This window comes from Roseomonas gilardii (genome assembly GCF_001941945.1).
In the GTDB taxonomy this organism is placed as follows: Bacteria; Pseudomonadota; Alphaproteobacteria; order Acetobacterales; family Acetobacteraceae; genus Roseomonas.
The window spans coordinates 57,672-171,523 of sequence record NZ_CP015585.1; the positions used below are offsets into that span (position 1 = coordinate 57,672).

The 113,852-nt window shown below is 66.0% G+C and carries 101 protein-coding genes and 13 pseudogenes (1 of these 114 only partly in view); 54 read left to right on the forward strand and 60 right to left on the reverse strand.

The features are described 5' to 3' along the window. Positions 1-153 precede the first annotated feature (153 nt). The 7 genes and pseudogenes from RGI145_RS22965 to RGI145_RS22995 form a co-directional block, all read left to right on the forward strand. Positions 154-1,107 carry a Mu transposase C-terminal domain-containing protein gene (locus RGI145_RS22965; protein ID WP_167668421.1) on the forward strand — a complete coding sequence of 318 codons (954 nt, stop codon included), beginning with the start codon at positions 154-156 and terminating at the stop codon, positions 1,105-1,107. Next, complete coding sequence (locus RGI145_RS22970; RefSeq protein ID WP_075800870.1) at positions 1,104-2,009, forward strand: TniB family NTP-binding protein; 906 nt, start codon at positions 1,104-1,106, stop codon at positions 2,007-2,009. Before RGI145_RS22965 ends, RGI145_RS22970 begins: the two co-directional genes overlap by 4 nt. Further along, positions 2,006-3,046 carry a TniQ family protein gene (locus RGI145_RS22975; protein WP_075800871.1) on the forward strand — a complete coding sequence of 347 codons (1,041 nt, stop codon included), beginning with the start codon at positions 2,006-2,008 and terminating at the stop codon, positions 3,044-3,046. Before RGI145_RS22970 ends, RGI145_RS22975 begins: the two co-directional genes overlap by 4 nt. Before the next feature lie 207 nt (positions 3,047-3,253). Further along, on the forward strand, positions 3,254-4,120 hold the full coding sequence (locus tag RGI145_RS22980) for a segregation and condensation protein A (RefSeq protein WP_156878758.1): 867 nt from the start codon (positions 3,254-3,256) through the stop codon (positions 4,118-4,120). A gap of 71 nt (positions 4,121-4,191) precedes the next feature. Continuing rightward, positions 4,192-4,479 carry a type II toxin-antitoxin system ParD family antitoxin gene (locus RGI145_RS22985; protein WP_075800873.1) on the forward strand — a complete coding sequence of 96 codons (288 nt, stop codon included), beginning with the start codon at positions 4,192-4,194 and terminating at the stop codon, positions 4,477-4,479. Positions 4,480-4,487: 8 nt separating this feature from the next. Then, on the forward strand, positions 4,488-4,844 hold the full coding sequence (locus RGI145_RS22990; RefSeq protein ID WP_075800874.1) for a type II toxin-antitoxin system RelE/ParE family toxin: 357 nt from the start codon (positions 4,488-4,490) through the stop codon (positions 4,842-4,844). A 151-nt stretch (positions 4,845-4,995) separates the two neighbouring features. Continuing rightward, a pseudogene (locus tag RGI145_RS22995) lies at positions 4,996-5,283 on the forward strand (transposase); the annotation flags it as partial. A 51-nt stretch (positions 5,284-5,334) separates the two neighbouring features. On the opposite strand, the gene RGI145_RS23000 reads toward RGI145_RS22995, so the two are convergent. Both RGI145_RS23000 and RGI145_RS23005 read right to left on the reverse strand, forming a co-directional pair. Continuing rightward, positions 5,335-6,888, reverse strand: a complete 1,554-nt coding sequence (locus tag RGI145_RS23000; RefSeq protein ID WP_075800875.1) for an ISL3 family transposase — start codon at positions 6,886-6,888, stop codon at positions 5,335-5,337. 99 nt (positions 6,889-6,987) lie between these two features. Beyond that, positions 6,988-7,443 carry a transposase gene (locus RGI145_RS23005; protein ID WP_075800876.1) on the reverse strand — a complete coding sequence of 152 codons (456 nt, stop codon included), beginning with the start codon at positions 7,441-7,443 and terminating at the stop codon, positions 6,988-6,990. Positions 7,444-7,534: 91 nt separating this feature from the next. Here RGI145_RS23005 and RGI145_RS23010 point away from each other — a divergent pair. Next, a pseudogene (locus RGI145_RS23010) lies at positions 7,535-7,738 on the forward strand (transposase); the annotation flags it as partial. A 2-nt stretch (positions 7,739-7,740) separates the two neighbouring features. On the opposite strand, the gene RGI145_RS23015 reads toward RGI145_RS23010, so the two are convergent. The 10 genes from RGI145_RS23015 to rfbC all read right to left on the reverse strand — a co-directional run bounded on the left by RGI145_RS23015 (position 7,741) and on the right by rfbC (position 22,518). Further along, entirely contained in the window at positions 7,741-9,672 is a 1,932-nt protein-coding gene (locus RGI145_RS23015; protein WP_075800877.1) for a glycosyltransferase, read from the reverse strand. 101 nt (positions 9,673-9,773) lie between these two features. Beyond that, positions 9,774-10,757, reverse strand: coding sequence for an NAD-dependent epimerase/dehydratase family protein (locus tag RGI145_RS23020; protein WP_075800878.1), 984 nt, complete (start codon positions 10,755-10,757; stop codon positions 9,774-9,776). Positions 10,758-10,759: 2 nt separating this feature from the next. Next, positions 10,760-12,025: a glycosyltransferase family 4 protein gene (locus RGI145_RS23025; RefSeq protein ID WP_075800879.1), complete on the reverse strand. Its 1,266-nt coding sequence runs from the start codon at positions 12,023-12,025 to the stop codon at positions 10,760-10,762. Then, positions 12,025-12,915, reverse strand: coding sequence for a glycosyltransferase family 2 protein (locus RGI145_RS23030; RefSeq protein WP_075800880.1), 891 nt, complete (start codon positions 12,913-12,915; stop codon positions 12,025-12,027). Before RGI145_RS23030 ends, RGI145_RS23025 begins: the two co-directional genes overlap by 1 nt. Before the next feature lie 68 nt (positions 12,916-12,983). Further along, positions 12,984-17,429: a rhamnan synthesis F family protein gene (locus RGI145_RS23035; RefSeq protein WP_083671493.1), complete on the reverse strand. Its 4,446-nt coding sequence runs from the start codon at positions 17,427-17,429 to the stop codon at positions 12,984-12,986. Between the two features lie 116 nt (positions 17,430-17,545). After that, positions 17,546-18,967, reverse strand: a complete 1,422-nt coding sequence (locus RGI145_RS23040; protein WP_083671495.1) for a glycosyltransferase — start codon at positions 18,965-18,967, stop codon at positions 17,546-17,548. A gap of 75 nt (positions 18,968-19,042) precedes the next feature. Beyond that, positions 19,043-19,912 carry a glucose-1-phosphate thymidylyltransferase RfbA gene (gene rfbA / locus RGI145_RS23045; RefSeq protein ID WP_075800883.1) on the reverse strand — a complete coding sequence of 290 codons (870 nt, stop codon included), beginning with the start codon at positions 19,910-19,912 and terminating at the stop codon, positions 19,043-19,045. Between the two features lie 14 nt (positions 19,913-19,926). Beyond that, positions 19,927-20,826 carry a dTDP-4-dehydrorhamnose reductase gene (gene rfbD, locus RGI145_RS23050; RefSeq protein WP_075800884.1) on the reverse strand — a complete coding sequence of 300 codons (900 nt, stop codon included), beginning with the start codon at positions 20,824-20,826 and terminating at the stop codon, positions 19,927-19,929. Then, a complete protein-coding gene (gene rfbB, locus RGI145_RS23055; RefSeq protein WP_075800885.1) occupies positions 20,826-21,905 on the reverse strand; it encodes a dTDP-glucose 4,6-dehydratase in 1,080 nt (359 codons plus the stop codon). The genes rfbD and rfbB overlap by 1 nt, the downstream gene beginning before the upstream one ends. Before the next feature lie 10 nt (positions 21,906-21,915). Beyond that, entirely contained in the window at positions 21,916-22,518 is a 603-nt protein-coding gene (gene rfbC / locus RGI145_RS23060; RefSeq protein WP_418314517.1) for a dTDP-4-dehydrorhamnose 3,5-epimerase, read from the reverse strand. Between the two features lie 258 nt (positions 22,519-22,776). On the opposite strand from rfbC, the gene RGI145_RS23065 reads away from it, so the two are divergent. After that, on the forward strand, positions 22,777-23,583 hold the full coding sequence (locus tag RGI145_RS23065) for an IS5 family transposase (protein WP_075796883.1): 807 nt from the start codon (positions 22,777-22,779) through the stop codon (positions 23,581-23,583). A gap of 31 nt (positions 23,584-23,614) precedes the next feature. Here the strand turns inward: RGI145_RS23065 and RGI145_RS23070 are convergent, their stop codons facing one another. Continuing rightward, positions 23,615-24,940: an IS701 family transposase gene (locus RGI145_RS23070; RefSeq protein WP_075800886.1), complete on the reverse strand. Its 1,326-nt coding sequence runs from the start codon at positions 24,938-24,940 to the stop codon at positions 23,615-23,617. Between the two features lie 211 nt (positions 24,941-25,151). Here RGI145_RS23070 and RGI145_RS23075 point away from each other — a divergent pair, with 211 nt between their 5' ends. After that, positions 25,152-25,889, forward strand: a complete 738-nt coding sequence (locus RGI145_RS23075) for an IS6 family transposase (RefSeq protein WP_075800887.1) — start codon at positions 25,152-25,154, stop codon at positions 25,887-25,889. Between the two features lie 10 nt (positions 25,890-25,899). On the opposite strand, the gene RGI145_RS23080 is transcribed toward RGI145_RS23075, so the two are convergent. Then, positions 25,900-26,322 carry a permuted SH3 domain-containing protein gene (locus RGI145_RS23080; RefSeq protein ID WP_156878760.1) on the reverse strand — a complete coding sequence of 141 codons (423 nt, stop codon included), beginning with the start codon at positions 26,320-26,322 and terminating at the stop codon, positions 25,900-25,902. 13 nt (positions 26,323-26,335) lie between these two features. Further along, positions 26,336-28,279: a methyltransferase domain-containing protein gene (locus RGI145_RS23085; RefSeq protein WP_075800889.1), complete on the reverse strand. Its 1,944-nt coding sequence runs from the start codon at positions 28,277-28,279 to the stop codon at positions 26,336-26,338. A gap of 387 nt (positions 28,280-28,666) precedes the next feature. Here RGI145_RS23085 and RGI145_RS23100 point away from each other — a divergent pair. Both RGI145_RS23100 and RGI145_RS23105 read left to right on the forward strand, forming a co-directional pair. Then, positions 28,667-29,894, forward strand: a pseudogene (locus RGI145_RS23100) (IS3 family transposase). Between the two features lie 15 nt (positions 29,895-29,909). Further along, positions 29,910-30,154 (forward strand): annotated as a pseudogene (locus RGI145_RS23105) (IS5/IS1182 family transposase); the annotation flags it as partial. 21 nt (positions 30,155-30,175) lie between these two features. Here the strand turns inward: RGI145_RS23105 and RGI145_RS23110 are convergent. Continuing rightward, a protein-coding gene (locus RGI145_RS23110; protein ID WP_226945907.1) for an IS3 family transposase occupies positions 30,176-31,404 on the reverse strand; the annotation gives its coding sequence in 2 pieces (ribosomal slippage) (positions 30,176-31,089 and positions 31,089-31,404; 1,230 coding nt in all). A gap of 31 nt (positions 31,405-31,435) precedes the next feature. Between RGI145_RS23110 and RGI145_RS23120 the strand changes: the two genes are divergently transcribed. After that, positions 31,436-31,846, forward strand: a complete 411-nt coding sequence (locus tag RGI145_RS23120; RefSeq protein WP_075800892.1) for an IS5 family transposase — start codon at positions 31,436-31,438, stop codon at positions 31,844-31,846. A 2-nt stretch (positions 31,847-31,848) separates the two neighbouring features. Here the strand turns inward: RGI145_RS23120 and RGI145_RS25940 are convergent, their stop codons facing one another. Both RGI145_RS25940 and RGI145_RS23130 read right to left on the reverse strand, forming a co-directional pair. After that, on the reverse strand, positions 31,849-32,085 hold the full coding sequence (locus RGI145_RS25940) for a LysR substrate-binding domain-containing protein (protein ID WP_075800893.1): 237 nt from the start codon (positions 32,083-32,085) through the stop codon (positions 31,849-31,851). Beyond that, complete coding sequence (locus tag RGI145_RS23130; RefSeq protein ID WP_237183373.1) at positions 31,985-32,446, reverse strand: LysR family transcriptional regulator; 462 nt, start codon at positions 32,444-32,446, stop codon at positions 31,985-31,987. The genes RGI145_RS25940 and RGI145_RS23130 overlap by 101 nt, the downstream gene beginning before the upstream one ends. 752 nt (positions 32,447-33,198) lie before the next feature. Here RGI145_RS23130 and RGI145_RS23135 point away from each other — a divergent pair. Further along, positions 33,199-34,764, forward strand: a complete 1,566-nt coding sequence (locus RGI145_RS23135) for a gamma-glutamyltransferase family protein (protein ID WP_257787124.1) — start codon at positions 33,199-33,201, stop codon at positions 34,762-34,764. Positions 34,765-34,956: 192 nt separating this feature from the next. On the opposite strand, the gene RGI145_RS23140 is transcribed toward RGI145_RS23135, so the two are convergent. Continuing rightward, complete coding sequence (locus RGI145_RS23140; RefSeq protein ID WP_156878761.1) at positions 34,957-36,234, reverse strand: replication protein RepA; 1,278 nt, start codon at positions 36,232-36,234, stop codon at positions 34,957-34,959. Positions 36,235-36,833: 599 nt separating this feature from the next. Here RGI145_RS23140 and RGI145_RS23145 point away from each other — a divergent pair. Together RGI145_RS23145 and RGI145_RS23150 are read left to right on the forward strand one after the other, a co-directional pair. After that, a complete protein-coding gene (locus RGI145_RS23145) occupies positions 36,834-37,850 on the forward strand; it encodes an amino acid ABC transporter substrate-binding protein (RefSeq protein WP_237183367.1) in 1,017 nt (338 codons plus the stop codon). A 104-nt stretch (positions 37,851-37,954) separates the two neighbouring features. After that, positions 37,955-39,058, forward strand: a complete 1,104-nt coding sequence (locus RGI145_RS23150) for an NAD(P)/FAD-dependent oxidoreductase (protein ID WP_237183368.1) — start codon at positions 37,955-37,957, stop codon at positions 39,056-39,058. Positions 39,059-39,194: 136 nt separating this feature from the next. Here RGI145_RS23150 and tnpC (RGI145_RS23155) read toward each other — a convergent pair whose 3' ends face one another. The 9 genes from tnpC (RGI145_RS23155) to RGI145_RS23195 form a co-directional block, all read right to left on the reverse strand. Next, positions 39,195-40,766 (reverse strand): IS66 family transposase, encoded by a 1,572-nt coding sequence (gene tnpC, locus RGI145_RS23155; protein ID WP_075800898.1) that lies wholly within the window; start codon positions 40,764-40,766, stop codon positions 39,195-39,197. Between the two features lie 55 nt (positions 40,767-40,821). Continuing rightward, the gene (tnpB, locus tag RGI145_RS23160; RefSeq protein WP_075800899.1) at positions 40,822-41,169 is read right to left on the reverse strand and encodes an IS66 family insertion sequence element accessory protein TnpB; all 348 of its coding nucleotides are present in this window, start codon (positions 41,167-41,169) and stop codon (positions 40,822-40,824) included. Beyond that, complete coding sequence (gene tnpA / locus RGI145_RS23165; RefSeq protein WP_075800900.1) at positions 41,166-41,552, reverse strand: IS66-like element accessory protein TnpA; 387 nt, start codon at positions 41,550-41,552, stop codon at positions 41,166-41,168. Before tnpA (RGI145_RS23165) ends, tnpB (RGI145_RS23160) begins: the two co-directional genes overlap by 4 nt. A gap of 140 nt (positions 41,553-41,692) precedes the next feature. Beyond that, entirely contained in the window at positions 41,693-42,589 is an 897-nt protein-coding gene (locus RGI145_RS23170; protein WP_075800901.1) for a metal ABC transporter substrate-binding protein, read from the reverse strand. A 16-nt stretch (positions 42,590-42,605) separates the two neighbouring features. After that, positions 42,606-43,439, reverse strand: coding sequence for a metal ABC transporter permease (locus RGI145_RS23175; protein WP_075800902.1), 834 nt, complete (start codon positions 43,437-43,439; stop codon positions 42,606-42,608). A 225-nt stretch (positions 43,440-43,664) separates the two neighbouring features. Then, the gene (locus RGI145_RS23180; protein WP_083671540.1) at positions 43,665-43,808 is read right to left on the reverse strand and encodes a DUF2474 domain-containing protein; all 144 of its coding nucleotides are present in this window, start codon (positions 43,806-43,808) and stop codon (positions 43,665-43,667) included. Positions 43,809-43,810: 2 nt separating this feature from the next. After that, positions 43,811-44,818 (reverse strand): cytochrome d ubiquinol oxidase subunit II, encoded by a 1,008-nt coding sequence (gene cydB, locus RGI145_RS23185; RefSeq protein ID WP_075800903.1) that lies wholly within the window; start codon positions 44,816-44,818, stop codon positions 43,811-43,813. Between the two features lie 12 nt (positions 44,819-44,830). Beyond that, a complete protein-coding gene (locus RGI145_RS23190) occupies positions 44,831-46,240 on the reverse strand; it encodes a cytochrome ubiquinol oxidase subunit I (RefSeq protein WP_075800904.1) in 1,410 nt (469 codons plus the stop codon). A gap of 133 nt (positions 46,241-46,373) precedes the next feature. After that, positions 46,374-47,753, reverse strand: coding sequence for an aminotransferase-like domain-containing protein (locus RGI145_RS23195; RefSeq protein ID WP_075800905.1), 1,380 nt, complete (start codon positions 47,751-47,753; stop codon positions 46,374-46,376). Positions 47,754-47,944: 191 nt separating this feature from the next. Here RGI145_RS23195 and hemA point away from each other — a divergent pair, with 191 nt between their 5' ends. Together hemA and RGI145_RS23205 are read left to right on the forward strand one after the other, a co-directional pair. Further along, positions 47,945-49,168 carry a 5-aminolevulinate synthase gene (gene hemA, locus RGI145_RS23200; RefSeq protein WP_075800906.1) on the forward strand — a complete coding sequence of 408 codons (1,224 nt, stop codon included), beginning with the start codon at positions 47,945-47,947 and terminating at the stop codon, positions 49,166-49,168. 109 nt (positions 49,169-49,277) lie between these two features. Next, a complete protein-coding gene (locus RGI145_RS23205; protein WP_237183374.1) occupies positions 49,278-50,738 on the forward strand; it encodes an MFS transporter in 1,461 nt (486 codons plus the stop codon). A gap of 163 nt (positions 50,739-50,901) precedes the next feature. Here RGI145_RS23205 and RGI145_RS23210 read toward each other — a convergent pair whose 3' ends face one another. Further along, on the reverse strand, positions 50,902-51,378 hold the full coding sequence (locus RGI145_RS23210) for a GlcG/HbpS family heme-binding protein (RefSeq protein WP_075800908.1): 477 nt from the start codon (positions 51,376-51,378) through the stop codon (positions 50,902-50,904). A gap of 245 nt (positions 51,379-51,623) precedes the next feature. Between RGI145_RS23210 and RGI145_RS23215 the strand changes: the two genes are divergently transcribed. Next, complete coding sequence (locus RGI145_RS23215) at positions 51,624-51,938, forward strand: HU family DNA-binding protein (RefSeq protein WP_075800909.1); 315 nt, start codon at positions 51,624-51,626, stop codon at positions 51,936-51,938. On the opposite strand, the gene RGI145_RS23220 is transcribed toward RGI145_RS23215, so the two are convergent. Next, positions 51,935-53,233 carry a DEAD/DEAH box helicase gene (locus RGI145_RS23220; protein ID WP_208864054.1) on the reverse strand — a complete coding sequence of 433 codons (1,299 nt, stop codon included), beginning with the start codon at positions 53,231-53,233 and terminating at the stop codon, positions 51,935-51,937. The genes RGI145_RS23215 and RGI145_RS23220 overlap by 4 nt on opposite strands. Positions 53,234-53,252: 19 nt before the next feature. On the opposite strand from RGI145_RS23220, the gene RGI145_RS23225 reads away from it, so the two are divergent. Continuing rightward, positions 53,253-53,567, forward strand: a complete 315-nt coding sequence (locus tag RGI145_RS23225; RefSeq protein ID WP_237183369.1) for a transposase — start codon at positions 53,253-53,255, stop codon at positions 53,565-53,567. Between the two features lie 6 nt (positions 53,568-53,573). On the opposite strand, the gene RGI145_RS23230 is transcribed toward RGI145_RS23225, so the two are convergent. Beyond that, positions 53,574-54,140: a recombinase family protein gene (locus RGI145_RS23230; RefSeq protein WP_075800911.1), complete on the reverse strand. Its 567-nt coding sequence runs from the start codon at positions 54,138-54,140 to the stop codon at positions 53,574-53,576. Between the two features lie 204 nt (positions 54,141-54,344). Further along, entirely contained in the window at positions 54,345-55,331 is a 987-nt protein-coding gene (locus RGI145_RS23235) for a LysR family transcriptional regulator (RefSeq protein ID WP_335740099.1), read from the reverse strand. 23 nt (positions 55,332-55,354) lie between these two features. Between RGI145_RS23235 and RGI145_RS23240 the strand changes: the two genes are divergently transcribed. Both RGI145_RS23240 and RGI145_RS23245 read left to right on the forward strand, forming a co-directional pair. Then, positions 55,355-56,218, forward strand: coding sequence for an SDR family oxidoreductase (locus RGI145_RS23240; RefSeq protein WP_075800913.1), 864 nt, complete (start codon positions 55,355-55,357; stop codon positions 56,216-56,218). A 288-nt stretch (positions 56,219-56,506) separates the two neighbouring features. Continuing rightward, the gene (locus RGI145_RS23245) at positions 56,507-57,133 is read left to right on the forward strand and encodes a recombinase family protein (RefSeq protein WP_075800914.1); all 627 of its coding nucleotides are present in this window, start codon (positions 56,507-56,509) and stop codon (positions 57,131-57,133) included. Here the strand turns inward: RGI145_RS23245 and RGI145_RS23250 are convergent. The 3 genes from RGI145_RS23250 to RGI145_RS23265 form a co-directional block, all read right to left on the reverse strand. After that, positions 57,088-57,510 carry a TrfB-related DNA-binding protein gene (locus RGI145_RS23250; RefSeq protein WP_083671507.1) on the reverse strand — a complete coding sequence of 141 codons (423 nt, stop codon included), beginning with the start codon at positions 57,508-57,510 and terminating at the stop codon, positions 57,088-57,090. The genes RGI145_RS23245 and RGI145_RS23250 overlap by 46 nt on opposite strands. 421 nt (positions 57,511-57,931) lie before the next feature. Continuing rightward, on the reverse strand, positions 57,932-58,252 hold the full coding sequence (locus tag RGI145_RS23260) for a hypothetical protein (RefSeq protein WP_156878762.1): 321 nt from the start codon (positions 58,250-58,252) through the stop codon (positions 57,932-57,934). A gap of 147 nt (positions 58,253-58,399) precedes the next feature. Then, positions 58,400-59,224 (reverse strand): DUF932 domain-containing protein, encoded by an 825-nt coding sequence (locus RGI145_RS23265; protein ID WP_075800917.1) that lies wholly within the window; start codon positions 59,222-59,224, stop codon positions 58,400-58,402. Positions 59,225-59,406: 182 nt separating this feature from the next. Here RGI145_RS23265 and RGI145_RS23270 point away from each other — a divergent pair, with 182 nt between their 5' ends. Together RGI145_RS23270 and RGI145_RS23275 are read left to right on the forward strand one after the other, a co-directional pair. Next, on the forward strand, positions 59,407-59,724 hold the full coding sequence (locus RGI145_RS23270) for a type II toxin-antitoxin system RelE/ParE family toxin (protein WP_075800918.1): 318 nt from the start codon (positions 59,407-59,409) through the stop codon (positions 59,722-59,724). Between the two features lie 4 nt (positions 59,725-59,728). Next, a complete protein-coding gene (locus tag RGI145_RS23275) occupies positions 59,729-60,010 on the forward strand; it encodes a helix-turn-helix domain-containing protein (RefSeq protein WP_075800919.1) in 282 nt (93 codons plus the stop codon). A 514-nt stretch (positions 60,011-60,524) separates the two neighbouring features. Here RGI145_RS23275 and RGI145_RS23280 read toward each other — a convergent pair. The 3 genes from RGI145_RS23280 to RGI145_RS23290 all read right to left on the reverse strand — a co-directional run bounded on the left by RGI145_RS23280 (position 60,525) and on the right by RGI145_RS23290 (position 63,258). Beyond that, positions 60,525-61,019, reverse strand: a complete 495-nt coding sequence (locus tag RGI145_RS23280) for a hypothetical protein (protein WP_075800920.1) — start codon at positions 61,017-61,019, stop codon at positions 60,525-60,527. A 124-nt stretch (positions 61,020-61,143) separates the two neighbouring features. Next, positions 61,144-61,476, reverse strand: coding sequence for a replication initiation protein RepC (repC, locus tag RGI145_RS25945; RefSeq protein ID WP_237183370.1), 333 nt, complete (start codon positions 61,474-61,476; stop codon positions 61,144-61,146). A 228-nt stretch (positions 61,477-61,704) separates the two neighbouring features. Then, the gene (locus RGI145_RS23290) at positions 61,705-63,258 is read right to left on the reverse strand and encodes an ISL3 family transposase (protein WP_075800875.1); all 1,554 of its coding nucleotides are present in this window, start codon (positions 63,256-63,258) and stop codon (positions 61,705-61,707) included. 668 nt (positions 63,259-63,926) lie between these two features. Here RGI145_RS23290 and RGI145_RS23295 point away from each other — a divergent pair. From RGI145_RS23295 to RGI145_RS23310, 4 genes are all read left to right on the forward strand, one after another. Beyond that, positions 63,927-64,637, forward strand: a complete 711-nt coding sequence (locus RGI145_RS23295) for an IS6 family transposase (protein WP_075800850.1) — start codon at positions 63,927-63,929, stop codon at positions 64,635-64,637. Between the two features lie 208 nt (positions 64,638-64,845). Next, entirely contained in the window at positions 64,846-65,484 is a 639-nt protein-coding gene (locus RGI145_RS23300; protein WP_083671509.1) for a transposase, read from the forward strand. 63 nt (positions 65,485-65,547) lie between these two features. Beyond that, positions 65,548-66,365, forward strand: a protein-coding gene (locus RGI145_RS23305; protein WP_156878763.1) for an IS5 family transposase whose coding sequence is annotated in 2 segments (ribosomal slippage) — positions 65,548-66,292 and positions 66,292-66,365 — 819 coding nt in all. Because the reading frame shifts where the segments join, the coding sequence is not laid out codon by codon here. 427 nt (positions 66,366-66,792) lie between these two features. Next, complete coding sequence (locus RGI145_RS23310; protein WP_075800922.1) at positions 66,793-67,527, forward strand: IS6 family transposase; 735 nt, start codon at positions 66,793-66,795, stop codon at positions 67,525-67,527. 55 nt (positions 67,528-67,582) lie between these two features. Here RGI145_RS23310 and RGI145_RS23315 read toward each other — a convergent pair whose 3' ends face one another. The 3 genes from RGI145_RS23315 to RGI145_RS23325 all read right to left on the reverse strand — a co-directional run bounded on the left by RGI145_RS23315 (position 67,583) and on the right by RGI145_RS23325 (position 70,090). Beyond that, the gene (locus RGI145_RS23315; protein WP_075800923.1) at positions 67,583-68,344 is read right to left on the reverse strand and encodes a creatininase family protein; all 762 of its coding nucleotides are present in this window, start codon (positions 68,342-68,344) and stop codon (positions 67,583-67,585) included. A 452-nt stretch (positions 68,345-68,796) separates the two neighbouring features. Further along, positions 68,797-69,012: an integrase core domain-containing protein gene (locus RGI145_RS23320; RefSeq protein WP_257787125.1), complete on the reverse strand. Its 216-nt coding sequence runs from the start codon at positions 69,010-69,012 to the stop codon at positions 68,797-68,799. Positions 69,013-69,220: 208 nt separating this feature from the next. Next, on the reverse strand, positions 69,221-70,090 hold the full coding sequence (locus RGI145_RS23325; protein WP_075800924.1) for a hypothetical protein: 870 nt from the start codon (positions 70,088-70,090) through the stop codon (positions 69,221-69,223). A gap of 112 nt (positions 70,091-70,202) precedes the next feature. Here RGI145_RS23325 and RGI145_RS23335 point away from each other — a divergent pair. Beyond that, a pseudogene (locus RGI145_RS23335) lies at positions 70,203-71,565 on the forward strand (IS3 family transposase). Positions 71,566-71,639: 74 nt separating this feature from the next. On the opposite strand, the pseudogene RGI145_RS25300 reads toward RGI145_RS23335, so the two are convergent. Together RGI145_RS25300 and RGI145_RS23345 are read right to left on the reverse strand one after the other, a co-directional pair. Next, positions 71,640-71,819: pseudogene (locus RGI145_RS25300) on the reverse strand (transposase); the annotation flags it as partial. Between the two features lie 189 nt (positions 71,820-72,008). Continuing rightward, positions 72,009-72,941 carry an NmrA family NAD(P)-binding protein gene (locus RGI145_RS23345; RefSeq protein WP_075800926.1) on the reverse strand — a complete coding sequence of 311 codons (933 nt, stop codon included), beginning with the start codon at positions 72,939-72,941 and terminating at the stop codon, positions 72,009-72,011. Between the two features lie 73 nt (positions 72,942-73,014). On the opposite strand from RGI145_RS23345, the gene RGI145_RS23350 reads away from it, so the two are divergent. Then, positions 73,015-73,842 (forward strand): AraC family transcriptional regulator, encoded by an 828-nt coding sequence (locus RGI145_RS23350; protein ID WP_075800927.1) that lies wholly within the window; start codon positions 73,015-73,017, stop codon positions 73,840-73,842. Between the two features lie 128 nt (positions 73,843-73,970). Here the strand turns inward: RGI145_RS23350 and RGI145_RS23355 are convergent, their stop codons facing one another. Then, on the reverse strand, positions 73,971-74,570 hold the full coding sequence (locus RGI145_RS23355; RefSeq protein WP_075800928.1) for a TetR/AcrR family transcriptional regulator: 600 nt from the start codon (positions 74,568-74,570) through the stop codon (positions 73,971-73,973). Positions 74,571-74,660: 90 nt separating this feature from the next. Between RGI145_RS23355 and RGI145_RS23360 the strand changes: the two genes are divergently transcribed. Further along, positions 74,661-75,671, forward strand: coding sequence for an NADP-dependent oxidoreductase (locus RGI145_RS23360; protein ID WP_075800929.1), 1,011 nt, complete (start codon positions 74,661-74,663; stop codon positions 75,669-75,671). Positions 75,672-75,788: 117 nt separating this feature from the next. On the opposite strand, the gene RGI145_RS23365 is transcribed toward RGI145_RS23360, so the two are convergent. Further along, positions 75,789-76,523 (reverse strand): IS6 family transposase, encoded by a 735-nt coding sequence (locus tag RGI145_RS23365; protein WP_075800922.1) that lies wholly within the window; start codon positions 76,521-76,523, stop codon positions 75,789-75,791. 69 nt (positions 76,524-76,592) lie between these two features. Here RGI145_RS23365 and RGI145_RS23370 point away from each other — a divergent pair, with 69 nt between their 5' ends. From RGI145_RS23370 to RGI145_RS23385, 3 genes are all read left to right on the forward strand, one after another. Beyond that, positions 76,593-76,796 carry a hypothetical protein gene (locus RGI145_RS23370; RefSeq protein ID WP_075800930.1) on the forward strand — a complete coding sequence of 68 codons (204 nt, stop codon included), beginning with the start codon at positions 76,593-76,595 and terminating at the stop codon, positions 76,794-76,796. 44 nt (positions 76,797-76,840) lie between these two features. Continuing rightward, a protein-coding gene (locus RGI145_RS23380) for an IS3 family transposase (RefSeq protein ID WP_156878764.1) occupies positions 76,841-78,033 on the forward strand; the annotation gives its coding sequence in 2 pieces (ribosomal slippage) (positions 76,841-77,147 and positions 77,147-78,033; 1,194 coding nt in all). A 273-nt stretch (positions 78,034-78,306) separates the two neighbouring features. Then, positions 78,307-79,494 carry an argonaute/piwi family protein gene (locus RGI145_RS23385; protein ID WP_075800933.1) on the forward strand — a complete coding sequence of 396 codons (1,188 nt, stop codon included), beginning with the start codon at positions 78,307-78,309 and terminating at the stop codon, positions 79,492-79,494. 600 nt (positions 79,495-80,094) lie between these two features. On the opposite strand, the gene RGI145_RS23390 is transcribed toward RGI145_RS23385, so the two are convergent. Genes RGI145_RS23390 through tnpA (RGI145_RS25525) form a run of 4 tightly spaced genes read right to left on the reverse strand, consistent with a single transcriptional unit; the run spans position 80,095 to position 82,708 of the window. After that, positions 80,095-80,301 (reverse strand): hypothetical protein, encoded by a 207-nt coding sequence (locus tag RGI145_RS23390; RefSeq protein ID WP_019463438.1) that lies wholly within the window; start codon positions 80,299-80,301, stop codon positions 80,095-80,097. A gap of 3 nt (positions 80,302-80,304) precedes the next feature. After that, on the reverse strand, positions 80,305-81,903 hold the full coding sequence (tnpC, locus tag RGI145_RS23395) for an IS66 family transposase (protein WP_075800934.1): 1,599 nt from the start codon (positions 81,901-81,903) through the stop codon (positions 80,305-80,307). Between the two features lie 59 nt (positions 81,904-81,962). After that, a complete protein-coding gene (tnpB, locus tag RGI145_RS23400) occupies positions 81,963-82,310 on the reverse strand; it encodes an IS66 family insertion sequence element accessory protein TnpB (RefSeq protein ID WP_075800935.1) in 348 nt (115 codons plus the stop codon). Next, positions 82,307-82,708 (reverse strand): IS66-like element accessory protein TnpA, encoded by a 402-nt coding sequence (tnpA, locus tag RGI145_RS25525; RefSeq protein ID WP_167668423.1) that lies wholly within the window; start codon positions 82,706-82,708, stop codon positions 82,307-82,309. The genes tnpB (RGI145_RS23400) and tnpA (RGI145_RS25525) overlap by 4 nt, the downstream gene beginning before the upstream one ends. A 241-nt stretch (positions 82,709-82,949) precedes the next feature. Here tnpA (RGI145_RS25525) and RGI145_RS23410 point away from each other — a divergent pair, with 241 nt between their 5' ends. Beyond that, positions 82,950-83,483, forward strand: coding sequence for a PD-(D/E)XK nuclease domain-containing protein (locus RGI145_RS23410; protein WP_167668424.1), 534 nt, complete (start codon positions 82,950-82,952; stop codon positions 83,481-83,483). A 569-nt stretch (positions 83,484-84,052) separates the two neighbouring features. On the opposite strand, the gene RGI145_RS23420 is transcribed toward RGI145_RS23410, so the two are convergent. Next, positions 84,053-85,252 carry an IS256 family transposase gene (locus tag RGI145_RS23420; protein ID WP_075800939.1) on the reverse strand — a complete coding sequence of 400 codons (1,200 nt, stop codon included), beginning with the start codon at positions 85,250-85,252 and terminating at the stop codon, positions 84,053-84,055. A 374-nt stretch (positions 85,253-85,626) separates the two neighbouring features. Here RGI145_RS23420 and RGI145_RS23425 point away from each other — a divergent pair, with 374 nt between their 5' ends. Next, a complete protein-coding gene (locus tag RGI145_RS23425) occupies positions 85,627-87,876 on the forward strand; it encodes a CHASE3 domain-containing protein (protein ID WP_075800940.1) in 2,250 nt (749 codons plus the stop codon). Between the two features lie 8 nt (positions 87,877-87,884). Further along, a pseudogene (locus tag RGI145_RS25950) lies at positions 87,885-88,088 on the forward strand (aldo/keto reductase); the annotation flags it as partial. A 203-nt stretch (positions 88,089-88,291) separates the two neighbouring features. Here the strand turns inward: RGI145_RS25950 and RGI145_RS23435 are convergent. After that, positions 88,292-89,266 carry a replication protein RepA gene (locus tag RGI145_RS23435; protein WP_237183361.1) on the reverse strand — a complete coding sequence of 325 codons (975 nt, stop codon included), beginning with the start codon at positions 89,264-89,266 and terminating at the stop codon, positions 88,292-88,294. A gap of 521 nt (positions 89,267-89,787) precedes the next feature. Next, positions 89,788-92,373, reverse strand: coding sequence for a PAS domain S-box protein (locus RGI145_RS23440; protein WP_083671516.1), 2,586 nt, complete (start codon positions 92,371-92,373; stop codon positions 89,788-89,790). A 201-nt stretch (positions 92,374-92,574) separates the two neighbouring features. On the opposite strand from RGI145_RS23440, the gene RGI145_RS23445 reads away from it, so the two are divergent. Next, on the forward strand, positions 92,575-93,381 hold the full coding sequence (locus tag RGI145_RS23445) for an IS5 family transposase (protein ID WP_075796883.1): 807 nt from the start codon (positions 92,575-92,577) through the stop codon (positions 93,379-93,381). An 81-nt stretch (positions 93,382-93,462) separates the two neighbouring features. After that, a complete protein-coding gene (locus RGI145_RS23450) occupies positions 93,463-94,788 on the forward strand; it encodes an IS701 family transposase (protein ID WP_075800886.1) in 1,326 nt (441 codons plus the stop codon). Positions 94,789-95,056: 268 nt separating this feature from the next. Here RGI145_RS23450 and RGI145_RS23455 read toward each other — a convergent pair whose 3' ends face one another. Together RGI145_RS23455 and RGI145_RS23460 are read right to left on the reverse strand one after the other, a co-directional pair. Then, entirely contained in the window at positions 95,057-95,296 is a 240-nt protein-coding gene (locus tag RGI145_RS23455) for a hypothetical protein (protein WP_075800943.1), read from the reverse strand. Positions 95,297-95,460: 164 nt separating this feature from the next. Then, entirely contained in the window at positions 95,461-96,465 is a 1,005-nt protein-coding gene (locus RGI145_RS23460) for a M48 family metalloprotease (RefSeq protein ID WP_083671518.1), read from the reverse strand. A 328-nt stretch (positions 96,466-96,793) separates the two neighbouring features. Between RGI145_RS23460 and RGI145_RS23465 the strand changes: the two genes are divergently transcribed. The 5 genes and pseudogenes from RGI145_RS23465 to RGI145_RS23480 all read left to right on the forward strand — a co-directional run bounded on the left by RGI145_RS23465 (position 96,794) and on the right by RGI145_RS23480 (position 100,572). Next, positions 96,794-97,237, forward strand: coding sequence for an Hsp20 family protein (locus tag RGI145_RS23465; RefSeq protein WP_075800944.1), 444 nt, complete (start codon positions 96,794-96,796; stop codon positions 97,235-97,237). 89 nt (positions 97,238-97,326) lie between these two features. Beyond that, positions 97,327-97,500 carry a hypothetical protein gene (locus RGI145_RS25310; RefSeq protein ID WP_156878766.1) on the forward strand — a complete coding sequence of 58 codons (174 nt, stop codon included), beginning with the start codon at positions 97,327-97,329 and terminating at the stop codon, positions 97,498-97,500. Positions 97,501-97,542: 42 nt separating this feature from the next. Beyond that, positions 97,543-99,096: an ISL3 family transposase gene (locus tag RGI145_RS23470; protein ID WP_075800945.1), complete on the forward strand. Its 1,554-nt coding sequence runs from the start codon at positions 97,543-97,545 to the stop codon at positions 99,094-99,096. A 46-nt stretch (positions 99,097-99,142) separates the two neighbouring features. Beyond that, a pseudogene (locus RGI145_RS25955) lies at positions 99,143-99,298 on the forward strand (IS66 family transposase zinc-finger binding domain-containing protein); the annotation flags it as partial. Positions 99,299-99,356: 58 nt separating this feature from the next. Further along, positions 99,357-100,572: pseudogene (locus RGI145_RS23480) on the forward strand (IS3 family transposase). A gap of 253 nt (positions 100,573-100,825) precedes the next feature. Here RGI145_RS23480 and RGI145_RS23485 read toward each other — a convergent pair. Continuing rightward, entirely contained in the window at positions 100,826-101,842 is a 1,017-nt protein-coding gene (locus tag RGI145_RS23485) for a zinc-binding alcohol dehydrogenase family protein (RefSeq protein WP_075800947.1), read from the reverse strand. An 84-nt stretch (positions 101,843-101,926) separates the two neighbouring features. Then, on the reverse strand, positions 101,927-102,862 hold the full coding sequence (locus RGI145_RS23490; RefSeq protein ID WP_075800948.1) for a LysR family transcriptional regulator: 936 nt from the start codon (positions 102,860-102,862) through the stop codon (positions 101,927-101,929). Between the two features lie 113 nt (positions 102,863-102,975). Here RGI145_RS23490 and RGI145_RS23495 point away from each other — a divergent pair, with 113 nt between their 5' ends. The 8 genes and pseudogenes from RGI145_RS23495 to RGI145_RS23525 all read left to right on the forward strand — a co-directional run. Continuing rightward, positions 102,976-103,770, forward strand: a complete 795-nt coding sequence (locus RGI145_RS23495) for a type 1 glutamine amidotransferase domain-containing protein (RefSeq protein ID WP_075800949.1) — start codon at positions 102,976-102,978, stop codon at positions 103,768-103,770. Positions 103,771-103,841: 71 nt separating this feature from the next. Then, complete coding sequence (locus tag RGI145_RS23500; protein ID WP_075800950.1) at positions 103,842-104,138, forward strand: putative quinol monooxygenase; 297 nt, start codon at positions 103,842-103,844, stop codon at positions 104,136-104,138. A gap of 11 nt (positions 104,139-104,149) precedes the next feature. Next, positions 104,150-104,326, forward strand: coding sequence for a hypothetical protein (locus tag RGI145_RS25315; RefSeq protein ID WP_156878767.1), 177 nt, complete (start codon positions 104,150-104,152; stop codon positions 104,324-104,326). Between the two features lie 17 nt (positions 104,327-104,343). Continuing rightward, a complete protein-coding gene (locus RGI145_RS23505) occupies positions 104,344-105,084 on the forward strand; it encodes an SDR family oxidoreductase (protein WP_075800951.1) in 741 nt (246 codons plus the stop codon). 111 nt (positions 105,085-105,195) lie between these two features. Beyond that, positions 105,196-105,489 (forward strand): putative quinol monooxygenase, encoded by a 294-nt coding sequence (locus RGI145_RS23510; RefSeq protein WP_075801047.1) that lies wholly within the window; start codon positions 105,196-105,198, stop codon positions 105,487-105,489. A 141-nt stretch (positions 105,490-105,630) separates the two neighbouring features. Further along, a complete protein-coding gene (locus RGI145_RS23515) occupies positions 105,631-106,974 on the forward strand; it encodes an IS1380 family transposase (protein WP_075800952.1) in 1,344 nt (447 codons plus the stop codon). Positions 106,975-107,557: 583 nt separating this feature from the next. Further along, positions 107,558-108,697 (forward strand): annotated as a pseudogene (locus tag RGI145_RS23520) (glutathione-independent formaldehyde dehydrogenase). A 31-nt stretch (positions 108,698-108,728) separates the two neighbouring features. Next, a pseudogene (locus tag RGI145_RS23525) lies at positions 108,729-109,022 on the forward strand (DJ-1/PfpI family protein); the annotation flags it as partial. Positions 109,023-109,053: 31 nt separating this feature from the next. On the opposite strand, the gene tnpC (RGI145_RS23530) reads toward RGI145_RS23525, so the two are convergent. The 3 genes from tnpC (RGI145_RS23530) to tnpA (RGI145_RS23540) are packed head-to-tail and all read right to left on the reverse strand — an operon-like array spanning position 109,054 to position 111,412. Then, the gene (gene tnpC, locus RGI145_RS23530) at positions 109,054-110,649 is read right to left on the reverse strand and encodes an IS66 family transposase (protein WP_075800953.1); all 1,596 of its coding nucleotides are present in this window, start codon (positions 110,647-110,649) and stop codon (positions 109,054-109,056) included. Between the two features lie 47 nt (positions 110,650-110,696). Next, a complete protein-coding gene (gene tnpB, locus RGI145_RS23535) occupies positions 110,697-111,044 on the reverse strand; it encodes an IS66 family insertion sequence element accessory protein TnpB (RefSeq protein ID WP_075800954.1) in 348 nt (115 codons plus the stop codon). Beyond that, on the reverse strand, positions 111,041-111,412 hold the full coding sequence (gene tnpA / locus RGI145_RS23540; protein WP_075800955.1) for an IS66-like element accessory protein TnpA: 372 nt from the start codon (positions 111,410-111,412) through the stop codon (positions 111,041-111,043). Before tnpA (RGI145_RS23540) ends, tnpB (RGI145_RS23535) begins: the two co-directional genes overlap by 4 nt. 277 nt (positions 111,413-111,689) lie before the next feature. Between tnpA (RGI145_RS23540) and RGI145_RS24835 the strand changes: the two are divergent. Next, positions 111,690-113,206, forward strand: a pseudogene (locus RGI145_RS24835) (ISNCY family transposase). Position 113,207: 1 nt separating this feature from the next. Further along, positions 113,208-113,465 (forward strand): annotated as a pseudogene (locus tag RGI145_RS23555) (DJ-1/PfpI family protein); the annotation flags it as partial. A gap of 260 nt (positions 113,466-113,725) precedes the next feature. Here the strand turns inward: RGI145_RS23555 and RGI145_RS23560 are convergent. After that, positions 113,726-113,852, reverse strand: partial view of an excinuclease ABC subunit UvrA gene (locus tag RGI145_RS23560; RefSeq protein ID WP_075801048.1) — the final stretch only. It continues 2,465 nt past the right edge of the window; the window shows 127 of its 2,592 coding nt (coding positions 2,466-2,592); its start codon lies beyond the right edge, outside the window; its stop codon occupies positions 113,726-113,728.

A 113,852-nucleotide genomic window follows, 5' to 3' on the forward strand; every position in this document is an offset into this window, starting at 1 on the left:
CCGACATCATGGTGGTGTCGGCCATCGACCGCCGGCCGCTGGACCGCCCTTGGCTCACCCTGGCCATCGACGTCGCCACTCGCGTGGTCACCGGCTTCCACCTCAGCTTGGAGCGCCCCTCAGCTCTGGGCGTCGCCCTGGCCCTCACATGCCGTGCTGCCCAAGGAGGACCACCTGCGGCAGCACGGGGTGGATCTGCCCTGGCCGGTGTCGGGCCTGCCACAGCGCCTGCACCTGGACAATGCCAAGGAGTTTCGCTCCGGTGCGCTACGCCGAGGGACGGCCCAGTACGGCATCGAAGTACGCTACCGCCCGCCGGCCACGCCGCACTGGGGTGGTCACATCGAGCGGCTGATCGGCACGATGATGGGCGCGCTGCGGATCCTGCCTGGAGCCACTGGACGCAGCGTGGCCGAACGGGACCGCGACCCGGCCGCCGCGGCCGCTATGACCCTCTACGAGTTGGAGACATGGCTGCTTCACCAGATCGTCGGCGTCTACCATCACAGCGTTCATCGTAGTCTGGGTAAGTCGCCGATCAGCGCTTGGAACGACGCCGTGGCCGGCTTGCCAGCGCCGCACCGGCACCCCTCCGACCTTGATCGGTTCCTGCTGGACTTCCTGCCCTTCCGCGAGCGCACGATTCAGCGGAACGGCATCTCGCTGTTCAACATCACCTATTCTGACGGCGTGCTCTCGACCTTTCCTGCTCGGCAGCGGCAGAAGTTCATCGTCCGCTACGATCCGCGCGACATGTCGCGGGTCTACCTGCGCGATGAGGAGGGGCAGTACTGGCCCATTCCCTACAGCGATCGGCGACTGCCGCCGGTGAGCCTGGCGGAACTCCAGGCCGCCTCGCGGCAACTCGCCGCGGCTGGGGAGCGCCATGTCACCCAGCGGCAGGTCTTCGCCTCGATCGAGCAGCAGCGGGAGATCGTCGCCAGGGCCGATGCGCAGAGCAAGCGCCTGCGCCGCGAGCGGGAGCGACTGAACCGAATACCACGGGACCGGACATCAGGGAGCGGTGCGGAACCGCCATCATCGCTGCCACCGGAGGAGCAGGAGGGCCCGGTCCTGCCCTATCCGATTGAGGACTGGTCGCGGTGAGCAACCTCGGGCACCTCGACCCGGCCTGCCGAGCGGTGGCTGAGCTGCCGGACGAGGAGCGCATCCAGTGGATCCGGGCCGAGCGCTGGATCAGCCACCCCGCTGCCGAAACGGCGCTGGCCGCTATGGACGAGCTGCTGACCTACCCGCCGCGCAACCGCATGCCCTGCCTGCTGATCCATGGCCGCACCGGCATGGGCAAGACCATGATCCTGCGCAAGTTCAGCCGCGATCATCCGCGGGTGGTCGATCCGCATCTCGGGCTGGCGCGGATCCCGGTCGTGCTGATGCAGCTGCCGCCTGAGCCCTCCGAGGTGCCGTTCTACGAGGAACTGCTTGGTGCGCTGGGCCTGCCGCTGATCGGCGAGGTCAGCCGCACCCGGGCGCGCCGCATGGCCCGCGACGCGTTGCGCATCGTCGGCGCCCGCATCCTGGTGATCGACGAGATCCATGCCCTGCTGGTGGGCGGCGACCGGCAGCAACGCATCTTCCTCAACGTCATCCGACTGCTCGCCAACGAGTTGGAGATGCCGCTGGTCTGCGCCGGCACACCCGAGGCCCGGCGTGCCCTGCTGACCGACGGTGGCTTGGCCGACCGGTTCGAGGCCGTCGAACTGCCGCGCTGGCGCGATACCATGGCGTTCCGGCGCCTGCTGGCCAGCTACGGGACCTTGTTGCCGCTGCGGCAGTCTTCCGAACTCGATCAAGGCAAGGTCCGTACCGCCATCCTGGCACAGACCGAGGGCATCACCGTGCGCATCGCGCGGTTGCTGGAGCGGCTGGCGGTCGAGGCGATCCGCAATGGCAGCGAGCGCATCACCCTGGGCAGCGTGGACGGCCTGCCGGTGCGGGCGCCACTGCTGTCGATGGAACATCGGCGGCGGGCAGATACCTCGCCATGAAGCCAGGACAGGGGGAGAGGTCGCGCCTCAACCTGCTGGTCGTGCCGCCGCCGCAGGAGGACGAGTTGATCTCCTCCTGGTTGAGCCGGGTGGCCGATTTCCACGGCCAGCCGCTACAGCGGTTGCTGCGCGAGATCGGCGGCGCGCGAGACTTCGTGGCCACGGTTGCGCTGGATGTGGGGCGACCTCGCAACCTCCTCCGGCCGGCCGCCGCTGTCCTTGGGATCGACGTGGCGCAACTCGCGCGGCAGACCCTCCTTGCGACATATCCCTGGGCCGTGCGTCTGCTGGCGGGCGCGCCGGTCCAGAGCCATGATCTGCGCTATGCTGCCTGTGCTCATTGCCAGGAAGAACAGCGGCTCTCTTGCGGCGTGATGTGGCTGCGGCGCGCTTGGGTTCTGGCACCCCGAACGGTCTGCGCCGTTCATCACCTGCCGCTGGAAGAGGTGAACACCGGCGACATCGCTCATCCGGTCTGGGCCCGCTATGCCGGGCGTAACAGGAAGATAAGCTTGTCGACCTATATCGCCGTAAAGCCGTGGCAGGACGTTCGATCGGGAGCGCCGACGTCAGCTCCGACTGACGTCGACCACACGGGCATGACAACACGGCTGCGCCGGGAGATTGCTCTGGTCGAGGAAGCGCTCCTGAACTTGGCAGCGTCGAGGAAGCGAGCACGGGCAGGAAAGGGGCAGGGCAGGGCTGTCATCGTGCGGGATCTGCTCTGGGCATTTACACGGGCTGATCGGCACGCTCCGGATCGCCTCCTCTATGAAGCATGTGCGTCGGAATACCTGGACCGGTACTGCTTCATGTCACGGCGACGTCGGGCGGGTCCGGCCGACTTTGCGCGGCTTTCGCTGGAAAGTCGGCACGCCATGATCGCCACGGCGACGGTGCTCACTGGCGAGCCGATCCTGCGACGGAGATTTCTTCATCCGCCTGGTTGCTTGCGCGACGACATGGCCCTCATCCACCACCATCTGACCGATGCCGACCGGGATGAGTGGCGACAACGGAGGCGAGATCACGACTAAATTCTACGGTTTAAGGACGAAAGCTCGCCGCTCCCGCAGATTCTACGATTTAAAGAAGAACGACACCAGCCCTGAGCTTTGATCTGCGGCCGGACTACGCGGACGGCGAGGCCGATGAGCCCGCGAGCGGACCCTTCCCGCACAAGCAGGGCATTCGGGACAAGAAGGACAACCGGGACAAACCGGCCCGTTCGGCCAGGGCGCGCCGTGGCTGACGCCGGCGCCGAAGCCGCCGTTGAGGATCGGTGGCAGGGAGACGAGATCCCGGGTGGGCAACGTCGGCCGGCCGATATGCCTCACCTCAGTGTGGAGGGCTTTGAGGGACCGCTCGACTTCCTGCTGACGATGGTGCGCCGGCACCAGCTCGACCTCGGCCGGCTGTCGATCATCCCTCTGACCGACCAGCTGGTGGCTGCGCTGGAAGGCGGTGTCGCCCGGCTGGAACGCCGGGCCGACTGGCTGGTGATGGCGAGCGACCTGCTGTGGCTTCGGGCACAGCTGCTCGCCCCCTCCAGTCCGCAGGCCGCCGAAGAGGCCGCGGCGGAAGCGGACCGACGGCTTGGGCAGCTGGATGAGCTCGCCGCGATGAAGGCGGCGGCCGCTTGGCTCTCGGCACGACCGCAACTCGGCTGGGACGTGTTCGCGCGCGGCAATCAGGAGCGGGCGGCGCCAAAACCACAGGCGGAGCTCTACGTCGCGTTTCTGGAGGCGATCCTCGTCATGCTGGAGGGGAGGGAAGGGCAGGGGGCTGAGGCGCCACCAGCCTACAGGCCTGCGATTCCGAACCTCTGGCGCGTCCCGGATGCCCTGGGACACATCCGCGCCGTATTGGAGAGGCACCCTCGGGGCGGCGATCTGGCCCTGTTCCTGCCTCCGCTCTCAGCGGAAGGCGTAGACCGGTCGCTGACGGCTCGCGCCGCCTTAGCCAGTACCTTTGTGGCTGGTTTGGAACTGGCCAGGGATGGGGCAGTGGAAGTCTCGCAGTCGGACAGCTTCAGCGTAGTTCATCTTCACCCAATCGTGGGAACAGCTCCAAGAGAAGTCGGAGCAGTCGCGAACGGCACACTGCGCTAGCGTCACATAGCCGATTGGCATATACTGCCAATCTTGGTGCAACCGGCCTGATCAGGAGCAGAGGCAGCGCTATGCCGACCCGGAATGTCGTTTTGACTCAGCACCATGAGAATGTGATTTCTGATCTTGTTGCTTCGGGCCGCTACCAAAATGCGAGCGAAGTCCTCCGCGAGGGGCTGCGGCTGATTGAAGAACGGGACTCGCGGGACGCAGCTAAACTTAAGATTTTGCAGGAAGCCGCTCGGGCAGGTTTCGTGGACGTCGAGGCGGGCCGCTTCCTTGAGCTCGAAGATGATACGATTGAAGAGCTGATTGCAGATCTCGGGCGAGGGGCGCGGGAGCAGCTCCGTGGTGCGTAGCCGGACGAATGGCTCGACTGCGGCTATCCAATTTGGCCCAAGCGGACATCAGACATGTGCTTTCGTGGACAGCCGAGCGATACGGAACTCGTGCTCGCGCACGATACCAGCAGCTGGTTGCAGCGGGTCTGCGAGACTTATTAGCGGAGCCGCTTCGCCCCGGCAGTATTGCCAGGCCGGAGCTCGGTGATGAGGTACGCAGCTACCATCTGCGACACAGCCGGCACAAATCCGCCGTTGGTAAGCCTCGACACCTCATCCTCTATAGGATCGTCGACCGCTCGATCGTGGAGGTGGGGCGGGTATTGCACGATGCGATGGAGCTGGACCGTCACCAGACATTCGGTCCGTCGGAGAACCCTTAGGCCCGACGTCCTTCCAACAACCAAGATTGGTGACGGTTCGCGACAATGCTGCTGATCCATCTCTCAGAACCCGCTTCATAACGGCTGAGGCTGGGTGAGCGGCGGGGGTTCTGCGCGTTCGGAGGGTGTCTGACGTCCTTCGAGGTGGCCCATGTGGACCCCTGCCGCCCGCGCGCAGCTTGCGCGCGGCTCCCAGCCTTATGCAACGTGCCTGACCGATGCCGAGTGGGCCCTGGTCGAGCCCTTCTTGCCAAGCCCTGCAAAGACCGGACGACCCCGGTCCTGGCCGATGCGGCGGGTGGTCGATGCGATCCTCTACGTGCTCCGTACCGGCTGCGCCTGGGCGCATCTGCCCCGCGACTTCCCGCCGCCCGGGACCGTGCACCGTTGGTTCCTGCGCCTCTCGCGCCGGGGCACCTTCGAGCGACTGGCGCACGCCCTCATTGTCAATCGGCACTGAATCAGGGCTCTGACGCAATTTCGATGGCGGTCATCGGCCTGCTGCTATGACGCGGGCCTGGAGCAGGTCGAGATTCCCTCTGCCATACATCTGGCGTTTGACCACCTTCAGCTTGTTGATCTGCCCCTCGGCTTGGGCGTTGGACCAAGCGGAGGAAATTGCGGCTCGGACGGCGACATGATCCCGGGCGAGCCCGCGCGCGAACGGGGCCAGGAGGCTGGCTGCCGCCCTGTCGAGCCAGCCATCCAACGCGGCCTCATGTTTTCGGCGGATCAAGGCGTGAAAGGCTTCGACGATCTCCCGCGCCTGGACCAGGGTAGGCACCGCGGCTTCGATAGCAGCCACCGTCACAGTCTGCGTCTTGGACAGGCTGTCACGCGCCATGGTCATCAGGCGTGCCACGGTGCGGGCCGACGGAACACGGCTCAGCCCCTCGACGTTGACCTGCTCTGACCGGCGGCGACGCGTCGCCCACTCTGCGACCACCCGCAGCGAGCCGTGGAAGCCGAGATCGCGAAGCTCGCGCCACAGCGCGGCGCCGTTGCGGGCTCCAGCCGCCCAGCGCGCGTCCAGCCAGGGGAGGTGTGCCTCGAGCGAGCTTTCCCGCGTGCGGAACACATCCGCGCGCTGGCCGCGCAGGATGCGCCGCACCGTTCCGCGGCTATGACCGGTGCACCGGACGATCTCCTTGATCGCCTTGCCCGCCTTGTGCAGCGCCAAGACCGCGGCGTTGGCGTCCTCACGTCGGAGATAACCCTCGTACTGGAGCTTCTCCGCCGCGGTCAGCAGCCGGGGGTCGACCGTGGTGGCGCCGATAGCCGCGCGCACCTGGCGCATGCAGGCTCGGGTCGCGGCCAGAAAAGCCTGGCTGGCGTTCTCCATCAGGTGCCAACGATCGGCTACCTGCATCGCATCAGGTAGCGCCCGTGCCGCGGCCAGGGCGTAGGCGCCACCGCGGTCGCGGGTCACGATCTCGATCTGCGGCTGGCCGGACAACCAGGCCTGCGCCGTTGCGGGCTCGCGGTCGGGCAAGAGGGCGATAGTGCGTCGTCGCTCCAGGTCGCAGATCAGCGTGCCGTAACGGTGGTTGCGCTTCCACGCCCAATCATCGATCCCGACCGCCTGCGGTGGCGTGAACGCTGGGCTTCCACGGCGCCGGACGACCCGCAGCAAGGTGTCGTTGCTGACCGGTAATCGCAGCCTCTGGGCGAAGCTCGCGGCCGGACGGCCGCCAAGCGCCAGGCCGAGGTGGTGGACGATCTCGTCCAGCCGGGCCGTGCGCCGAGCCCATGGCGTCGCAGCCACGAACCGTTCGGAGAAGATGCGGCGGGGGCACAGGGCACGGTCGCAGCGGAACCGCCGGACGAGGAGCTTCAATTCCACAGGACGCCCGCTCAACGGGAGATCGGCCAAGTTCCGAGTGTAGCGGCTGTGCACTCGATGGCTGACGCCACCACAGCCGGGACAGATCCCTGCTACCGTTGATGGTCGCACCGTCATCACCACCGCTGTGCCGGTCTCGTCCACGCTCTCCAGGACGAATCCTGGCGGGATTAAAGCTGCTGGACTGAGGTTCCTCGCCATCCTGCTGATCCCTGACTGACCAGGGAACCCAGCACGTCAACTTCAGCAAAATTGAGTCAGAACCCCGTTTGGACGCCGATCACCCCTCCAACAGGGTTCCTATTCCATGCCGATCCACACCACTCGCGTCATCGCTAACGTCGACCATAATGTCGGCTCGAAGCTCCCCACCTGAAGGCAAGGCAGCACAGCATCGGCACGCTCGGGAAGAAGGGCACCCAGGCAGCGCTTACGGCGCGTGCCGTCCGGCAACACGATCTCGACGGAGCGCTCACCCTCCAGGGCATCGCCCGGGCAGGATGCTCCTCCAACCCGTTCCATGGCCTCGGCTCCAGGAAGGGCTGATACGACGTGGACAGGCACAAAACTCGGCGTCTCGACCACCAGCCGTCCCCGCCGCTGGGCGTCACGCCACTGCCAGATCAGGCCACGGCTGACGTCATGCCGTCGCGCGACAACAGCAAGCCGGGCACCGGCATCAATCTCGGCCAGGATCCGGAGCTTGTCCTCCGTCCGCCAGCGCCGACGCCGCTCCACCCCATTGATGATCTCCATCCCACCCGCCCGCCCTTACCGACACCCTTAAGAACATCCGTAAGATCAGAGATCACCCAAGGCTGAGAAGGCGTGACTCACCGGATGGGTACCTTGCATTCCATCAAGCCGTAGCCGCAAGCTGCCAATCCCCTACGACAGGGCGCTCTACCGGCAGCGCCATCGCATCGAGAACATGTTCGGCAGGCTCAAGGACTGGCGCCGCATCGCCATGCGCTACGACCGATGTGCACACACCTTCATGTCAGCCATCTGTCTCGCAGCAATCATACTCTTCTGGATTAACGAGTCCTGAGCCTAGGCCACATCCCTGACAACGCGCGGCGGAAACGCCAATTGCCATTCGCCGCCAGGAACCAGCCCCAGGTTAGGGCTATGGAAGGGGTCCGCAGCACAGACATCTGCCCATCTCTCGCGCATGCGTCGAACCTCCTGGTCCTGAAAGGAGCTGCGCTCCCCCGCGTAGTGCGAGCCATAGGTCTGCAGCTCGTGGTGATAAAGTTCGGCCTGCGGCGCGTAGATGACAGAATGCCCTGCTTCACCCACCCTCAATGCGAAGTCCACGTCGTTGAAGGCACTGGGATAGCCCTCGTCCAGTCCGCCCACCTGCTCGAAGGCGCTCCGCCGCACCAACATGCAGGCGGCAGTCACGACCGACAATTCCTGTGCCAGGATAGCGCGGGACATGTAACCGGCATCTGTCCCCGACAGGAAGCGATGAGCATGGTCGCACAGGCCAGCAAGTCCCATGATGACGCCGCCATGTTGTACTCTTCCATCCGGATACAGCAGCCTAGCACCTACGATGCCGACCTGAGGATCTTCCATGAAAGCCGTCATCCAGCGCAACCAGTCACGCTTGATAGGAGATACGTCGTCGTTAAGCAGGAGGATGTAGTCTCCCTCCGTCCGCGCCGCGACATGGTTGTTTGCCGTGGAGAAGTTGAACCGGGATGCCCTCAACTCCGATACGGTCACATTGGGATGGCGGGTGAGCCGGTCGCACGCATTGCGCTGCGCATCATCGAGCGGTCCAGCCTGCATAACGATGACATTCAGGTCAAATCTGGAATAATCCGTGCCATCCAGAATTGCCTGGATGCAGGTCAGCGAATGCGGCTGCCGTAGCGTCGAGGGCACGATGACGGTGATCCGCGGCTCCAGCTGCCGCTTCTCTCGAATATTGAAAGTCAGCGGCCAGGTGGCGATGGGGGCAATTGCGGGGCCGCCATGTTGCAGGTGGTCTTCGACGATTGAGGCGAGCACGTCGGGTGGTGCCGCTTCTGCGTCGAAGCGGCGATGAGAGAGCAGGTAGGGAATGCGCACGCTGAACGGCTGCGGGTTCCGCCGGTATCTTGCAAGCCAGAGCGACATCCGCAGCGCCTCCGCCCAGCCGGCGCCGGCAGGCACGTGGTCGAGCAAGGTGGCTCGCCGTGCCAGCCACAGGCCCCGCGTTAAAGTGCCTGGAAGCATCGCCACATGGCTGGGCGTCGGCTTGAACTTGGGCGAATGGCGCGTTCCGTCGGCGGCGATCTCATCCTCATCCGCGATAATGATATCCGGGTGGCCGAGCTGCGCGATCTGCTCCGCCGCGGCCAAGCTGGCGTGAGGGGGCAGAACTTCGCCGGCTTGCAGAATGCCGATGTAATCGGCATCGAGCGCCGCAATGGACTCTGCGAGCGATGCGCCGTCTGCCTCGTCGAAAACGGCAAAAGGCACCTTGCCCCATTGCGCTTCCAGGCTGCCAAGAGTCGCTGAAAGGGCTTCGGAGGAGGGTTCGCGTGCAAAGACCAGAACAGCGATAGAAGGTCTGTCCGGCAGGGCAGCGAAATCGTCACGCACCCAACTGTCGAAGACGGCGATCCATGTTGCGTAGTCCTGGGGCGGGGCATAGAAGTCCTGGCTCTCAGCGCCCAGGAACTTTCGCAGGCTGTGCAGAAACAATCCGGGACGAAGCGGGCTGTTTCGCAGTAACGCCATTAGCGCCTGAGGTGGCGTGCGCAGCAGCAGGCGCAGTGATGCAGGACCGCGTCCCATGGGATGGAAGACTGGCGGCTCCGCCCGCACGACACCCACGGCGACCCCGATGGCAGAGAGGCGCAGTTGGCTGGCCTCGGCTGGGATGAAGCAAAGCAGCTCGTGCCGGTCGCCCAGGGCGGCCAACGCATTCAGGAACAGATCCTTCGTGACCGGTCGCCCCTGCGCGTCGAAGGCCGTGACGTAGAGCATGGTCTGCCCCTGCAGGCCGGAAGTCCGGAAGCTGACCCTGCTCCATGACCCACGCGCCCGTGGGTCGATCGGGGCTTTCCAGAGAAGCTTCGGCCGGCGGCTCACGGTGCGACCCTCACGCCATGGCCAGCATGGGTGATGGCCGGAGGCTCGACGCTCCGGAGCCACTCCGCCGTCTCGGCAAGGCCTTGCATCCAGTCGCGGCGCACCGTCCAGCCGAGTTCCCGCCGGATCAGCGCCGTATCAAGAACATTGGCAGGCACATCCACGACGCGGCCAGCCTTGTGCAGGATCTCGGCGCCTTGCAGTCCCAGCACTGCATCGATGGAGGACACGACATCCAGCACCGTGCGGCCCTTGCCTGAACCGACATTCATCACCGAATGCGGCCCATCATAGAGGGCAGCCAGCAGCATGGCGTCCACAAGGTCGGCGACATGCAGGAAATCCCGGGTCACACTGCCATCGCCCCAGACCTCCACCGGCTGGCCAGCTAGCCGCCGCGAGATCAGTGTCGCGATCAAACCTTGGCCCCGGCCTGGTGCCTGGTAGGGGCCATAAGGATTCGAGGCTCGCAGCACGACGGCACGGATGCCATGGCGATGCGCCATCAGTCCGAGATGCTTTTCCACCAGCAGCTTGTGAATGCCATAGACCGAGATGGGATCGGTCGGATGATCCTCAGCGATCGGAACATGGCGCGGCACGCCGTATACAGTGCCCCCGGAGGATATGAAGACAATCCGCTTCACCCCTGCCATCCGGCAATGTTCGAGTAGTTCCAGCGACTGTGCTGCGTTTGTCCGCAGATCTGTTACCGCGTCACGCTCCGCCGCCGCAGGGATGCTGCCACCCAGCAGGTGGAATACCACCTCCACGCCATCCAGCGCATCAGACAAGGCGCCGTGGTTCCCAAAGTCGGCGGAGATCCAGGATAAAGGCGGCAACGCAGCAGGGTAAAGAGGAGGGCGGCCGAAGCCGCGCACCGATGCACCAGCCGCCGCCAGCGCGCGGCACAGGTTCGTGCCAATAAAGCCCCCCGCACCAAGGACGAGACAGGTCTTGCCGGCAAGGGCCGCCAACATATTCACCGCCCGTTCAGCAGAAAGCTGACCATCTCTCCGGCCATGCGCTCAAAGGTAAAGCGGCTTCCAACTTGCTGGCCCTGCGAGGCCAGTCGCGCACGCAGCTCCGGATCCCGTGCCAGCCGGGCAATGGCCTCGGCGAGGTCAGCAGGATCGCCCTTTTCGAAGAGCAGGCCCGAATGTCCGTCCTCCACGATCTCAGGGTTACCGCCAGCGCGGGACGCGATGGTCGGAATGCCGCAGGCCAGCGCGTGAATCAGGGTCAGGGAGAATGGCTCGTACCGGGAGGGGAAGAGATAGATGTCGTGCGCGTCGAACAACGCAGGCAGCTCGGCTTCCGGCACGACCGGTCGCATCTCGATATCGGCACTGCGGCCGCTGCCTGCCACCACCTCGGCCAGGCGTTGCATGTAGGCGGTGTCCTGACCGTCGCCCACCACCGTCAGCGTGACCCGATCGACGCCCAGCGCCCGTGCGTCGAGCAGGGCGAGGGCCTCCACGGTGGTGTCGGCGCCCTTGAGGTCCACCAGTCGCCCCGCGAACAAGAGGCGAAGATGCCCGGCTTCCACTAGGTGCGTGCGATTCGGCGCGGGTGTGACGGAAGGCGGCTGACGCACGCCGTTATGGATAACGCGATGGGAACGGAAGTGAGAGCCGCCAGCAGCATAGAAGTCGCGCATGAAGTGGGAGCCGAAGATGGCCTCCAGCTTCCGCTTGGGCGTCATGCCGGCAAGGCGCTGCAGCCGGCGCTTCATCTGTCCGGCCATGACCCGCCAGGCAGCCGGCATGGGTGGCGGCAGGAAGGGCGCCGTGCCATGCACCACGTCGCGGAAGAAGGCGCTGACGAACGCCGGATTCCGCATCACCAGCAGCCAATTATCCGTCAGCATCAGGACGGAGCGATAAGGGCTGGCCTCCAGCGCCTGAAGCAGGCTGACATCGAGAAAGAAGAGGTTCCAGGCGAAGACGACGTCCGGCCGCACCTCTGCCAGCACGCGCTGTAGCGCCTCTAAGTTGCGCGCGTTGACCGCCGCACGATCCTCGGCCGAGCCAGGGAAGGGCGTATAGATGTCCGGTCCTGTCAGTAGTTCGAGTTCCCGCAGCACGCGTTGCCCGGGGTAATCGGCCACCTTGCCGCCGTAGCCGCTGGTCAGCACCGTCACCTCATGCCCTTGCGCCGCCAGCTCGGAAGCAACCTCGTGGCAAAGGCGCTCGTATCCACCGATCACATTCGGCGGGTAGAGGTTACTGAGAAACAGGACGCGCATCACACCCACTCCAGCATGCGGGCACGGAAGGAAGCATCGGCCAACAGCGGACTGGTATCCAGCCGTCCGCCACCGTTCCGGCGCAGATAGGCCATGCAAGGCCCAACGGCGACGGTCAGGTCGTGCCGCTTCAGCACGGCCTCCGTAGCGGCTGCGGTATCCCAATCAGGTTCAGGCGCGCCAGGGCGATCCCAGAGGAGGGTCAGATAGGCGGCGACACAAAGAGCCCACTCGACACGGACCTTGCGGTGGTCTTCCGAGATGGTGTTGCTGCCATGCAGGCGGTAGCGCAGCATTATATCGTCCGACATCGCGATGCTCTGGCCTAGCGCCAGAAGGCGCAACGCGAAGTCGAGGTCGTGCGCGTAACGCAACGCGGCAAACTCTCCCACCTGTGGCAGGGAAGCGCGGCGTATGAGAAAATTCGATGTCGTCATCAGCACATTCGCGTTCACCAGGGTGGTACCGAAATCCGCACCCGCCTGATGGAATGCCCTGGCCTCCTGGTACCAGTTGTTGTCGATGGCCGCTCCTGAGCCATTCATGAAGGCGATGCCGGAGGCCGCCATTGCCGCATCGGGCCGTGCGTCCAGCAGCAGCACCAGCGTATCCAGCCGGCCAGGCAGCCAAGCGTCGTCCGAGTTCAAGATGGCGACGAACTCGCCACCACAGTCGCGAATTCCGGCGTTGATGGTGGCATGCGCGCCCTGATTGGCCTGCGTGCGAAAGCGAATTCGCGCATCGCGTCGCGCCAGATCCTGCATCACGCGCTCCGAATCGTCGGTGGAGCCGTCGTTGATCACGATGACTTCCCGTACCACATCACCCTGCGCCAGCACGCTCTCGATGGCGGTGCCGATATAAGCGGCATGGTTATAGAGCGGCACCACAACGGAAACCCGCCCTGCCCCGGCCTTTGGCTTCTCTGCTGGCTGGCGCCTGAACAAACCGAACAGCGTCAGATCCTCCGCTGCGCCAGGCGGCGCGCCAGGCCGGGCGGCACCCGTGTCACCAACGGCGCCGGCTCCGGCCGCACCGCCAACTGAGCAGGACCACTCAACAGCACGGCATGTTCTCCCAGGAAGCGGTCCAGTTCTGCCGGGCTGCGCACCGTGACGATGGTGTCCGTCCCGGCATAAAGCGCCGGCTGCGCCACCTTCAGCCAAGCATGGCCACTCTGCTCGCAAGCCAGGAAGTAGAGGCGCTCGATGGCATGGGCCGGGGTATGGTCGAGCTGAGCACCCTCAGCCGGGAAGTCGTCAAAGGAAAGGTTGAGGTCCAACAGAGGCTTGAGGGCGGCGGGACGCGCCCAGAACATCGAGCCTGACGGGAAGTCCAGGGCCCGTGTCGGCGAGAGCTCGATCCCCATGCGTCGCGCCAGATCCTGCGCCACGTCAAAATTGCCATTCCAGCCCAGCCAACGGCGGATGGATTCATAATGCTGCGGCGCCACCATGCCGAGCTTCGGTAGCCGCGCGAAGGCATCAAAAATACTGGAGACCACTTCCTGGGAACCAAGCAGATTCTCGAACAGGAAGCCGCGCCAGGGCGCCAGGAAGGACGCGTGCTCGGACTTCTTGGAATGCAGATGCAGCACCAGGTCGTACTTGGCATAGACATCGGCGAAACCCACGAGCTTAGGCGCGATATCGCGGCCACGGTTCGGCGTCACCCGGATGTCGAGATTCCCGCCGGTCCAGTCCGCGAAGGCCGGACGGATGGCAGCTGCCTTTCGCTCCGTGTCGGTGGACAGGAACAGGTCGGCCGGAATCGGCAGGTTGCGCAGGTAACCCCGCACTTCCAACGCGATATCCGGGTGGAAGAGGTGGCAGATGACCGCCACGCGCGGCGCGGGAGCGGCGAGCGGTGGGAAGTCGAAGGGCAGGCAGAGGCTGAAATCGGATTCTGACGGCCGGCTGGTCGGTGGCTCCTGCTCCTCGGGCGGCGGCGGGGGCAGGCGGCGCTCCGCCTCGGCCAGCCCCTCCGGGCGGCGTCGCACCAGCGGCATGGCAGCCACCAGGTCGCGCACCGTGCTGCTGAAGGCCTCCGGGGCGCATTCCCGGCGCACCCGTGCCAGTGCCTTCTCTCGCACATGCTCCCACAAGGCGCGGTCACCATGCAGGCGCGCGCAGGCAGCGGCGAAGGCGGCCGCATCGTCGGCGATCAGAACCTCCTGCCCGTCCTGCCATTCCAACTGGTTCGCAATCAGCGAGGTCACCACCATCGGGATGCCCAGCATGGCTGCCTGATGCACCTTGTGCGGAATGCCGGCGCCCAGGCGGCTCGGCACCACCATCACCCGTGCATCGGCCAGGGCATCACGCAGATCCGCCACCATGCCCTTCAGTTCCAGTGCGTCGCCATCCAGCGCACGTACGCTGGGCGCCTGGGCCTGGCCTATCACCGTCAGCTGCGTTTCGGCTCCCAGGGCGCGGCGGAGGCGCGGCAACACATCGTTCGCGAACCAGCGCACCGCATCGGCATTGGGCGCGTCGTCGGACTGGATGGCACCCAGGAACACGATGCGGCTGCGGTCTTCGAAGCCGTCTGGCAGCGGCTCGTCATCCAGCGCATGCCCAAGGATATGGACATCCTTCGCGCCATAGGTTTCCAGGGTTTCCCTCTCAGCCGGAGAAACCGAGATGACGGAATCCGCCAACCGGGTCAGCGCGACTTCATTGGCCACCATGGCATGGCGCTCATCCTCGGCCGGCGGGCTGCCCTGGGCGAGGCGGCGCTGCAGGGTGCGGGTAACGAACAGCGCCTCAGCATCATAGATCACGCGGGCATTGCCGATCAGGTCGCGGTCGGAGCCCACAGCCTGCTCAAAGAATGCCATGTTCGGTGGGCGGCAGACGATGATACCGTCGAAATGCCCACGCCTGGCGTTGAGATAGGTACGCAGCTGCGAGGCCTCAGCGCGGATCAGCACCTCGATGCGCTTGTCCAGCGCGCAGCGGACGCCGTGCCATGTTTCCTCATGGCGATGGATGGGAAACAGCGCGACCTGGGCGCCGGCCTTCACCAGTTCATGCAGCAGGCGATTGGCACGAGGGTAGCCGGTACCCAATTCCACTTTCGGCACGCGATCTTCGATCACCAACACGCGGGGGCCGGCCGAGCGCGCCGTGCGGGCGGCCAGCACATTGGCCGGGTCCAGCGAGAACTGCCCTTCCAGCCATGCACGATGGGTTTGGGTGAAGATGCGATGGTTGGCCGCCTGCAGGGCCAGCGCCTCGGAGGAACTCGAGGAACTCCCAAATTCATAGTGGATGATCGCCACATCCGGGTCGAAGACCACCCGGCGCCCGCTTTCCCACAACCGGAGGCAATAGTCGGTCTCTTCATAATAAGCCGGCGCATAGCGCTCGTCGAAGCCGCCCAGCTCTCGCCAAGTCTCCATCGGTGTCAGCAGGAAGGCGCCGGAGCAATAGTCCACATCCCGCTGGAACATGACATCGACATCGTTCGGGTCCTGCCCCCGCCCGTAGCCAGAAGCGGCGCCATTACGCCAGATGATGGAGCCGGCCTCCTGTAGCGTGCCGTCTGGCAGGATGATGCGCCCGCCCACGGCGCCGATATCCGGTGCGGAGTCCAGCGTGAGCAAGGCTGCCTCGACCGCGCCTGGCAGCAGTTGCGCATCGTTGTTCAGGAGCAGGAGCGTGCGCCCGGTGGCTGCACGTGCGGCGTGGTTCACGCCCTTCAGGAAATGCAGGTTGGTTTCACTGCGGATGATGGTAGCGCCTTCGATCCTGTCCAGCAGCGCCACCGTGCGATCGGTGGAATTGTTGTCGTGGATCAGAACCTCGACGCTCGGCCCTTGCCCGGACAGGGTCTCCATGATGGAGCAAAGGCAGCCGAAGGTAAGTTCCGCTTGGTTGTAGAGCACCAGCACGATGCTGACGTCCGGCCGCTCCGCGCGAGGCAGCCGCAGCGTCGCTGAACTGGCCAGGAAGGCGTCCAGCCGTGCCGACAACGTGGCGCGCATGGCGGCTTTGGCGGAAGGAACCAGCGCTGCCTCCTCCACCGCCGCCGCCGCGGCTTCGGCCGCGGCGGCCGGGATCGTGGGTGCTGCCGGCGGCAGCGCGGAAGGGTTGCCGCGCAGGCTCTCGCCACGCAGCAGGCGCATACCGACCCGCAAGGGCCGCGTCAGCCGCCAGGACGTGGAATTGACATACTGGTTGTGAACCGCCGTCACCGCATTCTGCACGTCCAGCTGCAGGCGGTGCAGCGCTTGCGCCAGTTCCTCGCGCTCAGCCCGGACTCGGGCGAGCTGCGCCTCGAAATCCTGTCGCTGGCTCTCCTGTCCTCCCAGCTTGGTTTCATAGCCATGCCGCTGGTGGGCGAGATCTGCCGCCAACTGCATCGCCAGCCTGTCGCGCTCGTCGATCAGGCGGTCGCGCGTCGCCAGTGCTGCGGCGCGGGCCTCGGCTGTTCTGGACAGGGTGGCCAGCATCGCGTCTTTCGCCGCGAGCTTCTCACGTTCCGTCTCCAGCAGCCGCTCGCGCCAGGCGGCCTCCGTCTGCGCGGCCGCCAGCGCAGCCTCAGCCTCTGCAAGCTGCGCACGCAGGTGATCCAGTTCGGCCGCGCGGTCAGCCAGCCCGGCCAGGGCATGGATCTGACCGGTCAGATCCGCGATATAACGGTCCTTGCCTAACACCTGCTGCTGCAGCGCCAGGATATCAGCCTGCCGCTGAAAGGCTTCGCCCCGCGAGGAAATCCGGCGGCGGAAAGCGGCCGCATCCTCGGCTCCCAGGGAGAAGAGCGCCCGCAGGGCTGGCGCCTGTTCAGGACCGACGCCCAGCACGCCCAGCCCGTTGGAATGCGTGAAGGCGAAGGAGGGGTAGAGGCGCGACAGTTCCTCCCACAGGCGCCAAACGCCAAAGCTGCGCTCCCGCACGTTGATGTCATGGAACAACACCACCGCGCAGCGGGACAGGGCCGACGCCCAGGTGTCGAAGTCATGCCGCACCGCGTCATAGCTGTGCAGGCCATCGATATGCAGAAGGTCGATGCCGCCCTCAGCACCGCCTTCCGGGAAATAGCCCCGCGCATCGTCGAAGGTATTGCGGATCAGGGTGGAGAACTGGGCGAAATGCGCCGCATTGAAGTGCGCCACATCGCTGTAGACCTCTTCGCCATAGAAGCCCGCATGCTCGTCGCCCTGCCAGGTATCCACGGCGAAGGCGCGCGCCCCGGGGCAGAGCACATCCAGTGCCTGGCAGAAGGCGAAGTAGGAATTGCCCGTATGAGTGCCCAGTTCCACCAGAGTGGCGGGCCGCAGCGCCTTCACCAGCCAGAAGGCAAAGGGGACATGCCCGGCCCAGGCATTTGGCTGCACGATCCGCACAGGGTCCCAGGCCAGTTCAGCACCCAGGTCAAGCTCATCTAGTCCCGTCGCCATGCGGCAGCCACTCCCTGCCCGCGGCCCGCAGCGATGGCTCCGGGCCCGGGACTGTTCAAGTATAAGGGGCGCATCCTGTTTTTGACACCCCAGGCTGGCTCCGGGGGCGGAGGCTGCTAGAAGCCGATCCGCTGCAGCAGGCCATCCAGGCGGTCGCGCCAGCTCGTGATCGACAGATGGGTCTGCGCATGGGTCAGCCCACCAATCGACAGCCGGTTCCACAGCAATTCGTCAGTATACGCCTCGCAGAGGCGGCTGGCGAAGGCCGCTGGATCGCTGGTCACCAGCACACCCGCATTCTCCGACAGCGACATGCCTTCAGCGGCGACCGGCGTGGCGATGCAGGGCACCCCCGCCGCAAGGCTGGAAGCCACCTTGCCTTTGGTGCCTGCACCGAAGCGCAGTGGAGCGATGCTCAGCCGCAGGCCCTCAAACCACGGGCCGATGTCCGGCATGTGCCCTAGCGCCCGCACCCGGCCCGGTGCGCCTTTCAGCAACTCCGCCGGGAAGTCGGCGCCCACAATCGTGAACTCCAGCTCCGGCAGCTCCCGCAGCACCAAGGGCCAGATCTCAGCCAGGAAGTAGCGCACCGCATCCACATTAGGGGCATGGGCAAAGCCGCCGATGAAGCCGATGCCGGTGCGCTGCGCGAAGGGATTGGCAGGCGGTGCCAGAGGGCGCGCCAACGGCATCTCCACCACCAATGCATCCGGGATCTCGCTGGCGAGAAACTCCAGTTCGGCCTTAGAGACAACAATGGTAGCGTCGCTGGCGCGGATGATCTGTTCTTCCCGCTGCCGCACCTGCAGGGCCACGGCCAAAGCCGCCTCGTCCTCCATCAGCCGTGCCCGACGTTCCTCGCGGAGGAAGTTCAGGTCGATGGTGTTGAAGACGATGCGGGCATGCCGCGCGTCCCGCAGCGCAGGCTCCAGAAAGCGGCCGCCGCAATAGACCCGGCAGAGAACGCAAAGGTCCAACTCATGTCCGTGCCTTGTGAGATAGTCTTCCACCGAAGGCGCATCGGAGGGCAGCAAGCAGCGGATGCCGGCGCGGATCAGGGCGTCGCGCTGCAGGCAAGGCTCCACATGCTCGCGCGCCGCCGCCAGGATGGTGTCGAAGCCCAGATCCTGCAGTGCATGCGCCAACTGCACGATGTCCACGGACCCGGAGTCTCGGTCCGGCTGCGGCCAATGGTCATCGATGATGATGGCGCGGCCGCGGGAGGCAGCGCCCGCTGGCTTGGCCGCCAAGGTGCCAGTGGCAGGCGACATGCCGCCGCCGCCGCGCAGCCGCCTGATGGTTCCGCGCAACCCTGCCGGCAGGTGGTGATAGACCCGCCGCAGGCTCTGACGCACGTGGTACGCTGGCTTGCCCTGCAACTGCTGGATCTGAGCGCGCAGGGCCAGGATCTCGGCCGCGGCATCGGCCAGCCGGCCACGGTCACGACGCATCTGCGCTGTCAGGATCACAGCCGGGATCTGCGACGGGTCGTTGGCGGTGCGCGAGTCCGACTGTTCAGGTGGCGAGGTCGATAGCATGGCGGGGAACCAATGGTTTGATGGCTTATGGCCGGTGAAGCATGCACGGTTGGGCAGGAGCGTCCCCGCCAGTGTTCAGCGCTGCCCGATCAGCCCTTCAAGATAGGCGCCATAGCCGCTCTTGTTCAGCCTCCGGGCCAGGGCGCGCAGCGCGTCATCATCGATGAAGCCGCAGCGCCAGGCGATCTCCTCCGGCGAGGCGACCTTGGTGCCGGTGCGCTTCTCGATGGCGCGGACGTACTCGCCGGCTTCCAGCAGGCTGTCATGCGTGCCGGTATCCAGCCAGGCATAGCCGCGGCCGAGGCGGATCACGTTCAGCGAGCCTTCCTCCATGTAGAGGCGGTTGAGGTCGGTGATCTCCAGCTCGCCGCGCGCGGAAGGCTTGAGGCTGCGCGCCAGGGCGGGAGCGCGGCCATCGTAGAGGTAGAGGCCGGTGACGGCCCAGTCCGAGCGCGGCCTCGCCGGCTTTTCCTCCAGCGAGATGGCGCGGTGGTTCTCGTCGAATTCCACCACGCCGTAGCGCTCCGGGTCGGCCACGCGGTAGGCGAAGACGGAGGCACCCTTGTCGCAGGCACGGGCCTCGGCCAGCCGCTCCTCCAGGCTGTGGCCGTGGAAGATGTTGTCGCCCAGCACCAAGGTGGAGGGACCGCCGGCCAGGAATTCCTCGCCCAGGATGAAGGCCTGCGCCAGCCCGTCCGGCCGGTCCTGCTGCACGTAGCTGAGCTGGATGCCCCATTGCTCGCCGGTGCCGAGCAGCCGCCGGAACAACGGCAGGTCATGCGGGGTGGAGATGATCAGGATCTCGCGGATGCCGGCCAGCATCAGCACCGAGAGCGGGTAGTAGATCATCGGCTTGTCATAGACCGGCAGCAACTGCTTCGAGACCGCCAGCGTCGCCGGATGCAGCCGCGTGCCGCTGCCGCCCGCCAGGATGATGCCCTTCATGGTCGTTGCTTCCGTCAAGAATCTTGCTTCTGGGGACCGATGAGTGTGTCGAGGCAGCGGGACAGCGACTGGCGCCAGTCGGCCGCCTCGATGCCATGGATGCTGGCGATGCGCCCGCAGTTCAGGCGGCCATCCGCCGGGCGGCGGGCGGGTGTGGGATATTCGGCGGTGGTGATGGCGGAAAGCCGCGGCGCCTTCTGCCCGCGCGCGGCGGCGCCGGCGAAGATGGCCTCGGCGAAGCCGTGCCAGGTGGTCCAGGGCTTGCCGGTCAGGTGAAAAACACCGAAGGCCGGGTCGCCCGCCGGGGCGGCGGCCAGCCGGGGCAGCATGCGGGCCATGGCATCCGCCAGATCGGCCGCGAAGGTGGGGGCGCCACGCTGGTCGGCGACCACCGAGACCGCCTCGCGCTCCCGCCCCAGGCGCAGCATGGTCTTGACGAAGTTGCTGCCATGCGGGCTGCAGACCCAGGCGGTGCGGATAATGGCGCTGCGGGCATTGGTGGCCAGCACGGCGCGCTCGCCGGCCAGCTTGGACTCGCCATAGACGCCCATGGGGCCGGTGGGCGCGTCCTCGTCGTAAGGCGCGCCGCCATCGCCGGAAAACACGTAATCCGTCGAGACATGCAGGAAGGGCAGGCCCCGCGCCGCGGCGGCGGCGGCCAGCATGCCGGCGCCGATGGCATTCACCGCGAAGGCGAGGTCGCGCTGGCTTTCGGCCTTGTCCACGGCGGTATAGGCGGCAGCATTGATGATGGCCTCCGGCGCCACCTGCTCCACCGCGCGGCGGATGGACTCCGGTTCGGTCAGGTCCAGTTCCGGCGCCTCCAGCGCCACCACCTCATGGCCGTCGCGCGGCAGGCGCTCCAGTAGCTCGACCGCCAGCTGGCCAGTGCGTCCGGCAACCAGGACACGCATCAGGCGGCACCCGCCGCCTGGGCCGGGGAGGCTTGCAGCAGGCCGAGACGCTGGCCGGAATAGACCTTCTCCCGCAGCGGCCGCCACCAGGCCTCGTTGGCCAGGTACCAGGCCAGGGTGCGCTCGATGCCTTCCTCGAAGGTCACGGCGGCGCGCCAACCCAGTTCGCGCTCGGCCTTGGCAGGGTCGATGGCATAGCGGCGGTCATGGCCGGGGCGGTCCGGCACGAAGGTGACCAGCTCCCGGCGCGGCGCGGCGGCGGGGCGCAAGCGGTCCAGCGCGTCGCAGATGGCATGCACCACCTGCAGATTGGTGCGCTCCGCCCGGCCGCCGATGTTGTAGGTCTGCCCCGGCACGCCGCGCGTCACCGCCGCTACCAGGGCGCGCACATGGTCCTCGACGAAGAGCCAGTCGCGGATATTGCCGCCATCGCCATAGACCGGCAGCGGCTTGCCCTCCAGCGCGTTCAGCGTGACCAGCGGGATCAGCTTCTCGGGAAAATGGAAGGGGCCGTAGTTGTTGGAGCAGTTGGTGACGATGGTGGGCAGCCCATAGGTCTCGTGCCAGGCGCGCGCCAGGTGGTCCGACCCCGCCTTGCTGGCCGAATAGGGCGAGCGCGGGTCATAGGGCGTGGCTTCCGTGAAGGCGCCGGTGGGGCCGAGCGAGCCGAAGACCTCGTCGGTCGAGACATGCAGGAAGCGGAAGCGCCCGCGCCGCGCCTCGTCATAGCCAGCCAGCAGCGCCCGGGCGGCCTCCAGCAGCGCGAAGGTGCCCATCACATTGGTCTGGATGAAGGGGGCGGCGGAGGCGATGGAGCGGTCCACATGGCTCTCGGCCGCGAGGTGCATCACCGCATCGGGGGCGAAATCCGCGAAGGCCCGGCGCATGGCATCGGCATCGCAGATATCGGCCTGCAGGAAGGCGAAGCCGGGCCGCCCCTCGCAGGCCGCCAGGGTGCGGCGGTCCCCCGCATAGGTCAGCTTGTCGATCACCAGCACCTCCTGCCCGAGGTCGAGGACAAGGTGCCGGACCAGGGCCGAGCCGATGAAGCCGGCGCCGCCGGTGACGATGAGACGCATGCGGGGGTTCTCAGAAAAAGCCGGGAAGGTCATGCAGGCGGGGATGGACGCGGTCCTTGGCGGAGAGCACAGGGCCATCGGGCAGCTCGGGCCAGGGCAGTGCCAGGTCAGGGTCGTCCCAGGCGAGGCCGCGGTCGCATTCGGGGGCGTAATAGTCGGTCACCTTGTAGGCGACCTCTGTATCCGGCTCCAGCGTCACGAAGCCATGCGCGAAGCCGGCGGGGACATAAAGCTGCTCGGCGCCCTCGGCGGAGAGCTTGCAAGCCACGTGCCGGCCGAAGCTCGGCGAGGCGCGGCGCAGGTCCACGATCACGTCCAGGACGGCGCCCCGCAGCACGCGCACCAGCTTGGCCTGGGCGTGCGGCGGCAGTTGGAAGTGCATGCCGCGCAGCGTGCCGGGCGTGGCCGAAAGGGAATGGTTGTCCTGCACGAAATGGTCGGTCACGCCGACCGCCTCGAAATCCCGCCGGCTGTAGGTTTCCATGAAGAAGCCGCGATGGTCGCCGAAGCGTCGCACCTGCAGCAAGAGCGGCCCCGCGATCTCGAAGCCCTGCGCGGAAACGTTGCCACTGACCCGCGGCTCGCCCGGTAGGACTTCAGGTCTCGAGTTCAACACTCTTTCACTCCCGTCATAGCAAGTTAGACTCAGTTCGAGAAGCATAGGTGCAGAAAGCACCACTATAAAGTTCAGAAGCCGCGTTCAAAAGCTGCAGGGTCGCCAGAAATCCAGGTTGAGGATGCCCTAGTTTACCTGCCCCAAGGACAAGGGGCATCAACAGCAGTGAAACGGACTAGGACCATAACCGCTTGGCAAGTGCGTGGCTAGAGGCTGTTATGGACCTGTGGGTAGGTAACGATCAGGCTGTGGGGCATGAGTGCCCGCAAGCCGTACCCCTCTGACGTTTCCGATGATGAATGGGCGCTGGTTGCGCCCTACCTGACCCTGCTGCCGGAGGACGCCGGACAGCGCGAGCATGCGCTGCGCGAGGTGTTCAACGGCCTGCGCTATGTGATCAAGACCGGGGCGCCCTGGCGCTGGATGCCCAACGACCTGCCGCCCTGGGCTGCGGTCTATCAGCAGGCGCAGCGCTGGCTGGCGGCTGGTTGCTTCGAGGCTCTGGCCGAGGATCTGCGCACTGTCCTGCGCCTGGCTGCTGGCCGCAAAGCCCAGCCCAGCGCTGCCATCCTGGATAGCCGGACGCTCCGCTCGACGCCGGAGAGCGGCGCGCGGGCCGGGTATGACGGCGCCAAGCGGAAGCAGGGTGCCAAGTTGCATCTGGCGGTCGACACGCTGGGCCATCTGCTGGCGTTGCATGTGACCGCCGCCAATGCGGACGATCGTGGCGAGGTTGGGCGGCTGGCCCAGGCGGTGCAGGCCTCCACCGGGCAGAGCGTCGAACTGGCCTATGTCGACCAGGGCTATACCGGCGCGCGGGCGGCTGATGCGGCCAGGGCGAACGGCATTGAGCTGGAGGTGGTGAAGCTACCCGAGGCCAAGCGTGGCTTCGTGCTGCTGCCACGGCGCTGGGTGGTCGAGCGATCCTTTGCCTGGGCAACACGTTTTCGACGACTGGTGAAGGACTATGAGCGCTACGCCAGCACCCTTGCCGATCTCCACCTCGTCGCCTTCGTCTGCCTCATGCTCAAACAGGCCGCTCTACTCGCGGCAGGTCCATAACAGCCTCTAGCACTACTTTGGCAAACTTGGTTCAGGCGGTGTGCTGATCCATTTGCGGCAGTGGGGGCATCTCGGCAGCGTTCGGGCGCGGAGTAGGTAGGCGACGAGGGCGGCCCGCACGGCGGGCAGGCTGGGCTGCGGTGGTGGCCCGGCTCGCCTTTTTCCCCCGCTTTGCCTCGGTCAGACGACGGTGCTGCAGGAACGCAAAGGCCAGCATCGTCATCAGCGCGTGTCGGTGCAGTCCAGTCCAGGATCGCCCCTCGAAGTGGTCGAGGCCGAGTTCCTCTTTGAGTTGCTGATGCGCCTGCTCGCAGGTCCAGCGCGCCTTGATGGCGGTCGCCAGAGCCTTGAGGCCCGTGTCGGCGGGCAGGTTGGAGAGGTAGTACTTCGTCTCGCCCGAGGCGCGCCGTTCGCCCACCACCCAGGCCTCCTCGCCCGGCAGGTGCTGCGCAGGCCTGCCACCAATCTGCTGGGCCTTACCGTCCGCGACGCGGATGCGCAGGGCCGCGAACCGGGCGGTGAGGCGCCCCTTGGTGCCGCGGCGCCAGGTGATGGCGCGCCACAGGGCGCCGGCGAGAGCCTCCTCGGCTGAACGGGAGAGCTGATCGGGCTCTTGCAGGCGGCGCCGACTGCCAGGAGGGGGTGCGAGCAGCCCGACGTCGAGAGGGTAGACCTTGAGGATGCGCGGGATCCCGACGGCCCAAGCCAGCCCACGCTCGCTCAAGCTTTGGCGGAACGAGGCGCTGACACCGTATCCCGCATCGGCCAGCACAGTGCCGAACCGCGCCCCTGCCGCCACGACCCGATCCAATTCGGCGAGCGCGAGCTCGGGCTTGGTGCGGGGCGTCCTCCAGGGCTCTGGCACACCGGCCTTGTCGAGGCGGGGCGGATCGCCGGTCCATGTCTCGGGCAGGAACAGGCGCAGAGCGACCGGGACCGGCACCTCGGCGCGGGCCAGGGTCAGCGAGACCAGCGTCTGGCAGTTGGCGTTCTTGCCGAGCACTGTGGCGTATTGGGGAGCGACGCCGACCGAGCCGCGTCCCTTCTTGGGCAGCGCCGTGTCGTCGATGACGAGATTGGCGTCCAGCCCACCCACCAGCCGGTCCGCCTGAGCCACCAGCGCCGCCTCCAGCGGTTTCATGTCCCAGCTCCCGCCAGCGATGAAGTGGTGCAGGGCGTCGTGGCTCGGCAGGCCCAGGCGCTCGGCCATGGGCTGGATGCTCTTGCGCTCGCCTGGTCCGATCAGGCCTGCGACGTAGAGCGGGCACATCGCCCGTCGCGCCGGATGCCCAAGCCTCTCCAGGAACGGCGCCAGCCAGCGCTCCAGCTCACCCCGCCAACCCGTGCCCGACACCATGACCGCCTCCGATCACACCAGATCAGAGCGCCCTGCCAGCAGTCCAGTTCCGATAGTCTGCCAAAGTAGTGCTAGAGCGGACTGCGGTCCGACGGCGCCAGCGCCTCACCGCTTGAACTTGGCAGTAAATTTCCGTCTGGCCTTGGTCACCATCGGATCACCGGTTCCGTTGCGAGCTTGCGGAGCCTCCCCGGCCAGGTACAAACCTTGCATGGCGAGACGGCGGCGAGTGGCCTCGGTAGGGCCGGATCAGTCCTTCAAAGGTCGGCAGTTCAACGCCGAGGTGATCCTCTGGGAGGTCCGCTGGTACCTGATGTTTCCGGTCAGCTACCGCGATCTCGGGCTGATGCTCGCCGACCGTGGTGTGGATGTCGCGCACACCACCCTCTTCCGCTGGACCCAGAGCTACGCGCCGGAAATCGAGAAGCGGATCCGGTCGCATCTGCGGCCGAGCAACGGCTCTTGGCGGGTCGACGAGACCTACGTCCGGGTGAAGGGGCGCTGGATGTACCTGTACCGTGCCGTTGACAGCCGCGGTCAGACGATCGACTTCCTGCTCTCGGCCAAGCGGGACGCCGAGGCCGCGAAGCGCTTCTTCCGCAAGGCGCTGGGGCAGCCGCATACGGTGAACCCTCGCACTATCACGGTGGACAAGAACCCGGCCTACCCCTGCGCCATCGAGCAGCTAAAAGAGGACGGCGAGCTGTGGCGCTTCTCCCGCCTACAGCAATGCAAGTTTCTCAATAACATAGTGGAACAAGACCACCGGCGCGTGAAACGCCTGGTCAGACCTGGGCTTGGCTTCGGCAGTTTCCATACGACACGACGAACACTGGCGGGCTACGAGGCGATGGCGATGATCAGGAAGGGGCAGGTTCGGGATATCGGCGGACGTGACATGAGAGCCCAGGCCGGGTTCGTCGCCGCACTGTTCAAGGTGGCGGCGTGACATGACCTGATCAGGGGCGTCTTCGCCCCTGTTCGCGGTCAGCCTCAAACTTTGCAACGGAACCACCCCGCGCCTGTACGGCCGCGATAGTAGGCCCGCTGCCCTGTTCCGACTCCTGCAGCGTGATTCCCCCCGCGTACCTAGGGCTGCACGTCATCGCGCGCTGCGTGCCCTGGACCACCACGCGGTCCCCGGCCGAGAAGCCGGCGCTGACAAGCCACTGGTTGCCTATGGCCTGCTTCGCTTCGATGACCTGTTGGCGCACGGTGCCCTGCTCATAGGCCACCAGCGTCGTAGCCACGCCGCGCGCATTGTGGGTGACAGCGAAATCTTCTGCTTCACGAACAGCTTCGCCATCCAAGCACAGCGCGAAAGGAACCACAGCCCAACTGATGGGATCCGAAAACCGGGTCAGCCCGCCAACGGCAATCAATCAACAATCTGATCTACTGCTTCGCCGGAACAGGCTTAGGGGTAGCCGTGATGACAGCGAAGTCGCTGGTGATAATGCCATTGGCCATGGCCCGGTCTTCCATTTCAAACAGCTGCTGGAGAAAGGCATTGTCCTGAGGTGATAGAAAATCAAAATTCTGCGCAATACCGCCCAATGCAATATGCGCCAAGCTGCCACCCAACGGCCTGTATTCGATAATATCGAAGTAGGGTTCCAGAGCCGTGACCAGATCGGCGGACCGGATCGCTTCACTAGGGTCGGCAGCGATCATCTCGGCAATAAACGGGCGCCGCAGATTTTCCTTCGGCTGCCCGTTCGGCTGCCGGCGCAGGCGTGGCGGCAGGCTGTCGAGAAACGCATTGGCCAGCCGCAACTGCTCATCGGTCCACTGAAACCGGGTCGGCCCGACGAATTCGTGCAGATGGAAAATCCCACCAGGCCGAAGGGCACGCTGAACAACCGTGTACAACGCCTCCAGCCGCTCAACATGGTGTACTGAAGAGTGGGCGAAGACCACGTCCAGCGACGCTGGCGGCAGTTCAATGGCTTCCAGGTCCGCCACGTGGTACCGGAGGTTCTCAAAGCCTTGCTGCTCAGCCAGCCGGCGAGCTTCCACGATGGCTCCTGCAGCGATGTCATAGCCATCGATATCGCGGACCAAGCCACGGGCAGCCAGATCCCGTTCCAATCCACCGAAGCCACAGCCGATTGAAAGCGCGCGAGCGATAGGAAACCGCCAGCCACGAGCCTTTAGAAGCTCGGCGAGGTGCGCATAGGCATCATCCTCTGCATTGCCAGAGGCGAGAATGTTGGAACGCGCTCGAACAGCCGGATGCGCCATCCAATACCACCCCAGATCCTCGGCCTGATCTTCCGGGCTGACCGACCAAGTTTCGTTGACTCGATTGGCACCCCCCGCGATGCCGTTGAACCATGCTGCAGGCACGGGCGCCATGCGGTTGGCGTAGGTGCGCTGCGGGTCGAAAGGGGGCCTACCTTCTTTCCAACCGTAGGTCATATAGTGCCACAGGCCCGAGGGGCAGACGCCGTCACGAACGGCATTGGCAACATCGGGAAAAGCGTTGAGATACCATGCCTCGTCGAAGCCGGTCACGATGGCCGCATCGGTGGCTGACTGCTGGCCAGCGGACGGCGGCATAAGAATATCTCTCCGCTCGAACAATGGCACTGGACCGTTCCCGGTAACCTCGGGGGCACGACGAAGTACCAGCACATCTTGGTGTCGGTCCCAGCCCCGTTCATGATAGGACTGGAGGCACAAGCTGCTGCCAGCAAATAGTGTTTCGTACCAGGATCGCGTTCCCAGGGAGATACCGTAGGAAGCATCATCGCCATCGTAGCCACGATAGGCATAGCCATCGACGAGATATTGCGAGAGCAGCCCGCGCGCTCCATCCTCGCTCAGCCCATAGGTCGTCGTACGCAGCTGTGTGGCGACAAATTCGCCATGGCTAGTGATCACCAAGCGCGAGTCCGGCCCCATATGCCGGGCAGCGAAGTCGAGGAACTGGCGTGTCTGATGTTCGGGTAGACGTGTCAGCAGGGAGCCCACCCAGATCAAGTCGAAGGTGCCACCGAGCTTCAGGTCACGGAAGTCCGGCGTGCAATGCACGCCGCGGGCTCCGAACGCGGCAGCAGAGAAGTCCACGCCTTCCTGGTCGAAATCGCAGACTGTGATCGCGGCTTCTGGGTAGCGGGCACGCAGCATGCGCGTCACTTGGCCGAAGCCGCTTGGAAGGTCCAGGATGGTGCGGGGCGCCGCCGTGCCGATCATTGCCGCTTCAATGACGTTCAAGGCGGACAGACCAAGCGAAAGGTAGTGGTCGGACGAACCTTTGAACATGCTGTCCAAAGGAGAAACCTCTGCTACCAGGTCAGGAAAGGCAAAACCCGAGGGCAACGTCAAGGCAAGCATCGGCCACCGTCATTTCGTTCTGCATGCTTTACCATCCGTCCCCAGATCGATCCAGCGGAAACGATGGCCGACGAAAAGGCTGCTCTGCCCGCTAGGTTCAGGACCCATTAATTCGGGCTAGCCATTGAACTGTTCGGCTGATTCCATGGTGGCTGGAGTTGCTGTCATGGCTGACTTATTCTGGCTGACAAAGGCGCAGATCCGGCGGATCACGCCCTATTTCCCGCTCTCGCACGGGATGCCGCGGGTGGACGACCAGCGTGTGGTCAGTGGCATCCTTCATGTCATCCGCAATGGGCTGCGTTGGCGCGATGTGGAGTGGCCCCCAATTCGACCGGACACCGGGCGTAGCCATGAGGGCCTAGGCTTACGCCTGGGCATACGCCTATGCCGAACGATCCGACGCGCGTTGAAATCATCACCGGCCGCGAGCGCCGGCGCCGCTACAATGCCGAGCAGAAGCTCCGGCTGGTCGAGGAGACCATGCAGCCAGGGATGACGGTTTCGGCCGTGGCCCGCCTGCACGGTGTCTCGCCGAGCCTGCTGTTCGGGTGGAGGCGGCGCATGAGCGAGGGCGGCAAGGCCGCGATCCAGGCCGATGACGAGGTGGTCGCCGCGGGGCGGCTGCGCGAGCTGGAGGGCCGCATCTGTGACCTGGAACGGCTGCTGGGGCGCAAGACCATGGAGGTGGAGATCCTGCGGGAGGCGTTGAGCGTCGCCCGGGGGAAAAAGCCCGTCTGGCAGTTGCCGTCGCCACCACTGGGCGGTTCCGGTGAAAGTCGTGGCTGACACCCTGGGTGTGGCCCGCTCCAACCTGGTCGAGCAACTCCGTGGCAACTCCAAGCCCCGGGGCCGCTACCAGCGCCAGGGTGACCACGAACTGCTGGCGGCCATCCGCCAACTCACCGATGCCCGGCCCACCTACGGCTATCGCCGGATCACCGCCCTGATGAACCGCGCCCGCCGGGCCTCCGGCGCCGAGACCCTGAACCACAAAAGGGTCTACCGGCTGATGCTGCAGGGCGGGCTGCTCCTGCAGCGCCACGGCACCCGGCGGCCAATCCGGGCCCATGAGGGCACGGTGATCGCGCCGGCCTCGAATCTGCGCTGGTCCTCGGACGGGCTGGAGATCCCGTGCTGGAACGGCGAAGTCGTCCGCCTGGCGTTCGCCATCGACACCCACGACCGCGAGGTCATGGCCTGGGTCGCCACCACCGGCGGCATCAGCGGCGAGATGATCCGCGATCTCATGCTGGCCTGTGTTGAGCAGCGGTTCGCGGCCCTCCGGGCGCCCCATCCCGTGCAGTGGCTGGCTGATAATGGATCGGCCTATGCCGCCCACGATACGCGAGACTTCGCCGTCGCGCTGAACCTCGTGGCCTGTTTCACACCCGTCCGTAGCCCCGAGAGCAATGGCGTCAGCGAGGCCTTCGTGAAGACGCTCAAGCGCGACTACGCCCGCATCCATCCCTGGCCCGATGCTGCCACCGTCCTCCAGCAACTCCCAACCTGGATCGAAGACTACAACGAGGTCCATCCCCACAAAGGCTTGCGAATGCGCTCACCCCGTGAGTTCATCCGCGCCCAGTCTCAACCAGCCCCGTGTCCGGTTTGATGGGGGCAACTCCACGATGCGCCCTCCGACTACGGCCCGCATAAGACGCTCTACAACCGCTTCGTCCGCTGGAGCCGCCTCGGCGTCTTCAACCGCATTTTCGCCGGGTTGGCGGGACGGGCCGGTGAGCCGGATCGCTTGATGATCGACGCTACTCACCTCAAGACGCGCCGGACGGCGGCCAGCTTGCTCAAAAAGGGGCTGTTCCCCGCCGTATCGGCCGCACCAAAGGCGGCCTGAACTCCAAGCTGCATGGCCTTGCCCCACTTTCACGGACACTGTTACGCGGCTGATGCCGCTGTTTGGAATGTCGCTGCCTTCTGCTCGGGGGTGAGATAGCCGAGCGCCGAATGCAGGCGGCGTCGATTGTAGAAGCCCTCCAGATACTGGAACACGTCGGCCCTGGCCTCGTCGCGAGTGAGGTAGTCGCGCTGCTCGACGAGTTCGCCCTTCAGGGTGGCATAGAAGCTCTCCATCGGCGCGTTGTCCCAGCAGTTCCCCTTGCGGCTCATCGAGCAGAGCATGCCGTGCTCGGCGAGCCGGCGGCGATAGCCATGGGCGGCATATTGCACGCCGCGATCCGCATGGTGCAGGAGGCCAGGGGCGGGCCGTCGGCAGGCGATCGCCATGTCGAGTGCGGCCAGGGCGAGTTCGTGGCCGAGGTGGTCCGCCATGGCCCAGCCGACCACGCGGCGCGTGCACAGGTCCAGCACCACGGCCAAGTACAGCCAGCCCTCGGCGGTCCACAGATAGGTCAGATCGGCCAGCCAGACCCGGTCGGGCGCGGCGGCCGTGAAGTCGCGATCGAGCAGGTTGGGGGCGACCGGGAAGGCATGCCGGCTGTCGGTGGTGCACCGGAACCGGCGACCACGCCGTGCCGACAGCCCCATGCCGCGCATCAGCCGCGCCACCCGCTTGCGGCCAACCCGCCGTCCTTGGGCGCGCAGCGCGGCATGCACGCGCGGGCTGCCGTAGCGGCCACGGCTGTCGGCGTGCGTGGCCCGGATCTCGGCTGCGAGGACCCGGTCGGCCGCCGCCTGCCTGCTCTCCGGCCGGCGAGCCCAGTCGTAGTAGCCGCTGCGGCTCACGCCCAGCACCTCGCACAGGATGGCAACCGGAAAGACGGCGACGTGATCGCGAATGAAGCCATAGCTCACCTCCGGTCCGTCGCCTGGCCGAAGATGAGCGCCGCTCGCTTTAAGATGTCGCGCTCCATGCGCAACCGCTCGACCTCGCGCCGCAGCCGCCCGATCTCGGCCGCCTGCTCGGCCGGGCTCGGGCCGACGCGACGCGCCGGCGCCGCCGGTGGTGTCGGAACCGCCAGCGCCGGCGCGCCGCTCCCCACCGCCGTGCCCGTCGGCGCCCAGCGCAGCCAGCTGCGCACCAGCCGGTCCGGTAGGCCCAACTCGGCCGCCACCTGCGATACCGACCGCCCACCGCGGACCGCTGCCACCGCCTCCAGCTTGAACGCCTCCGGAAAGAACCGGCGCTTTCCGCTACCCTCTGCCATCCGTACCTCCAGGCCCTTCAGCCTATCAGAGGTGTCCGTCACAGCGGGACAGGGCCAGCACGCTGTCTGCGACGGAAAAGGCCGACCACTGATCCTGCTGTTGTCCGAGGGCCAGATGAGTGATCACAAGGGCGCCGCGCTGATGCTGCCGAACCTGCCGCCAGCCAAGGACCTGCTCGGCGACAAGGGATATGACAGCAACCGCTTCCGCCAGGCCCTGATCAAACGTGGCATCGAGCCTTGCATTCCATCAAGCCGTAGCCGCAAGCTGCCAATCCCCTACGACAGGGCGCTCTACCGGCAGCGCCATCGCATCGAGAACATGTTCGGCAGGCTCAAGGACTGGCGCCGCATCGCCATGCGCTACGACCGATGTGCACACACCTTCATGTCAGCCATCTGTCTCGCAGCAATCATACTCTTCTGGATTAACGAGTCCTGAGCCTAGGCCGGGCTTCGGCCGTTGCGGACCCTGTCCACGCCCGCCAGCGCGAACCAATGCTCCCAGTTGGCGCATATCCGGTCCTCGTGCAGCAGGATGCAGCCCGCGAGGCTCTCGGCAGACACCAGCCCGCCCGCCTCAGCCAGATAGGCGGGGCTGCAGACCGGTGTCAGCGTCTCTTCCAGCATTAGCTCCGCCAGGACGCGCCGATAGCGCTCGCTGCCGTAGCGCAAGGCCACGGCAACCTGGCCGGCGCTCGGGTCGACGTTGAGGTCGGTGACGTCGAGGTGGATGTTCGAACTCCGGGTGCCGTGCCTTCAGCCGGTGCAGGCGCGGCGCCAGCCACTTGCTGGCGAAGGACAGGCCGGTGCTGATGGTCAGACGCGTCACCCGGTTCTGCGCCCGCACGCACTCGGCCTCCCGCGTCAGGTCGGCCAGCAGGCGCGTCACGGCCACCAGGAACTCGGCGCCCTCGTCGGTCAGCACGATGCGACGCGTCAGGCGCCGGAACAGCGGCACGCCAAGGTGCTGCGCCGGCGTCTTGATGTGGCGGCTGACCGCGCCATGGGTGATGTGCAGCTCCTCCGCGGCCAGCGTCATGCTCAGCCGCCGTCCGGCCGCCTCGAAGGCGCGCAAGGTCTGCAAGGGAGGAAGCTAGTCGAACATCTGGAGCGCTACGCGTGAGTGATACTCACGCATTGTGTGATGACAAATGGTTTGTCGGCAAGTTGCGCCGCCCCTAGTCACGGTGGGCCGCCAAGGTGACGGCGCTTCTTTATCCGCATGGTGGTGTCTTCGACGCCATGACCGACGAGAACGCGGTGCTCTTTGGCGCGAAGAGTGAGCGGGAGTTCCGCGCTGTGCTTGACGCGATCCGCCAAGCGCTCCGAGGTACTGAGCCAGTACAGTCTTACGACCTCTAAGCTCCGGCCCCTGCGTCAACTTTCCTAGCGGCGTCTGCCTCAGTCACGAGTGTGGAGATGGCCTCAGCAGCATGGCTGGCTAGATCCTGGGCAGAAGGCCAATTCGGCTGGGACCGCTTCGAGCAGGCCGCCATCGCAAACGGTTGGATCGTCACAAGAGGCGTCGGCGTCATGAAGCTCCGGAATCGGGACACGGATGAAGATGTCGGAGCTTTCTCGGTCAATGACGCAGTTGCGCACCTACTCGAATTCTACGTACGGAAGATCAGGCAATGACTCAACGCCGTGCAACGTGGAGCACAGCATGGGATGGATACCATGTTCACCGATACCAGGACATCAGTGATCCGTTCGACCCAGTCCAACAACCGACAGAGAGGTGATGCTATGGCGTCTGCTGCACACGCAATGGAAGAGAGCAGTTCTGGCATGGTGGCGAGTGCACATCAGTGCGCGTCGCAGGCTGGCTGCAAAATCCTAGAGGCTGGTGGCAGTGCCTTCGACGCCGCCGTAGCGGTGGCCGCCGCGTTGAACGTCGTCGAGCCCTACATGTCCGGTCTGGCAGGCATGGGCTTCGCCACCATGTGGGTCGCGGCGGAAGCGCGGGTCCGGGTGCTCGACTTCGTGCCGCCGATCCCGCTATCCTTCCCGGTGGGGCGCTTCACCTCACGCGAGGAACTGCTCTCCGGCCCAGCCGCGGTGGCCAGCCCGGGCAACCTCGCGGGCTGGTGCGCGCTGCACCAGGCTTATGGCCGCCTGCCGCTGCCCCAGGTGCTGGCGCCGGCAATCACCCTCGCTGAGCAGGGATTCGAGTTCTCCCCCTTCGGAATCGAGGAGGTCGCGGAATTCGCTCCGGGCCATGTGGCCACTCCGGGCACGGGCGAGGCCTTCTCGGCTGCCTTCCCCTTCCACACGACGCTCCGGGCGGGGGACCAGGTGCAGGCACCGATGCTCGCCGCCACGCTGCGGCAGGTGGCGGAAGGCGGCGCCGACGTGTTGTACCGGGGCGAGCTTGGGTCGCGCATGGTCGCCTTCCTGGCGGAGCAGGGCGGCACGCTGACCCTCGACGACCTCGCCTCGGTCTCGCCCATCTGGCGGGACCCGCTCTCCGCCACCTATCGCGGCCTGCGCATCCATGTGCCGCCGCCGCCCTGCGAGGACTTCCAGTTCCTGCTGACGCTGCGCCTACTTGAGGGCTTCGACGTAGCGGCGCTGGAGCCGCTCTCGGTCGAGCACCTCGACCTTGTCATCCGCGCCATCCGCCTCGCCGCCGGCGTGCGGATCGCGGACAACAGGCCCGACGAGGCCCGGCTGCGCGCGATCCTCTCCGATGAAAACGTCCGGCTGCTCCAGGACCGGCTGCGGGTGGGCGACGGCCTCCAGGGTCCGACGGAGCAATGGACCAGCGAGCCGCCGCCCGGCGCCGATCCGGGGCACACCACTTCCTTCTCCATCGCCGATCGCGAAGGCAACCTCGTCTGCATCACCCAGAGCCTGGGTTCGGTCTTCGGCAGCGGAGTGGCGGTGCCAGGTACCGGGGTCCTGCTCAACAACTTCCTGTACTGGGCGGACGTGCAGCCTGGCAGCCCCAACCTGGCCCGGCCCGGCCAGCCGCTCGCGATGTGCATGGCGCCCAGCATCTCGACGCGGGATGGCAAGCCCTGCCTCGCTCTGGGAACCCCGGGCAGCTACGGCATCCTGCAGACCCAGGCGCAGGCGCTCGTCAGCCATCTGGATTTTGGGCTTGATTTGCAGGCGGCGATCAATGCGCCGCGCGCCCGGCTCTGGGATGGACGGCTGGTGGAGATCGAGAACCGGGTGGCGCCCGAGGTGGTGGCCGCCCTGCGCGAGAGAGGCCATGACGCCCGACCCTTTCCCTCCGCCTTCACCATGCACGTTGGCGGCATGCAGGCGATTGGGCGTGATCCCCGTACGGACCACCTCAGTGGCGCGGCCGATCCGCGGCGGAACGGAGCCGTGATGGCTGCTCGCTGACGCAACCTCCTATGTCCGCTTTGCCGTAGTCAGCGCTCGGGAGCGGACGGGCGGCTTTCGGCCAACCCCGCTATTGCAGCACGATAAACCTTGGCTTGGCGTGCCTACGGCGGCAGCAGGACCAAACTACCTTGATCGGCCATGTTGATCGCCCCTCCCCTTGCCCCACGGCCTGGCGTGCGGATCGGCCCATTACCGCCAGTCGGAGGCCGGTGCCTTCCTGACGCGGGCTGTCGCCTGATCCAGCGTGGTGATCTCGCCGTCCCAGACCAGGTCGATCAGATCCCGGTTCGCCATGATCCACGCCGAGACCCTGGTGTATTCCGCCTGCTGCAGCCCGCCGGTGATCTGCAGGACCAGAGGCTCCAGCGTCAGCAAGGTCATGCGGTCGGGCTCGAACCGCGTGCCGGGCGTGACGGCGACCACCGGGGGTTCATCGCCCTGCCCGCGCCGGAGCCAGATCACGCCCGAAAGGCCGGTCAGGTGCGACCGGAGACCGATGGGCTGTGACCCGCCATGAGCGGGTAACGGCGCCACGGGTGGGCTGCCCGGTCGCGACGCTGGATGAACGGAGCTTTTCTGCGAAGACGGCGGCAACGCCACCGGCGCAAGGCCTGGCGCTGACCCAGCAGCCTCTTCCCGCGGCGGCCGCTGTCCCTGCTGGCCGGCGTCGGCGTCCGGCGTGAAGCCGACCGTGATGCCGTCCTCATCAGCAGCCAGGGCGATCGCGTGGTCCGCCGCGAAAACCATGCGTAGTGCGTCCTCAAAGGCCTCTCGGAACGTCTTGGGGTCCTGGTGTGGGCCGCCGAAGCGGTCAAGCAACTCAGGCCAGGGCACCGTGATGGCCTGTCCGGCTGGCTGGTGGTGCAGCACCTGCCGGATCCAGCCGTGCGCATCGAGCGCCAGGGCTTCTGTCATGAGGGCCGCGACGATCCGCCGCTCCAGCGGCACGGCGTGTTGCATCAGGCTGGCCAGGAAGCGGCCGCTGAGGCGAAGACGCGGCCGCCATACGGCCTCGGGCCGGCGCCACTGACCCCGGGCATCGAACACCGCCAGGGCATGGTCCTCGCCGCAGGTCAGGCTGACTTTCGCGGCGGCCAGGCGTTCCAATTGGCTTCCGAGTTCCTGCAGGACGGGCTCCATGGCCGGCAAGCCCATCTCCAGGGCCAGGGCCGCGATGTCTGGCCCGAGTTCCAGCACTGCGTTGCCCGTGCGCACCGCCTTGTCACACAGGTGCATCAGCAGGCGGCGCAGGCACCATCCGGACGGCAGCGTCTGATCCGGCATTGCCATCTCGATGGCCAGAGCCGTGTCATCCACGTCATGACGCCAGGATCCGACCGATGACGAAAACGGCAGCGCCGTCCGGCAGAAAGCAGGGTGGTACCAGATCCAGCGCAGATCAGAGCCTGCCCCTGCTGGGGTCAAAGCAAGGGCAGGTGGCGCAGACAACGTCATGAAAAGAATCATCCAGTCGACCTCTCATGGAGAGGCCGATCTCAAGGAGCACGAAGACAATGCAGCGGAGAAGGGCCGAGCAGGCTTGTGAACAAGATAATACCCCGTGTGCGCTCCACAAGAACCACGCCCTTTCTCCACAACCCCCGAATGAGAGGCACCATGGCCGCTCCACGCTGCTTGAAGCCAGAAAATGAGGCCTTCCTGAGTCGCTTTGCCGGCCCGGCTGGCTGGCAGCTGACCGCGCGGACCAGCAGGAAGAAGCCATCTCCCAACGCGTGCACTGCGCGGGGTACCTGCTTCGCATGCGTGGCGAACACCAGTTCACCGACGCATGCCTTACGGCTCTCCTCGGCCACTGAACCTCCGATCGGTGATGGCAAGCCAGGCCGCGTCAGCGAGCAGGTGCAACGGCTGTACATCGAGGACCGCCTGTCCAAGGGGGAACCCATTGAGGACCACATCCCGGCGCAGGGATAGCCGACGGTCGCCGGTGGACAGGCAGCGGGTTGCCCGGCGTCGGGGGGAGCGCCATGGTTCGTTGCCCGTTCCCTGCTCCGTCGGCACGGTTCGGTATAACAAACGTGGAGGGAGTTGAGATGATGAGGCGCATGTCCGCGGTGATCGCCCTGGTGGCCACCGCCCTTTGCAGCGGTGCCCCGCAAGCCCGGGCTGGCGCGACGCTGGAAGCGGTGAAGGCGCGCGGCACCCTGAACTGCGGCATCCACACTGGCATCGCTGGCTTCGCGCGCCCCGATTCCCGCGGTGTCTGGCAGGGCTTCGACGTCGATTTCTGCCGCGGTCTCGCCGCCGCCCTCTTCAACGACCCGAATAAGGTCCGCTTCACGCCCCTGTCCACGCCGCTGCGGTTCACCGCCCTTTCCTCGGGTGAGGTGGATGTGCTGTTCCGCACGAGCACCGCCACCATGCTGCGCGACACGAGCCTCGGCATCCGCGCGGTCACGCCGAACTTCTATGACGGCCACGGCTTCATGGTGCGTGCCGACGCCAAGATCGGGAAAGCCACCGACATGGGCGGCGCCACCGTCTGCCTGCTCCAGGGCACCACCAACGAACTCATCACGGCGGACTTCTTCCGCACCAACAACCTGCCCATGACGCCCGTGCTGTTCGAGCGGGCCGACCAGGCGGCCGAGGCGTTCCAAACAGGACGGTGTGACGCCTACGGGACCGACGCCTCCCTGCTGGCGGCCGCGCGATCCTCGATGCGGAACCCGTCGGACTGGACCATCCTGCCCGAGCGCTTTTCCAAGGAACCCTACGGCCCCTATGTCCGTCGGGGCGACGACGAGTGGTACGACATCGTCCGCTGGTACGTGAACGCGGTGATCCAGGCGGAGGAGAGCGGCGTCACCCAGGCCAACGTCGAGGAGGTGCGCCGCACCACCACCAATCCCGACACGCGCCGCCTCCTGGGCGTCACGCCCGAGCTCGGCCAGGCCATCAAGCTGGACCCCCTCTGGGTGGTGAACGTCGTGAAGGCGGTCGGCAACTACGGCGAGATCTACGGCCGTCACATGGGTCCGGCCAGCCCCGTGGGCCTGCCACGTGGCGTCAACGAGCAGTGGACGCGCGGCGGCCTGCTCTACGCCCTGCCGATGCGCTGATGAACCAAGGCGTCAAAAGCTAAGGGCAACTGGACCGCGGCTCGCGGTGTAGGCTGCCGCGGCAGACACGTTGATGGTGGACAGTGATGAGGTACGTATCGGTTGTGGGTGGCGGCATCGCCGGACTGCTGACGGCCTGGGCGCTCAGCCGTCGCGGTGTGCGGGTGACGGTGTTCGAACAAGGGCCACTGCCTAACCCGCATTGCTCCTCCTTCGACGAGCACCGGATCATCCGCCACGCCTACGGCGCGATGCCCGCATATGCGCGCCTGATGCCCGGGGCGTTCTCGCTCTGGGACCGTCTCTGGGGCGACATCTTCCCGGCGGGGCAGCAGCGTGGCTACCTCGAGACCGGTCTCACCTACGTGCTGCGTGGCGACAATGGTTGGTACGACATCACCGCCCAGTCGCTCGACGAGCTAGGGGTCGCGTACGGGGACGTGCCCCTGGACGCCGTGCCAGGACGTTACCCCATGCTCAACTGCGACGGTGTTACCCGCGTGGTCGAGACGGGCGGCGCGGGCGTGCTGTTCCCGTCCATCATCATGACCGCTCTTGTGGCCGCGCTGCCCGGTATGGGCGTCCAGTTCGTGCCGTCGTGCAAGATCAGCGCCGTCAACGCTGATGCAGGGGAAGTGGTGGCCAATGGCGAGCGGCACCGGGCCGACGCCGTTGTGGTCGCCGCCGGTGCCTGGGTGGACCGCTTGGTCCCCGCGCTCAAGGGGATTGCCGTGCCATCGCGCCAGGCTGTGGTCTACCTGGCACCACCCTCCGACCTGGCCTCAGCCTGGGCCACGGCGCCTGCCATCATCACGCGCGACTTCTCCGGCGATATCGGGAGCACTTACACCTTGCCGCCGCGCCAGGGCATGCGGCTCAAGGTTGGCGACCACCTGTTCTCGCGCCGGGGCGATCCGGATGACGATCGCGTCGCACGGTCGGAGGATCTGGAGGTGCTGTCGGCCGCCCTGCCGCTCGTCTACCGCGACTTCGAGCGCTACACCGTGCTCGAGCGCCGTGCCTGCTTCTACACGGTGACGGAGGACGAGCGCTTCATCGTCCGTCCCACCGGTGATCGCACCTGGGTCGTCAGCGCTTGTTCTGGCCATGGCTTCAAGCTGGCACCCGCGATGGCGGAAGCGGTCGCGCAGGCGCTGACGGGGGAACGTGACGCCGCAGGCATTTCTGCCTGGGCCGCCCCCGCCTGACCGGGTCTTCATCAGGGTAGGTGGCAGTACCAAGCGCGGCGCATGGGCACCCAGCCGAGCTTTCATGGGTGTACGGATCGATGTCCGCTTCAGGATAGGTGAACAGTATCCATGCGGTGACGGCCGCGGTTGACGCTCAGGCGGCGGCAGTCGCGGGCGCTCGGGAACGCTGCCACTTCCAGGGCAGGAGCTCGTCGAGCCTGGAGGCGGGGTGATCGGCGATACGGGCGAGCACATTGGCGAGCCAGGCACGCGGGTCGATGCCGTTCAGCTTCGCGGTGGTGATCAGGGCGTAGATCATTGCAGCCCGCTCGCCGCCACGGTCACTGCCCGCGAACAGCCATGCCTTTCTGCCAAGGGCCACGCCGCGGAGGGCGCGCTCGGCGGCGTTATTGGTGAGGCAGATCCGGCCATCGCTGAGGAACTGAGTGAATGCGGCCCAACGCTTGAGCGCATAGTCCAGCGCCTTGGCCAGATCGTTGTGACGCGACAGCCTGCCCCTGGTCTCCAGCATCCAGGCATGGAGATCAGCGACGAGTGGGGCGACGACGCTCTGCCGGTGCGACAGGCGTTCGGCCGCCGGACACCGGTTCACGGCCCGCTCGGCCTCGAACACCCGGTCGATGCGGCGCACGGCCTCGGCAGCCAGCGGCGCGCGGGCGACCTCCGCCAGTTCGAACACCTTGCGCCGGAAATGCGCCCAGCACGCCGCCTCCATGATCGGTCCGGGCTTGCGGCCGGGCAGGTAGAGATCACCAAACCCAGCATAGGCATCTGCCTGCAGGATCCCCGTATAGGAGGCCAGGTGCCGCTTGGGGTGCTCGGCGGTGCGGTCGCGCGAGAAGTAGAACACGGCCGCCGGTGGCGCGGGGCCAGCAAAGGGCTGGTCGTCCCGCACATAGGTCCAGAGGCGGGCGGTGACCGTCTTGCCGCGCGCGAGCAGCGGTACGGTGGTGTCGTCCCCGTGCAGGCGCTCGGCGGCCAGAACATGCGCCTCGATGAGGGCATGGAGGGGTGAGAGCACTGCCGCCGCGGTGCCGACCCAGTCCGCCAGGGTGGAGACGCTCAGCTCCACGCCCTCACGGGCATAGCTCTCGCTCTGCCGGTTCAGCGGCAGGTGCTGGCCGAACTTGGCCTCCAGGACCATGGCGAGCAGGTTCGGCCCGGCACGTCCGCGGGCGATCGGATGGAACGGCGCGGGCGGCTGGGTGATCACCTCGCACTGACGGCAGGAGAACTTCTCCCGCACGGTCTGGACGACCTTCCACGAGCGCGGGATCACCTCCAGGGTCTCGGTCACGTCCTCACCGAGCTTGGACAGTTTGCCGCCGCAGCAGGGGCAGGCGGCGGGTGACGGGAGCAGCACCCGTTCGCGCGGCAGGTGGGCAGGCAGAGGACCGCGCGACGGCTTGCGCGGCGGTGCTCCGGGCCAGGTTCCAGCCGGGTTCTCCGCTCGCGTCGCATCCTCGGCTGCTGTGGCGACCAACTCGCCGAGTTCCAGCTCCAGCTGATCCAGCAGCTTACGGCCGCGCTCGGAGGAGGCACCGAACTTGTCGTGTCGCAGCTTGGCGATCACCAGCTTGAGGTGCGTGATCATCGCCTCGGCGCCGGTGGCACGGGCCTCGGCCGCGAGGCGCGCCTCCCGCTCAGCCGCCAGGGCCGCGCGCAGGGTCTCGACGTCGTCAGGGTCAGCCGCGGCGGGCGTCATGCTGGAAGTGAATCAGGGACAGCCGCGCTTTGCCAGCACAGTCCTCCGCTGAGGGTCAGCCCGCGGCCTGAGGTCTGTAAGTCAGTTGCGGGTTCCGCCAATCGATGCCGTCAAGCATGTAAGCCAATTGCGCAGCGGAGATCGGCGCGACATCGCCTGCGGTCGTGGGCCAGAGGAAGCGTCCTCGTTCCAGCCTCTTGGCGTAGAGGGACATGCCGAGCCCGTCGTGCCACAGGATCTTGAGCAGGTCGCCGCGCTTGCCCCGAAAGACATACAGATCGCCCGCGTGCGGATCACGTCCGAGCGCCTCCTGCACCTGCAGGGCCAGACCATTCATGCCGCGGCGCATATCCGTATGCCCGACTGCGAGCCAGACGCGGACACCAGAGGGAACCGGGATCACCCGCGGAGCACCAACAGCAGACGGCGCAGGGCAGCCGCCCCGATGTTCTCAGCCACGCGCAGGCGCGTGCCGTCCGGCAACACGATCTCGACGGAGCGCTCACCCTCCAGGGCATCGCCCGGGCAGGATGCTCCTCCAACCCGTTCCATGGCCTCGGCTCCAGGAAGGGCTGATACGACGTGGACAGGCACAAAACTCGGCGTCTCGACCACCAGCCGTCCCCGCCGCTGGGCGTCACGCCACTGCCAGATCAGGCCACGGCTGACGTCATGCCGTCGCGCGACAACAGCAAGCCGGGCACCGGCATCAATCTCGGCCAGGATCCGGAGCTTGTCCTCCGTCCGCCAGCGCCGACGCCGCTCCACCCCATTGATGATCTCCATCCCACCCGCCCGCCCTTACCGACACCCTTAAGAACATCCGTAAGATCAGAGATCACCCAAGGCTGAGAAGGCGTGACTCACCGGATGGGTACGCTCTACCTCGCCTTCATGGAGGCGAAGCTCGCAATGCTCCTTCCGATCTACATCTTCCCATCGCGCATGGCTGCCGCAAGCTGATCGACGTTATAGCGGAACATGGCCGCGTAGGTCGGTGCCGGCCCATCTGGAGGCGACAGAGCCTCGACGTAGAGCTCGCCGCCTGGCTTCGCTCCAGTGGCGCGGGCAATCTGCTGCACAAGACGCGAGTCGTTGCTGTTCTCAAAGAAGTAGGCGCGGACATGCTCGCTCCTGATCTGCTCGATCAGCTTTGCCATCTGCTGCGCAGACGGTTCGCTCTCGGTCGAGATGCCGAGCGGGGACAGGAAAGTGACCTTATAGCGGTCAGCGAAGTAGCCGAAGGCGTCATGCGTGGTCAGCACCTTGCGCCGGGCGAGCGGAATGGCTTCCATTGTCCGCCGCGCGTAATCGTCGAGTTGCTCAAGCTGTCGCGCATAGCGGTCGCCGTTTTCCTGATAGGCTGCGGCCCCGGCGGGATCCGCGGCTGAGAGCGCGCGAACGATGTTGTGCACGTAGATCACGCCGTTGGCTGCGCTGTTCCAGGCATGGGGGTCGGTGACCTTCCTGCCGTCCTCCTCCATGCGCAGCGTCCGGATCCCGTCCGAAGCCACGACAGGTTTGCCGGCGTAGCCGGAGGCGGAGATCAGCCGATCCATCCAGCCTTCAAGTCCGAGGCCGCTGACGAACACGATATCAGCCGCTTTCAGGTGGCGTGCATCATCGGGCGAGGGTTCGTAGACATGGGGGTCTCCATTCGGCCCGACCAGACTGACCACATGCACGCGTTCGCCGCCGACCTGGTGCACCATGTCTGCGAGCACGGTGAAGCTCGCCACGGCTTCCAGTGTCTTAGCCAGGGCGGGCTGTGCGAACGCCATCACGGCCAGCGCCGCACCAACCATCAGATATCGTCTTTTCATGAAGGTGTTCCTTGGGTCAGCCCGCGAGGTGCGGGCGCGGGATCAAACGGCGCAGCCATCCGCGCGGGCCGAACAGCAACGACAGGGCGTAAAACAGTCCGGCCGTCAGCACGATCGACGGGCCGGAAGCGAGGCCAAGATGAAAGGAGACGATCAGTCCGATGAACCCGGACGCCATGGCCATGCACGCCGCGGTGGCCGCCAGCCCAGGTAGGCTGCGGGCCCAGAGCTGCGCGGCCGCTGCTGGCAGCATCATCAGCCCGACCGCCATCAAGGTCCCGAGCGCCTGAAAGCCTGCGACAAGGTTGATGACCAGCAGCGCCAAGAACAGCAGGTGGTACAGCGAGCCGTGCCCATCCACCGCGCGCAGGAAGCCCGGATCGAAGCATTCCACCACAAGTGGCCGATAGACGACGGCGAGCACCAGCAGCGTGAAGGATGAGATCGTGCCCACCAGGTACAAAGCCGGTGCGTCGATGGCGAGGATGGTGCCGAACAGCACATGCAGGAGGTCGATGTTGGAGCCGCGCAGGGAAACGATCAGCACACCCGCGGCGAGGGAGATCAGATAGAAGCTGGCAAAGCTGGCATCCTCGCGCAGGGCCGTGGTGCGGGTCACCACACCGCCAAGGCTCATCGCCGGCAGCGACAGTCCGGCCAGCAGATAACCGATGGCCGCACCCGGGAGCACGGCGTGGCTCATTGCGTCTCCGACCAGGCTCATGCGGCGCAACATGAGCAGCACGCCGACCGGCCCGGAGCCGAGCGCCAGGGCCATGCAGGCGACCAGCGCGCGCCGCATGAAGCCGAACTCCACGAAGGGCTGAGCCACGGCCTGGTAAAGGGTCATGCCGCCACTCCGGGGCGGGCGCAGAGCGGGCACAGGTTCGGCTGAACAGGTTTGCCGGAATCATCTTTTTCGGCCTGGCGTTCAAGTTGGTAGCATCGCACCGCTGACCTGTGCACCGCACCGGGGCCGTCATCTGGGAGCCGTGGCGGGGCGGCATTCTCCTTCAGAGCATCCAGGGTCCGGCGGAGTGGGGCCGGGTGCCCCACTCCAGACAAGTCCCTTGGGTCACGTCGTCATTCCAGCGCTGCGCATGAGCAGTCGGAACAGCAACGCGGCAATCGCGAGACCTCCGACGCTCAACGTCCAGATCAGGACCAGCCAGCCGACCCGCTGCGACCAGAGCCGGAGGGACGGAGAGGAGTGGCTCAGCCTCAATGGTATCCCTCGCCGGCTTTCACCTTGCCGCGGAAGACGTAGTACGACCACGCGGTGTAGGCGAGAATGAACGGGATGATAAACAGGGCGCCGATCAGCGCGAAGCCCATGCTCTGCGGCGGCGCCGCGGCGTCCCAGATCGAGATCCCGGGCGGAATGATATTGGGCCACAGGCTGATGGCGAGACCGGTGTAGCCCAGGAACAGCAGCAGCAGAGACAGGAGGAAGGGCGCGGCGTGACTGTCGCGGCCGAGCGCCTTCCACAGGCCGATCGCCGCCACCAGCACCAGCACGGGCACCGGCGCGAAGAACAGCAGGTTCGGCAGCGCGAACCAGCGGGCCGCGACCTCGGCATGCGCCAGGGGGGTCCAAAGGCTGACGACCAGGATGGCCACGAGCAGGGCGATCATCACCGGCCGCCCCAGGGCCCGCATGCGGGCCTGGAGTTCGCCTTCGGTCTTCATCACCAGCCAGCTGGCACCCAGGAGCGCGTAGGCGACCGGGAGGGCAAGGCCGGTGAACAGGCTGAAGGGCGTGAGCCAGCCGAACAGGCCCCCCACATAGGCCCCGCTCTCAAGCGGAAACCCGTTGATGAAGGCGCCCAGCGCAGCCCCTTGCGAGAAGGTGGCGATGTAGGACCCCCAGGCGAAAGCCTTGTCCCAGAAGGGCCGGTGCGCCTCGTCGGCCTTGAAGCGGAACTCGAAGGCGACGCCGCGCCAGATCAGGCCGGCAAGCATCAGCACGAGCGGGAGGTAGAGAGCACTCAGGATGGTCGCATAGGCCAGCGGAAAGGCGGCGAGCAGCGCCGCCCCGCCCAGCACCAGCCAAGTCTCGTTTCCGTCCCAGACCGGTGCCACGGTGTTGACCATCGTGTCCCGGTCGCCCCGATCCGCCACGAAGGGGAACAGGATCCCGATCCCCAGGTCGAAGCCGTCCATGACGACATACATCATCAGCCCGAAGCCGATGATGATCGCCCAAATGAGGGGAAGGTCGATGCCCATGATCACACCTCCTCAGACGATGGCCGGATCGATGTCGTCGGGTGCGGCCGAGAGCGGCCGCGCCGGGCGCAGCACCTGGCCCTTGTCCTGCGCGTGGTCGTCGCCGACCGTCGGACCCTTGGCGACCAGCTTGATCATGTAGCTGATGCCGGTGCCGAAGACCGCGCAGTACATGACGAGGAACACGGCCAGGGTCGCCGAGAGCGCGAGGGCCGAATGGTTCGACACCGCATGCTCGGTCCGCATGACGCCATAGACCACCCAGGGCTGGCGTCCGATCTCGGTGGTGAACCACCCGGCCAGGATGGCGATCAGGCCGCTCGGTCCCATCAGCATCGCGAAACGCAGGAAGAGCCTGGAGCCATACAGCCTGCCGCCACGGCGCAGCCACAGGCCCCAGACGCCCAGCAGCAGCATCAACATGCCGAGGCCCACCATCACCCGGAACGACCAGAAGACGACGGTGGAGTTGGGACGGTCCTCCGGCGCGAACTCGCTGAGGCCCCGGAACTGGCCGTCGAGGCTGTGGGTGAGGACCAGGCTGCCGAGGCGGGGGATCTCCACCGCGTAGCGTGTCGTCTCCGCCGCCATGTCGGGCCAGCCAAACAGGATCAGCGGCACACCCTGTCCTGGCTCGTTCCGCCAGTGCCCCTCCATGGCGGCGATCTTCGCCGGCTGATGCTCCAGGGTGTTCAGGCCATGAGCGTCGCCGACGGCGATCTGGATGGGCGCCACGACGAGCACCATCCACATCGCCATCGAGAACATGGTGCGCACGGCCGGTGCGTTCCGCCCGCGCAGCAGGTGCCAGGCCCCCGAGGCACCGACGAACAGCGCCGTCGAGAGATAGGCGGCGATGGTCATGTGCACGAGGCGGTAGGGGAAGGACGGGTTGAAGATGACCTTCAGCCAATCGACCGGCACGACGCGGCCGTCGATGATCTCAAAACCCTGCGGCGTCTGCATCCAGCTGTTCGAGGCCAGGATCCAGGTCGCGGAGATCAACGTGCCGAGGGCGACCATCAGCGTTGCGAAGAAGTGGAGGCCTGGACCGACCTTGTTCCAGCCGAACAGCATGACGCCGAGGAAGCCGGCCTCCAGGAAGAAGGCGGTCAGCACCTCATAGGCGAGCAGCGGGCCGGTGATGCTGCCGGCGAAGGAGGAGAAGTAGCTCCAGTTGGTGCCGAACTGGTAGGCCATGACCAGCCCGGAGACGACACCCATGGCGAAGTTGACGGCAAAGATCTTCGACCAGAAATGATAGAGGTCCCGAAAGAGGCCGTCCTTCTTCCAGAGCCAGAGGCCCTCCAGCACCGCGAGGTAACTGGCAAGCCCGATGGTGATCGCCGGGAAGATGATGTGGAAGGAGACGGTGAAGCCGAACTGGATGCGGGCCAGCTCGAGCGCGGTCAGTCCGAACATGACAAACCTCCCTGGCCTGCGCCCGCGACGCCATGCTGCTGACGCGACGATGTCCGGTGAGAGAGACGCGGCGAGGGCAGCACGACGGCGGCCCTCTGAAGAAAAGACACGGCTGTCAATCCTTTGTCCGAAACTACACGACCGCCCTCGTGGTGAGGGAGGGTTGTGACAGGAGGCTCACGAGCTGGGTCAGTCCGTCCTCCAGCACGCCGCGATCGGGCGCGACGCCGAGCGAGATCCGCACGGCCTCGATGGGATGCATTGTCACGGCAAAGGCGGCGCTCGGAACGATGGAGACGCCGGCACGATCGGCGTGATCGGCGAAGTCCGAGGCGCGCCAGTGTTCGGGCAGCTGGAGCCAAAGGTGATGCCCGTGCGGATCGGCGGCAAAGCGGAGGTCTGTCAGGATCGTCGCCGCGAGCTTCTGACGCTCGACGTTCTCAATGCTGATGGCGCGGCTGAGCTGGTCCAGGGTGCCGTTGGCAATCCACCGGCTGGCCAGGGCTGACATGAGCGGTGGCGCCATCAGGACGGTGGTGCGCAGAATGCCGGCAAGCCTGAGAGCACCAGCGGCGCTCGGCGCGGCCACATAGGCGACGCGCAGGGCGGGCGTGGCGCATTTGGACAGCGTGGCGATGTGCCAGGTGATATCACCGGCGAGCTCCGCCATCGCGACGGTCCGCTCGGGTCGCAGCGGCGCGTAGGGATCATCCTCAATGATGGCGACCTTATGCTTGCGGGCGAGCGTCGCGATCGCGCGGCGCCGGTCCTCGGGCAGGGTGACCGTGGTGGGATTGTCGATGCTCGGGATCAGGTAGAGCGCCTTGGGCGCCTTCTCCCGGCAGGCCTTCTCAAATGCGTCAGGACGGATGCCGTGCTCGTCCATGGCGAGTGGCTCCAGGACGAGCCCCCGCTGGGCGGCCACCGCCTTGAAGCCGGGATAGGTCATCGCCCCAGCCACGACCACGTCGCCCTTCTGCAGCAGAAGCTCGCAGATGGCGAACAGGGCGCACTGCGCGCCGCCCGTGACCACGACCCGATCCCCGGTCAGGCCGGGCAGGCGAGGCGCGAGCCAGCAAGCGGCGGCATGCCGGTCCTGGGCCGCGCCAGTGCTCTCCTGATAGTGGAGACTGAGCATCCCGCGCGGGCTGTCGAGGATTCCCACGATGCCCTGGGGGAAGATCTTCTTGAAATCGGCCACGGAGGGCTGCGGCGGGATGTTCATGCTGAGGTCGATCAGCGGCGCGGGCTCGACGGCGGGACCGCTACCCTTGGGCCGCTCGCTGACATAGGTGCCGCGCCCGGCCTGGGCCTCGATGAGGCCCCGCCGGCGCGCCTCGTTGAAGGCCCGGGTTACCGTGGTCAGGTCAACGTCGAGTGCTTCGGCGATGGCGCGCTGTGGTGGCAGCCGCTCACCCCGCGCGACCCGGCCGGACCTCACGTCCGTCTCGAGCGCCTCCACGATCCCCAGGTACTTCATGCGAGCGCCGTCGTTCAGCCACGGGTGCCACATCGCGCCCTCACTTTGTATGGTCTAATGCCATACATTACTAGCATAGGCGGGTTGAGGATGGAAGCAGATCTCGCGGCATGCAGGGGTTCATTGTATGCTTCTATGGCGTACATTATGGTCCGGGGCGTAGCCGCCTGCCAGGGCGCGGGTGACCACCCCGACGGCCCAACCCTGCCCGAAAGTGCCGAAGAATGAACGTCGACGCCGCTCTCCAGAGCCTGGTCACCGAGATGAAGCAGGACGGTCGCTACCGCACCTTCATCGAGCTGGAGCGCCTCGCCGGCGCCTTCCCGGTGGCCCTTTGGCACCACCCGGATGGGGGCACGCGACGCGTGACGGTCTGGTGCAGCAATGACTATCTCGGCATGGGTCAGCACCCCGATGTCCTCGCCGCCATGCACCAGGCGATCCACCGCTGCGGCGCCGGCACGGGCGGTACCCGGAACATCTCGGGGACCAACCGCCAGCATGTGGCGCTGGAGGCCGAGCTGGCCGAGTTCCACGGCAAGGAGGCGGCGCTGATCTTTACCTCCGGCTGGATCTCGAACCTGGCCGCCTTGGGCACGCTGGGCCGGCTGCTGCCCGGCTGCGCCATCTTCTCCGACGCGCTCAACCACAACTCGATGATCGAGGGCATCCGCCGCTCGGGGGCGGAACGCTTCATCTTCCGACACAACGACGTGGCCCATCTGGACCAGCTGATGGGGAGCATCGATCCCGAGCGGCCAAAGATCGTCGCCTTCGAGAGCGTCTACAGCATGGATGGCGACATCGCGCCCGTCGCGGCGATCTGTGACGTCGCCGAGAAGTACGGTGCGATCACCTACCTCGATGAGGTGCATGCGGTCGGGCTGTACGGCCCAGGCGGCGGCGGGATCGCCGAGCGTGAGGGGATCGCCCACCGGCTAACCCTGATCGAGGGCACGCTGGCCAAGGCCTTCGGAGTGATGGGAGGCTATGTCGCCGGCCCCGCCCTCATGATGGACGCGATCCGGAGCCTGGCTGACAGCTTCATCTTCTCGACCTCGCTCGCCCCTCATCTGGCGGCAGGCGCGCTTGCCGCGATCCGGCACGTGAAGGCCCATCCGGAGATCCGCGCCCGCCAGGCCGAGAACGCCAGCACCCTCAAGTCGATGATGAAGGCGGCTGGCCTGCCGGTGCTCGACACGCCCACACACATCCTGCCGGTGATCGTGGGTGAGGCGCATCTGTGCCGTCGGATCAGTGAGCTGCTGCTCGAGCGGCACGGCATCTATGTCCAACCGATCAACTACCCCACGGTGAAGCGTGGCGAGGAGCGGCTGCGCATCACGCCGACCCCGTTCCACACCACGACGCAGATGCGCGATCTCGTCGATGCGCTGGTCTCTGTCGGCGAAGAGGTCGGCTGGACCCCTGTGCGCCGGGCTGCCTGATCCCTGCCTCAACCCGACAGGGAGCAGTGCCTTGACTGTTCACCACCCCAGTGAGAGCCGCGCGATCAACCCGCTGCCCATCCTGCTCACCGCCTCGACGGGCTGCGCGATGACGGTGCTCGACACCAACATCGTGGCCATCGTGCTGCCGACGATCGCGCGCGACTTCCGGGCGAGCTTCGCCGAGATCGAGTGGGTGATCAGCACCTACGTCCTGTGCTTCGCCTCCCTGCTTCTGCCGGCGGGCGCCATCGCGGATCGGTTCGGACGGCGGCGGGTGTTCCTCTCGGGCATCGGCGCCTTCGCGGCCGCCTCCCTGCTGTGCGGACTGGCACCCTCGGCGACGGCGCTCTGCCTCGCCCGGGCCCTCCAGGGTGCCAGCGCCGCCTTTCTGCTGGCCCCAGCCCTGGCGGTTATCGGCCACACCTTCCACGGCGAGGCCGAGCGCAATCGTGCCTGGTCGATCTGGGGTGGCATGATGGGCCTGACTATGGTCCTGTCACCCGTGCTGGGTGGCCTGATCGCGCACGCCCTCGGTTGGCGCTGGGCCTTCTACGTCAATGTCCCGATCTGCGCCGCGCTCGCGGCGGCCACCCTTCTGCTGGTGCAGGAATCCAGGGACGCCGCGGCGCGCAGGCTCGACCCGGCCGGGATCCTGTCCTTCTCCGCCGCCATGTTCGGGCTGACCTGGGGGTTGATCAATGGCCAGGCGCATGGCTGGACCTCCCCGAGTGCCCTGACCGGCTTCGCCGTGGGGATCTGCGGCGGCGGCGTCTTTGTCACCGCCGAGCGCCTGCAGGAGCGGCCCATGCTAGACCTGGGCCTGTTCCGCCTCCCGCGCTTTGTCGGCGCCGTCTGGGCCATGTTCGCCTACGCCGCCTGTGCTCAGGTGATGGCCTCCCTTCTGCCGCTCTTCCTCCAGAACGGCCTCGGCCGCACGGCGCTGCAGGCCGGCATCGCCATGCTGCCCTTCGCGCTCGCGATGCTCACCTTTCCTTATGTGGGCCGGGCCCTCGGCCGCCACCTCAGCTCGGCCGGCGTCCTCACCACCGGCCTGATCGTTGTGGGCCTCGGCAACGGGCTGACCGCCTGCGGCGCCAGCCTCGGCATCGGGTGGACGGTCATTCTTGGCATGGCAATCCTGGGCAGTGGGGGCGGCCTGCTGAACGGTGAGACCCAGAAGGCGATCATGAGCGTGGTGCCCCACGAGCGCGCGGGCATGGCATCCGGGATCAGCACCACCGCGCGGTTCTCGGGCATTCTCCTGGGGTTCGCGACGCTCAGCGGTGTCCTTGCCACGGTGGTCCGATGGACGCTCGCTGAGCCGGGCCGTTTCGCGCCGGGCTTTGCGGACTCGGTCGCGGCAGGCGACCTGCCGAACGCGGTGGCTGGGCTGGCCGGCATCGAGCGCGCCCGAGCGATCGAGCACGCCCATGCCGCCTATTCGGCCGGCTTTTCCGCAGCCCTCGCGGCGGCGGGGGTGGTCGCGGTGATCTCCGCCGTGATCGTCAGCCGGCTGTGCAGGGCCGGCGTTCCCGCGAGCCAGGACACGCTACGCCGCAAGGCGTGATCTACATCCCGCCTCGCCTCAGCGCCCGCCGTTCACGCTGTGCGGGCGCCCTGCCGGCCGAGAGCAGCGCGGAACTGCACGAGGCTGGGCTGGGCGTCATCATCGCGGCGAGACACGCAGCCCGGGATCGAGGCTGACGGCCAGGATGGTTCGGCATGCTCACTCAATGAGGCAGAGCGGCACGGCCGGCTTCGGCGATGGCGACGTCATGCTGCGGCGTCTCCGCCGACACGCCCACGGCGCCGACGACCTGTCCACCTGCAACCAGCGGCAGGCCGCCAGCCATCATCACGAAGTGCGCGGTGATGGCTGCAGGCCGTTGGCCATTGATCGCCTCCTCGAAGACGCTGGTCGGACGCCGGAACATGGCCGCCGTTCGGGCCTTGCCCGCGGCGATCTCCGCGGCGGCTGGCCCGGCCCCGTCCAGGCGTGCCATCGCGATCAAGGCGCCCCCCGCATCCGCGACGGCGATCGCGCCATGCCAGTCCTGCCGCCGCGCCTCAGCCTCGGCCGCCGAAAGGACGGTCCGGGCCGCCTCCAGGGTGAGGACGGGCTGGCTGGGCAATTCCGCCGCGAAGACCGTGCCGGGCACAATGGCCGGCAGGATCGCCAGCGCGGCGAGCGAGAGACGACGGGACATGACGAACTCCTGGCGAGGTGGGAGAGATCGGGACAGCGGACAACGGCCCCAGCCTTGGCTGGCCCGGTATCCAGGCCGTCAAGCCATACAAGCCAAAACTGGAGCCATACGCAAGCCGGACGTTATCCAACCATGGCGAGCTAATGTATGGCTCAACTGTGTGGCTGAGGAGTTGCTGCGAAGTACCCAATGCGTCGATCGTCTCGGATCTTGTTGTGGTTCGAGCGACATCGTAGAAGCCCGGCATGTCGAAGAAATTCCTTACCGACGTCATCCAGCAATCGTCAGGTCTGACGGGCGTTGCCTCGGGACAAGTGGCAGCGGATCTGATCGCAGCCATCAAGGCCGAGATCATCGAGACCGGGCGATTCTCCCTCCCCGACTTCGGCTCGTTCACGGTGCGGGAGACGCCGAAGCGCAGTGCGCTCAATCCGCGCACCGGCGAGAAGGTCGCCGTGAAGGCCGGCGCTACTGTCAAGTTCAAGCCATCGCCGTCTCTGAAAGAAGCGGCCTTTGCCGGCGTCAAGAAGGCGAAGCGGAAGGCTGCCAAGGCAGGCTAGGACGACCGCACCGAAGCTGGCCGCCCGACGGGCGGTTTCCACTCGCTCCGCTGCCGCGCGGACCAGGCGTACCGGGCATCGTCCTCGAGCAGATGGAGATGGTCGGCGAGGCGGTTGCGCTCCATCCAGCCGATCGCCGCCTGCAGCTCCGCGAGGGTCATCTGCGCCCGGCTCTTGTTGCCGCTGACCCGCTTCAGGCAGGCATTGTAGCGGTGATACAGGCCAGGACCGGCGACGCCGCCTCGTAAGCCCGCTCGTCCTGCCTCGTCCTCAACCGCCTGAGCCGCCACCATCTCACCCAGCCGCGCCCGGAGCCGCCGTTCGGCGACCGAGGGAGGCTCGAGCATCTCGCCCTGTGCCTCCTCCTGCTCCGGCCGCCGCATGGCTAACTCCGGACCTGGTCGCAGTGTGTCGAAACGCATGGCAAGGGCGTTGGAGGCGAGGGGGGTGATCCCCTCCTTCGGCGGCGGCAGCTGGTCCCGCAGCCAGAGCGGCAGCGCATCCTGGCCGCGGCGGGGCTTCGGCCGCCTGGCGAGCGTGCCCTGCTCCGTCTCCATGCGGCGGCGGAACTGCGCGAAGAGCGGGTCGTCCGGGTGGAACACCAGGGCGCGCTGATCTCCATAAGGCCCGGCATGCGGGTCCACCCGCGTCGCCCGGGCCACCATCTGCTCCAGCCAGGGACGCGAGCGGATATGCGTCAGGGCCGCGACGACGGCGACTTCCGGCGCGTCCAGCCCCTCATAGGCCATGGCGACCGTGACCAGGATCGAGGGCTCCGCCCGTAGCCGGAAGGCGGCGAGGACCTCGTGGGCCCGCGGGGTGTCGGAGGTCGCAATCTGCGCCACCTCCTCCGCCTGGGCGGGCGGGATCCAGCGACGGATCACCTCGAGGTAGTGCTTGGCGGCGGCCTGATCCGGCGCCACCACTAGCAGTTTCCCTAGGCCTCGTGCAGCCTCGCCCGGGGCCAAGCCACGGTGCTCCCGGCGGCGGGATCGCAGGTCCCGGACCGCCAGAAAAGTCTCGCGGAGCAACGCCTCGGCGAAACCGGTGCGCAGCGCCGTGAAGAGGGCAGGGCGCGTGGTCTCCTCGGGATAGGCCCCGGCGAGGCGATGCGGGCCCAGTTCGACGCCCTCCTCGTCGCGCCAACTGGCTTCGCCATCCAGCGCCCCGAAGGTGACGGGCAGCACGGCTTTTTCGGCCAGCGCCTGCGCGCGCGAATAGCCAATCACAGCCCAACCAGGGGCGTCGAGTTCGACCTCGCGGGTGCGAGCCTTCGGTCCCTTGCGGTAGGGCACGCACAGCGAACATGAGGGCGTGCGCGAGCTGGTGCGCGGCGAGATGCAGACGCCCCTATTCAAGCGGTCGATGCGGCTGCGTCGGGGCGTCGAGCGGGTGTTTGCCGATGCCAAGGGTAAGCGGGGGTTAACCCGTTTGCACCTTCGCGGCCTGCGCGGTGCCGAGGAAGAGTTTCTGTTGGGCGCGGCCATTGCCAATCTCGTGCTATTGGCCCGTTCTGACGCACGACCGGCACGGACCCGCCGCCGGCCCCCGGTGCCGGAACGGATCGACCACATGGCCCGGATCAGTCGGGGCCGGTTCGAGCAATCCTACTACGCGACGATCTTCTGACGCTGGTTAGCCGGGTTCGCGCTCGGCCGCAGGGAAGTGGCGATAGAAGGTGGAACGGCCGACCTGTAGCAGCTTCGCGACCTTCGCGGGTTTGTCGCCGGCCTTGAGCAGCTTGCGGGCGGTGTCGAGCATGTCGGGCGTCATGACCGACTTGCGGCCTCCGCCCGTACCGCCCTTTGCGCGCGCCGCTGCCAAACCGGCAATCGTCCGCTCCTTTATAAGTTCGCGCTCCATTTCCGCGACGGAGGCGAGGATATGGAACAGCAGCCGGCCGGATGGGGTGGCCGTGTCGAACCCGTCCGTCAGGGACCGGAAATCAATTTTGCGAGCGGACAAGTCGGCCGCCAGTTCGATTAGGCCCCCAATCGAACGGCCCAGGCGATCGAGCTTCCATATCACGAGCGTATCGCCAGCCCGCACGAAATTGAGAGCTTCGGTCAGACCGGGACGTTTCAACTTCGCGCCACTCACCTTGTCGGTGAACAGCTTCTCGCACCCGGCCTTGGTCAGCGCATCGGTTTGTAACGTCAGGTCCTGATCGGCGGTCGAGACACGCGCATAACCAACCAGCATGAGTCCCGTTATCCCATCTCAAACAGCGAATTTCGAGACTCATATTTCGGGAACATATTTTGGGAAAGCCTCGGCAGGGATACAGCGGATATTTATGTCGGTGCCGGTCGTCCCGTTGGAGGTCCTTTGCGGGAAGGCTCCCAGACACCCGATCGTTGTTCCGTTAGAGTCGGATGGACACGACGGCGGTGCAGGAACAGATCATCACGATCCGGCGCGACCAGGCCGGTCAAGCTCTCGCTGTTCCGCGAAGGCCGCGCACAGAAAATCGACAAATGCGGACAGCTTGGGGCTGCGCAACCGCCGCGACCGGTGGAGAACCCAAATTTCGGCCGGACGGTCGGCCGACCGCCCCCAGCAGGTTAGCCGCCCTTCAACGAGGTCGGACGCCACTACTGAGCGCGGGAGCAGGGCGGCGCCGGTGCCGGCCAGCACCGCCTGTCGGGCCGCGAGGATAGAGGTTGTCCACAAGACCGGCTGCGGTCGGAAATCTCTGTGTCTGTCTTTCTCTTGAACGGTCCAGGGTCGTTCTGTCGCGACGCTCGACAGGACGACGGCTGGGACAAGTATCTCCCCAACCGTAGAGGTTGGGGGGCATGGTCCGGACGCAACCAGCAGCATGTCGTCTCGGTAGAGCAGACGCCCTACCAGCTCGTCGTTCGCGTCCGGATTTACCCGGACCACGGCATCGAAGCCCTCTTGAAGCGGGTCGATCACCCGGTTCTCGCTGACGATCTCTAGGATCATTTCGGGATAGCGTCTGGTGAAGGTGGCCGCGATCGAGCCCATATGAAAGTCGGTAAACAGGGTCGGCGCGCTGACGCGCAAGCGCCCACGGGGATGGGCAAAGCCGCCCGCAAGAGACCGCCCCGCCTCGTCGAGTTCAGTTAGCAGCGCGCACGTGCGTTCGAAGAGTGCGACGCCCTCGTCGGTCAATCGGAACAGGCGGGGGCCGCGCTCTACGAGAGGGACACCCAACGCCTCCTCTAATTGGCGCAGGCGGCGCGACAACGTCGTCTTGGGCACGGCTGCGGCCCGGCTAGCTCGCCCGACGCCACCATGCTCGGCAATCTGCTGAAAGGCGGTGAGCGCTACGAGGTCCATACGTGCCACTGGTGGCACACTGCGGATCATATCGTCCACTACTGGACCAAAGGTCCAACCATTAAGTGCCGCGATCAAGGCGTCCACCCACGAGGCAGCAGGAGACGATTGTGACGATTTTGGTGATTGGCGGTACCGGGAAGATCGGCTCGTTCGTCGTGGAAGAGCTCGTTCGGCGCAACGCGGACGTGAGCGTGCTCGGCACGAAAGCCTCAGGCAACGCAATTAGCGGTGGCGCACGCTACATCCGGGGCGATACGCTCGACGTCGATTTCGTGCGCGAACTGCTCGCTTCGGTCAGTACCGTGTTCCTGCTCAACCCTGCTACCGACGACGAGCTTGCAAGGGCGTTGCTGGTGCTCGGCTTGGCCGAGGAAGCGGGCATCGAGCGCTTCGTCTATCTCTCGATGATGGGCGCAGACACGTTCAAGAACTCCTCGCGCGCAGCGGCCAAGTTGATGACGGAGCACGTTATAGCGGAGCGCGGTCTGCCGACGACGATCCTGCGGCCTAATGCCCTGTTCCAGAACGACGTACTGTTGCGCGACGCGATCCTCAACGACCATGTCTACGCCACTCCGCTGGGCGACATCGGCGTGACGTTGCTGGACGGGCGTGACCTCGGCGAGGTTGCGGCGCTCGAACTGCTACGGCGGGAAGAAGCGGCCTCCCCTTTGCCCTCGGTGACGATCGAGGTCGTCGGGCCCGAGACCTTCAAAGGGAGCGACATGGCTGCATTGTGGTCTGACGTGCTCGGCGAGCCGATACGCTATATGGGTGACGACCTCGGATCGGTCGAACTGTCGATGCGTCAGGCAATGTCACCTTCGGCCGCCTACGCCATCAAGCAGGTCTTTGTAGGCATCCTTTCCCAGGGTGTGCTCGGACAGCCTGGAGCTGCGGCCGATCTAGAGAAGCTGCTTGGCCGCCCCCTGCGGAAGTATCGAGCGTTCGCGACGGAGTTGGTGGCCTGAGTTGCGGCTTGTTCGAGCACTGGCCGGTGGGTGAGGCACCTGATCGTCTCGTTCCCAGTATACCATCCCATGCGAGACGGGATCGAGAAACCTTGGGGTTTCATTTCGCCCTCAACCGGACCGGCTACCAGCGCGCATTTTTCAACAGCCCCGACCGTTTTGCGAGGGGTGAAGCCTTCGCCTGGAAATCGCCCGTCCGATGGCATAGTATCCATCTGAAAACCCCTCGCAAACCTAACCGTCGTAAACTAGCGGTCGGTTACGGGTTGTTGGAGACAAAGGGAGCGAATGGCGCAGCTCGTCGGATATGCCCGCGTCTCAACGGCGGACCAGAAGGCCGCCGGCCAGCTCGACGCGCTCAAGGCCGCTGGCTGCGAACGTGTCTTTGAGGAAACCGCGTCGGGTGCGCGAGCTGGGCGCCCGATCCTCAAAGCTGCGCTCGACTACATGCGCGAAGGTGACACCCTCGTTGTTTGGCGCCTCGATCGGCTTGCGCGCTCGTTGCCGCAGCTCATCGAGACTGTCGGCACGCTCAAGAAGCATGGGGTGGGGTTACGATCGCTGTCCGAACAGATCGACGCCAGCAACGCGGCCGGCGAGCTGATCTTTCATATGTTCGGCGCTCTGGCGCAATTCGAGCGCGCCTTGATCCGTGAGCGGACCAAGGCCGGACTAGATGCCGCACGGGCTAGAGGAAGGACGGGCGGGCGGCCTCGGCGGCTGACGGAAGCCGACATAGACACGGCGCGCACGTTGCTAGAAGCAGACCCGCCGGTGCCCTTCTCGGAAGTGGCCCGGCGCCTAAAGGTCGGTCCCTCGACGCTTTACAACTACTTCCCGGCCGCTAGCCGGCGCCCGCGTGGAAAGGCTTACGCGGGGGAACCGGAGCTGCTGTTAGCGCCGCCTGCTGCATAGGCGGCGCGCGCTTCCTCGGCCATCCGCTCAACCTGGGCCGCCAGCTCGGGCGGCAAGAACACATCGACGCGGCGCCAGTCGGCCGGAAACTCCTTCATTGCTTCTTCAACGCGCCGAATGATGCCGTTGACGCGCTGCCGGCTGGTGCCGTGCTGCGTAGCAACCTCAACGGGCCGCATCCCGTCCACAAAGACGGCGCGAGCGACGTTGTAAGAGTCGATCGTGAGGCGGCGTAAGCGAGGCTGTAGCGCCTCGAACTCGGCCGCAGTCATTCTGCCTTCTGCCATGCGCGATCCCTCGCCCGCTCTTTCCGCGCCGTCAATAGCTGTAAACAATACATATTCCGCTGTTGACGAACAAGCGTGCGCGGCGGTCATTGGACACCTAAGCGACGTAGGGCGGTTGCGATGCCCGCATATGTCGCGGGATGGATACGGTCGCGCGTCGGCAGCTCTGCAAGGTCTAGGACATAATCGCCGCAGCTCGCCGCCACGGCCTCCACCTGGGCGGCTGCGCCTCGATGGTAGGGGAGCAGCCACACCACGCGCGCAGCCTGTATCTTGCGCCTTGTCGCCCAAAGGCTCGCCGTCAATCCGGGTCGGGTTGGGTCGTTCGTCCCGATCCCGACGATAGCGAAGCGGGCCGGCGGCGCCGGCAGCCTCCAGCGTGCCACCTCGGCCGATCCTGCACCAACCCGGGCGACGATGGGGCAAGGGAGCGCGGCCCGCCGATTAAACGCCTGGGCGGCATCCTGGGCGGTGCTGTCGCCCACAAAGAGGCAGGCGAGGGCGGCGGCAATCATGCGAACAACTCCCCCTGTCGAAACTCGGCCGGCTCGTCGCCTTCTGTGCCCTGCCAAACGATCCCGTCGCCCTGGTAGATCGTGAGGAAGCCGCGCCGGTCCTGCTCGGGCCTGGGCCGTCGATCTGGCTCGTAGTTGTAACAGGCGCTCCGGCCCGTCGCCCGCCAATAGTCATAAGCCGATCCGTCGTGCGGATCGGGCGCCTTCCAATGATGGCAGCGAGAGCAAACGGCACCCGCTGGCATGGGGGCATAAGCGGGAAGGGCAGGGCGGTTGTGGCCGATCGGTGCCGGCTGCGCGTCCAGCAGCTCGGCCACGCTGTCACTCGCGGCGAGCTGCGCGCGGCGCTGCTTTCGGGTTGGATGGGGGTGCATCGCTTGACCTGGCTAGACGACGATCGCGGTTCAGCCGCGATTCTGGGAAGCGGAAGGGGCGCGGCCTGGGCCGCGCCCCGCTCGGGGCCGTTAGGCCCGGAGCTTCCGCATTTCCTCGGCCAGCACCCACAAGGCACGATTGACCTTCACGTTCTGGTCGATGCCGTTGATGGGGCGGGTTGTCACGCGCTTGCCGGTGCGGTTGCGCCCGTGAACGCCGCCCTTCGTCATGTTCTCCTGAACCCGGTTAAACGTGGTCCAAAGGTCGCCGCTGCGATCCTCGTAACGCTTCGCCTGTAGGAGCTGCTCGGCCTCAATCGGTGCCGGGTTCTCATCGTCGTAGCGAAGCGCGAGGGCGGCACGAGCAAACGCGGCCTGTTCCGGCGCCGGCAGGGCAAGGGCCTTCATCGCCTCAGCCTGCTCGGTCGCCTTCTCGAAACCATCAAGGACGGTATAGGCGCCCTCGATAACCTGCCCGATCACATCACCCTTATGGGGCACACGGAAGTCCGCGAGCGTGTCACCGCAGACCATCCCGTTTTGACAGACAAAGCGGAACATGCCGGCGAGCATCTGATAGCTGCTCGTTCCGTCGTGGCTGTTCAACAGGATGATTTCGTTAGCCTCGCGGCCGGCGATTTGGTTCGCGTGGCGAAGCCGGATCATGTGCTTGGTGTGTTCGCGCTTATCGAGGTTCCGCACCTTCGTTTGGCACGCCATGAAAGGCTGAAAACCCTCTTTGCGAAGGCCCTGCAAAACCTCGATCGTCGGAATGTAGGTGTAACGCTCCGAACGGCTGTCGTGGGGCGCTTGGGCGAAGATGGACGGCACAACGCGCGCAATCTCGTCGTCGGTCAGGGGCGACGCCGACCGGATGGCGGGGGACTTAGCGGCGAAACGGCTGGAAAGCTGCATAGGGGTCACTCCTGCATGTGTCACCGGAGCCTTGCGGTTGCCGCCGCGTCGGGTCCGGGTCGGCTCTACCGAACCAACACAGGAACAATAGCTTAGCAGTCCTACGCCGTCAATACTTGTAAACACTTTGAATTATTTTATTTACGATTGCTATCCTGTATCGGTTTTGATACACTCACCCCGTGAAGCCGATTACGTTCTTAGGCGATAGTCTCGCTCGGCTCCGGGACTTCCCGGAGGATGCTCGATCGGAGGCAGGCTTTCAGCTTCGCGCCGTCCAGGCCGGAGACGATCCGGCCGATTGGAAGCCCATGAAAACCGTTGGGCCGGGCGTGAGGGAGGTAAGGGTCAGGGAGGCGTCGGGAGCCTTCCGCGTGCTGTATCTCGCAACACTGCCGGATCGTGTCTTGGTCCTGCACGCTTTCGAGAAGCGGACCCAGCAGACATCGCAAAAAGACATCGAGATTGCCGCTAAGCGGCTCCGGGCATGGAAGGAATAGGGCGATGGAAGCGCAAACCTTTGGTGACGTTTTCGACGCAATCGCGGACACGCCGGCCGAAGCCGCCAGCATGAAGGCGCGGGCCGATCTGCTCGCCGCCCTGGTCGCGCGAGTTAGGACCTGGGAGGTTACGCAAGAGGTCGCGGCCGGACGCCTGGGTGTCACACGGCCCCGCCTCAACGATCTGCTTCGAGGCAAGCTCGGCAAGTTCAGCTTGGACGCGCTTGTCGATCTGACGACCGCTGCCGGCCTGACACTGCAAATCCGCATCGCTGACGCGGCCTGAAAGGGAGGATGGGTTTGCACCGTGCAAATCCTCCCCCTTCACCCCGCCCCTTGTTCGACGCGCGCCGCAGGCGAAGGAGAACCCCTCGACCGAAGGGCGAGGGGCGTTGATAGACGCCCCTCGTCCCGACACCATCAGAACCGCCGGGGCAGGGGGTGGGGGTCAACTGGCCTTCACAGGGACCCGCCTGCACGGAGCGGCGCGCAGCGACGCGGAGGAAGGTGGGTGGAAGGCCGGTTGGCGCCCGCGCCCTGGTCTGGCCCCCCTTCTTTCCGCCAGTCGGATCGTCACCCGAAGGGCCAAGACCCCGCTTGGGGGCTTGGGGAGCGAAGCGACTAGAGCCGCGGTGCCGCGCAGCGGCAGGCGCCGAACCCTTTGGCTTCAAAACCCCTGTAAATCGGGCTTCGATCTGCTATGTGTTGTCCCGCGTCTCCTGCATGGACCAACGCACCAATCGAGGCCCGGAGGGTTGCCGCCCGCCGGGCCTCATTTGCGTCCGGCTAGTTTCGACCACCTAACCCCGAATGGTGATCTCAACGGCAGACGGATCGACGCCGAACGTCGCAGCAAGTGCCGCCTTAGCCTGGGTGATGGTCATTCCCTGGATCGGCTGCGCCGTCGTGGAGCTGGCTTCCAGCTCCGGCATGGGCTTCCAATCAAGGGCGTCGAAGTCGATGTGCCCGTCGTAGTCCTCGACGGTGTAGAAGCGCACCGGGTTCCGGCCTTCCCATTGGTCGCCAACGTTGACCGTCGCGTACTCGCTGAACAGGATCAGCCACCGGCCATCGTGGTCGGTGGACTCCACCACGTCGGACACCTTGCCGACGATGAAGGCCGAACCGTGGGCCTCGTTGCCCTCCGCTTCCCGCGTGTTCGCATTGCGGCAACAGACCGCATACTTGCACCCCTTCGCCCGGTTGCGATCGAGCGCCCACGACTGCGTTCCACCTACCGCTAGGATGGTTTCGACCGACTTATAGGTTAGAACCTGAACGACATTTCCCGACATGCTTGCCTCCTACCGCAGCCCGACCGGCTGTGCCAAGGTATATGCAAGGTATACGATACATTGTCAACAGGTATCCTATACCTCGGCATACCTTTGCCATCCGCGCCGGGTCTTACGCCGGGGCCTAGTGCAACCGGTCTTTCAGCTTGTCGGCCAGCCCGAACAACGTCCGGTCCAGGCGCAGCGTCCCGCCTCGATGCAGCTCCACCATTTTCCGCAGCAACCCGCCGGGATTCCCAACCTCGCCGGCAGCTCGGCGCGCGTCGATCGCGGCCAGCGTCACAAGGGCCTCAAGTCGGCCTAGCGCCTCGCACGCCTGCCCCCATGCGTGCTGCGAGATTCCCAATTCGGACCGAACCAACGTGCTTACGTCCAGCAGCTCCGACCACGTCGGCGCGGGCTTGGTGATCCACGTTGCGAAGCTCGGGGCAATCTGAACGACGAACCCCGGCGACACGTTGAAGCCCCGGAGCGCGCTTTCCTGCCTTCCTTCCCTCTTGCCCGTCTCTACTGGTGCCGCTTGGTCTGCCCTCGGCCGGATGGCGATGACCTGGTTGTCTGCCTTAGCAAAAGCTCCGGGCCGACTAGGCCCGTCCGCTTTTGTATTCGCTTTAGCGATAAGAGGCTGGTTTGTAGGTGTGTGGATCGGCATGGAATAGGGGCTCTGACGCAATTTCGATGGCGGTCATCGGCCTGCTGCTATGACGCGGGCCTGGAGCAGGTCGAGATTCCCTCTGCCATACATCTGGCGTTTGACCACCTTCAGCTTGTTGATCTGCCCCTCGGCTTGGGCGTTGGACCAAGCGGAGGAAATTGCGGCTCGGACGGCGACATGATCCCGGGCGAGCCCGCGCGCGAACGGGGCCAGGAGGCTGGCTGCCGCCCTGTCGAGCCAGCCATCCAACGCGGCCTCATGTTTTCGGCGGATCAAGGCGTGAAAGGCTTCGACGATCTCCCGCGCCTGGACCAGGGTAGGCACCGCGGCTTCGATAGCAGCCACCGTCACAGTCTGCGTCTTGGACAGGCTGTCACGCGCCATGGTCATCAGGCGTGCCACGGTGCGGGCCGACGGAACACGGCTCAGCCCCTCGACGTTGACCTGCTCTGACCGGCGGCGACGCGTCGCCCACTCTGCGACCACCCGCAGCGAGCCGTGGAAGCCGAGATCGCGAAGCTCGCGCCACAGCGCGGCGCCGTTGCGGGCTCCAGCCGCCCAGCGCGCGTCCAGCCAGGGGAGGTGTGCCTCGAGCGAGCTTTCCCGCGTGCGGAACACATCCGCGCGCTGGCCGCGCAGGATGCGCCGCACCGTTCCGCGGCTATGACCGGTGCACCGGACGATCTCCTTGATCGCCTTGCCCGCCTTGTGCAGCGCCAAGACCGCGGCGTTGGCGTCCTCACGTCGGAGATAACCCTCGTACTGGAGCTTCTCCGCCGCGGTCAGCAGCCGGGGGTCGACCGTGGTGGCGCCGATAGCCGCGCGCACCTGGCGCATGCAGGCTCGGGTCGCGGCCAGAAAAGCCTGGCTGGCGTTCTCCATCAGGTGCCAACGATCGGCTACCTGCATCGCATCAGGTAGCGCCCGTGCCGCGGCCAGGGCGTAGGCGCCACCGCGGTCGCGGGTCACGATCTCGATCTGCGGCTGGCCGGACAACCAGGCCTGCGCCGTTGCGGGCTCGCGGTCGGGCAAGAGGGCGATAGTGCGTCGTCGCTCCAGGTCGCAGATCAGCGTGCCGTAACGGTGGTTGCGCTTCCACGCCCAATCATCGATCCCGACCGCCTGCGGTGGCGTGAACGCTGGGCTTCCACGGCGCCGGACGACCCGCAGCAAGGTGTCGTTGCTGACCGGTAATCGCAGCCTCTGGGCGAAGCTCGCGGCCGGACGGCCGCCAAGCGCCAGGCCGAGGTGGTGGACGATCTCGTCCAGCCGGGCCGTGCGCCGAGCCCATGGCGTCGCAGCCACGAACCGTTCGGAGAAGATGCGGCGGGGGCACAGGGCACGGTCGCAGCGGAACCGCCGGACGAGGAGCTTCAATTCCACAGGACGCCCGCTCAACGGGAGATCGGCCAAGTTCCGAGTGTAGCGGCTGTGCACTCGATGGCTGACGCCACCACAGCCGGGACAGATCCCTGCTACCGTTGATGGTCGCACCGTCATCACCACCGCTGTGCCGGTCTCGTCCACGCTCTCCAGGACGAATCCTGGCGGGATTAAAGCTGCTGGACTGAGGTTCCTCGCCATCCTGCTGATCCCTGACTGACCAGGGAACCCAGCACGTCAACTTCAGCAAAATTGAGTCAGAACCCCGTTTGGACGCCGATCACCCCTCCAACAGGGTTCCTATTCCATGCCGATCCACACCACGCTTCGTATCGGCGGTAAACACCGATCCGCCGAGGCCGAAGGGTGAATCTGTAGAGTTTCGCTGAGAACTGGGTTCTCCCGCAAATCCCGCGCTGCTGAGTGGCAGGAGGATGTTCGGAGGGGCAGGAGAGGCGCTGGTCTGTCACTGGCGGTGAGACCGTCCCCGGTCGCGTCCTTGCTGCTATCCTCTTCCATGGCGTGGTCACCACCGGCGCGCCAACGCCGGGCATAGCTCGTTGAACAAGCCGGAGACTACGCCACCCCTTTTCCCACCACAGCCGCGACAGCACCGCTGCTGGCTTGCTGTGGCAATCACGGGAGGGCAGGCCATGCGGTCTGGGATCGGCGTCGCGTCATTGGTGCCCGCCGAGCTCGCGGTGGACAGCGTCGTCCAGGGCGAAGGTGGGATCGTCGTCGCGTTCCATGGAGTAGCGACGAAGGCTGTCTGTCCGCTGTGCGGCACTATCTCGGAGCGTGGTCACGGCCGGGCATTGCCAAGTTGAGCGGCAGTAGCCGCAGAGAGCGAGCTGGGCGAAGCTGGCCGGATGACGCCTGACCCCGCCACCTACCCTGGCTACCGCTTTCCGGCGGAGATCATCAGCCACGCCGTCTGGCTGTATCACGCATTTGGCCTGAGCCTGCGGGATGTGGAACTGATCCTGGCAGAGCGGGGCATCACCGTCACGCACGAGAGCATCCGGAGCTGGTGCCGGAAGTTCGGTTCGGAGTTTGCGGCCAGGCTGCGGCGGCGCCGACCGAAGCCGGGCGACACCTGGCACCTGGATGAGGTGTTTCTACGCATCAATGGCGTGCTGCATTATCTCTGGCGCGCGGTGGACCAGCACGGCGTGGTGCTGGACATCCTTGTTCAGGATCGGCGGAACGGGGGTGCAGCCAAGCGGTTCTTCAAGCGCCTGCTCGCGAGCATGAGGTACAAGCCACAGCGGTTGGTCACAGACGGGTTGAAGAGCTACGGCGTGGCGCAGCGCGAGATCCTACCCGAGGTCCGGCATCGGAGCAGCCGCTATCTCAACAATCGGGCGGAGAACTCGCACCGGCCGACCCGGCGACGAGAACGGCAGATGCAGCGGTTCAAGTCGGCCGGGCAGGCTCAGCGGTTCCTCTCAGCCCACAGCATGATCTACGGCCATTTCCGTCCTCGCCGGCACTTGATGACGGCCGGTGAGTACCGGCGCGCTCGGGCCAAGGCCTTTCGGATCTGGCGGCAGGAAACCTGCGCCGAGGCAGCATCCTGATCCTGCCGCACCCTCAGTCACGCGGCCGAACTCGCCCCCTCGCTAAACAACTTGCCAATGCCCGGTGCCGACCGGCCGTAACCGCCAGACGGCGAGACCCTTGTCAGGATCGCGCCTCACCGCCGTGGTCCCCCCGGCCGGGCTACGCCCGACCTACGGGACCACGGCGGCGATTCTCATCCTGATCGCCGGGCCGTTCTCATCCTGATTGCCGCGCAGCACTCCTTGGGCTGGTCGGATCTGGGCGCTGCCTTTCCTGTCCGCGCTGGCGCCCTCGGAGCGGTTCTGCCGCGAACGGGGGCAGAGGCACAAGAAGCTCACCGACTGGGCCCGCCAACTGATCCTGCAGGCCCGCCGCTGGCTTCCAGAGCGAGACATCGTGCTGGTCGGCGACAGCGGCTTTGCTGCCCTGGAACTCTTGGCTGCCCTGACCCGGGACAGGATCACCGGGGTCACGCGCCTGCGGCTCGATGCCGCGCTCCACGATCCGGCGCCACCCCGGCTGCCCGGCACCAATGGTCGGCCCCGGACCAAAGGGGCGCGGCGGCCCAACCTGTCGGAGGTGCTGGTCGGTGCCGATACGCGTTGGCAGCGTGTCGTGATCCCAGGCTGGTATGGTGAGGGCGAACGCAACATCGAGATCTGCTCGGCCACTGCCGTATGGCGTCATAGCGGAATGCCGATCCTGCCGATCCGCTGGGTCCTGATCCGCGATCCTCATCGCCGGTTCGAGCCGCAGGCCCTGCTGTGCACTGATCCTGATCGGACGCCCGAGCAGATCCTGTGTTGGTTCATCCAGCGCTGGCAGCTGGAGGTGACCTTTCAGAACCCGTTTCATAACGGCTGAGGCGGGGTGAGCGGCGGGGGTTCTGCGCGTTCGGAGGGTGTCTGACGTCCTTCGAGGTGGCCCATGTGGACCCCTGCCGCCCGCGCGCAGCTTGCGCGCGGCTCCCAGCCTTATGCAACGTGCCTGACCGATGCCGAGCGGGCCCTGGTCGAGCCCTTCTTGCCAAGCCCTGCAAAGACCGGACGACCCCGGTCCTGGCCGATGCGGCGGGTGGTCGATGCGATCCTCTACGTGCTCCGTACCGGCTGCGCCTGGGCGCATCTGCCCCGCGACTTCCCGCCGCCCGGGACCGTGCACCGTTGGTTCCTGCGCCTCTCGCGCCGGGGCACCTTCGAGCGACTGGCGCACGCCCTCATCATGGCCGACCGCGAGCGGGTCGGCCGAGAGGCCTCACCGACAGCGGCGGTGTTGGACGCCCAATCCGTCCGCTCGGGCGGTGTCGGCGTGAAAGGTGTCCGCGGCTACGATGCCGGGAAGAAGGTGACGGGCCGCAAGCGCCACGCCCTGGTGGACACGGACGGTAGGCTCCTGCTCGCCGCCATCTCGCCCGCCTGCCTGCATGACAGCCGAGGGGGTGCGGCCCTCCTGGCCATGTCGCGCCGCCCTTGGCCGTTCCTGGCCCGCTGCTTCGCCGACCGCGCCTACGCCGGTCCGCGTGTCGCCCGAGCCTCCCCCGTCGCCGTTACCATCATCGGCAGCGCACCCGGCCAGAAAGGCTTCGCCGTGCAACCCAGGCGCTGGGTGGTCGAGAGCAGCTTCGCTTGGTTCGGCCGCTGCCGACGCCTCGCTCGCGATCACGAGGCCACCGTCGTTCCGCCGTCGCCTTCTTCACCCTCGCCGCCGCCATGATCCTCGTCCGGCGTCTGGCTCAGCCGTTATGAAACGGGGTCTCAGGAAACCAGGGTGCATCTCGGTGTCGAGACCCAGCGGCAGCGGTCGGAGCTCGCCATCGCCCGCACGACGCCATGCCTGCTTGGGCTATTCTCGCTTGTCACCCTCCTGGCTGCCCAGCTCAGAGCCTCAGAACGCAATACCGCGGCAAGCAGCGTCTGGTATCACAAGGAACGTCCGACCTTCAGCGATACTCTCGCCGCCGTGCGACGTCACATCTGGTGCGAGCAAGATTTCCTCACATCCCGGCACAGCGGTCACAGCACAAAACCCCGGCGAGCGCTCCAGCACGTCTGGGCTTACGTCCTTTGTCACGCCGCCTGATGGCCAAAGTCGAGGTAAGAGGCGATGCCCTGTGGAGAGTAGGGGTTCTGTTGCATCGTTTGCGGGTCGAGGCGATCGCAGCCATGCTGGGACATGGCAAGACGGCGACTGGCGACACTTCGGGCGGATCTGACCTTCAAAGGCCGGCAGTTCACCGCCGAGGTGATCCTCTGGGCAGTTCGTTGGTACCTCATGTTCCCGATCAGCTACCGCGACCTCGAGCTCATGCTGCAGGACCGCGGTGTTGCCATCGCACACACCACCATCTTTCGCTGGGTCCAGGCCTATGCACCGGAACTGGAGCGACGGCTCCGGCCCTATCTGCGTATGTCCAACGGGTCGTGGAGAGTCGATGAGACCTATGTTCGGGTGAAAGGCCGCTGGATGTACCTGTATCGCGCGGTCGACAGCCGTGGTCAGACCATCGACTTCCTGCTCTCGGCCAAGCGCGACGCGAAGGCTGCAAAGCGCTTCTTTCGCAAGGCGCTGCGGCAGCCGCACACGGTAAACCCGCGCACGATCACAGTGGACAAGAACCCAGCTTACCCGTGCGCCACGGCGGAGATGAAGGCAGACGACGAGCTGTGGCGCTTCGCCCGGCTACGACAATGCAAGTTTCTCAATAACATTGTGGAACAAGATCACCGGCGCATGAAACGCTTGGTCAGACCAGGGCTTGGCTTCGGCGGTTTCGATACGGCGCGGCGAACACTGGCAGGCTACGAGGCGATGGCGATGCTCAGAAAGGAGCAGGTACACGAGGTAGGCGGACGAGACATGCGGGCCCAAGCCAGCTGTGTGGCCGAGTTGTTCCAGGTCGCCGCCTAATCCGAAACCTACCGCGGCCATTTGCGACTTGCTGCGAACTTTGCAACGGAACCCGTCAGGACGCCTCGTGCAGGCTCCGGATGATGGCGATGAGCTGTTGCATCACCGCCTCGGTGATGCGCCGCCCCTTGTCGGAACTGGCCAGAGAGGCATCGCCCAGCACGCCGGTGCCGTTGGACATCGCCCTGATGGTGCGGAACAGCGAGGCACGGCCGGAGATCAGCATCTCGGAATCCGCCCAGGGGAAGGTGGGCACGTAGTTCTGCCCGGCGATCAACGCCGTACGCACCGTATCCGGGACGGCGTGCATCATGATCGCCGTCTCGAACTCACAGGCATGGCCGACGCCGCCGAACCCGGATTCCCGGATCCGCTCCAGCTCCGCCGCCGCCATGCGCCACCATGTCAGAAACACGATGCGGCAGTCCGGATGGGCAGCACCGAATTTCTCCAAGATCACCTGGCCGATCGCTTGGTTTCCGCCATGGCTGTTAACAAGCACGATGTTGCGGAAGCCATGCGCAACCATGGATTCCAGCATGTCGCAGACATAGGCCAGCAGTGTCTCGTGCCGTACCGTCAGCGTACCCGGGAAATCCATGTGGTGGGCGGAGCAGCAGACCTTGACTTGCGGCAGCACCAGGACCGAGCTACCCAGCGCCTCATCCAGCTTCTGCATGAAGAAGCCCCCAATGGCGGAATCCGTGCTGAGCGGCAGGTGTGGTCCGTGTTGCTCGATCGAGGCGAGGTTCAGGACGACCGGCGTCGTGCGGCTCGTCCGGTCCAGTTCGGGCCAAGTCAGATCTTCCCAGTACATCGACGGCAAGCTCCTTGAGGAAGCTGTAGAGAGATAACCGAGCGGGCACGTATGAATTAGGGAGGCCCTTGCTGCGGCGTCTGCGCACTACTTTATCCAGTGACAAGCATCAGCGTCACAGGAGCGTCACATCAGGACAAGCCAATTGTTTGGTGGAATTTCCTTCAAAATATTTGAACTCATGCGGCGCGGACCAATAGCATGGTAACCTGACGCTCCACCCAAACGGGAATATGGCAGGTAATCCTCCCTCGAATTGGTGGTTCTCCCGCACTTTGCGTGGATTGGGCAGCGATGAGGGCGCGGCGACGGAGCAGCGCGAAGCTGGCGCGACCATACATGGTGCGTTTTAGCATCTTCAGCCGACTGATCTGTCCTGAACCGTCCCGGGTTTGCCGGAGGCCGGTGAGCTTGAGTCGGGCTGCCAGCAAAATCTCCTGTTGGGCAGTCTATTAGCGCGCTTCAGCCTCGGGCGGCGGGATGTTGCCGATCGGCTCGAGGAGGCGGCGGTTGTTGAACCAGTCAACCCAGTCGAGGGTAGCGAATTCGACGGCCTCCATGTTGCGCCAAGGGCCGCGTCGGCGGATCACCTCAGGCTTGAACAGGCCGATGACAGTCTCGGCGAGGGCGTTGTCATCCGGCAGACGACCCCGCCGCAACAGCTGCAAGCCAACGCAATCGACCTGTCAGCGCGTTTTGCCGCGGCCTCGGTCGCCTACGGCGGTAGCCTGCCTGGTCCCCCGCAACGAACGGGCCACGTCTCGTGCTACGTCCCGCGTGGATCCGACGATCTCCGAACGAAAGCGCGTTTCCCACGGCCTCGGTCGAACCCGCGCTAAGGCCCCCGACCGCGCAGCGCAATGCGGCCCATCACCCTTATCGCTCCTGGTCCCTGTCCTGATCCCGTCCGCGTTCTACCGCCGGCGGATCACGCTCCCGCAGAGCCTGGCGCAGCTGCTCCGCGGTCTTCGGCTCGGCCGGCTTGGTCGGCGCAAAGCTCTCCCGCAGCGCCTGCCGGCGGGCCTCCGCCTCTTGGCCAGGATCGGCAGCCTGTTCCCGCCCAAAGGCCGCCCGCAGGCGCTCGCTCCGATCCGGCGCCGCCGCAGCAGGCCGGAAGAACTCGCGCAGGCTGGTGCCGCGCTCCTGGCTCTCCGCCGGCTCAGGCTGGGTCAGACCGGCAAAGCGCTCCCGCATGACGACGATGGCCTGCTCGGCCCGGCCCCAGAGGGCCTCCAGCCACTCCCGCCCGTGCTCCATCCAGGCCCGTGCGTTCTCCGCCCAGGCCTTCTCCGTTGCGAAACCCCGCCGCTCCGCGAAGTCGAGGCTGCTCACCTTCGGCCGTGCCCGCCCCAGCCGCCGCGTCAGGGCGGCTTCATCGCGAAAATCGTCCCGCCCGGCATAAAGCGTCACCGCGTCCCGGTGCCGCGTCATCCCGACATAGGCCAGGTGCCGGTCCATGCCGCCGGAGGCCAGCACCCAGGCCCGGTCCACCGTCGCCCCCTGCGCCTTGTGCAGCGTCACCGCGTAGCCGTGGTCGATCTGTGTGTAGCGGGCCTGCTCGACGCTGACCCGGACGCCGCCGTCGAGCCGCGCCACCAGCCGCCCCGGTGCCGCCTGCTCTACCGTCGCCAGCGTGCCGTTCTTCACCCCGAGGTCCCGGTCGTTCTTCAGGAATACCAGCCGGTCCCCTGTCACAAAGGCGCGCAGGCCCCGCCCGGTCTGGAACGCGGCCTCCGCCCTCAGCATCCCGGCCCGCTGCCGCTCCGTCCGCACTGTCCGGTGTCAGCACCAATGGCACAGATTTGAGGTTGTGATGTAAGGAGGATCTGGGCTTCGTCGTAGTGACGAAGGAACGAAGATGAAGCCCAGATCCTCCATTGCGAAATCATCGGCGAAGGCCCCTGCGGAGCGGGTGGTGAAGGACATCCGGCGGCAGACCCGGCGCCACTTCTCGGCCGAGGACAAGATCCGCATCGTGCTGGATGGCCTGCGTGGGGAAGACAGCATCGCCGAGCTTTGCCGCAAGGAAGGCATTGCCCAGAGCCTGTACTACACCTGGTCGAAGGAGTTCATGGAAGCGGGCAAGCGCCGGCTGGCGGGCGACACCGCCCGTGCCGCGACCATCGGCGAGGTCCAGGATCTGCGCCGCGAAACCCGCGCGCTGAAGGAATGCGTGGCCGACCTGACGCTCGAAAACCGCTTGCTGAAAAAAAGCATGATCGCGGATGGGGAAGACGGCGAATGAGGTATCCCGCGTCAGAAAAGCTCGAGATCATCAGGATCGTCGAGCAGTCGCACCTGCCGCCCAAGCGCACGCTGGACAAGCTCGGCATCGCCCGCCGGACGTTCTATCGGTGGTATGACCGCTATCGCGAGGGCGGGCCGGAAGCGCTGGAAGATCGGCCATCCGCGCCGAGCAGGGTGTGGAACCGTATCCCGGCCGAGATCCACGACCGGATCGTCGAGCTGGCGCTGGAAGCGACCGATCTCAGCCCCCGCGAGTTGGCCGTGCGGTTCACCGACGAGCGGCGCTACTTCGTGTCGGAATCGACGGTCTACCGGCTGCTCAAGGCCCATGACCTGATCACCAGCCCAGCCTACGTCGTGATCAAGGCGGCCGACGCGTTCCACACCAAAACCACCCGGCCGAACGAAATGTGGCAGACCGACTTCACCTACTTCAAGATCATCGGGTGGGGCTGGATGTACCTGTCGACCGTGCTCGACGACTTCTCGCGCTACATCATCGCCTGGAAGCTGTGCACCAACATGCGAGCCGAGGACGTGACCGACACGCTGGACCTCGCCCTGGCGGCTTCCGGCTGCGACAGCGCCACGGTGCTGCACAAGCCCAGGCTGCTCAGCGACAACGGCCCCAGCTACATCGCCGGCGAACTGGCGGAATATATCGAGGCCCGGAAGATGAGCCATGTGCGCGGCGCTCCGATGCATCCCCAGACCCAGGCAAGATCGAACGCTGGCACCAGACCCTGAAGAACCGCATCCTGCTCGAAAACTACTTTCTGCCCGGCGATCTCGAAACCCAGATCGAGGCCTTCGTTGGACACTACAATCACCAGCGATACCACGAGAGCCTGGCCAACGTGACACCTGCAGACGCCTACTTCGGCAGGGCGCCAGCCATCATCAAACAGCGCGAAAGGATCAAGCGACAGACCATCGAACATCGGCGCTTGCAGCACCGCAAGATCGCCGCCTAACATCAACCCCCAGACGAGGCCCGCTCTCCGCTAATCTACGCCCCGATCTGCGCCAAATGTTCTGACGACGGACAGGCAATGCCTTCCTTGCGGCAAAGCTCGGCGATGCTGTCTTCCCCACGCAGGCCATCCAGCACGATGCGGATCTTGTCCTCGGCCGAGAAGTGGCGCCGGGTCTGCCGCCGGATGTCCTTCACCACCCGCTCCGCAGGGGCCTTCGCCGATGATTTCGCAATGGAGGATCTGGGCTTCATCTTCGTTCCTTCGTCACTACGACGAAGCCCAGATCCTCCTTACATCACAACCTCAAATCTGTGCCATTGGTGCTGACGCCGGACACTCTCAATCAGACCTTCGTCTGCAATAGAACTGTCGGTAATCAAGTTACTAAAAAACAAACCTTGTATGAGGTTCTCACATGGATTTCTTTAACTCAGCACCTATTATTTTGAGCACCACGTCAGGAAGGTCTCTGCTTTTGCGCCGTCCTTCCGCGCCTTCTCGATCAGCGGCCTGAGGGTTTCCTTGACGAATTCCTCCATCGTCGTGCGCAGCGCAGGACGATCGTCGCGGAACTTCACACGCCCATCGTTGAGCGCAGCCGAGGTGTTCTTATCATAGACCCACCGATCGAGCGTTCCGAACCTCTCCCGGAATACCGTCTCGATCTTGCGATCATTCGGATCGACGAAACGATAATCCACGTCTCTACCGAGTGCCCGGCTGATGATCGCGGCGATCTCGGTCATCGTGTAATCGGTGCCGAGTTGCTTCACAGATCGGTGCTGGCCAGTCGGCGTGTCGAACTCCTGCGCCGCGAAATCCGCGATATCCTGAATGGCCACCCAGGGAGCCTTGACATTGGGGTCGAGCGTCCAGCCAATCCTGTCGTGCTGTGCGATCGCGTCGACCCACCTGGACAGGTCCTGCATGAACCAGCCACCCTGCAGGTGCACCAGATCGATGTCGCGTAGCCGGTTGAGGATCTGATCCAGGATGTGGAAGCCCTGGAAATGGCCGGTGTTTCCGCTAACCTCGGAGCCCATTGCGGTCAGGCTCACGGCAAGTTTCACCGGGGAATCCCGAAGTGCGTCGAAAAACCGGAGCGCCACCGTGGGGTAGTGCCCATGAAGGTCCTCCGCTGCCCATATCGTCTTGACCATCAGGAAAGCAGCATCAGCGTCTTCGAAGAACTTGTTAAGATCACCAGTTCCTGTGTCGAAGCTGCCAAGGAACGGTTCCGCTCCCTTCGCGACAAGCGCATCGAGGGCGGCCCCTCCTCTCGAAAGAGCTTTGACCGAATGGCCTTTGGCCAAGAGCTTTTCGGTAAGTCTGGCGCCGATCCTGCCGGTCGCGCCAACCACGGCGATACGCATGGCTGATCTCCTGAAGTTGCTGAACCGGGATTCTAACGGATTGTGTCTCGAACAAATCCGGAGATAATGCCATATGATCTCTAAATCGGGCCAACCTTCGAACAAGCCGCCTCCCTGCAGTACCGCTTGCGATCTGAGCCTCTCGCATGGGCCGGCGATGGCGATCAGGATGGACTTCGCCGACCACGAAGCCGAGGGGCACCAGCACCAGCACCGGCAGGGTCAGCTGATTCTGGCGCTACATGGCGCGGTAACCTGCACGGCGGAGGGTGGGGTCTGGATCGTTCCGCCCGACTGCGGAATTTGGGTTCCCGGTGGCGTTCCTCACAGCAATCGGGTCACATCCAATGCTCGCCTGACATACCTGTTTGTCGAGCCCGGCGCGGCCATGCTTCCGGCTGAATGCTGCACGCTTGCGGTATCGCCGATGCTTCGGGAGATGATACACTGGATAGCGGACCTGTCGGAAAGCGATGCGCGCGACGCCCATGTCGATCGCCTCGTGCGGGTCATGCTCGATGAGCTCGCGCTGATGCCGCGGGAGAGGCTGGAGCTGCCCGTATCCGACCATCCAAAGATCGCCTTGATCGCGGCGGCTCTTTTGGCAGACCCCAGCGACCGCCGGACGCTCGGTCAATGGGCTGAGCATGTCGCGGTCAGCGAGCGATCGCTGAAGAGGCTCATGGTCCAGGAAACAGGATTGAGCTTCGGCCGCTGGCGCCGTCAGCTGCATCTGGTCATCGCGCTGCGGGAACTTGCCGGCGGAGCGACCGTCCAGCAGGTGGCAGGCGACTTGGGGTATGAATCCACGACGGCCTTCATCCTGATGTTCAAGAAGGCGCTCGGCACCACGCCATCGCGCTACTTTGCTGATCGGCTGTTGAGCGCCGGGCGTGCGTGAGACATTGCCCATCCGCGCTATCGGCGGCGACAATGCCAAATCAACTTTCTGCCTGACACCGGAGGACGCCGCCCAACGGCTGTCGCCGATCGGTGTCGACCGTGGCGGACGCGGAGATCGAGGACTGGCTAGCCATCGATTGGACGCGGCGGCTCGGACGACATGGCACCGGGCTTTCGGGGGCTCCTCATCAGGATTGCTTCCAAGATGATGCTGGCCAGACGGTCGGTACGCGGCGCAAGCGCGGGTTGGTCGGCGAGCCAGGCCAGCGCGCCGACGAACGCGAACAGGTCGGTCCCGTCGATATCGTTCCGCGCCAATCCTGCGGCTTGCGCCTGTGCGAGTAGCCGGGCGCCGGCACTGCGCATCGCAACGCAAGATGCATGCAGTGCGGACCCCGGGTCTTCGATGGCGGCGATCATGGATGCCGTGACGCCGCGATAGGCATGGGCTGCTGCAATCGTCTCGCGCAGCCAGGTCACGAGCGCCTCGTCGGGCGCGCTCGATGCCTCCAGATCATCCGCCCGTGCCGCCATCGCATCAAACTCGGTGCAAAGCAGTGCCTCCAGCAATGCCTCACGGGTGGGAAAATGGCGGTACATCGTCCCGAACCCCACACCTGCCCGGCGGGCGATGTCGCGCATCGACGCGCCAGCCCCGTCGCGAGCCACGATCTCGCGCGCGGTGGCGAGAAGCTGATCGTAGTTCTTCCGAGCGTCAGCTCGCATACCTCTGCCTTGCTAAGCGGGGTGGTGCTCCGTATATTCGGGGCGCCGACCCGCTTAGGGTAGCGCACCTGGCCCGGAGCAGATAGCGCAATGTCGATCGCGACGATGAAGGCAATCCGACTGCACGAGTTTGGCGGCCCCGATGTGCTGCGATACGAGGACGCGCCTAAGCCGGCGCCGAAAGCGGGCGAGGTGCTCATTCGGGTGCATGCGGCAGGCATCAACCCGCCCGACTGGTATCTGCGCGAGGGCATGAAAGCGCTTCCTCCGGAGTGGCGACTGCCGATCGCGTTGCCGGCCATCCCCGGCACCGACGTGTCGGGCGTGGTGGAGGCGGTCGCCCCGGGCGCCGAGACCTTTGCGGTAGGCGACGAAGTCTACAGCATGGTTCGCTTCCCGAGCTTCGGAGAGAGCGCCGCTTATGCCCAATACGTGACCGCACCTGCATCCGAGGTGGCGCGCAAGCCTGCTCGTCTCGATCATGTGCAGGCCGCGGCCGTTCCCATGTCGGCACTTACTGCGTGGCAGTTCCTGATCGACCGGGGTCATGACGAGCCCAATCCCCTTCAGCCCGAACGCCACCGTCCCGTTCCGCTCGATGGCAAGAAGGTGCTCGTCAATGGCGCTGCCGGCGGGGTCGGACACTTCGCGGTACAGTTGGCCAAGTGGAAGGGGGCACATGTCGTCGCTGTGGCGTCGGGCAGGCACGAGTCGTTCGTGCGCGGCCTCAGGGCCGACGAGTTTATCGACTATACCAGGACGCCTGCGGAAGAGGTCGCGCGCGATCTCGATCTCGTTGTCGACACGCTTGGTGGAACGACAACGGGCCGGTTCCTGCGCACCCTGAAGCGGGGGGGTGCGCTGTTTCCAGTGTTCCTGGGCTTCTCGGATCACGACGAGGCGGCGAGGCTCGGTGTCACCGTGTCCACGACCCAGGTTCGCTCCAATGGCGCACAGCTTGCGGAACTCGCACGGCTGTTCGATGCCGGGTCGCTTCGCGTCGGGATCGACAGCACGTTCCCACTTCACAATGCGAGCAAGGCACACGCCCGGGCTGCCGGAGGGCACATCCAAGGCAAGATCGTGCTGACGGTGAGCTAGGACGGAAGCCGTCGTGCGAGTTGGCAGGCAGGCACGACCAAGGGTACTTGCACGGACCTACTCTGGTTCCGTTGCAAAGTTCGCAGCAAGTCGCAAATGGCCGCGGTAGGTTTCGGATTAGGCGGCGACCTGGAACAACTCGGCCACACAGCTGGCTTGGGCCCGCATGTCTCGTCCGCCTACCTCGTGTACCTGCTCCTTTCTGAGCATCGCCATCGCCTCGTAGCCTGCCAGTGTTCGTCGCGCCGTATCGAAACCGCCGAAGCCAAGCCCTGGTCTGACCAAGCGTTTCATGCGCCGGTGATCTTGTTCCACAATGTTATTGAGAAACTTGCATTGTCGTAGCCGGGCGAAGCGCCACAGCTCGTCGTCTGCCTTCATCTCCGCCGTGGCGCACGGGTAAGCTGGGTTCTTGTCCACTGTGATCGTGCGCGGGTTTACCGTGTGCGGCTGCCGCAGCGCCTTGCGAAAGAAGCGCTTTGCAGCCTTCGCGTCGCGCTTGGCCGAGAGCAGGAAGTCGATGGTCTGACCACGGCTGTCGACCGCGCGATACAGGTACATCCAGCGGCCTTTCACCCGAACATAGGTCTCATCGACTCTCCACGACCCGTTGGACATACGCAGATAGGGCCGGAGCCGTCGCTCCAGTTCCGGTGCATAGGCCTGGACCCAGCGAAAGATGGTGGTGTGTGCGATGGCAACACCGCGGTCCTGCAGCATGAGCTCGAGGTCGCGGTAGCTGATCGGGAACATGAGGTACCAACGAACTGCCCAGAGGATCACCTCGGCGGTGAACTGCCGGCCTTTGAAGGTCAGATCCGCCCGAAGTGTCGCCAGTCGCCGTCTTGCCATGTCCCAGCATGGCTGCGATCGCCTCGACCCGCAAACGATGCAACAGAACCTGACGGCGGACCCGAGGAGATGGCCCTTGGGTTCGCGTTCCTTGAACCCACGCGTGCCAACTTCAACGCGGTCGTGCAGGCGCTTATGCAGGGCCGGGCTGAGCGGGTGCTCAAGGAGGTGCAGGAGATCGAAGGGGAGCTGAGGGCAGGCAAGGCCAGCCTTGAGACGCTTCAACGCGCCCTGAGCTACTTCGGACGTGCGGGTGATCTTCCTTCGAATTGATGGACACCCCTGAGTAAGCTCCTTGGGAGCGAGGAAGGTGTCCGATGAGCAAGACGCGGCGAGAGTTCACGCCGGAGTTCAAGCAGGAGGCGGTCGCGCTGTTGCGTTCCAGCGGCCGCCCGCTGACGCAAGTCGCGGGTGAGTTGGGGATCCAACCCTCCATGCTGCGCAGCTGGCGGCGGCGGCAGAATGGCGAGGCACCGCAGCCGCAGCCCATCGCGGCAGGCACGAGGTCCATCACGGCGCCATCCGCTCTGGCGTCTTCGCCGGCGGATCAGGCCGCCGAAATTGCACGCCTGCGGCGCGAGCTGGAGCGCGCACGCCTTGAGCGTGACATTTTAAAAAAAGCCATCGGCATCTTCTCGGAGCCCCCGAGATGAGGTTCCGCGTCATCGCCGCCCATGCCGATACCTGGCCAATCCGCACCGCCTGCCGTGTGCTTGGCGTCTCCAGCTCGGGTTACTACGCCTGGCGGGCTCGCCCTGATAGCGCGCGAGCCCTGGCCAACCAGCAGATCCTAACCGACATCCGGCGCCTGCACGCCAGCCACCACGGCCGCTACGGCAGCCCTCGCCTGCAGGCCGCCTTGCGTGCCGAGGGGCGCCTGGTCAGCCGCGGCCGGGTCGAGCGGTTGATGCGAGGTGCCGGGATCCGGGCGATCGCGGGCCGGCGCTGCCGCCCGGCAACGACTAACAGCCGCCATACCCTTCCGGTCGCCCCGAACCTGCTGGATCGGCAGTTCGCTGTCACCCGTCCCAACACGGTCTGGCTGGCTGACATCACTTATCTGCCCACCGGTGAAGGCTGGCTCTACCTCGCCGCCGTGCTCGACCTGGCCACCCGCAAGGTGGCTGGCTGGTCCATGCGCGAGCACATGCCTGCGGAACTCACCTGCGCCGCACTCGCCATGGCCATCCAGCGGCAGCGGCCAGCTCCCGGCCTGCTACAGCACTCGGATCGCGGCTCGCAGTACGCTGCTGACGATTATCGTCGGCTCCTGAAGGCAGCTGGGATGCGGCAGTCCATGAGCCGCCGCGGCAATTGTCTCGACAATGCGCCTATGGAGAGCTTCTTCCACACGCTGAAAGTCGAACTCGTCCAGCAGCGCCGATGGGACACCCGGGATGAGGCTCGGCGCGACGTGTTCGCCTACATCGAGAGCTACTACAACAGGCAGCGCATCCACTCCGCCCTGGGCTACAGGACCCCCGAGCAGATGGAGAACGCTGCCGCCTGATCCTTGTCCATCAAATCAGAGGAAGATCAGGGCCTTCAGATCGCCGATGGTGTGCCTCTCCAGTTTGAGAGTCCACTTGACCAAGCGGAGTCAGTGCCATTTCCGCCAGCTGAGGTGTTCCAACGGCCCACGTTCTCGTTCGACCCAAGCGGCTCTCGCAATGACAACTGGACTCAGAGGCAGCTCGATAAGACCGGGCCCTACGATAGAGCGACTTTTGAACGAAAGCGGCCGAGGATTGCTGTCATCTGCGAGGCACGCCGGCGCGGTGCCATGGCAGAGACGGTCGCGCACTTCCTTGAGGGTCTCCCCGAAGTTCAATCTCACAAAGGCTTTGTACCCCATGCGACGGGGCTGCTGGGCCGCTTCCGGCTTCAGAAGCCGCAAGTTGAATTCTTCGAGGCCAAGGATGACAGCGCTGACGCCTACGCTGAAGCCGCCCGTAACGCTCTGTCTGCGGCCGCCACTCGGGACCAGCCATGGGATCTAGCCCTGGTGCAGGTCCAGCGATCCTGGAAGGATCGTCCTGCCACCAGTAGCCCTTACTGGTGGGCGAAGGCTGCGTTCCTGCGGCGCGACGTGCCAGTGCAGGCACTCTCCGCCGAGATGATGGCCATGGGCGACTTCGAGTACGCCTGCGCTTTGGCAAACGTCAGCTTGGCCACTTACGCCAAGCTCGGCGGTACCCCTTGGCTGCTGAAGGCCCGGCCCTCGACAGATCACGAGCTTGTCTTTGGCCTCGGATCTCATACCCACAAGGAGCGACGTCGAGGTGCAGGGGAACGGGTCGTCGGGATCACGACCGTGTTCTCTAGCCAGGGTAACTATCTACTAGATGCCCGAACGGCTGCAGTACCGTTCGACCGCTACCCGGAGGCACTGCGCGCCACGCTCATCGAGGCGGTCAAGCGCATACGGCAAGAGGAGGCCTGGCGCGCGGGCGACACGGTGCGCTTGGTCTTCCATGCCTTCACCCAGATGCGACAAGAGACTGCGGATGCCGTGGTTGCCGCTGTGGAAAGCATGGGCCTGAGTGGGGTGAAGTTCGCCTTCCTCCATGTGGCCGAGGACCACCCATTCACGCTGTTCGACCACGCCTCAGCGACTGGCAAGGGTGCCTATGCGCCCGAGCGTGGGCAGGCCGTAGAACTCAGCGACCACGAGTGGCTCCTTTCCCTCACCGGACGGGATCAGATCAGAGCCGCGTCGCAGGGCATCCCTGATCCGGTGCTACTCCGCCTGCACGAGAAATCGACCTTTCGCGACATGCGAACGCTGACGCGTCAGGTATCGGATTTCGCCTGCCACTCCTGGCGTACTTACGAACGAGCTAGGCTCCCGATCACACTCCTCTACGCCGACGAAATTGCGAAGCAACTCGCAGGCCTCGAGCGTACCCCGGGATGGGACCCCGATACCGCAGTAGTTGGCGCGGTGATGCGCAGGCCTTGGTTCTTGTGAGCGCCGGCCCCACCATCCCCCAGATCAGGGCCGGCCTAATTGCGGCCGCCGAGCCGACGCCATTCTCGGCCATTCATGTGCAGGCTTTCCGAGCCTGGCTCCTGGATGAGCAGAACCGATTGAGCGAACTGCCCGGGGCTGCAGCCGCGAGCCTCGGCGCGGGCGGCGGTCGGTCCGTCGGAGACGTGGCAGCCCTTGGCTACGCGGCCGCGACCGGACATCTGGAGCATAGCTTCCAGCCCGCCTTGTCCGATGGTCTGGCGTGGTTGAGTGAGCGTGCATGGTTCCGTCCGCATCAGCCATACACGCTCGAAGCAGACGGCGTCGCCGCGCTCGGCATCGCGTTAGGCGTTAGCCGCCACGCCGGTACTTCTCAAGCACGCTGGCTTAAAGATCTGGTGGTGAGGAGCGCAGCGTCGCCGGATTTAGCAACCCTGGACCGATCGCTCTTCGTCGCGGCAGCACACCTGATTGATGCTCCTGGGCGCCAGGACAGTGCTGTGATGCTCCCCGAAGCACGAGTGTATCCATCCGGCCAAGGCCGCGGGGTACCCATCCGGCCGAGGACGCGGTTGCCAAGGGCTGTAATGCTGGCCCCGTTCAGCGCTTCTGGTCGAGGCTGAGCTCCTTGAGGCTTTCGATGCCACGTTCGGTGAACCCGAGCGTGGCGCGGTCATCGGTGTCGTAGATCCAGAGGCGGCCGTCCTCGGGTTCGAGCTGGTCGGCGAGTTCCTCCAGCCATTCCTCGGTCTCGCCGAGCATCTCGGCGGCGCGGGTGATGGTGAACACGCAGCTCGGGGCGGCCATTGGTCAGGCGGCCTGGGCAACTGCGGTGGCCTCACGGGCCGCGCGCCAGTTCCAGGGCAGCAACTCGTGCAGGCGGGAGGCGGGATGGCCGGCGATGCGGGCGAGGACGTCTGCCAGCCAGGCACGCGGATCGACGTCGTTCAGCTTGGCGGTGTAGATCAGCGAGACCATGGCCGCGGCTCGGTCGCCCCCGCGATCGCTGCCGGCGAACAACCACGCCTTTCTGCCGAGAGCTATACCTCTCAGCGCGCGTTCGGCAGCATTGTTCGTCAGGCAGATCCGGCCGTCGCTGAGGAACCGGGCGAAGGTCTCCCAGCGGGTCAGCATGTAGTCCATGGCCTTGGCGACCGGGTTGTGGCGGGACAGCTTGCCGCGGCTTTCGCGCATCCAGGTTTCGAGCCCGGCGACGAGCGGCGCGATGTGCTGCTGGCGGACGGCCAGCCGCGCCGCGGCAGGCAGCCCGTTGATGGCGCGCTCGGCGTCGAAGATGGCGTCGATCCGCCGCACCGCCTCGATGGCGAGTGGCGCGCGCGACAACTCGGCCAGCTCGAACAGCTTGCGCCGGCCATGCGCCCAACACGCTGCTTCGGTGATTGGCCCGGGTTGTCGATCGGCCTCGTAGAGCGCGTTGTAGCCGGCATAGGCATCGGCCTGCAGGAGGCCGGCGTAGCCGGCCAGATGCCGGTTCGGGTGCTCGGCCGTGCGGTCGCGCGAGTAGCGGAACATCGCCGCCGGGGGCGCCGGTCCGCCGAAGGGTCGGTCGTCGCGGACATAGGTCCAGACCCGCCCCGTGATGGTCCTGCCGCGGGCCAGCACGGGGACGGTGGTGTCGTCGCCGTGCAGCCGCTCGGCGGCCAGCACATGGGCCTCGATCAGGGCCATCAACGGGGCGAGGTTGGCGGTGCAGGTGCCGACCCAGTCGGCGAGGGTGGAGACGCCGAGCTCGATGCCCTGCCGGGCGTAGCTGTCGCTCTGGCGGTTCAGCGGCAGGTGCTGGCCGAATTTGGCTTCCAGGATCATCGCCAGCAGGTTGGGGCCGGCCCGGCCGCGGGCGATGGGATGGAAGGGTGCCGGCGGCTGGGTAATGGTCTCGCAGGCGCGGCACGAGAAGCGCTCGCGGACGGTCTGGATCACCTTCCAGCGGATTGGCTCGACCTCGAGCGTTTCCGTGATGTCCTCGCCCAGCTTCGACAGCCTGCCGCCGCAGCAGGGGCAGGCGGTCGGACCGGGGAGCACGACCCGCTCGCGCGGCAGATGGGCCGGCACGGGCGCGCGTACCGGCTGGTCGCGGGGTGGGCTGTCGGGGCGACGAGGACGGCCCTCCTTGTCAGCGGCCTTCTCCGCCTTGGCGGCGTCCTCGCTGGCGGTGGTCACCAGCTCACCGAGCTCGAGCTCCAACTGATCGATCAGCTTGCGGCCGCGCTCGGAGGAGGCGCCGTACTTGTCATGCTTGAGCCGGGCGATCAGCAACTTGAGGTGCGCGACCATCGCCTCGGCGCCGGAGGCGCGTGCCTCGGCCTCGCGCCGCGCCAGACGCTCGGCCGCGAGTTCCGCTTGCAGCGTGGCGACAGCATCGGGCAGGCTGTTCGGCGTGGACGTCACGCCGTGATGGGATCACACCTGCTGCACGCCGGATAGGGTCAACATGCAAGACGCGCGCACTATCCCGCCAACTCGGGCCGGTAGGTGCGTTGGGGATTTCTCCAATCGATCCCGTCGAGCATGTAGGCCAGCTGCGCGCCGGCAATCTGCAGGCAGCCATCCGCCGGTGGTGGCCAGATGAAGCGGCCGCGCTCCAACTTCTTCATGTAGAGCGACATGCCGATCCCGTCGTGCCAGATGATCTTGACCAGGTCCGACTTGCGGCCACGAAAGACGTACAAATCGCCCGCGTGCGGATCACGCCCGAGCCCCTGCTGCACCTGCAGCGCCAGTGAGTGCATGCCACGACGCATGTCCGTGTGACCCACCGCCAGCCAGACCCGCACGCCGGAGGGGACGGGGATCACGCGCGCACCGCCGCCATCACCCGCCGCAGGGCCGCGGCGCCGATCGCCTCGTCCACCCGGATGACCGTACCGTCCGGCAGCGCGATCTCGATCCGCGCCGCCGCCTTGTCGGACGCCAGCTTCGCCGGACCCGAGGTAGTCGCAGGCTCGGCAGGGACAGAAGCCGCCGCGGGCGGATCCGGCGTCACCTGCACGGGCAGGAACACCGGCGTCGGCTCGGCGGCCAGGACACCCTCACGGACCTGCCTGCGCCAGGACCACAGGACGCTCCGGCCGATCTCGTGCCGTCGCGCGATCTCCACGAAGCAGGCCCCCGGCCGCTCGGCCTCCGCCACGATCCGCAGCTTGTCCTCCAGCCGCCAGCGGCGTCGCCGCTCGACACCCGTGATGATTTCCATGCCGCCAACCATCCCCGTCCTTAGCGACGCTCTTACGAACGTCGCTAAGAACTGAAGGCAGATCCAGCCAGGAACCGGAAGGCGGCCCTCGGCGGATGGATACGCACGAGTAGCCCTTTCGCAGCTTTTACTCAGTCGTCCAGACGACCGCTGCTGCAACGAAGCTTGGAACCGCATCCTGCACTTTGCCGCAGGCGAGGAAGTAGTACCTGAAGCAGCATTGCTCCTACGGGCGCTGAACGTGCTGACCGAACGCAACCTACCGGCGCGCATGGGGGTCCTTGACCCCCTCGATGTACTCCATGTGTTGGAGGGCGTGCAGCGCTCGTTTAAGCGCTGGACCTGGGAAGCTGCCCCCAGGACGCGGAGATCGGACATCACGCAATGGGATGTGGAGAATGAGTACCACGTTCAGAATCTGCTTTGGGCGGTGCTGGCGCCTTTGTTTCCTGATCTAAACGATGAGGAAACGCTGTCACCGGTAGGGAAGAAAAACCCTCGCGTCGATCTCTCCATACCCAGCCTCGGCACTGTGGTGGAGGTGAAGTTCATGCGCCCAGGAAAATCCTTCCAGGACATCATCGAGGAGATCGCTGCAGACGCGAGTCTGTACGCCACAGACCGGAGATGGACATCGCTGATCCCGTTCGTGTGGGACGAGGCTCGGCGGGTAGAAGAGCACCAGAAGCTTATCGCAGGGCTTAAGCAGCTCTCGATGGTCATAGGCGCGGTCGTGGTATCCAGGCCAGGGAAAATGGAGCGGTCCGGCTCTTGATGCCTCGCTGGGGCTGGCCGCTTGGGCACCGCCTGTAGATCGGCGTGGTTCCAGAACCGAAAGTCCCGGGGTACGCTGGTCCGGTTTCAGAACCGGCTCGTGAACTTCGGTTCGTCAGGCACGAGCCGAACGCGGCATCCGAGGGCCAGATGGCAGACCTCGAAATCGGGGAGTTCCTTATCCGAGGGGTGTACGGTCCAGAGCATCTCGAATTGCTGCGCCTGATCGGCACGCTCGTTGAGGACCACTGAAAGCCCAAGGAATCCCGCGGTGAGAAGTCTCCAACCAGCACTCGCCGTGTGCTTCGCGTGGCGGCGTAGAGTGCCTGGTGGGCCTGCGCGAAAGAACGTCGATAAGCTCGGCCTTGCTGGTCTCGGCAGTGGGTGAAGTCTGGTGCATGTGGATGCCAGACGCTAACCTACTCTCTCATATCTATGATCAGGGTTGAGCGCGCGCGGCTTTGGGCGCGCCGTTCTTGTCGAGGCCCCAACAGCGCGGATGCGCCCTTCTGGGTCGTGCCCCGTGGCGTGGTGTAGGAGAGTTGCTCCTGGGCGGGCTGGTCCGCCTCGTCAGGATGCCAGAGCTGGCAGGCTGACCGGGGCAGTATCGCTGATGGCGCCGATGGTCTCCAGGGTCATGTAGCGTGCGCGCTGGGTGGCCCATTCGTCGGACTGCTCGAGCAGGATCGCCCCGACCAGCCTGACGGCGGCAGCCTCGTTTGGGAATATGCCGACGACGTCGGTGCGGCGCTTGATCTCGCCGTTGAGCCGCTCGATCGGGTTGGTGCTGTGCAACTTGGCCCGATGAGCGGCGGGGAAGTGCATGTAGGCGAGGACGTCCTCCTCGGCGGCGTCCATCAGGGCGGCGAGCTTGGGCACCTTGGGGCGGAGTTGGTCGGCCACTGTGCGCCATTGGGCGTGGGCGGCCACGGCGTCCTCCTGGGCATAAGCGGTGCCGATCCAGGCGGAGACGATGCGGCGCTGGGTCTTCCCGGCATGGGCCAAGGCGGTACGGCCGAAATGCACGCGGCACCGCTGCCAGGTGGCTCGGAGCACCTTGGTCACCGCGGCCTTGAGCCCCTCATGCGCATCGGAGATGACGAGCTTGACCCCACGCAGGCCGCGACGGGCCAGGCTGCGGAGGAAATCCAGCCAGAAGGGCTCGGCCTCAGAGCTGCCGACCGCCATGCCGAGGACCTCGCGCCGGCCGTTGCCGTTGACGCCGACCGCGATGGTGACGGCGACGGGGACGATCCGCCCGGCCTCGCGGACTTTCACGTAGGTCGCGTCGAGCCACAGGTAGGGCCAGTCGCCCTCGATGGGGCGGGAGAGGAAGTCGCCGACCCGCTCGTCGATCTCCGCACAGAGCCGCGAGACCTGGCTCTTGGAAACGCCCTCCAGGCCCATGGCGCGGACCAGGTCATCGACCGAGCGGGTCGAGATGCCTTGGACGTAGGCCTCCTGGATCACCGCCGTCAGCGCTTTCTCGGCCGTGCGCCTGGGCTCCAGGAAGGCTGGGAAGTAGGAGCCACGCCGGAGACGGGGGATCCGTAGCTCGACGGTCCCCGCCCGAGTCTGCCAGTCGCGCTCGCGGTAGCCATTGCGCTGCACCAGCCGGTTGGAGCTGCGCTCGCCATGCGCAGCGCCGGTCAGCTCGCCCACCTCCAGCTCCATCAGCCGCTCGGCGGCGTACCCGATCATCTCGCGCAGGAAGGTGGCGTCGGCGGACTTCTCCAAAAGGCCTCGAAGGGCCATCGTCTCGTCGGTCATCGTGGCTGGTCCATGGTCCAGGGGTTGTCGGTCTCAGCAACCCAACCCTAGCCAGGACCATCACGATGGCCGCCACCATTACGGTGACGGCCTCATACACCACCTCAGGGGGCACAACCCCCTTCGTGAGCACAAGTTCTGAATTGCTTCCCGCTTCGCGGCGCATGGCCCTCTCAGACCGCGGCGGGGGCCATATATCTCGTGCCTTGTTTCCACCGTCCGCTGCGCGCCTGCCGGTGGATCGCGTGGGCTGAAGCAATTGTTCAAGGTTGCCGAGTAGCCGGAAAGTGGCATGTTTTAACCCTTAGCCATTCATTACCGGCGATTTCAGGAGTGCGATAGCGCTCGCTCCGTGTAGGACCAAAGGAGAGCGCATGCCTAAGTTGATGGCCAGGAAGGCCAAGCTCCTCACCGTGACCGCCACTGCTCTGCTCGTGGGTGGCATCGGTGGGCTGACCTGGTTCGGCTTCGATAATGCTCGCGAGACACAGCTCTGGGTCCGCCATACCTATGAGGTCATCACGGCGGCTGACCAGCTCGGAATAGCAGTGCGCGATGCCGAGATCGGCCAGCGCGGTTACCTGCTGACCGACCGCGACGACTATCTCGGCTCCCACCGGGATGCACTCGGCCGTATCACCCGGCTTCAGGAGGAGCTTCGCCGCCTGACCTCCGACAATCCTGTCCAGCAGGACCAGCTTCGCGCCCTCGCGCCTCTTCTCCAGCAAAGATTGGACAGCCTGGGGCGTGCCATCCAGGTGCGTCGTGATGAAGGGCCTGAGGCGGCCCGAGCCATGGTACAGGCCGGCCGCGGGCGGCAACTCACAGCCGCGATCGAGGCCGCCCTCGCAGCGGTCCATGCCGAGGAGGAGCGTCTCCTCGCGCTGCGAAAGGAGGCGGCCGACCGGAGCCAGGCCCTCACCCGCTGGCTCGCTCTGGGCGGGGCCGCCCTGGCGATCGCGCTGCTTGCCCTGTCCGCCCGCTTCCTCGCTCGGGCAGAGGCGCAACTGACCCGGTCCGAGGCCACGCAGCACGCTTTAGCGGACCAACTGCGCACCGCGCTCGAGAGCATCAGCCAGGGGATTGCCGCCTTTGACGCCGAGGGCCGACTCGTGCGCTGGAACGAGTGCTTCGTGGCCCTGCTCGGCCTGTCCCGTTCCATGATGCGCGAGGGCACCGCCTATGAGGCCATTGCCGAGCAGGTCGGTGCGGCCACAAGCGGCCCCATGCTGGAGACATGGGATCAAATCCGCCATGGGCGCGGGGGACGGTCCTCCGACGAGCCGGTGGTTTATGAACGGACGCGCGCGACCGACGGCCGCAGCTTCGAGCTACGCCGCACGGCCATGCCGGGTGGGGGCTTCGTGCTGACCGTGACGGACATCACGGAGCGGGTCCGCGCTGAGGCGGCGGCGCGGAGCGCCCAGCGCCTCCAGGCCATGGGTCAACTCACCGGCGGCATTGCCCATGACTTCAACAACCTGCTCACGGTGGTCCTGGGCAACCTGGAACTCGCCAAACCGAAACTCGAGGAGGGCAGCCCGGTCCTGACACGCATCGATCGGGCGATCTGGGGCGCCAGACGTGGGGCTGCCTTGACCCAGCAACTCCTGGCTTTTGCCCGCAAGCAGCCGCTCGCGCCGGCGCCGATCAATCTCTCCGCCATGCTGCCGGATATGGCGGAACTCCTCCGCAGGACACTCGGGCCGCAGATCGAGGTTCGGGTGGTGGATGCGGCCGGGCTGTGGCCTGCGATGGCGGACGCAGTGCAGGTCGAGAGCGCCTTGCTCAACCTGGCCCTCAATGCCCGGGACGCGATGCCCGAGGGTGGGCGACTTACCATCGAACTGGCGAACAAGGTGCTGGACGAAGGCTATGCGCGCCAGCACGCTGAGGTCACGCCGGGCGACTATGTGATGCTGGGTGTCTCGGATACCGGCACCGGAATGCCTCCGGAGGTGCTGGCCCGCGCGTTCGAGCCCTTCTTCACGACGAAGGAGGTCGGCAAGGGCACGGGGCTCGGCCTCGCCATGGTGTTTGGCTTCGCCAAGCAGTCGGGCGGGCATGTGAAGGTTTATTCCGAACCGGGAGAGGGCACGACGGTACGGCTCTACCTGCCGCGCGCTGTCGGGGTGAAGCTCGCCGGAGCGCAGCGCCCCGGAACCCCGGTGGAGCTGCCACGCGGCTCGGGCACGGTGCTGATCCTGGAGGACGAGCCTGCGGTGCGGGAAGTGGCCACCGCCATCCTGCGCGATCTCGGATACCGGGTGCTGGAGGCCAGCGATGGGGCCGAGGCCCTGCGGGTATTCGAGCAGAATGGAGCCAAAGTCGATCTGCTCCTGTCCGATGTGGTCCTGCCCGGCGGTATGAAGGGCCATGAAGTGGCCCACAAGCTCAAGGAGGTTCGCCCGGGACTGCCGGTGCTGTTCATGTCCGGCTACACGGAGAATGCCATTGTGCATCATGGCCGCCTGGACGATGGGGTGCACTTCATCGCCAAGCCGTTTGCGCGAGAGCAACTCGCGCGCAAGGTGACCCAGGTGCTGGACGCCCCTGCCAACCAACGGCGCTCGGAAGGGGGCCAAGTCGTGTCCCTCAACCCTCGCCAGCCCGGAAGTCGCTGAGGGTGCCACGGCCGACCGTCACCAATATCGTCCTCGGTGTGCGCAACGAGGAACAGCTGACGCAGAATCTGGGCGCGGTCCGCTGGAACCTCTCCGCCGAGCAGGTCGCCTAACTGGAAAAGGCCAGCTTCCGCCAGCCGGCCTATCCCTATTGGCACCAGACCGGCTTCTACGAGCGCGACCCGAAGCCCGCCGCCTGGACCGCCGGCTGACCTCCGTCTCATCGGCCGGTCTGCCCTGCGCTTGGGGGGGAACACCTGAGTAGCGTACTGTGGGGACTACTGAGATCGTTGGACCGGCCACGCTGGCCTTGAGGCGCTGATGCCTGAAATGGGATGCATCGAACTGCGGACCTATCAAACCATGAAAGGTACGCACAGGACCTCGGCAATCCCCACAGCTGGGTCGTCTGAGGTCAGGCCTTGAGCTTGGCAACCGGCGGTGGGCTCGGATGCAGCATGATGTGGCTATCCTCGACGTCCACGCGTGCTTCGGGATACGCAGCGACCGCCTCCGCGAGGGACTCAAGGAAGTAGGGTTTCCAGGCCCACAAATGGCGATAGCCCGCGCCAAACTGCTGGTAGAGGTCTTTCCAGCCAATCGGTGTCCGCTTCTCCAAATGATGCAGCCGGAACGCGAGCCAGACGTAGACATCGAGAGCAGTTGAACTGTTCTTGAGCTGCCGAATGGCTCCGTCATGAAGTGGTACTGGATGTCGGCGAAGTTGGTCGAAGAAGTCACTGTCGAGAAATACTTTATCCTCAAAGAGGTTCTCTTGCCGGTCGTCACTGCGGCTCGTATCGTGGAAGAATAGTCCCGATTTGATAATTCGCTCGTTCGTCATCATCGTTGGAGAACTGGGGCGTTGACCTGAGCGACCTTCCAACTTCCAGCTGAATCGCATGCTGCAGGCGGCGATGCGCCTCGCCTGCTCCCGGAGAGCCCTGGCTGTTTCCCCTCCAACGGAAAGCCCCATCCGTCCCATCCATTCGCGCATGGAACGGCCGAGACTGACTTCACGGTTGCTTGTGAGTACGGCTTGCGTCTGCAGGTAGATCAGGATCAGACGAGCGCGGGCTCCGTGCGGTACCCCGGCCATTTTGGATGGGCCGTCCCCGAGTTTGATCCGGCCAGGTTCAATGATTAGCGTGAGGGGCCCGACGGTGCGTTCCCACGCTTGGTCGTCGGCCAGCTTACGATGAGGAAGAGACGTAAGGCACAACCCTGAGTAGCTGTAGCCTTTACGCCCGCTATCATCTCCCAGGACCTCGCTGGCGATATTCACCAGCGACCGATGGTCCGGGTCGACAAGTTCTTTGGCAGCATCGCGGCCGTGGACAAGTACGAGTTGGCGTACCCCTTTCGCCGCATCGGCCATCACACGCTCCACGTTCAACTCATCATGGATCGGTTTTGCCGGGTCGCGTCGGGAGCCGTCAATGTGGGGATTACTGAGGGTCGTCAATGGGAAGAACTAGTTGCTTCTAATTGTAGTGCTTGGCAGTTCCCACGGGATAACAGCTGATCTCTCGGCATTCCCCACGCGGACCTCAGTACTCCCCACGGGGTAACGCCAGGGCTGGTGGATAACTTTCAGGGCTGACCAGCTTCTTGGACGGGCGACTCGCCGCCGAGTCGCTGTTTGCTCAACGCGGTATCACCCCGTGCTCTTCTCCGGCGTCTGCTCCCTGTGGGGAATACTGAGGTGCCACAGCTGCTGGCCGCCAGTCTGCTTGGCATCGCGATCTTCTGGGAGGTGCTTGGGCCGGCCGGCGGCTTCCACTCTGCCGCACCGACAGACCAGAGCGGGCATCGTCGTCCAGAAGCTGCAGGGGTCGACGGATCAGAGCGGGGCACCCGGAGAGCAGCGGAGCCCGTAATAGCCGGGCCGCATGCCCATCTCGCCGATCTTCACTGCCTGGCCAAGGCTGCCTGGACCCTCCGGGCGAGGGTGTCGAGATCGAAGGGCTTGTCGATCACCTCGCTCCCCGGGGGCAGGTCGGTGCCCGCATAGCCGGTGATGAACAGCAAAGGTATTCCGGGCCGCCGCTCGCGCACCGCCTCGGCGACCTGCCGCCCATTCATCCCGTTCGGCAGCCCCACATCCGTGACCAGCATGTCGATATGCGCGCCGCCGTCCAGAAGGTGCAGCGCCGCGGGGCCGTCGGCCGCTTCCAACACGCGATACCCAAGTTCGCGCAGCCGCTCGGCCGCTGCGTCCCGCGCGATGTCCTCGTCATCGACCAGCAGCACGGCCTTGCCCGGCTGAGCTCTGTCGGGCGCCGGAGCGGCACTCGGCCTTTCGGCCACGTCCACCTGCGCGTGCTGCGGCACGTACAGACGCACGGTGGTACCCTTTCCGGGGGCGCTCTCCAGCCGAACCAGCCCTCCTGATTGTTGCACGAAGCCGTAGACCTGGCTCAGTCCCAGTCCTGTCCCTTGGCCGACCGGCTTGGTGGTGAAGAACGGCTCGAAGACCCGGTCCAGCACGTCGGCCGACATGCCCACGCCAGTGTCGGCGACAGAGATCGCCACGTAATCCCCCGGCGCGGCGCCCTCCTGTCCGACGAGGTCCGCCGCCGTCAGGCGGATATCGTCCGTAGCAATCGATAGCTGCCCGCCTTCCGGCATCGCGTCGCGGGCATTGATGCAGAGGTTCAGCAGCGCGCTTTCCAGCTCGCTCGGGTCGCACAGCACCCGCGCCCGGCCGTCGCGCAGCAGCAGTTCCAGGCGGACCGCCGGTCCGACTGTCCGGCGGATCAGATCCGCCATTCCCGCTACGAGCGCGTCCGGGTCCACTGGCCTTGGCTCCAGCCGCTGCCGCCGCGCGAAGGCCAGCAACCGCCGGGTCAGCCCGGCCGCCCGCTCGACTGACTGGCGCGCGGGTTCGAGGTAGCGCAGCACGTCCGCAATGCGGCCCTCCGCGGCCCTCCGCCGCGCCATATCCAGGCTGCCCACGATGCCCTGGAGCATATTGTTGAAGTCATGCGCGATGCCGCCCGTGAGCTGGCCCACCGCCTCCATCTTCTGCATCTGCCGCAGGGCCGCCTCGGCGCGCTCACGTTGCGCCATCTCCGCTTGCAGGCTGTCGAGGGCGTGCCGCAGATCGGCGGTGCGCTCGGCGACCTGTGCCTCAAGCTCCTCGCGGCCGTGAGCCAGCACCTCGCGGGCGTGCACCTGGTCGTCGATGTCGGTCGAGGTGCCGAACCACTCGAGGATGCGGCCTTGCGCGTCCCGCATCGGCGTGGCTCGGCTCTGAAACCAGCGCCAGGTCCGGTCCGCGGCGCGGTATGTGCGGTGCTCGACGGAGAAGCGGCCACGTGCCTCTGCCTCGGCCCAGGCTGCCATCGTTGCCGCGCGGTCGTCGGGGTGGATCGCGTCGAGCCAGCCCAGGCCGAGGCTCGCCTCCTCTGAGAGGCCGCTGTAATCGACCCATTGGGGGCTTCCCCAGATCCGCTCGCCCGAGCTGCGCGAGCGGAACACGAGCTGCGGGATGCCCTCCACGAGGGAGCGTAGCCTGGCCTCGCTCTCGCGTAGCGCCTGCTCGGTCGCCTTTCGGTCGGTGACGTCGAGGACGAGCTCGACCGCGACGCCCTCCTCCAGCATCCTGCCGGCAAATAACCCCCACCAGCGCGAGCCGTCCTTGCGGATATACTCCTTCTCGAAGGGGGTGCCCTGGCCGGTGGCCTTCAGCTCCTCCAGGACATGCAGGGTCTGCGCCATCCATTCCGGCGGGGTGAGTTCGTCCCAGCGCAGCCGACCCGCTTCCAGATCCCCGCGGGTGAAGCCGGACATGCGCAGGAAAGCCTCATTGGCGTCCGTGATCTGACCCCCGGAGTTGAGAAAGATCACCCCCACCGTCTCGATCCCGACGATGCGGCGGAACCGCTCCTCGCTCCTGCGCAGGCGCGCCTCGCGGTCGCGCAGGTCCCCGGTTACGCGTAGGCGATCCACCGCCGCCGCGAGAAGATTGGCATAGGTGCGGAGGAAGGCGGTGTCGTCCTCTGTGAACTCGCGCGGCTTGCGGCTGTCGATCTGCAGGATGCCGTACGGAGGCTTGTCCTCGGCGCCGATGATGGGGACGTTGGCCACTGCCTTGACGCCGTTTTCGACCAGGAAGGGCGGATAGGTGAACCGCGTCTCCTGCGCGATGTCAGCGGAGATCATCGGCCGGCCCGTCTTCAGGGCATAACCCTCCGACGTGTCCTCCGACGCCTTGATGGTCACCTCGCCGACCACCCCGGGCTTCCAGCCCACGCCCGCGCGGACGAACAGGGTCTCGCCGTCCTCCTGGAGCTCCATCACCTTGGAAAGATCGGTGCCGAGGGCCTCCCCCACCAGGCGGCAGGCCTCGGTCAGGATCTCGTCCAAGTCGTCGGACTTCAGCGCAAGCTCCCCGAACCGGGCCAGAGCCGTCTGCTGGCGAAGCAGCTCCCGACTGACGCTTTCGTCCCTTTCGCGCAAAACGCTTCCCCATATCCTGCGGTCCGGCGCCATCAGCGGCTCCGCCGGGCTCCGAGGCCAACTCGGGACGAGCCGTTGCCGGGCGGAAGTCCGGATGCCAACCCTCCAAAACGCGACCGAGGGGACGCCGTTTCGACGGTGCTTGGGAGGCGCTATGCAAAGAGCATGGTAGAGGCGGAACGGAGCTAGAGGCTGTTATGGACCTGTGGGTAGGTAACGATCAGGCTGTGGGGCATGAGTGCCCGCAAGCCGTACCCCTCTGACGTTTCCGATGATGAATGGGCGCTGGTTGCGCCCTACCTGACCCTGCTGCCGGAGGACGCCGGACAGCGCGAGCATGCGCTGCGCGAGGTGTTCAACGGCCTGCGCTATGTGATCAAGACCGGGGCGCCCTGGCGCTGGATGCCCAACGACCTGCCGCCCTGGGCTGCGGTCTATCAGCAGGCGCAGCGCTGGCTGGCGGCTGGTTGCTTCGAGGCTCTGGCCGAGGATCTGCGCACTGTCCTGCGCCTGGCTGCTGGCCGCAAAGCCCAGCCCAGCGCTGCCATCCTGGATAGCCGGACGCTCCGCTCGACGCCGGAGAGCGGCGCGCGGGCCGGGTATGACGGCGCCAAGCGGAAGCAGGGTGCCAAGTTGCATCTGGCGGTCGACACGCTGGGCCATCTGCTGGCGTTGCATGTGACCGCCGCCAATGCGGACGATCGTGGCGAGGTTGGGCGGCTGGCCCAGGCGGTGCAGGCCTCCACCGGGCAGAGCGTCGAACTGGCCTATGTCGACCAGGGCTATACCGGCGCGCGGGCGGCTGATGCGGCCAGGGCGAACGGCATTGAGCTGGAGGTGGTGAAGCTACCCGAGGCCAAGCGTGGCTTCGTGCTGCTGCCACGGCGCTGGGTGGTCGAGCGATCCTTTGCCTGGGCAACACGTTTTCGACGACTGGTGAAGGACTATGAGCGCTACGCCAGCACCCTTGCCGATCTCCACCTCGTCGCCTTCGTCTGCCTCATGCTCAAACAGGCCGCTCTACTCGCGGCAGGTCCATAACAGCCTCTAGCACTACTTTGGCAGACTATCGGAACTGGACTGCTGGCAGGGCGCTCTGATCTGGTGTGATCGGAGGCGGTCATGGTGTCGGGCACGGGTTGGCGGGGTGAGCTGGAGCGCTGGCTGGCGCCGTTCCTGGAGAGGCTTGGGCATCCGGCGCGACGGGCGATGTGCCCGCTCTACGTCGCAGGCCTGATCGGACCAGGCGAGCGCAAGAGCATCCAGCCCATGGCCGAGCGCCTGGGCCTGCCGAGCCACGACGCCCTGCACCACTTCATCGCTGGCGGGAGCTGGGACATGAAACCGCTGGAGGCGGCGCTGGTGGCTCAGGCGGACCGGCTGGTGGGTGGGCTGGACGCCAATCTCGTCATCGACGACACGGCGCTGCCCAAGAAGGGACGCGGCTCGGTCGGCGTCGCTCCCCAATACGCCACAGTGCTCGGCAAGAACGCCAACTGCCAGACGCTGGTCTCGCTGACCCTGGCCCGCGCCGAGGTGCCGGTCCCGGTCGCTCTGCGCCTGTTCCTGCCCGAGACATGGACCGGCGATCCGCCCCGCCTCGACAAGGCCGGTGTGCCAGAGCCCTGGAGGACGCCCCGCACCAAGCCCGAGCTCGCGCTCGCCGAATTGGATCGGGTCGTGGCGGCAGGGGCGCGGTTCGGCACTGTGCTGGCCGATGCGGGATACGGTGTCAGCGCCTCGTTCCGCCAAAGCTTGAGCGAGCGTGGGCTGGCTTGGGCCGTCGGGATCCCGCGCATCCTCAAGGTCTACCCTCTCGACGTCGGGCTGCTCGCACCCCCTCCTGGCAGTCGGCGCCGCCTGCAAGAGCCCGATCAGCTCTCCCGTTCAGCCGAGGAGGCTCTCGCCGGCGCCCTGTGGCGCGCCATCACCTGGCGCCGCGGCACCAAGGGGCGCCTCACCGCCCGGTTCGCGGCCCTGCGCATCCGCGTCGCGGACGGTAAGGCCCAGCAGATTGGTGGCAGGCCTGCGCAGCACCTGCCGGGCGAGGAGGCCTGGGTGGTGGGCGAACGGCGCGCCTCGGGCGAGACGAAGTACTACCTCTCCAACCTGCCCGCCGACACGGGCCTCAAGGCTCTGGCGACCGCCATCAAGGCGCGCTGGACCTGCGAGCAGGCGCATCAGCAACTCAAAGAGGAACTCGGCCTCGACCACTTCGAGGGGCGATCCTGGACTGGACTGCACCGACACGCGCTGATGACGATGCTGGCCTTTGCGTTCCTGCAGCACCGTCGTCTGACCGAGGCAAAGCGGGGGAAAAAGGCGAGCCGGGCCACCACCGCAGCCCAGCCTGCCCGCCGTGCGGGCCGCCCTCGTCGCCTACCTACTCCGCGCCCGAACGCTGCCGAGATGCCCCCACTGCCGCAAATGGATCAGCACACCGCCTGAACCAAGTTTGCCAAAGTAGTGCTAGACCGTGGCGCGGCCCCCATGTCCCTGACGAGGCGAGGATTACGGCCGCCCGGCGACGCGGCGTCCCGTCACCTTCCGCGGGGATGAGCGCTGAAGCCGCGCCTCTCTTTCCATCCGCAACGATTTCGTTGGTGCGACGGTGGGTTCCGTGACGGGACCGAAGTCGTAAGCCGTTTCGGCAGGGGTGAGCAGGCCGAAGAGAGACGCGTCGCCGTGATGCGCCAGATTGAGGCCGCTGACGCTGTCATCCCGGCATTGATGGCGGAGGTTCTTCTTCCGTCTCCTCAAGAAGATCGATGAGCTCGGCAACGCGGCCGGAGGCCAAACGCTGGCCGCTGTTTATCGGGGCTTCGTCGTTGCTGAGCCACGCATATGCCTCGGCGAGCTCGTCTCGGGTGGCGCCTGTGGCCAGAATGCGGGCCATCAGGTCGTTGTCCACCGTCCCGAGGATCGAACGGACATCCTCCCCTGTCAGAGCAGACATCGCGGTCTCCCTACTTCGGCCGGGTCGCGTTCGACATGGCGGTCACTGGGCTGCGGACGCCCCACCTGCCGGCGGCTTTCCCGGCCAGTTATCCTTGCTCGCGGGAGTATGACGACTCTGGCCTGGGGTTGCACACATTGCCCCTCCGCTCGGTCCTGCGCCGTCTAGAGCATCCAGCGCCGCGCCAGGCGCTGGCCGGCATGGCCTTGGGGAATCACCGTGCCGTGCATGACAGGGTCCAGACGCGGAGCTTGCACCGGCGGCACGCTCGTGACTGTCCCGGCGAGCCGAGCGACGCGCTCCCGAATGGTCGGATGGGTGCGCAGCCAGCGCAGCCACCAGGCGCCGCTGCGCGTGGCCAGCCGCTCCCAGTCATCGCCCTGAAGGCGTTCGAGCCGCAGCAGTGCGGCCGCGAGCCCAGCGGGATCGCCGGTGAGCTCCACAGCCCCGGCATCGGCGAGGAACTCACGTCGCCGCGAGAGGGAAAGCGTGAGGAGGTCGCCCACCGTCGGTGCGACGACGAGCAGCAGGATGGCTAGCGGCGACGGCACCGCGCCGGCGGCCATCAGGATCGGCAGCCAGAGCAGCAGTAGGATGCTGCCGAGCAGGCCCATGCCGCGCGTCAGTGTCGCCGCGGCGGCGGCAAGGCGCATGACCCACAGGTCCCCGTGGCGAAGGTGAGCCATTTCATGCGCAAGCACGCCTGCCACTTCCCGGGGTGGCAGGGCGGCGAGCAGGCCGGTGGTCAAAGCGATCGCCGGCCTGTCCCGACCACCACCGGCCATCGCCTGAAGCTGGCGTGAGGGGATCAGGTGCAGCATGGGGAGGCGCGAAAGGCCGGCCCGGCGGGCCAGCTCCCGGGTCAGCGCATAGAGTTCCGGTGCCTGCGCCGGGTGGAGCGGGACGGCGCCGAACACGTAGCGGAATGCCGGATCGCCCGCGCCAGGCTCCAGCAGGAGTAACAGCAGCGCGGCGCCGGCCGCGAGCAGCATGCCGTCTGGGCCAGCCAGGAGGCTGCCCGTCACCGCCGCGAGCAGCCCAAGGCCAGCAAGCAGCAGTATCGACTGCAGCCGGTTCTCCCACTGGTGGCGGCGCAGCGCCGCCCGGTCGAGCCAGAGCGCCGTTGGCGGGGTCGCCGTCAGAAATGCAGAGCCGGATCGACGGCGCATGGTTCCACTCATTACCAGTGGCAGGCGGCGAGGCAAGGCTGTGCTGCCGCAGCGGTGTAGACCCGCCCAATCTACGCCGGAAGGATAGGCGGCGCGGGCGATCTGACAGGAGACACCACGCACCCCTGCCGGAAACAGCCTCGCTCTCGGTGCCGCGCTACCACCACGCGGTCATGCCAGAGGTCGCATTGGGAGCGCGGTCGAGGCGGTCTTGAAATCGCGGCCGCTTCGACTAGCTAGTCGGTCGCCGAACGCCCATGAAGGGGTTTGGCGAGGAGCCCATCGGGCTCCCGGTCTCGTATCCATGTTGCTCGAAGAGGATATGGCTATGGGAATGATGGATCTTGCTCCGCTCAGCCGGTCCCTGATCGGCTTCGACCGGATGTTCGAGGACGCCCTGCGCCTCAATCCGGACGACAACTACCCGCCTTACAACATCGAGAAGACGGGCGATGACGCGTACCAGGTGACTCTGGCCGTCGCGGGCTTCACGCCTGACGAGCTGACCATCACCTGGCAGCCGAACGCGCTGGTTGTCGCCGGCAAGAAGGCCGAGCAGAACGGCGGCCAGTATCTCCACCGCGGGATCGCCGGCCGGTCCTTCCAGCGCCAGTTCAGCCTGGCTGACTATGTGAAGGTTGCCGGCGCCAGCCTGGAGAACGGCATGCTCTCCATCGATCTGGTGCGCGAGGTGCCCGAGGCTCTGAAGCCGCGGCGCATCGAGATCGCGAACAGCAATCAGCCGCAGCAGATCGAGAGCAAGGCGGCCTGAACAGCAGCTGGTCTCCTGAATAAGCAGTCGGTGTGGGCGTCAGCCGGGCTGGCGCCCGCGCCTCCTGTCCGTCTGAGATGAGGTGTATCATGGACGTGAAGGGCCTGATGCCCTGGAGCCGAAGCCGCAACCTGCCGGCCTCGCGCTTCTCCGGGGAGGACAACCCATTCCTCGCGCTGCATCGCGAGATGAACCGCACATTCGACGACTTCCTGCGCGGTGTGGATCGGCATGGAATAGGGGTTCTGACTCAATTTTGCTGAAGTTGACGTGCTGGGTTCCCTGGTCAGTCAGGGATCAGCAGGATGGCGAGGAACCTCAGTCCAGCAGCTTTAATCCCGCCAGGATTCGTCCTGGAGAGCGTGGACGAGACCGGCACAGCGGTGGTGATGACGGTGCGACCATCAACGGTAGCAGGGATCTGTCCCGGCTGTGGTGGCGTCAGCCATCGAGTGCACAGCCGCTACACTCGGAACTTGGCCGATCTCCCGTTGAGCGGGCGTCCTGTGGAATTGAAGCTCCTCGTCCGGCGGTTCCGCTGCGACCGTGCCCTGTGCCCCCGCCGCATCTTCTCCGAACGGTTCGTGGCTGCGACGCCATGGGCTCGGCGCACGGCCCGGCTGGACGAGATCGTCCACCACCTCGGCCTGGCGCTTGGCGGCCGTCCGGCCGCGAGCTTCGCCCAGAGGCTGCGATTACCGGTCAGCAACGACACCTTGCTGCGGGTCGTCCGGCGCCGTGGAAGCCCAGCGTTCACGCCACCGCAGGCGGTCGGGATCGATGATTGGGCGTGGAAGCGCAACCACCGTTACGGCACGCTGATCTGCGACCTGGAGCGACGACGCACTATCGCCCTCTTGCCCGACCGCGAGCCCGCAACGGCGCAGGCCTGGTTGTCCGGCCAGCCGCAGATCGAGATCGTGACCCGCGACCGCGGTGGCGCCTACGCCCTGGCCGCGGCACGGGCGCTACCTGATGCGATGCAGGTAGCCGATCGTTGGCACCTGATGGAGAACGCCAGCCAGGCTTTTCTGGCCGCGACCCGAGCCTGCATGCGCCAGGTGCGCGCGGCTATCGGCGCCACCACGGTCGACCCCCGGCTGCTGACCGCGGCGGAGAAGCTCCAGTACGAGGGTTATCTCCGACGTGAGGACGCCAACGCCGCGGTCTTGGCGCTGCACAAGGCGGGCAAGGCGATCAAGGAGATCGTCCGGTGCACCGGTCATAGCCGCGGAACGGTGCGGCGCATCCTGCGCGGCCAGCGCGCGGATGTGTTCCGCACGCGGGAAAGCTCGCTCGACGCACACCTCCCCTGGCTGGACGCGCGCTGGGCGGCTGGAGTCCGCAACGGCGCCGCGCTGTGGCGCGAGCTTCGCGATCTCGGCTTCCACGGCTCGCTGCGGGTGGTCGCAGAGTGGGCGACGCGTCGCCGCCGGTCAGAGCAGGTCAACGTCGAGGGGCTGAGCCGTGTTCCGTCGGCCCGCACCGTGGCACGCCTGATGACCATGGCGCGTGACAGCCTGTCCAAGACGCAGACTGTGACGGTGGCTGCTATCGAAGCCGCGGTGCCTACCCTGGTCCAGGCGCGGGAGATCGTCGAAGCCTTTCACGCCTTGATCCGCCGAAAACATGAGGCCGCGTTGGATGGCTGGCTCGACAGGGCGGCAGCCAGCCTCCTGGCCCCGTTCGCGCGCGGGCTCGCCCGGGATCATGTCGCCGTCCGAGCCGCAATTTCCTCCGCTTGGTCCAACGCCCAAGCCGAGGGGCAGATCAACAAGCTGAAGGTGGTCAAACGCCAGATGTATGGCAGAGGGAATCTCGACCTGCTCCAGGCCCGCGTCATAGCAGCAGGCCGATGACCGCCATCGAAATTGCGTCAGAGCCCCTATTCCATGCCGATCCACACCAGGCCGGTTCCGCGTGCTCCGGCATGTCAGGCCGAAGTTCTCTTGCCGCGGCTGCGAGGCAGTCACCCAGGCCCCGGCGCCCAGCCTGCCGATCCGCCGCGGCCGCGCCACGGCGGGGCTGCTCGCCCATGTGCTGGTGGCCAAATACGCCGACCTGATCCTCCTTGGTTTCCGTGGACACCCAGAGGCAAGCTTTGAGCTGGAGGTGTTCAATGGATCAGCAGGCGACGAGGGCCAAGCCACGTTCCTATACGGAGGACTACAAGCGCCAGGTCGTGGATATGGTGGTCGGTAGCGGGCGCACGCCGACGGCGGTGGCGGGCGAGGTCGGCCTGCACCCGACGCCGTTGTGCCGGTGGGTGCGCCAGTATAGCGCCGGCGGTGGCAAGACCGAGGTGCCGCGGCCTGCAGCTGCCACCTCCCTCAAGCCCTTGCCGGTCCCGACGGCCGACCAGGCTGCCGAGATCGCGCGGCTGCGGCGCGAGTGCGACCGGCTCCGCATGGAGCGGGACATTTTAAAAAAGTCCATTTCGATCTTCGCGGGGCCACTGAGATGAAGTTTCGTGTGGTCGAGGACTGCCGCGATGTCTGGGCGGTCCAGCCGTTGTGCCGCGTGCTGGGGATCTCGACCGCCGGCTACTACGCTTGGCGGTCGCGGCCGGATAGCAAGCGCGCCGTCGAGGATTGTGCCCTGCTGGCCGACATCCGCCAGACCCATGCCAACAGCGGTGGCCGTTACGGCAGTCCCCGTGTGTATGCCACCTTGCGGGCGCAGGGGCGACAGGTTGGACGTGGACGGATCGAGCGCCTGATGCGGCGGCATGGCGTGCGCGGCCTTGTCGCCCAGCGCCGCCGCGTGCAAACCACCGACACCCGCCAAGCCTTCCCGGTCGCTCCCAATCTGCTGGAACGCAAGTTCTCCACCACCAGCAGGCCGAACCAAGTCTGGCTGGCAGACCTGACCTACATTCCGACAGCTGAAGGTTGGCTGTACATGGCCGCCATCATGGACCTGCACAACCCGTAAGATCGTGGGCTGGTCCATGCGCGACCATCTCAGGGCCGAGCTGGCGACCTCGGCGCTGCTGATGGCCATCCAGCGCCAGCGTCCCAGTGCCTGGCCTGATCCAACATTCCGACCGCGGCGTCCAATATGCCTGCGGTGACTACCAGGCGGCGCTGACCAAAGCAGCCATCATCCCGTCGATGAGCCGGCGGGCCAACCCGCTGGACAACGCGCCAATGGAGAGCTTCTTCCATACGCTGAAAACCGAGCTGGTGCATCACCGGGCCTGTGCCACCAGGGATGAGGCCAAGCGCGACCTGTTCTCCTACGTCGAGGGCTTCTACAACCGACAGCGCCTTCATTCGGCTCTGGACTACCGCACGCCAGACCAGGCAGAACGGCAGGCAGCAAACGTAGCGTAACCCGTCCACAGAAGTCGTGGAGGATCAATTGGTGAGATGCCGAGCTAGAAGACGTCCCGAGTTTTCACCGGAGGACCGCGTCTGCTATCTCGAAACATCACGGTCTTTTATGACTGTAGATATCAGTGACCCAGCGAAAGCGACGCCCACAACCGCACATGGCTGGCATCGATAACGCCGAGGCTTGGTCCCTTTCAGTTGGTGCAGCTGGGGCCGCGGGCGCGGCGGACGTTGCGGGTGAGCGTGAACCGCATCACTGCCAACCCTCGATGACGATCTTGCCGCGTGCGGTAGTGCTCTCAAGCGCCTGGTGCGCGCGCTTGAGGTTCGCGGCGTTGATGGGGGAGAACCGTTCGGTGAGGGTGGTGCGCACCTCGCCGGCGTCCACGAGGCTGGCGATGGCCGACAGGATCTGACCCTGCGTTTCCATATCAGCGGTCTCGAACATGGACCGGGTGAACATAAACTCCCAGTGGGTCGACACCGACTTGCGTTTGAACGGTACGACATCGAGCGTTTTGGGGTCGTCGATGAGCGCAAAACGTCCCTGCGGGGCGATCAGCTCGGCGATCTGCTCGATATGCTCGTCGGTGTGCGTGGTCGAGAAGACGAAAGCCGGCGCGCCGATGCCCAAATTCGCCACTTGCCGAGCCAGCGGCTGGCGATGATCGATGACATGGTGAGCACCGAGCTCACCCACCCAGGCCTGCGTTTCAGGGCGCGAGGCCGTCGCAATGACGATCAGCTCGGGTACTTGGCGAGCAAGCTGGATTGCCATCGAGCCTACCCCGCCGGCACCCCCGACAATCAACAGCGCATGTGCTGCACCGGCTACAGGAGTACGCACGGACAATCGCTCGAAGAGGGCCTCCCACGCGGTGATCGCCGTCAGCGGCAACGCCGCTGCCTCTGCCCAATCGAGGCTGGCCGGCTTCTTCCCGACAATGCGCTCGTCGACCAGGTGCAACTCGGCGTTGGTCCCATCGCGGCCGATGCTGCCCGCGTAGAAAACCTCGTCGCCCGGTTCGAAACCACGCACTTCAGGGCCAACAGCGCGAACGACACCGGCGGCATCCCAACCCAGGACACGCCAATCACCGTGGATCGAACCCGAGCCAGCGCGCACCTTCGTGTCAACCGGGTTTACCGAGACAGCCTTGACCTCGACGAGGAGATCACGGCCGGTAGCGTTGGGATCGGGAAGTTCGATATCGACGAGAGCTTCCGTGCGATCGATCGTTCCGGGCTGCTGGTAGCCGATTGCGCGCATGATAATTCCTATTGTCAGGGGCTGTATAGCGAACTTTGTCGCGTACGGGATACGCACAAGCGACGTCGCGGTCCGACATCGTCCTCAGGCTGGCGACGGCGTGGCTGCCGCTGCCGTCTTCCCCGTGAGGTCGGTGATGACCGCGCCGATCAGCGCCCGTAACCAGCGGTGTGCGGGATCATGCCGATAGCGGACGTGCCAAGCCATTTCCACGGGAAAGCTGCCAAGGTCGACCGGAGCCGGCAGGATCTTCAGCCGGGGGTCGTGCATCAGCCGCCTGCAGATGAGCGAGGGCAAGGTGGCGCAATAGTCGGTCACCGCCACCATCTCGGCTACCGCGAAGAAGTTGGTCACGGAGATCGCGACGTCGCGCTTCAGCTGCTGCTGCGCCAGCGCCTGGAACAGCCCGGCGCGCATCCGTCCGGGCGGCACGATGTTGACGTGCTTCATCGCCTCGAACTGTTCGCGCGTCATGGCATCGCCGACGCCCGGATGGTCGGCGCGGACGGCGCAGGCGAGCCCCTCGTCCATCAGGTGCTGGACGACGAGGTTGTCGGGCGGGTCGACGATGCGGCCCAGCACGAGCGCCGTCGTGCCCGACAGGACGCCTGTCTCAACGAGATCGTTGCCGTAGGGCGTCAGGCGGAGCTTGATGCCGGGCGCGACCTTCTCCAGGCGCGCCACGACAGCGGGCACGAGGACGAACTCGACATAGCCGTTCGGCGCGATCGTGAAGAGCCGTTCGGCCTGTGCGGGGTCGAAGGCCTGCTGACCGAGGACCGCGTTGTCGAGCTGCGCGAGTGCCTCGGCGATCAGCGGCGAGAGTTCGAGCGCGATCGGGGTCGGCTGGATGCCGTAGCGCTCGCGGACGAACAGCTGGTCCTGAAGCATCAGTCGTAAACGCGATAGGGCGTTAGACAGGGCGGGCTGTGTCATGCCCATGCGCTCGGCGGCCCGCGTGACGCTGCGCTCCTCCATCAACGCGACGAAGATCGGCAGCAGGTTCAGATCGTAGCGCATGCAGTCATCCTGTCAGCCGTATATCTGAAATCAGAAAGATAAACTTCTGGAATATGTCAACGAGGCCCATTTCCCATCCATCGGCGATCGACGCCGCGAACATGGAGGTTCAGATGAGCAATGGTCAGGTTCTCGTTCTTGGATCGAACGCGACGCAGATCGGTCTGCGTGGCGGCGGTACCGCGACGGTCGGTCAGTATCTCAACGAGACGGCGGTCCCCGCGCTGGCTCTGCTCGACGCCGGCTATGATATTGTTCTCGCCACGCCCAATGGGGCCAAGCCGCACATCGACGCCGCCTCCGTTTCGGTTGATCATTTTGGCGGCGATGAGACGGCATTCCAGCGCGCCAAGGACTTTTTTGCCAGCCACCCAGCGATGAACGACGTGCGTACGCTGAAATCGGTCGTCGACGAGGGTCTGGACGGCTTCGCTGGCGTGTTCGTGCCGGGAGGTCACGCGCCCATCGTCGACCTGATGCAGGACCGCGATGCGGGCACGATCCTCCGTCACTTCCACGCGGCGGCCAAGCCGACCGCGCTCCTCTGCCACGGACCGGTGGTCGTTGTCGCCGCGCTCGAGGAGGCTTCGGCCTTCCGCAAGGCGCTGGTGGCAGGCGATGACGCCGGTGCGGCCGACCTGGCGCGAGACTGGATCTACGCGGGCTACCGCATGACCGTCTTCTCGGCGAGCGAGGAGAAGATCGCTGAAGAGCAAGTGCTGAAGGGCGAGCTCTGCTTCGACATGGAAAAGGCGCTGCGGTCGGCCGGTGGCGACGTCTCGGTCACCGACAAGAACTTCGCTTCGAATGTCGTCGTGGACCGGGAACTGATCACGGGTCAGAATCCGGCGTCGGACCGAGCCATGGCCGACGCGTTGATCGAAGCCCTCGATCGCGCCGCTGCGTGAGTACCAGGATGACCGGCGGGGCGCTAAGGGTGCGCCCTCCCACGGATATAACCAAGACAAGGAACGGTGCCATGACCGCCAACGTGAAGATCGTCGCCGTCCTCACCGCCCGTGCGGATACCGTCGACCGCCTGCGCGCTCTGCTCGACGCCATGCTAAAGCCGAGCCGTGCCGAACCGGGCAATTTGCGCTACGATCTCTGGCAGGACCAGAGCGATCCGAACCGTTTCGTGCTCGACGAGCTGTACGCAGACGCGGATGCAGTCGCCGCCCACCGTGCGACGCCCCACTTCCAGAACTACCTCTCTCAGATCGGCGATCTGGCCGAGCGCGCCGCGTTTGTCCTCAACCCCGTCTCGGCGACCTGAGGATGGTGCCAATGGGCAAGCCTGAAGAATGGGTGGGATCGGCGCTGCTCGCACAACCGTTCTACACCGAGGAACTGCGGATGACCGGCCTGTTGGCACCTCCGCTCCGCGTGGGCTTGATGAGCCTCGTTCATCTACCCGGCTACCGCTGGGGCGGAGCCGCGATCCGGCGACAAAGCAACATCTGACTTGAAGGAATACAGTCATGACCAAGGGTATCGAAGGCAAGGTCGTTCTCATCACCGGCGGTAGCACCGGCATAGGCGCAGAAACCGCGCGTCTTCTCGCGGAACGCGGCGCGAAGGTGGCCATCGCCGCGCGGCGCAAGGACAGGCTCGACGAGGTCGTCGCGGAAATCGCCGCAAGCGGCGGCGCGGCACGTAGCTACGCACTCGACGTCACCGACAAGTCGGCAGTCCAGTCCGTCGTCGCCGCGATCATCGCCGACTTCGGCCGCCTCGACGTGCTGATCAACAACGCCGGGCTGATGCCGATCCGTCCGATGGCCGAGGTCAACACAGACGAGTGGGACCAGATGATCGACGTCAACCTGAAGGGTACGCTCTACGGCATCGCGGCGGCCCTTCCCGCCTTCCTCGAGCAGGGCAGCGGACACATCATCAACCTGAGCTCGGTTGCGGGCATCAAGGTCTTCGCACCGGGCGGCACGGTCTATTCCGGCACCAAGTTCGCCGTCAGCGCGATCAGCGAGGGCTTGCGCCACGAGGTGGGTGAAAAGGTCCGTGTCACGTCAATCGAGCCTGGAGCTGTCGAAAGCGATTTGAAGTTCACGACGTCTGGCACGGCTGCCGAGACGGTGCTCGACTTCTACAAGCAGGCCATCCCAGCGGCATCGGTGGCGCGTGCCATCGCGTTCGCTGTCGAACAACCTGATGACGTCGACGTCAACGCGATCGTCATCCGGCCGACCGCACAGCAGTTCTGATTTCGACGAGGAGGCAGGGCCGCGTGTGCTCCGCCTCCTGGGGAACGTTCCGGCCCGCTTGTCCGTTACTTTGCCGAATGATATCTGTCCGTTTAACTTAAGGAGTCGATGATGCCCAAACTTGCGCTGTATGTGCCACTGAAGGCCAAGCCCGGAAAGGAGAGCGATGTCGCCGATTTCCTGACCTCGGCATTGCCGCTCGTTCAAGTTGAGCCGGGCACTCTGACCTGGTATGCGATCGAGGAAGGTCCCGGTGCGTACGCGATCTTCGATACGTTCGACACAGAGGAGGATCGGCAGGCGCATCTTGACGGCAAGGTTGCCGCCGCACTGATGGACAAGGCGGAAGAACTGTTTTCTGAACCGCCGCAGATTCACAAGTTCACCCTGCTGGCCGCGAAATAGCGGAGCGGTCGGCACCCTAACCCATCTTATTCACCGGGGCTCAGGTTTTGGCTGGCGGATGTGGCGTAAGTTACTGGCCATGTTTACGGATTTGGGTGTCGAGACCAAACCGAAACCCTCACAGGGTGTGCCACACCCGCCATGGACGACGATACGACCGAGGCGTTCGGCTTTCCAGCGGTTGGCCGCAAGAGGCTGAGTGCCGCCTTCGACGGCGGGCGGCTGACCTCGGACGGCGGAGTACTGCTGCTGGCCGCGGCCGAGCGCCGCCTTGGCCTCTGCGACCGGCTCGCCTCGCTGATTGCCGATCCACGCGACCCGTCGCGCGTGATCCACCCGCTGGCCGATATCCTGCGGGCTCGCATCCTGGCCATCGCCTGTGGCTACGAGGATGCCGACGACCTCGACCACCTGCGCCAGGATCCCGGCTTCAAGCTGGCCTGCGGGCGGCTGCCGGACACAGGCCGGGACCTTTGCTCGCAGCCGACCATGTCGCGCTGGGAGAACGCGCCCTCCCTGCGCGAGGTGGTCCGGCTGATGCGGGCCATGGTGGACGTCTACTGTGCCAGCTATGCCCGCCCACCCGCGGCCGTGACGCTCGACATCGACGACACCGTGGACGTGGTGCATGGGCGTCAGCAGCTGTCGCTGTTCAACGCCCATCATGACGAGCGCTGCTTCCTGCCGATCCATGTCTACGACACCGCGGTCTCCCGCCCGGTGGCGGTGCTGCTCCGGCCGGGCAAGACGCCCTCCGGCACGGAGGTCCGTGGCCATCTGCGCCGCCTGCTGCGGCAGATCCGGCGCCACTGGCCGAGGACGCACATCACCCTGCGCGGTGATGGCCATTACGGCCGCCCGGAGGTGATGGCCTTCTGCGAGGCCGAGAACATCAACTTCGTCTTTGGCCTGCCGACCAACGCCACCCTGCGCGGCCTCGTCGAGGAAGCCGCCGATGATGTCCGGACCCGCCGTGCCGAGGAGGGCGTCCCGGTGCTGCGCCGCTATGCCGAGACCTCCTACGGCGCCCGGTCGTGGTCCGCCAAGCGCCGGGTGGTCGCGCGCATCGAGGCCAGCACCCTTGGCCTCGACATCCGCTTCGTGGTGACCAGCTTCGCCCGAGGCAGCGCCGAATGGATCTACGACAGCCTCTACTGCGCCAGGGGACAGGCGGAGAACCTCATCAAGCTGCACAAGACACAGCTCGCCTCCGACCGTACCTCCTGCCGGTCGCCCCTGGCCAACCAGCTCCGCCTCATCCTGCACACGGCCGCCTACTGGCTGATGCTGACGCTCCGCGACCGCATCCCCAAGCCGCACCCGCTGGCCAGTGCCGAGTTCGCCACCCTCCGCCTGCACCTGCTGAAGATTGCGGGCCGCGTCATCGAGACCGCCAGCCGGGTCCGCATCGCCTTCGCCGCCGCATGCCCGCACGCCGTGCTCTTCCACGGCCTCGCCCGCAGCTTCCACCCAGCCGGGCCATGACGGTCGGGGCCAATGCCCCGTCGAGCCCCCTGTCCTCCAACCCCCAGCGCCGCATGCCCGATCCCGCTCACGTCTTCACAGGCGGATGCGTGCGCATGCCTGGTGCTCAGTTCAGACCCACCCCGTCCCTGCTGCTCTCAGCTGGTGAATAGGACGGGCTAAGCGGCCGTTCGACTGCACGGTTTGGGACGTCTGCCCTCCGGAATGGACGGGCCGGCTTTGGAACTCAATAGAAGCAATATGACAGGCCATCCGCGATAGTGGATGGCCTTGTGTTTTTGCGCTTATCCCGCCTTTGATGTTGCTGCTGATAAGGCGGCGTTTATGCACTGCGTCATCATGGCGCCGTTGTTTTCGCAGGATTTTCTTGAGTACATCAATCTACCGCTTTTTTAGACCGTCGTGGCCCAGGCAATCGAAAAGCCGCCGAAAATCGATCCGAGAATTGCCGAACGGGATGGAACCGCTCAGGCGTCAGGCGGTTTAGGACACTGAGATCAGTTGGAAAGATGCGCTGGACCGGAGCGTCAGCAAGCTCTCGGTTTGATGACGCCTTGAGCAGAGCTACGAGAGGGAAAGATCCGTGAAAGCTGTCGTGTACAACGGGCCCAAAGACGTTTCCGTCGATACCATCGATGATCCCAAGATCGAAAAGCCCACCGATGTCATCATTCGGCTGACCACGACCAACATCTGCGGGTCGGACCTTCACATGTAGGAGGGCCGCACCAGCTTCGAGAAGGGCAGGGTCTTTGGCCACGAAAACCTTGGCGAAGTCATCGAAGTCGGCGCTGCCGTAGATCGGATTAAGAAGGGCGATCGCGTCTGCATGCCGTTCAACGTCGGTTGCGGGTTCTGCGAAAATTGCGAACGCGGTCTGACGGGTTTTTGCCTCACGACCAATCCTGGAACCGCCGGCGCAGCGTATGGCTTTGCCGAGATGGGGCCGTGGCAAGGCGGTCAGGCCGAGATGATGCGCGTACCGTATGCCGACTTCAATTGCCTGAAGCTGCCTGAGGACGCTGAGGAGAAGGAGGATGACTATGTCATGCTCTCCGACATCTTCCCGACGGGTTGGCATGGCGTCGAGTTGTCTGGTTTCCTGCCCGGCGAAAGCATAGCGATCTACGGCGCCGGTCCGGTCGGTTTGATGGCCGCGCACTCAGCCGACATCCGTGGTGCCGCTCAGATCTTCGTGGTTGATTCCCACGATGACCGCCTGAAGCTGGCCGAGGCGATGGGCGCGATCCCGATCGACATGCGCAAGGGCGATCCCGCCCAGCAGGTCCTAGATGCAACCGGCGGCCTCGGGACCGACCGTGGGGTCGAGGCGGTAGGGTACCAGTGCTGCGATCGCCACGGCAAGGAGCGCAGCAATTACACGATGAACTGCCTCGTCAAAAGCACGAAGGCCACCGGCGGCATCGGCGTCGTCGGCGTGTTTATCCCGGAAGACCCCAATGCGCCAGACGATCTCCAGAAGGAAGGCAAGATTGCGTTCGACTTCGGCAACTTTTGGTTCAAGGGGCAGAAGATCGGCACCGGGCAATGTAATGTAAAGCATTATAACCGGCGGCTGATGAACCTCATTGAGCATGGCCGGGCCAATCCTGCTCAAATCATCTCGCACCGACTGCCGCTCGATCAGGCGCCAGACGCCTACAAGCATTTCGATGCGCGCGATGATGGATGGACAAAGGTCGTGCTTAAGCCGACCGCCTGACCTTAGTCTTCTACGGAATAGGGAATAGATTATGACGTTAGAGGGCAAATCAGTTGCCGTCCTGATCGCGCCCCGCGGGACGGAAGAGCCAGAATTCTCGAAGCCCAAGCAAGCTATCGAGGAGGCTGGCGGCAAAGTGACCGTGGTCAGTTTTGAAGCGGGCGTGGCTCGCACAGTCAATAGCGACCTTGACGAGGGCGGCAGCTATACTATCGACAAGACGTTTGCCGAGGTCAAAGCCGACGATTTCGATGGCCTTGTTGTGCCCGGAGGGACTGTCGGCGCCGACAAGCTGCGCGGCAGCGGCGAGGCAATCGGTTTCATCGTACCCATCCGGTGATGGCCGCGGTTGACGTTCAGGCGGCAGCGGTTGCGGGCGTTTGAGCACGCCGCCAGTTCCACGGCAGAAGTTCGTCGAGCCTGGAGGCGGGGTGGTCGGCGATGCGGGCGAGCACATCGGCAAGCCAGGCACGCGGATCCACATTGTTCAGCTTCGCGGTGGTGATCAGGGCGTACATCATCGCAGCCCGCTCGCCGCCACGGTCACTGCCCGCGAACAGCCATGCCCTGCGGCCAAGGGCCACGCCGCGGAGCGCGCGTTCGGCCGCGTTGTTTGTGAGGCAGATCCGGCCGTCGCTGAGGAACTTGGTGAATGCAGGCCAGCGCTTCAGCGCGTAGTCCAGTGCCTTGGCCAGGTCGTTGTGACGCGACAGCCTGCCCCTGGTCTGCAGCATCCAGGCCTGGAGATCGGCAACCAGTATGGTCACGACGCTCTGCCGGTGGGCGAGCCGATCGGCCGCCGGACACCGGTTCACCGCCCGCTCGGCTTCGAACACCCGGTCGATGCGGCGCACGGCCTCGGCCGCCAGCGGCGCGCGGGCGACCTCCGCCAGCTCGAACACCTTGCGCCGGAAATGCGCCCAGCACGCCGCCTCCGTGATCGGCCCGGGCTTGCGGCTGGCCAGGTAGAGGTCGCCGAACCCGGCATAGGCGTCAGCCTGCAGGATCCCGCTGTAGGAGGCCAGGTGCCGCTTGGGATGCTCGGCGGTGCGGTCGCGCGAGAAGTAGAACACCGCCGCCGGAGGTGCGGGTCCGGCAAAGGGCTGGTCGTCCCGCACATAGGTCCAGAGGCGCGCCGTGACCGTCTTGCCGCGGGCCAGCAGCGGCACTGTGGTGTCATCGCCGTGCAGGCGCTCCGCCGCCAGCACATGTGCCTCGATGAGGGCGTGGAGCGGCGAGAGAGTGGCCGCCGCGGTGCCGACCCAGTCGGCCAGGGTGGAGACGCTCAGCTCCACGCCCTCGCGAGCATAGCTCTCGCCCTGCCGGTTCAGCGGCAGGTGCTGACCAAACTTGGCCTCCAGCACCATGGCGAGCAGGTTCGGCCCGGCCCGTCCGCGGGCAATCGGATGGAATGGCGCGGGTGGCTGGGTGATGCGCTCGCAGGTCCGGCAGGAGAACTTCTCCCGCACGGTCTGGGTGACCTTCCACTGCCGCGGGATCACCTCCAGGGTCTCGGTTACATCTTCACCGAGCTTGGACAGCCTGCCGCCGCAGCAGGGGCAGGCCGTGGGTGACGGGAGCACCACCCGTTCGCGCGGCAGGTGGGCAGGCAGAGGGCTACGGGAGGGCCTGCGCGGCGGCGCTGCCCCCGGCCGGGCCCCCGCCTGGTCCTCCGCCCGCGTCGCGTCCTCGGCCGCCGTGGCGACCAGTTCGCCGAGTTCCAGTTCCAGCTGATCCAGGAGCTTGCGGCCGCGCTCGGAGGAGGCGCCGAACTTGTCGTGCCGCAGCTTGGCGATCACCAGCTTGAGGTGGGTGATCATCGCCTCCGCACCCATTGCCCTGGCCTCAGCGCCGGTGGCACGGGCCTCGGCCGCGAGGCGCGCCTCCCGCTCGGCCGCCAGTGCCACGCGCAGGGTCTCGAGGTCATCAGGATCAGCCGCGGCGGGCGTCATACCGGAAGTGAATCAGGGACAGCCGCGCTTTGCCAGCACAATCGGGCTCAGCCCGCAGCCAGCGGCCTGTAGGTGCGCTGTGGGTTCCGCCAGTCGATGCCTTCCAGCATGTAGCCCAGTTGAGAGGCAGAGATGGACACCACGCCATCGGCCGGTGAAGGCCAGATGAAGCGTCCTCGTTCCAGCCGCTTGGCATAGAGCGACATGCCAAGCCCGTCGTGCCAGAGAACCTTCAGCAGGTCGCCGCGGCGGCCACGAAACACGTACAGATCGCCCGCGTGCGGATCGCGCCCAAGCGCCTCCTGCACCTGCAGCGCCAAGCCGTTCATGCCACGACGCATGTCGGTATGACCTGCTGCCAACCACACCCGCATGCCCGATGGGACCGGGATCACCGGCGCAGCGCCGCCAGCACGCGCCGCAGGGCAGCCGCATCCACATCGGCACCGACGCGCACACAGGTGCCGTCCGGCAGCACGATCTCGATCCGGGGATCGACCTTGGCAACTGCAGGCGCCGCGAGTTCCGGCGGCACCGGATCGCTCACCTGCACCGGCAGGAACACCGGCCCGGCCATGTCACGTGCCGCCAGCCGCCCCTGCCGCAACTGCCGCCGCCAGTACCATAGCAAGCCGCGGCTGATGTCGTGCCGCCGAGCCACCTCCGACGTGCGCGCCCCTGGCTGCTCCGCCTCGGCCAGCACGCGCAACTTGTCCTCGTCGCGCCAGCGTCGCCGACGCTCCACGCCGGTGATGATCTCCATCCCGTCCTGTCCTTAGCGTCGCCCTTACGAGCGTCACTAAGGTCAGTGACCATCAACCCTCGCAAGGCGGCCGTCACCGGATGAGTACGTTTCATCCGGGCTTTCTTCGATCAAAAAAAACTAGGCTGGCAAAGTTAGCTGCCTGATAGTCTGCTCTCTGTTGCGGAGTGGGTGGCTGGAGGGCTGTGGGATGGGCAGGCTGTCAGTGCGGCCGCGGCCGGAGCGTGAGCGGGTGCTGGTTCCGACCCAGCGTCTGTGTCCGGCCTGCGGCGCGGCGATGCGGATCCGCTACGAGAACCGCCGCACGCTGGTGACGCTGTCCGGGGCGGTGCGGCTCCGGCTCAAGATCCGGCGCTGCGAGGCGGCGGGCTGCGCACGGCATCACCGGCCCTGGCGCCCGGAGGCGGAGGGCGCGATGGCGCTGCCGCAGCACGAGTTCGGGCTGGACGTGGTGGCGCTGGTGGGGGTGCTGCGGCACCGCGACCACCGCTCCGTGCCGGAGATCCACGCCATCCTGCGCGGGCGCGGGGTGGAGATCGCCGAGCGCAGCGTGACCAACCTGCTGGACCGCTACGACGAGTTGCTGGCCACCGCGCTGACCGACGGGGGACGCCTGCGGCGCGTGTTGCGCGACCAAGGCCGCGCCATCCTGGCGCTGGACGGCCTGCAGCCTGATGTCGGCCACGAGGTGCTGTGGGTGGTGCGGGAGTGCCTGTCGGGCGAGGTGGTGCTGGCGCGCAGCTTGCTGTCGGGCACGGCCGAGGACCTGGCGCCGCTGCTGGTTGAGGCGGCCGAGGCGGTCGGGGTGCCGGTGGAGGGGGTGATCAGCGACGGGCAGACCTCGATCCGGCGCGCCGTGGCCCGGGCATTGCCCGGGGTGCCGCACCAGCTCTGCCAGTTCCATTTCCTGCGCGAGGCAGCGAACCCGGTCTACGAGGCCGACCGGCACGCCAAGAAGGAACTCAAGAAGGGGGTCCGCGGCGTCCGTCCCATCGAGCGCGCCGTGGAGGGACAGGACGATGCCGGCGCGGAGGTGGTGCGTGGCTACTGCGCGGCGGTGCGCAGCGCCGTCACCGATGACGGCCGCACGCCGCTCGCGGCCCCCGGGCTCCGCCTCAAGGAACGACTGGAGGCGGTGGCGGGGAGCCTGGACCGGGTGCGGCAAAAGGGGGCGGCGCGCTCCCGGCACCGCTCGCGCGGCTCCACCGGCTGATTGGGCGCGGCCTGCAGGGCACGGCCGCGCTCTGGCCTGACGTGGAGCGCGCCTACGCCTGGGTGCACGCCGCGGCACATTTGCTGGGCAACGCCAGTGACGAGGGAGCCGCGTCCGTCCGGCGCCGGTTCGACGGCCTGGTCGCGGCCATGCTCCGGTACCGCGATGGCGCCGGCCGTCTGTCCCCCGCCATGGAGCACTTCGTCAAGGTGTTCCGCAGCTACCGGCCCGGACTGTTCCACTGCTACGGCGTGCCGGGTCTGCCGCGCACCAACAACGACCTCGAGCAGCTGTTCGGGTCGCAGCGCTACCACGAGAGACGCACCACAGGGCGCAAGGCGGCCTCGCCGGCGGCCGTGCTCCGCGGCGAGGTCCGCCTGATCGCGGCCACGACAACGCGGCTGCGCATACCGACGGTTCGGGAGCTGGGGCGCGTCAGCCGGCAGCGATGGGCCGAACTTCGCCAGCGCCTCGAACATCGACGCCGCGCCAGGACCCTGCGAACCCGGTTCCGCCGCGATCCTGATGCCTACCTCGCCGCCCTCGAACACCAAGCTTGCCAGTCAACTTTGCCAGCCTAGAAAAAAACCGGTTGCGGCTATATGCCATGCACCCTGGACATTGATTGAGGCGGGCGTTCTTGAGGGTCGCACCTTGACGTCCTACCCGACGCTGAAGGTCGATATCGAGAACGCCGGCGCTACATGGACCGATGAGGAAGTCGTGGTCGACAACGGCCTTGTTACCAGCCGCGACCCCGACGATTTACCCGCCTTCTGTGCCAAACTCGTTGAGCAAATCGCGGAAGGTGCGGGCGCTGGGCCCGCGGCCGCGAATTAATACGGGACGGTTTCGACGAACCATGTGAGGGCGCGCTCCCTGGTGAAGGTCCACACAAAACAGGCGTAGCGGATGGCCGGCGATTGGCTGTCCGCTACGCCGCGTATCAGACGAAAACGGCGCACTTCCGAGCACTCAATCCCCAAGCCGCGTCAACCGCGGTGACACCTCGCCGGCTCCCGCTTCCAGATGCGACCCATTTCAGCGTGCGTGCGGTTGAGATACGCCTGATCGAACGTGCGTTCGGCCAGGTTTACGACCTACAGCGCCGCTTTGAGATAGGGGGCGGTGAGACTGCCTTCTGCTTCCGCAACGACGCCAGGGACGCCGCTGGCAACGATACGGCCGCCATCTTCCCCAGCCCCCGGTCCCAGATCGATGACCCAG

Bases quoted from the DNA above. Each gene is read 5' to 3' on its own strand.
- tnpA (WP_075800955.1), bottom strand. From the start codon at position 111,412: ATGGAGATCATCACCGGCGTGGAGCGTCGGCGACGCTGGCGCGACGAG.
- RGI145_RS23325 (WP_075800924.1), bottom strand. From the start codon at position 70,090: ATGCTGAGGGCGGAGGCCGCGTTCCAGACCGGGCGGGGCCTGCGCGCC.
- RGI145_RS23175 (WP_075800902.1), bottom strand. From the start codon at position 43,439: ATGACCCTTTACCAGGCCGTGGCTCAGCCCTTCGTGGAGTTCGGCTTC.
- RGI145_RS22985 (WP_075800873.1), top strand. From the start codon at position 4,192: ATGCCGACCCGGAATGTCGTTTTGACTCAGCACCATGAGAATGTGATT.
- RGI145_RS23345 (WP_075800926.1), bottom strand. From the start codon at position 72,941: ATGCGTATCGCCGTGGTTGGCGCGACCGGCAGGATCGGCGCCAGACTT.
- RGI145_RS23365 (WP_075800922.1), bottom strand. From the start codon at position 76,523: ATGGCAAGACGGCGACTGGCGACACTTCGGGCGGATCTGACCTTCAAA.
- RGI145_RS23370 (WP_075800930.1), top strand. From the start codon at position 76,593: ATGGCCCTTGGGTTCGCGTTCCTTGAACCCACGCGTGCCAACTTCAAC.
- RGI145_RS22975 (WP_075800871.1), top strand. From the start codon at position 2,006: ATGAAGCCAGGACAGGGGGAGAGGTCGCGCCTCAACCTGCTGGTCGTG.
- RGI145_RS23140 (WP_156878761.1), bottom strand. From the start codon at position 36,234: ATGATTCTTTTCATGACGTTGTCTGCGCCACCTGCCCTTGCTTTGACC.
- rfbD (WP_075800884.1), bottom strand. From the start codon at position 20,826: ATGCGTGTCCTGGTTGCCGGACGCACTGGCCAGCTGGCGGTCGAGCTA.
- RGI145_RS23390 (WP_019463438.1), bottom strand. From the start codon at position 80,301: ATGGCCGCCCCGAGCTGCGTGTTCACCATCACCCGCGCCGCCGAGATG.
- RGI145_RS23210 (WP_075800908.1), bottom strand. From the start codon at position 51,378: ATGTCCCGTCGTCTCTCGCTCGCCGCGCTGGCGATCCTGCCGGCCATT.
- RGI145_RS23460 (WP_083671518.1), bottom strand. From the start codon at position 96,465: ATGCGCCGTCGATCCGGCTCTGCATTTCTGACGGCGACCCCGCCAACG.
- RGI145_RS23035 (WP_083671493.1), bottom strand. From the start codon at position 17,429: ATGGCGACGGGACTAGATGAGCTTGACCTGGGTGCTGAACTGGCCTGG.
- RGI145_RS23025 (WP_075800879.1), bottom strand. From the start codon at position 12,025: ATGCGCGTCCTGTTTCTCAGTAACCTCTACCCGCCGAATGTGATCGGT.
- tnpC (WP_075800953.1), bottom strand. From the start codon at position 110,649: ATGACGCCCGCCGCGGCTGATCCTGATGACCTCGAGACCCTGCGCGTG.
- RGI145_RS23470 (WP_075800945.1), top strand. From the start codon at position 97,543: ATGGCGAGGAACCTCAGTCCAGCAGCTTTAATCCCGCCAGGATTCGTC.
- RGI145_RS23205 (WP_237183374.1), top strand. From the start codon at position 49,278: ATGACGGTGCTCGACACCAACATCGTGGCCATCGTGCTGCCGACGATC.
- RGI145_RS23495 (WP_075800949.1), top strand. From the start codon at position 102,976: ATGAGCAATGGTCAGGTTCTCGTTCTTGGATCGAACGCGACGCAGATC.
- RGI145_RS23020 (WP_075800878.1), bottom strand. From the start codon at position 10,757: ATGTTGGCGGCCCTTGCCGGCAAGACCTGTCTCGTCCTTGGTGCGGGG.
- RGI145_RS23425 (WP_075800940.1), top strand. From the start codon at position 85,627: ATGCCTAAGTTGATGGCCAGGAAGGCCAAGCTCCTCACCGTGACCGCC.
- RGI145_RS23015 (WP_075800877.1), bottom strand. From the start codon at position 9,672: ATGCTCTACGTCACGGCCTTCGACGCGCAGGGGCGACCGGTCACGAAG.
- RGI145_RS23465 (WP_075800944.1), top strand. From the start codon at position 96,794: ATGGGAATGATGGATCTTGCTCCGCTCAGCCGGTCCCTGATCGGCTTC.
- RGI145_RS23215 (WP_075800909.1), top strand. From the start codon at position 51,624: ATGTCGAAGAAATTCCTTACCGACGTCATCCAGCAATCGTCAGGTCTG.
- RGI145_RS23190 (WP_075800904.1), bottom strand. From the start codon at position 46,240: ATGTTCGGACTGACCGCGCTCGAGCTGGCCCGCATCCAGTTCGGCTTC.
- RGI145_RS23135 (WP_257787124.1), top strand. From the start codon at position 33,199: ATGGTGGCGAGTGCACATCAGTGCGCGTCGCAGGCTGGCTGCAAAATC.
- RGI145_RS23290 (WP_075800875.1), bottom strand. From the start codon at position 63,258: ATGGCGAGGAACCTCAGTCCAGCAGCTTTAATCCCGCCAGGATTCGTC.
- RGI145_RS23295 (WP_075800850.1), top strand. From the start codon at position 63,927: ATGACGCCTGACCCCGCCACCTACCCTGGCTACCGCTTTCCGGCGGAG.
- RGI145_RS23145 (WP_237183367.1), top strand. From the start codon at position 36,834: ATGTCCGCGGTGATCGCCCTGGTGGCCACCGCCCTTTGCAGCGGTGCC.
- RGI145_RS23310 (WP_075800922.1), top strand. From the start codon at position 66,793: ATGGCAAGACGGCGACTGGCGACACTTCGGGCGGATCTGACCTTCAAA.
- RGI145_RS23315 (WP_075800923.1), bottom strand. From the start codon at position 68,344: ATGTACTGGGAAGATCTGACTTGGCCCGAACTGGACCGGACGAGCCGC.
- tnpC (WP_075800898.1), bottom strand. From the start codon at position 40,766: ATGACGCCCGCCGCGGCTGACCCTGACGACGTCGAGACCCTGCGCGCG.
- RGI145_RS23280 (WP_075800920.1), bottom strand. From the start codon at position 61,019: ATGTCGGGAAATGTCGTTCAGGTTCTAACCTATAAGTCGGTCGAAACC.
- hemA (WP_075800906.1), top strand. From the start codon at position 47,945: ATGAACGTCGACGCCGCTCTCCAGAGCCTGGTCACCGAGATGAAGCAG.
- RGI145_RS23515 (WP_075800952.1), top strand. From the start codon at position 105,631: ATGGACGACGATACGACCGAGGCGTTCGGCTTTCCAGCGGTTGGCCGC.
- RGI145_RS23250 (WP_083671507.1), bottom strand. From the start codon at position 57,510: ATGACCGCCGCGCACGCTTGTTCGTCAACAGCGGAATATGTATTGTTT.
- RGI145_RS23130 (WP_237183373.1), bottom strand. From the start codon at position 32,446: ATGACGCTGGCCGCGGAGGAGCTGCACATCACCCATGGCGCGGTCAGC.
- RGI145_RS23505 (WP_075800951.1), top strand. From the start codon at position 104,344: ATGACCAAGGGTATCGAAGGCAAGGTCGTTCTCATCACCGGCGGTAGC.
- RGI145_RS23275 (WP_075800919.1), top strand. From the start codon at position 59,729: ATGGAAGCGCAAACCTTTGGTGACGTTTTCGACGCAATCGCGGACACG.
- RGI145_RS23450 (WP_075800886.1), top strand. From the start codon at position 93,463: ATGGTGTCGGGCACGGGTTGGCGGGGTGAGCTGGAGCGCTGGCTGGCG.
- RGI145_RS23070 (WP_075800886.1), bottom strand. From the start codon at position 24,940: ATGGTGTCGGGCACGGGTTGGCGGGGTGAGCTGGAGCGCTGGCTGGCG.
- RGI145_RS25315 (WP_156878767.1), top strand. From the start codon at position 104,150: ATGGGCAAGCCTGAAGAATGGGTGGGATCGGCGCTGCTCGCACAACCG.
- RGI145_RS23445 (WP_075796883.1), top strand. From the start codon at position 92,575: ATGAGTGCCCGCAAGCCGTACCCCTCTGACGTTTCCGATGATGAATGG.
- RGI145_RS23005 (WP_075800876.1), bottom strand. From the start codon at position 7,443: ATGGAGATCATCAATGGGGTGGAGCGGCGTCGGCGCTGGCGGACGGAG.
- RGI145_RS23195 (WP_075800905.1), bottom strand. From the start codon at position 47,753: ATGTGGCACCCGTGGCTGAACGACGGCGCTCGCATGAAGTACCTGGGG.
- RGI145_RS25310 (WP_156878766.1), top strand. From the start codon at position 97,327: ATGGACGTGAAGGGCCTGATGCCCTGGAGCCGAAGCCGCAACCTGCCG.
- RGI145_RS23085 (WP_075800889.1), bottom strand. From the start codon at position 28,279: ATGCTTGCCTTGACGTTGCCCTCGGGTTTTGCCTTTCCTGACCTGGTA.
- RGI145_RS23500 (WP_075800950.1), top strand. From the start codon at position 103,842: ATGACCGCCAACGTGAAGATCGTCGCCGTCCTCACCGCCCGTGCGGAT.
- RGI145_RS23420 (WP_075800939.1), bottom strand. From the start codon at position 85,252: ATGACCGACGAGACGATGGCCCTTCGAGGCCTTTTGGAGAAGTCCGCC.
- RGI145_RS23455 (WP_075800943.1), bottom strand. From the start codon at position 95,296: ATGTCTGCTCTGACAGGGGAGGATGTCCGTTCGATCCTCGGGACGGTG.
- rfbB (WP_075800885.1), bottom strand. From the start codon at position 21,905: ATGCGTCTCATCGTCACCGGCGGCGCCGGCTTCATCGGCTCGGCCCTG.
- RGI145_RS23000 (WP_075800875.1), bottom strand. From the start codon at position 6,888: ATGGCGAGGAACCTCAGTCCAGCAGCTTTAATCCCGCCAGGATTCGTC.
- RGI145_RS23075 (WP_075800887.1), top strand. From the start codon at position 25,152: ATGGCGAGACGGCGGCGAGTGGCCTCGGTAGGGCCGGATCAGTCCTTC.
- RGI145_RS23265 (WP_075800917.1), bottom strand. From the start codon at position 59,224: ATGCAGCTTTCCAGCCGTTTCGCCGCTAAGTCCCCCGCCATCCGGTCG.
- RGI145_RS23170 (WP_075800901.1), bottom strand. From the start codon at position 42,589: ATGAAAAGACGATATCTGATGGTTGGTGCGGCGCTGGCCGTGATGGCG.
- RGI145_RS22990 (WP_075800874.1), top strand. From the start codon at position 4,488: ATGGCTCGACTGCGGCTATCCAATTTGGCCCAAGCGGACATCAGACAT.
- tnpA (WP_167668423.1), bottom strand. From the start codon at position 82,708: ATGGAAATCATCACGGGTGTCGAGCGGCGACGCCGCTGGCGGCTGGAG.
- RGI145_RS23510 (WP_075801047.1), top strand. From the start codon at position 105,196: ATGCCCAAACTTGCGCTGTATGTGCCACTGAAGGCCAAGCCCGGAAAG.
- rfbA (WP_075800883.1), bottom strand. From the start codon at position 19,912: ATGAAGGGCATCATCCTGGCGGGCGGCAGCGGCACGCGGCTGCATCCG.
- tnpA (WP_075800900.1), bottom strand. From the start codon at position 41,552: ATGGAGATCATCAATGGGGTGGAGCGGCGTCGGCGCTGGCGGACGGAG.
- RGI145_RS23360 (WP_075800929.1), top strand. From the start codon at position 74,661: ATGTCGATCGCGACGATGAAGGCAATCCGACTGCACGAGTTTGGCGGC.
- RGI145_RS23350 (WP_075800927.1), top strand. From the start codon at position 73,015: ATGATCTCTAAATCGGGCCAACCTTCGAACAAGCCGCCTCCCTGCAGT.
- RGI145_RS23355 (WP_075800928.1), bottom strand. From the start codon at position 74,570: ATGCGAGCTGACGCTCGGAAGAACTACGATCAGCTTCTCGCCACCGCG.
- RGI145_RS23040 (WP_083671495.1), bottom strand. From the start codon at position 18,967: ATGCTATCGACCTCGCCACCTGAACAGTCGGACTCGCGCACCGCCAAC.
- RGI145_RS23230 (WP_075800911.1), bottom strand. From the start codon at position 54,140: ATGCTGGTTGGTTATGCGCGTGTCTCGACCGCCGATCAGGACCTGACG.
- RGI145_RS23245 (WP_075800914.1), top strand. From the start codon at position 56,507: ATGGCGCAGCTCGTCGGATATGCCCGCGTCTCAACGGCGGACCAGAAG.
- cydB (WP_075800903.1), bottom strand. From the start codon at position 44,818: ATGGGCATCGACCTTCCCCTCATTTGGGCGATCATCATCGGCTTCGGG.
- RGI145_RS23065 (WP_075796883.1), top strand. From the start codon at position 22,777: ATGAGTGCCCGCAAGCCGTACCCCTCTGACGTTTCCGATGATGAATGG.
- RGI145_RS23490 (WP_075800948.1), bottom strand. From the start codon at position 102,862: ATGCGCTACGATCTGAACCTGCTGCCGATCTTCGTCGCGTTGATGGAG.
- RGI145_RS23385 (WP_075800933.1), top strand. From the start codon at position 78,307: ATGGCAGAGACGGTCGCGCACTTCCTTGAGGGTCTCCCCGAAGTTCAA.
- RGI145_RS23485 (WP_075800947.1), bottom strand. From the start codon at position 101,842: ATGCGCGCAATCGGCTACCAGCAGCCCGGAACGATCGATCGCACGGAA.
- RGI145_RS23440 (WP_083671516.1), bottom strand. From the start codon at position 92,373: ATGGCGCCGGACCGCAGGATATGGGGAAGCGTTTTGCGCGAAAGGGAC.